A 115,343-nucleotide genomic window follows, 5' to 3' on the forward strand; every position below is an offset into this window, starting at 1 on the left:
TTCGTTTAAACACAATAGTTATTAGATATTTATGAGTGAAACACAACAATTGATTACAGATGCCCAAAATAAAAACTACGGCGCAGATAGCATACAGGTTTTAGAAGGATTAGAAGCAGTTAGAAAAAGACCAGCCATGTACATTGGCGATATTGGCGTTAAAGGTCTGCATCATCTGGTTTACGAAGTGGTAGATAACTCCATAGATGAAGCCCTGGCTGGTTACTGCAAAAACATTGAAGTTACCATACATGAAGATAATTCCATCAGTGTAAAAGATGATGGCCGTGGTATTCCTACTGCTATGCATACCAAAGAAAAAAGAAGTGCTTTAGAAGTGGTAATGACTGTTCTACATGCCGGTGGAAAATTTGATAAAAACACCTACAAAGTTTCCGGTGGATTGCATGGCGTTGGGGTTAGTTGCGTAAATGCATTAAGCTCAAAACTCATAGTTACCGTTCAAAGAGAAGGCAAAATATTTGAACAGGAATATAAAATTGGCGTGCCACAATACCCCGTTAGAGAAGTCGGCATTAGTGATAAAACCGGCACCAATGTGCATTTTTGGCCCGATTTAACCATTTTTCAGGAATCAGTTTTTAAACGGGAAATATTAGAAAGCCGTTTACGTGAATTGGCTTTTCTAAACAGAAAAATCAGCATTACCTTGAACGATTTAAGAGAAAAAAATGAAGACGGCTCCTATTACAGCAAAAATTTTTACAGTGAAGGTGGTATTGTAGAATTTGTGGAAATGCTGGATGAAATAGGAAAAAGAACACCCCTCATTTCTAAAACTTTGTTCTTTGAAGGACACGACGAAGCAACGAATGTAGCGGTTGAAGTAGCCATGACTTATAACAATGATTTTAAAGAACATATTTTTTCATACGTTAATAACATTAATACCATTGAGGGTGGTACACATGTAACAGGCTTCAGACAAGCTTTAACACGTGTGTTTAAAAGTTATGGCGATAAAGAAGGTTTGTTTGAAAAAGCCAAAGTAGAAGTAGAAGGAGATGATTTTAGAGAAGGTCTGAGTGCAATTATATCCGTAAAAGTACCTGAACCACAATTTGAGGGACAAACCAAAACAAAATTAGGCAACAGTGAAGTTTCAGGTATTGTTCAAACTACTGTAGCAAAAGCATTACAAGCCTATTTGGAGGAAAATCCCAGAGAAGCAAAAAATGTAGTTTCAAAAATTATTCTTGCTGCCCAAGCCAGAGTGGCAGCAAAAAAAGCACGTGATTTAGTGCAACGCAAAACCGTTTTAAGCGGGGGTGGCCTACCGGGCAAATTAGCAGATTGTTCTGAACGCGATCCTGAAAAATGTGAATTATACTTAGTGGAGGGAGATTCAGCCGGCGGTACTGCCAAACAGGGTCGCGACAGAAGCTATCAGGCCATTTTACCTTTACGTGGTAAAATTTTGAACGTTGAAAAAGCAATGGAACATAAAATTTACGAGAACGAAGAAATTAGAAATATGTACACGGCTTTAGGCGTAACCGTAGGAACACCCGATGATCCCAAACAATTGAACCTTACCAAACTACGTTACCATAAATTAATTATTATGACTGATGCGGACGTAGATGGTTCGCATATTGCCACATTAATTTTAACTTTTGTATACCGTTATATGAAAGAATTGGTAGAACATGGGTATGTTTACATTGCACAACCCCCATTATACCTGATTAAAAAAGGCAAAGAACAAGCCTATGCCTATAGCGAAGAACAACGAAAAGCATGGATTGAAAAATTAGGTGGGGGCAAAGAAGACAGTGTTACTATTCAACGTTACAAAGGTTTGGGTGAAATGAATGCAGAACAATTATGGGAAACCACCATGGACCCCAGCCGCCGAACACTGAAAAAAGTAACCATTGAAAGTGCCGCTGAAGCAGACAGAATATTCAGTATGCTAATGGGTGATGAAGTGGCGCCCCGTAGAGAATTTATTGAAACACATGCCCGTTATGCCCGTATTGATGCATAAAATGCCATGTTTTATAAAATAATGCGTGTTTTACACGAGAACAAGTTTCACAAACCAAAAAATAATTGTAGTTTGTGTTAGCAGAATCAAAACTTATTTACTAATCCATTCTCATTTTTTGAGAATATTAAAACAAAAAAACAATGGATACTTCTAAAATGATTAAAGCATACTGCTTAAAAACAAAAGAAAAAAATGTTCCCATGCACGATGCCGTAATTACTAAAACTGCAAGAGGTGGTTATATGGCCAGTGGCAATGATGGAAAAGGCAATAAAATGGCTGCCATTTTGAGTGAAGCAAAAGCTTTACAAGCTATTGCAGATGGTGTTGCCAAAAAAGGATTTTAATACTTATACCTAATTACATGAAAAGGGCAGCTTTCTTTAAGGAAAGCTGCCCTTTTTTTGACCTTTTAAAACCAAACTAAAACGGAAATCGTTTCCCCATTTTTCGGGTAATTTTATTCATTACATCTGTGCCTGAAATATGCCAATTAGTAGGCTTTTGATATTCGGCTGACCAAAGTGTTTCTCCATTTTTTACTAAACCACAGTTGGCAAATACATCGGCGGTTTTATTGCTAATACTGCCACCAACCACCGGATCCATTTGAGTACCCAAAAAAATTATATTATGCACGGCACCAATACCCATCGATGCTAAATCGCTCATCATTCTATTACTAATAACATTCATTTTTATCACAGCATCTGCTCCTAACATTTTTGCTAAAACATCGGGGTCGGTGTTAAAAGCATCATTTGCACTTATACTCGCCGAACGTAAAAGTCCATTGGTTTTATCCGGACTTTGAATTTGTACCATATTGAATTTTTTCCGGGGTTTGGCATAGCGCTGAAAATTAGCTAATACAATTTGCTGGTAGGTGTAACCCGTTTTTAAAGCAGCACTATCTAATTGTGCCTGAGTAACATTGTGGGGAAGTTGACCTGTAAATTGTACCTGAACCGGCAATATAGCAATTGATTTTAACTGAGTAGTAGCTGCATTTTTGCTAACAAAAGGTTTGTTTGTACTACAAACTTGCCAGCAATACCATTAGTCCAATAATGACAATAGTAAATTTAAATTTCATACAGGGTAATTTTGGCAAAAATGAAAAGTTGCTACAAAACAATACTGAAGTAAGTGGATGAATGGATGATTGCCTACATAAATGGAGTTAAGAAAAATATAATTTGAGATAGGTAATTTTAAGAAAGTGAAACAGGCACAGTTCCCGCTTGCATTTTTTGTAAAAACCGCAACATCGCTTGCATGGAGCTAACATCTTCTACAACTAATAAAAAGTTTTTACCGGCTTGCTTTAACCTTGCTTTATTGGTGCCTGTTTGCAAATAGCTCAATATATTTTTAAATAAATCTGATTCAAAATATGGAGAGTCTGGCTTATTGATAAAATAACAACGCAAAGTATTCTCCTTTAAAGTCATTTTTTCAAATCCCAATGCAACACCTGCCCATCTGGCTCTAACGGTATCAAATAAATCAGATACCTGTGGTGGTAAATTTCCAAAGCGGTCTTCCATTTCAGTTTTAAAGGCAGTTAAATCAGCTTCATTTTCACAGTTGTCCAATCGGGTATATAAGGAAAGGCGTTCGGTAATGTTTGAAACATAGTCATCCGGAATTAATATTTCCAAATCTGTATCAATAGTGCAATCACTTACATAATCATCCTGCTGTGCAATTTCATCCTTAAATAATTCTTTAAAACTGCTACGTTTCAATTCGCGGATTGCTTCATCTAAAATTTTCTGATACATTTCAAATCCAATTTCAGCCATAAAGCCACTTTGTTCACCACCCAGCATATTACCTGCTCCACGAATATCCAAATCTCGCATGGCAATTTGAAAACCACTGCCCAAATCGCTAAACTGTTCTAAAGTTTGCAGTCGTTTTCTTGAATCGGTTGGCAATGTAGCCATGGGTGGTGCCAACAGGTAACAGAATGCTTTTTTATTACTTCGTCCTACCCTGCCGCGTAACTGGTGCAAATCACTTAATCCAAAATGATGTGCATTGTTTACAATGATGGTATTCACGTTAGGTATATCTACGCCACTTTCCACAATATTGGTACAAACTAATACATCATATTTTTTATCAATAAAATCCAGAATACGTTTTTCTAGTTCATGTCCTTCTAATTGTCCATGAGCAAATCCAATACTTAAATCAGGGCATGATGTTTGAATGAGTGCAGCCATTTCAGAAAGGCCTTGCACCCGGTTGTGAATAAAGAAAACCTGGCCGCCACGTTCTGTTTCAAAATATATGGCATCACGAATAAAATCTTCATTAAACACGTGTACTTCTGTTTGAATGGGCTGGCGGTTAGGCGGGGGGGTATTAATTACACTTAAATCTCTGGCGCCCATTAGTGAAAACTGAAGCGTTCGTGGAATGGGCGTTGCCGTTAGTGTTAAGCAATCTACATTTGTTTTGAGGGCTTTTAATTTTTCTTTATGTCCAACACCAAACTTTTGCTCCTCATCAATTACCAATAATCCAAGATCTTTAAATTTTACATCTTTACTTAGAATGGCATGTGTACCAATTAATATATCTACTTTACCTTCAGCTACACGTTGAAGGGTTTCTTTTTTTTCTTTGGAAGATTTAAAGCGATTTACAAAATCAACCGTAACCGGAAAATCTTTCAAACGCTCTTTAAATGTTTTATAATGTTGAAACGCAAGTATAGTAGTAGGTACCAGAATAGCTGCCTGTTTGCCATCTACACAACTTTTAAATGCAGCTCTGATGGCTACTTCTGTTTTACCAAATCCAACATCACCACAAACCAACCTATCCATTGGGCTGGCACTTTCCATATCTTTTTTTACATCGGCTGCTACCTTACTTTGGTCGGGTGTATCTTCATAAATAAAGGATGCTTCTAATTCTGTATTCAGATAGTTATCCGGCGAATGTTGAAAACCTTGTCTGGCTTTTCGTTCTGCATATAAACCAATTAAATCAAATGCCAGTTCCTTTACTTTGGTTTTTGTTTTTTCTTTTAGTTTATTCCAAACATCACTTCCCAGTTTATTAATTTTTGGAATTGTACCTTCTTTCCCGGTAAACTTAGAAATTTTATGCAGTGAATTGATATTTACATATAAAATATCATTATCCTTATATATAATTCGTACTGCTTCCTGCCATTTACCATTTACTTCAATTTTTTGTAACCCGCTGAAAGTTCCAACGCCATGATCTATATGCGTAACATAATCGCCGGGTTGTAACTCACGTAGGGTTTTTAAAGTAAGCGCTTTGCTTTTACTATATGCCTGCTTTATTTTGTATTTATGATAGCGTTGAAATATTTGGTGGTCAGTATAACAAACCACTTTTAAATCATGATCAATAAAACCCTCATGTATACTAATAGGAACAGGAACGAATTTGATTTCTGATGATAAGTCAGAAAAAATACTATGTAACCGCTCTAATTGTTTTGACTGATCAGAAAAAATATAAATAGTATATCCTGCAGTTTCAAATGAAGATAGGTTCTTCATCAACAAATCAAATTGCCTATTAAAAGAAGGCTGCTCTTCTGTTTGAAAATGAATGGTTGTTTGTGCAAAATGTGGTGCATAGCCAAACTCAATCAGGTGTTTGTATTGAATTTGGCGGGTAATGGTAGCAGCGGGTGTAAAATCGCTTAAACCAATTCCTTTTAAAATTTTAGTATCCTCTTCATCAACTTCCTGCACAAAGGCTACATCGTTATTTTTCTGAAGGAAAATACCCAGATCTTCTTCCTGAACCTCCAGTTTATTTAAAATAACATCCCAGTCTTTTAACCAAATAATGGTATTTTCACTTAGAAATTCAAGTAAAGAAATTTTTTCTCCTTCATCAAATTGCGTTTCAATATTGGGAATAATACTTACCTGCAATAGTTTTCGCTCACTAAGCTGCGTTTCAGGATCAAAAATCCGGATACTGTCTACCTCATTACCAAACAACTCAATTCTATAAGGTTTTTCATTACCATAAGAATAAATATCGAGAATGCCGCCTCTTAAAGCAAACTGTCCGGGTTCATATACAAAATCGTTGCGTACAAAACCATACATCACCAACAATTCCATTAAACTTTCCGGCTGAATGGTATCATTTGTTTTGATGGAAATGGTATTATTGTTTAAGGTATTTGGTTTTACAACCTTTTCTGCCAAAGCTTCAGGATAGGTTACCATTATTTTTTTGTTGCCTCCGGCAGATAGTCTTGTCAACATCTCAGTTCGCAACATTACATGCGAAGCATTGAGCAATCTAAAATTCTTTCTTACTTTAAATGAAGAGGGAAAATAAAAAATATCTAATGCATTGGTTAAGCTTTCTATTGTATTGAAAAAATAAGCAGCATCTTCTGCATCACTCAATACAATCAGATGGTTACAATTTTCGAGATTGGAACGCTGGTATAAAGCGCTGATGATACATTCCGGACTGCTGCCATGTAACCCGGAAAGATAAATTTTTTGTGCTTCTATAGTTGGGGCAATAACCAGTTTTTCCAACAGGTTTTTTACCTGGGGGGTATTTCTAAATTGATCCAAAAGCACTCCTATATTCATAAAAACAGAGTGCAAAGGTACGATTTTAACACACTGAATTTTCTAAAAAAAGTTAAACAATAGTTTACTTTACGCTTTTAATAGACAGCATTATTGCTAATTTGTATGGTAATTGTTGCAACAGAATCGGGCTGCACGTACACGGATTGTATATTGTTTTTTTCATCATAACTGTTGGCATAAAAATGACCATCTACCTTGGCAAATAAAGAATAACTGCCTGCGGGTAATGACACAGCAAAAGCACCTTTTGAATCAGATAAGGTAGAATCAACCAACCGAGTACGAATAGCCGTATACATGGCCGACTCGGTGATGCGCTTAACATCTTTTATATTGGTTAGCTCGTAAATATAAATGGTGGTTGATAAAGGTTGTGGTTGCGGAGCAGGTGCATTCGGGGCAGGCATTTGATTGCCTGCAACACGAAAAACATATCCCGTAATTCCCTGTTTAATTTTTTTGTTGGATGTTGTCTTCTTTTCAAACAAACAACCCATTAACAACATAGTTATACCGATTAGGAGAAAAAGATTTTTATACATAAAGCATTTTGAGTGTTTAAAGTATCTAATTTAGTAAAATTAAGCTGTTCACTTAACACACTGTACTATGTTCAAAAAATTACACCTTGCTATTATTTTAATGCTCAGTGTCGGCAATATTTTGGCACAAAATATCCGTTCGCCGCAAGAATATCAAAAATTGTCTGATGCCATCCGGATTTCAGAAAACAATAATTTACAGCGCGCCCTGCAACTGGCAAAGCAGGAAGGCTGGTTTATCAAACGCGTAACGCCAACCGGAAAAGTAATTGCATTAGCAGGTGTAGATGAAAAAGGTAATCCATTATATCTAAGCACTTTTAATAATACTACTGCAGCTGCCACTACCAATACCAACCAGCTTTGGCCGGGGGGTAGTTCTAATTTAAACTTATCCGGCTCATCCAATGGTGTTGCCGGTAAATTAGCTATGTGGGATGGTGGCACTCCTTTAACCAACCATGTAGAGTTAATTGGACGCATAGTAAATCCCGATTCAGCTGCGTTGAGCGACCATGCTACGCACGTAGCCGGAACTTTAATCGCAACCGGTATTAACCCCATTGCCAAAGGAATGGCATTTAATGCGCAGAAATTAATTGCGTATGATTTTAGTAATGACCAGTCTGAAATGATGGCAGCCTCACCCAATTTATTGGTTTCAAACCACTCATATGGTTTTTTAGCCGGATGGAATTATGATGGTACAAATTGGAGTTGGTATGGCGATACAACCATTAGTACCAGCAAATCATACGGTTTTGGATATTATGATCAAAGTGCGCAAATGTTCGATTCTATTGCGTACAATGCACCCTATTATTTAATCAGCATGTCGGCAGGTAACTCCAGAAATTCAAACGGGCCGGCAGTAGGATCAAAATATTTATATAACGGAAATAGCAACAAATCTATTTACAGAACAGCATCAATTCCCAATAATCCCGATTATGGCTCTATTGCCTATACACAGGATGCCAAAAATATTTTAGCCGTAGGTGCGGTAAATGGTATTCCGCTTGGTTATAACTATCCCAGTGATGTGGTGATGAGCAGTTTCAGTGCATGGGGGCCCACCAGCGATGGCAGAATTAAACCTGATGTAGTTGCCGATGGCGTGAATGTTACTTCAAGCTGGAGTACTTCTACTACTGCTTATCAAACAGAAAGCGGCACTTCAATGGCAGCACCCAATGCCACCGGATCATTATATTTAGTTCAGGAATATTACAACAAATTGCATCCGGGCAATTTTATGCGATCTGCTACTTTAAAAGCATTGGCTATTCATACTGCTAATCAAGCTGGCACAGCACCTGGGCCTGGCTATCAGTTTGGCTGGGGGTTATTAAATGTACTGAAAGCATCATCTGTTATTACCTCTTCTTATAACCAAGTTTCAGATACCATTCTTGAAAAAACTTTGAGCAATGCAGTGCCATATACCATGAATGTTGTTGCTTCGGGTAAAGGACCATTAGTGGCCACTTTAAGCTGGTTAGACCCCCCCATTGCACCATTATCGCCTTCTAATTCGGTAAACAACACTACCCCTCGTTTGGTAAACGATTTGGACATGCGTATTAGCAATGGTAGTAATGTATACAAACCATGGGTTTTAAATCCGACTATTCCAAGTGCTCCAGCAACTAAAGGAGACAACTACTTGGATAATGTTGAAAAAATTAATGTAGATAGTGCAGTACCCGGCCAGTTATATACCATTTCCATCACCAATAAAGGCAATTTACAAAGAGGTTCACAGGCATTTTCATTAATAGTAAGCGGTATTGGCGGAACTGCTTATTGTAGTTCAGGTGCTACCAACAACACAGGCACCAGAATTGATAGTGTAGCTTTTGCAGGCATTACTAATAAGAACACAACAACCAATACCACCTATAGTAACTTTACCAATATTACAGGAAAAATTCAATCCAATCAAATCTTGCCTTTCAGCATTCTATTAAACAGTTCAGATGCCACTAATAATCCCAAAGTGGTGAAAGTGTATATTGACTATAATAGTAATGGTAGTTTTTCTGATCCCGGAGAACAAGTGGCCACCATCGTAGCTACCGGAAATGGTACTTATACCACTAACATTATTACACCCGGAAATTTACCTGTGAATAATTTAACACTAATGCGTATTGTAGCTGTTGAAACAACAGACTCTTCAACCGTACAACCTTGCGGTAATTATGGATATGGAGAAACACAGGACTACCGTATTCAATTTATTGCACCTGCCAATAATTTAACATTAGCCGGTATTGTTACACCTACAGCAGGCGCTTGCGCAGCCAATAACCAGTATTTAACAGTTCAAATTTTAAATAAAGGCACTGTAAGCGCCAGCAATTTTACACTGAATGCTACCGTTAGCAACGGTGCTACCGTTATTGCCAACTTATCTGGCCTATATCCTTTAACATTAGCAGCCGGTGGTACAGATACTTATGTATTTCAAACACCATTTAGTACAATTGCCGGCACCAGTTATACAATTCATGCAACAATTGTTTATGCAGCCGATCAGGATACAACAGATAATACCAAAACAGTAACCATTGCAATAGCCAATGCACCAGCTGCCCCTGTTGGTACAGCTACTATTTGTGGCATTAATACAGCTTATTTAAAAGCAAGCAATGCCAATAGTAACAGTACTTATTTATGGTATAGCTCCGATACCGCTACAAGCCCTATTGCAGTAGGAGCAAATACTTCAACCAGTACTGTACCTTCTAATAACACTTATTATTTACAAACCGGAAGCAAAGTTACAGTTGGTCCGGCCAATAAAACAGTATATGGCACCGGAGGATATAATGCCTTTGCCGGAAATTATGTTACATTTCATGCATATGCACCCCTCACTATAGAAACTGCCAGAATGTATATTGGGAATGCAGGTAACATACAAATAACATTAGCCAGCAATCTTACTGTAAGTGCAGATGGTTCAAGCTATACTTACAGTCCTGTTCAGGTTATCAACTTCAATGTTGCGGCTACAAATCCAACACCACCTGCTACCTTACCGGGTAGTGATAACCCGGCCGACAGCGGTGCTATTTTTAATTTAAACTTACAGGTACCTGCTGCCGGAGATTATGCATTAATTATGCAATGCAGCAATGGTGCCAGCATTTTTAGAAACAGCGGTATCAGTGGCACCATCTACCCAATGGGTGTAAATGGTTTGTTTATGATTACAGGCAACAGTGTACCTGCAGCATCAAACCCACAATCTTACTATTACTTCTTTTATAATGTAAGGGTTAGCACATCAGATTGTACCAGCCCACGCACGACTATTGTTGCAAGCAGCGTTGCTGCACCCACCGTTACACAAGTAGGCGATAGCTTAGTAAGCAGTAGCAACAACGGTAATCAATGGTATTTCAATAACAACCCAATAACAGGTGCAACTACTCGTTCCATTAAGCCATCACAATCTGGTGGCTATGCTGTAATTGTAACAGATTCATCTGGATGTCAGAGAGGTTCCAATACATTCAACTATGTATTTACAGCTATTCAAAATGTGAATCCTTCAACCATTGGTTTACAGGTTACACCTAATCCGGCCAACAGCAATTTCTCAATTCGATTTATCATGAATACGCTCGGTCCTGTAAATATTGCATTGTTTAATGAAGCAGGACAATTAATGATGAATGAACAATACAGCAACTACAGTGGAATCTTTAATAAACAATACAGCTCAGCGAGCTTTGCTCCGGGTACTTATATTTTGCAAATAAAGCAGAAAGACAAAGTGTATAATCAAAAAATATTGGTAGTTCATTAATTAACCGATACAATTTAAAAAATACCCCGAAAAAATCGGGGTATTTTTTTGTAAAAAAACTGTCTGTTTGATACTTACTACTATATTAGCAAAAACGAAAAATATGCAAGCCTGGCAAAAGGGTATTATTGTTGCAATTGAACCCGAAACCAACTTTACCAAAAAATTTTTTATTCAAATTCCGGAAGTAGAAAAATTTGATTTTGCCCCCGGTCAATTTGTAACATTAGATTTACCCATTCATGAACAAAAAAACAAAAGATGGCGCAGTTACTCTATTGCTTCAGCACCTAACGATACCAATATTATTGAATTAATTATTGTTTTTTTAGAAGGTGGCGCTGGTACCGATTATTTGTTTAATGAAGCTACAGTAGGCACTGAATTTCTTCTGAGAGGACCGCTAGGAAAATTTACTTTGCCTGAAAAGATTGAAAAAGATATATTTTTAATATGCACCGGCACGGGCATTGCTCCCTTTCGCTCAATGGTTCAATATCTTCACCAAAACAAATTACCGCATCAAAACATTCATTTAATATTTGGTTGTAGAAAACAAACAGATGGTTTGTACTTGAATGAATTAAGGAAACTCAGTAAACATGAGCCCGGTTTTCATTTTCATGCTTGTTTTTCAAGAGAAGAAAGTTTAAAAGAAGAAGGATGCTATACCGGTTATGTTCACCACGTTTACGAGCAGTTATTAGCGCATGAAAAAAAGCCTGCGGCATTTTATTTGTGTGGATGGAAAAATATGATTGATGAGGCAAAAGAAAGAATTATAGCATTAGGCTACGACCGTAAGGACATTCATTTGGAATTGTATGGATAAAAAAAGGCTGTTTCATTATTCGAAACAGCCATATGCAAATTTAAAATACAATTAATGGTGGTGATGGTGCAATTTAGCAGCAAAATCTTCTGCACTAATTGCTTCTTCTGTTTTACTCACTTTTTCTGCAACTGCAGTAAACATTTTTTCTGTTGCAATTCTGTGATAGCTATCTTCCATAAATTTTTTATCCTGCATCATTCTGTTGGCGTAATCTTCTACCCATTGCTGATTTTCATCCATATTAATTTGTCCGCCTAGATATTGCAATAATTGTTGCTTAGCCAATGTACGAATATCATCCGGCAACACTTCAATTTTATGATCTACTGTAAGCTGGTTACTAATTAAAGTCCATTTTAATTGTTCTTTAAATGTTGGAAATTCTACCTCAATTTCATCAGTTGTTTTTGGCTTTTCGCCGCTTACCTGTAACCAACGCTTTAAGAAATTATCGGGAAATTGAAAATTGGCATGCTCTAATAGTTGATGATAAATTTGATCGTGTACCTGATTTAAAGCCTGAGCTTGATAATAATTTTCTATTTCAGTTTTTACTGCTTTTTTAAATTCATCGAGGGTAGCAATTGCTTTTCCGGGATAAACCGTTTCAAAAAATGCTTCATTCAACTCCGGCCTTTCCACCAACCCTACTTTTGTAATTTGCAGTTTAAAATATTTGCTCTCATCTCCTTTTTTGCCTTTTTCTAAACCAAGATCAGACAAAATAAAGTCCAACTCTTTATCGTCAAATGCTTTTTTCAATTGCAGGACAACAGAATCACCTGCTTTTTTACCCATTAAATTCTTTCTGAATTTTTCAGTAAAATATTTTACTAACAACGAGTTTTCTTTGCTAATACCCTCTTCTGGTTCATTTCCTTCTTTATCAGTTTCAACAAATTTTACATTCAGTACATTGTCTTCTCCAGTAACAGTTTCCGGTTCTGTCATTTTTCCATTGCGTACCTGTAAACGGTCTATTTCCTGCTCTACCATTTCATCGGTAACGGTTACTTTGTATTGTGTAACTTTTAATTTTGCAACGTCAATAACTACTTCGGGTTTTAAACCAATTTCGAATGAAAAAGAATAATCAACCAGATTATTCATATCTAAAGCCGGACTCCCATTTTCTAAGGGGAGAGGTTGTGCAAAAATTTCCAGCTTCTCATTTTCTAAAAAATCGAGTAAAGATTTTTCAACTTTTCGCAGTACCTCCTCACTAAAAACACTTTGCCCATACATTTTTTTGATTAAACCTGCCGGAATCATTCCTTTACGAAAGCCGGGAATATTGGCAGTTTTCGCATATTTTTTCAGGCTTTTTTCAAACCCTTCAAAATAATCCTCTTTTGAAAGAGTAACGGTGATTTTATCATTTAAAACACTCAGGTTCTCTCTGGTAACATTTGCCATAATTGCGCTGTTTATTGTTTAACCAATTTAAAAAAAATCCCCCTTAAAAAAGAGGAATGAGTACTATTAGTGCGGATGGAGGGGGTCGAACCCACATGCCTTGCGGCGCTAGATCCTAAGTCTAGTGCGTCTGCCAATTTCGCCACATCCGCAATTGGGGACGCAAAAGTAAGGTTTTTAACGAATAACCGAAAGTTTGATTTTTAAGACTGTAAAAGCCAATCAAAGGCTTTAAAAAGTAGTGTTATGGGCGCCATTTAACGGCGAATATTTAAATAAATGTTATAACCTGCATTTTTAACCATCAAGCATGTTATTTGAGGCATCTTTTATAGTCATATATATATGAACAACAAAAAATGAAGATCATGAAAAAATTATCAATAGCTGTATTTGCAATACTGTTAGTAACAGGAGCTACAGCAGCAACAGTTAGGCCACATTTTGGCGGAATGAGCGACAGGGATGATTTTGGAGGTGGAAAAGGCCGTACCACTGTTATAGTAGGCGGTGGCTATGGTGGCTATGCCCCTCTTTATAATCCTTATTTTGGTCTGGGTTTTGGTTATGGTTTCGGAATGCCTTGGTATGGTTATGGATATCCATACTATGATTACGGATATGGTTATCAGGCAAGGCCATCTAAATTAGACCGGGAAATTATGGATATTCAGCACGATTATGCGCAAAAAATAAATTCGGCCCGTGCAGATGACAGTATGACTGGAAGAGAAAGAAGGGCTACCATAAGAGAATTAAAATTAGAAAGAGATCAGGCCATTAGCAATGCCAAAAAGAATTATTATAAAGAAGGCTCAACCAGTTATAACAATCAACCCACCTATTACAATGGTTATAATGGTGGCACCAATTAAAATATGAAACCAAACCGGCTGTTAATGCAGGAATGTAATTGATGATAAAGATTAGGCCGGTTTTTAAAGACATGAATTCTATGATTACCTTACGGGCATTGTTTCAACAGAAGCAATGCCTTTTTTTATTCATTGAGGTAAACTCTTTTTACGCGCTGACTAATACCGGTTAAAATTTCGTAAGGAATGGTGGCGCACCATTTCGCTACTTCTTCTACGCCAATATGTAAACCAAAAATTTCAACACTATCGCCCTCTTCAACATTTGGAATATTGGTAATATTCACCATGGTCATATCCATACAAACACTGCCAATAACAGGGGCACGATAGCCATTAATATACACAAATCCAACACCGTTACTTAACCTTTTACTGAAACCGTCTGCATAGCCAATACGAATGGTAGCAATAACTGTTGGCGTATCTACAATAGCCGATCGGTTATAACCCACACTATCGCCGGGCCTTAAATGTTTAATTTGTGCAATGGTTGTTTTTAAAACAGCAACTGTTTGCAAAAACACACCCTGTGTATTTGAACTGTTTACACCATATAAACCAATACCCAGACGAACCATTTCATGATGCATGCCGGGATGCCGGATAATAGCAGCAGAATTGGCAATATGGCGAATAAATTTATATTTCAAAATATTTTCAATCGTATTACTGAAATACAGAAATTGCTGGTGTTGCCATTGCGAAAAAGCATCATGTGCAGGGTTTTCAGCAGAAGCCAAATGTGTAAAAACAGACTTTACCCACATGGTATTGGTTGTTAAAAGCAGGTGTCCTAATTTTTCTGCTTCAGATACTTCAAATCCAAGCCTGTGCATACCCGTATCAACCTTAATATGAACAGGAAATTTTTCAATACCCTGCTCTAATAAAAAACGATGGAAGCTATTGTACAATTGAAAAGAAAAAATTTCCGGTTCTAAACCATGCTCAATCATGGCATTGAAGCCATTCTCCTCAACATTCATCACCATAATGGGTAAAGCAATCCCCGCTTTACGTAAAGTAACGCCTTCGTCTATATACGCAACGGCCAAATAATCGGTACCATAAAACTGCAAAACTTTTGCAACTTCTACACTTCCACTTCCATAACCAAAGGCTTTTACCATGGCCATGGTTTTGGTATTGGGTGCCAGCAATTGCTGATATGCTCTTAAATTATGCGCAAGTGCTGTAAGATTCACTTCTAATATGGTTTGATGTACCTGCTGTTCTAATAATACTGCAATTTGTTCAAAAGCATATTTACGAGCTCCCTTTAACAAAATAAATTCAGCATGAAATGAAAATCGAAACCATTCATTCAGGAATTGGTAAGTATCGAAAAAGAAAAAAGTTTCCGGCGCTGCCTGTTCTAAAATTTTTCTGTTTGCCATACCATTTTCACCAATGGCAATGCATCTATTTATTTTCTTTTGTTGTAGTAAATGAACAACCTTTTGATACAAAGTTTCAGTTGGCAAACCAGTCTGCAAAAAATCAGACAATATTACCGTTGTTTTACTGCCTGCTGCCTGTTGTTGCAAATAGTCTAATGCTATGGCTAAAGAATCTATATCATTGCTATAACTATCATTAATAATGGTACAATCCTGTATCCCCTTTTTTAATTGCATCCGCATTTCAATAGGCTGTAACTGCAAAATGCGTTCCTGGATAATGGCAACATTAAATTTAAAGTATAACATGCAGCAAAAACAGGTAATCACATTATAAACAGAAGCCTTATCAGAAAAAGGAACAACTAACTTACCCTCGCTGCCGTTGTATACATAATCAACAAGTGTTTGTTTTGTTTGGAAAGAAAGATGAACAATTTTAAGGGTTGCATTACTATCATTTCCCCATGAAAAAAGCGGAACCTTTGGTAAAATTGTACCCTCAGGTAAATCATCTACACAATAAATGAAACATTCAACCTGCTGAAATAAAATTAATTTTTCCTTTACTTTTTCTTGTATGGATGCAAAGCCTTCATTATGTGCATCGCCAATTGATGTAAGTATCCCAATTGTGGGCGCAATAATGGGCTGTAAATGTTGCATTTCGCCCGGCAATGATATACCCGCCTCGAATATGCCTAACTGATGTTGCGGCGCCATGTGCCACACACTTAATGGAACGCCAATTTGTGAGTTATAACTTCTTGGGCTGCGAACAATATTGAAATTATTTTGCAGTAATTGATTGAGCCATTCTTTTACAATAGTTTTACCATTGCTGCCGGTAATGCCAATAACGGGATAATGAAATTTTCTGCGATGGAAAGCAGCCAGTTGCTGTAAAGCCAATAAGGTATTACTTACTTTTAAAAAATTGGCATCAGCATAAGGCGATGCATCGAATTGTTGAGACACTACAAAATTTCTTATTCCCGATTTATAAGCTGCTGCAATAAATTGGTGCCCATTTCTTCTGGGGTTATTGCCCAAAGCAAAAAACAATGAAGCTTCTGCATCAATCATTAGCCGGGTATCAGTTAACAAATAACGAATAGTAGCCGTAGTATGAATAGAAGCTGCAGCGTTAATTATTTTTGCAATTTGATCAATCGGGTAACTCACAAGGTTTTGTTTTTTTTCAGTTGTTTGTTTGAATAGAAGATAGAATACAACACAGAACCGCCAATACAAACTATAATTAACAACAAAGAAATAAACACCTGCTCGTTTTTGGTTAAAAAGGTATCAATCCACTTTTCGCCAATCATTTTGCTGCCAATCAATATAAGCACAATGGATATGCCTTGCTGTAGATAAGCAAATTTGTTTACAGCACCACGTAACAGAAAAAATAAACTACGTAAACCAAGTATGGCAAAAATATTAGAAGTGTAAATAATAATACGATCCTGAGAGATGCCCATTACGGCAGGAATAGAATCGAGTGCAAATACCAGATCTACAGAAGCAAGCATTACAACTGTAACAAATAAAATGGTGTATTGTGGTTTATTGTTTATGCGAATAATAAAACGCCCATTCCCATCAGAAGGTGTGAGGGGCAAAAATTTCTGTAGAAAGTGATATATTTTATTTTCTTTCGGATTGAATTCCTTTTCATCATCTTCAGTGAACATTTTAATGCCGGTATATACTAAAAACGCACCAAAAACATATAAAATCCAATGAAAGCGTTCTACCAGTTCAACCCCAACCGTAATAAAAATAACCCGAAGCACAATGGCCATTAAAATGCCAATTAACAGCACTCTTGAATAAAATACTTCCTTTATTTTAAAAGCATTGAAAATGAGTATAAACACAAAAATATTATCAATACTCAGACTCCATTCCATAAAATATGCACTGATGTATTCAATTGCTTTTTTGTGGCCTTCTTCCATCCACATAAAAACAAAAAATGCAAATGCCAGCAATACCCAAAATAGGGTTAAATAAACAGCTGACTGAATGGTAACTGCTTTATTTTTTTTACTCAACAATCCCAAATCTGCCACTAAAGCTATGACCAGTACAATTCCAAAAACTAAGTATACAATTTCGTTAGGAGACATTGAATTAAATATTAGTATATGTTTTTTTTCTATACCACTGCATTACTGCACTCAGTAACATAATGCATAAAATGGGTATTACAATATTGATGAGTTGCCAAAATGTTTTATTTGCTTTTACTTTATTTTTATCTAACAATCGTAAAGTAAACTCCTTATTCCTGGTTTCTAAAATACCTCTGTTTCCTACCAGATAATCTAAACAATTTAATAAAAACTCACGATTGGCAAATTGATAATTTTCAAATTGTTGTGTGCCCATTGGAAGTGGGCCATTAGATTGTGTAACTACATTGGTTACAATATCTGCATCGCTGGCCACAATTTGCCGGGCTTCTTTTATGCCTTTTGGCATAAATGGTACCCCCGTAAGTTTTTCAACCGAGTCTTGCATGACTTTAGTAAATCTGTTGGCGTACAGCGATTTAAATTTCCCTTCCAATAAAACAACAACGGGTACTTTACTATCGGTAAAAGTTTGCAAATCGCCTTCAGAACGAATACTTCGTAAACTTACAATTGCCGGTGTTCCTAATTTTCGGCTATTGGTATCACTGGCCAATAAAACAGTTTTTTTAATACCATTTGCTTCAACCGTATCAATGGAAGAAGGAAATACACTTAACACCTGATCTAAATTTCGTGAAATGGGATGATTTTCAGGTGCGCTTAACAATGGATAATAAGGAAAGGGTATGCGTTGTATTTGTGGCTGGCCACCCATATTACCCACTACCAATGGCTGTTTGGCCGAATTTAAATCCTGTAACAAATCAGGATTAATACGCACACCATATTTAAATAACTGATCATCGATATTCAATCCTTTATCATAAGCAACAAAATCGCTTTTAGCCCTTAATAAACTATCAAATTCTGCATACAACTTATCAATAAACCAAAGCACATTACCACCTTGCATGATATATTGATCAATTTTAATTTTTTCATCTTCCGTAAATGCCTGTTCCGGTTTTACAATCAGCAATGCTTTAATAGTATTGGCATCTAAAATTCCGGTTCGCAAATCAAATATTCCAAAGCGAAAATTATTGCGAATGGTGTTAAATAAATCATTCACTGTAGGATTCAACGGTTCGCCATTGCCCACTGCATAAGCTACTACCGGAAATTGTGTTGCGGTTATTTTTTGAATAGCATCATCAAATTTAAATTCAAGCAATGCCTCCGAATAATTTAAAGTGCTTTCTTCATCCATACCACTTTTTCCACTCATTAAATCAACTGGAATTATTTTGCCATTGTATTGTACAATTGCCGATGGAAATATAAGCCGTTCGGTTTGTGCATCATCATTTTCCTGTAACTGATTATTAAAAGGTTTGATGCCAATACGCACCAGACTATCATACAATTGTACTTTCATGGAATCGGGTAAACCCTCACCCGGCTTAATAAACCTAAAATGCAGATGACCATTTGAGTAAGATCGATAATTCTCTAATAATTCACCGGTTGTATTTTTTAACTTTCTGAATCCTGAACTCAGCTTTCCGGTTAGCAATACCTGTATTTCAATATCGCCCTTTAAATTGGCCAATAACTGCCTGGTAGAAGGACTTAATGAATATCTCTTTTCTTTAGTAAGATCTAAACGGACATGTATTTGCGCAGATAAAACAATAAGTATGGCAAAAAAAATAAGCAAAACTGCCCATCCATATTTTTTTTGAAGTAAAGAAGTAAGCTTCATTTTTTGTTATTTATTTCGAACAAATACTTGTGAATGAACAGACAGCAATCATTTTTGGCTATTGTACTGAATATTTATTTATTGATTACATTTTTTTGTGTAATGAACATGAAAAAACTATTCATTACAAAAAAATAAACCAAATCTCTGGTATCTATTACACCACGACTAACACTTTGATAATGAAAATTTATACCCAACATTTCTATATAATAATCAAGTGTACCTGAAAATACAGGTAACTTACTCAATGCATCAAAACCGGCATAGAGCATGAAACAAACAAATGCGCCGGCAATAAATGCTACCACTGTATTATTAGTAAAACTACTGGCAGCAATACCAATGGATACAAATACGCCACAAAGCAACAGCAGGCCTACATAACTGCCAATGGTAGCGCCCACATCTAACCCGCCACTACTGCTTAAATACTGCAATGAAAAAGCATATACCAAGGTTGGTAATAATGCGGCAAGTATAATGAGCATAGCTCCAAAAAACTTTCCCAAAACCAATCCGGAAGGTTTAACAGGCCATGTTTTTAATAACTCGAAGGTGCCGGTTTTATATTCATCAGCAAAACTACGCATGGTAATGGTGGGTATCAAGAAAAGGAGTACCCAGGGTACAAAATCGAAAAAGGGACTAAGTGTTGCATAACCAAAATTAAGCATGCTTGAATCAGGAAATACAAAAAGAAACAACCCGTTCAACAATAAAAAAATGACCAGCGCAACGTAGGCTGTAATACTGCTGAAAAATTGATTCCATTCTTTTTTACATATCATCCACATAACTATTCAAAACTAAGTGTTACTGTGTTTAGAAGAACAGAAATTTGAAAAAATTGTGTGTATATTAATAAAAAAAACTGCAACCGAAATTGATTGCAGCTTTCAAGAAAAGTATTCCAATGAAAATTATACCGCAAAACTTTCGCCACAGGCACAGCTTCTGCTGGCATTAGGATTATTAAAATGAAAACCTTTACCGTTCAATCCGTCTGAATATTCCAATACCGTATTCACTAAATATAAAAAACTTTTAATATCTGTTACAATTTTCAGGCCATTGTCTTCAAAAATCTGATCACCAGGTTTAATTTCATTATCAAAATCCATTTTATAACTTAAACCGGAACAGCCGCCCCCCACTACACCTACTCTTAAAAAATAAGAAGCATTATCTGCTTTGCCCGATTCTTTCATTAATTCATATACTTTTTCACGTGCTTTTTCACTTACATGAATTGCATTATCATTTGCTACCATTGTTGAAACCATTTAAATATTATTGCAAATTTAATTAAAGATTGTTGAATTGGTGGCGTCCATTTTTTAATAATCAGTTCCGGCCTTTAGGCAAAATTTGTGCTTTATGATTAAAGCCAACCTGTTGAACATTGATAGGCTACAGATAGTTCGTCAAGATTGATTCCTGAATCATGATCACCCCGGCTTCTATTGAGCATTTGAATTTTTTTTGAAAAGAGGTGCATTATTACAACATTTTGTTAAACCCCTCCCTATAACAACATTGCATTGATTGAATATTTCTTTACAATTAAGTCATTTCCCTAAGTTTCTGAACAGTTAAGGCAATTTGTTCAATGGCGTAATCAATTTCTTCTTCAGTTGTAAACCTGCTTAAACTAAAACGCATGGAGCTGTGTGCCAAATCATCGCTCAAACCCAATGCTTTTAAAACATAACTGGGTTCTAAAGAGGCAGAGGTACAAGCTGAACCGGAACTTATTGCCATATTTTTATTAAAACCCATGAGCAGGCCTTCTCCTTCCACATATTTGAAAGAAATATTACAAACATGGGGCAAACGATGCGTTGTATTTCCATTCACAGCAACCACTTCTAACTGCAGTAAGGCCTGTTCCAGTTTATCTCTTAACCGGCTGATTCTGGCAGCATCTTCAAACATTTCCAAACGGCACAATTCACAAGCCTTTCCAAATCCTACAATACCTGGCACATTCAGTGTGCCGCTGCGCATTCCATGCTCATGACCACCTCCATCCATTTGTGCAATTAATTTTACCCTCGGATTTTTTCTTCGAATGTATAATGCACCAACGCCTTTCGGACCGTACATTTTATGTGCACTAAACGCCATAATATCTATACCATCTTTTACAACATCCACCGGAATTTTGCCTACTGCCTGAGTAGCATCGGTAAAAAATAAAACGCCATGTTTTTTAGCAATGGCACTTATTTCTTTAATGGGTTGAATGACGCCAATTTCATTATTGGCATACATAATGGCAATAAGTATGGTAGTTGGTTTTATGGCTGCTTCTAATTCCTCTAAATTAATCAATCCATCCACTTTAACCTGTAAATACGTTACTTCAGCACCCTGTTTCTCCAAATGTTTACAGGTATCTAAAACTGCTTTGTGTTCAGTATTCAAGGTAATAATGTGGTTCCCTCTTCCGGCAAACACTTCTACGATGCCCTTTAAGGCCAAATTGTCACTTTCAGTAGCACCTGAAGTGAAGATGATTTCTTTCGGTTCAGCTCCAATTAATTTTGCTACTTGTTCTCTGGCGTACTCAACTGCCTCTGCAGCTTCCCATCCAAAAGCATGATTCCTGCTGGCTGCATTGCCGAAATGTTGGGTAAAATAGGGTAACATGGCTTCCAACACTCTTGGATCCATTGGCGTAGTAGCATTATTATCTAAATAAACAGGCAACTTCAACATACATCTAATTTTTTTACTACTTACTAACAACACAAATTTACTGCATTAGGTTCTTTAAATTTACTTTTCATAATGCAAACAGGCATTCAATTGCCATGTTTGGTAAAATGATTGGATATGCATAAAATTGAACACATTGGCATAGCAGTGCAAAATTTAGAAAATGCCATTGAAAAATATGAAATACTGCTAAATACTCCCTGCTATAAAACTGAAATGATAAACAGTGAACAAGTGAATACTGCTTTTTTTAGCGTTGGCGATTCAAAAATAGAGTTACTGGCAAGTTTAGATACAGAAGGGGTTATTCCAAAATTTATTGCCAAAAGAGGTGAAGGTTTGCATCATATTGCTTTTGAAGTAACCGATATTGAAAAAGAAATAGAACGGTTGAAACAGGCTGGTTTTTCTTTTATTAATGAAGTACCTAAAATAGGAGCAGACAATAAATTGGTTTGTTTTATACACCCTAAAACTGCCAACGGTGTTTTAATTGAACTTTGTCAGGAAATTAAAAGCTGATTATTGGTTGATTTTTCAATGTAACAGTTACTTGATTACCGGGTTGCAGTGTGGTATGTTGCTCCATTACTTTTAAATCGCCGGCCTGCGATGTATGCACAACTATCATATCATAACTTCCCAAAAACTGCACCTCTTTTACGGTTCCTGTAATCAGCCCATTTGAATGGGGATGTAATTCTATTTGATGAGGCCTTAATATAAAATTGTCTGTAGATTGGGCATTCGTGCTTTGCAGCGCTAACAACGCAGCCATCGATGCAGGTATTATATTAAAATCGCCAAATAGGCCTGCAGAATAGGTATTTACAGGATGATAATAAATTTCATGAGGTGATCCTTGCTGAATAATATGTCCATTTTCTAAAATAACGATGGTATCTACCCAAGGTAGTGTATCCATGGGATCGTGAGAGGCCATTATGAAATTCAATTCCTGATTTTGGGCAATTTCAGCTAATACTGTTTTTAATATTTGTTTGTGATCAAAATCAAGATTTGAAAATGGCTCATCTAAAATGATGAGTTGGGGTTGCATAATTAATAAACGAGCCAATGCCACTCTTTGTCTTTCACCACCGGAAACTTCATTGGTTTTACGATGCAATAGGTGTTCAATTCTGCAGATAGCAAATAATGTTTCAGCAGCCTGTTTTTCAAGTTGATTATTATAATCGAGTATTTCAGCTATGGTATAATTATTCCACAATTCAAAATGCTGCGACAGGAAGGCAATTCCCTTATGCCCCGGCAATAATTGTTCATCCGGGCCTTTTACTTTATTGCCTTTAAAGTAAACATTACCCGCATCGGGTTGTTCCCATCCTGCAATAATTTTTAGTAAAGTTGTTTTACCTGCTCCCGAAGCACCGGACAATGCAATTTTTTGATGATGTTTTTGTTCAAAATTAATATCCTGCAATATCCAATGATCATTATTCTGATTGTACCGTTTGCTAATTTTTTCTACCTGTAAAAACATTATTCAATTTTTTTAATCAGCATTGAAAACTGTATCAGATGAAAAAATAAGGAGAATAGAAGCATTAAAAATAGCCGTAATATTATTATATCAAAGGCCTAATTTTTCAATGGCCGATTGTGCTGCAATCTGGCTGGCATCTTTTTTATTGAAGCCTTTGCCTTTCGCTAAAATTTCACCATCTAATACTGCATTAATGGTAAATACCCTTCTGCCTGCTTCTAATTTTTCTTCCAACAGTTCAAAATTGAGCATTTTGCCATTTCTGTTGGCCCATCCTATTAATTTGTTTTTTAAATTAATATCTATTAATTCCAGGTCTTCAATAAACATGTGGGGAATTAAAATTTGGCGAATAACCCATTGCCGGGTTTTTTCATACCCTTTATCTAAATAAATGGCACCGGTAATAGCTTCTAAAGTATTGCCAAAAATCTGGCTGCTTTTCAGCGAACCATCAAACTTATTAAAGCGGGTAATACGCTTTAAACCCATTTTTACAGCAATATCATTGAGTTGCTGACGATTCACCATTTTACTGCGCATCTCTGTTAAAAATCCCTCACCTTTATAGGGATATCGTTTAAAGAGATAATCTGCAACTATGGCGCTTAATACCGCATCACCCAGGTATTCTAATCTTTCATTATTTTCTTCAGGGGTATCTTTTACCGAACGGTGGCTTAATGCAATTTTATATAGCGATATTTTACCGGGTTTAATACCCAGCACATTTTTTAACTCTTTTTCGAAGGCTGCTTTAGACGAACTGAAAATTTTAGGTAGCATTTGCACAGCGTTAAGCTACATATTTTTTTACAATTACACAGGCATTATGTCCGCCAAAACCAAAAGTATTGCTTAATGCCGCATTAATGGTTCTGGTTTGTGCCTTATTAAAAGTAAAATTAAGCTTAGAATCTAAGTCAGGGTCGTCAGTAAAATGATTAATGGTAGGAGGAACAATATCGTGCACCACGCTTTTTATGCAAGCAATGGCTTCTATCACACCGGCAGCGCCGAGACAATGTCCGGTCATTGATTTTGTAGCACTGATATTTAAATCATAAGCATGTTGGCCAAATACATTTACAATGGCTTTTACTTCGGCAATATCACCTAAAGGTGTAGAAGTACCATGGGTGTTGATGTAATCAATATCTTCCGGTTGCATGCCTGCATCTTCTAAAGCCACACGCATTACATTTTGTGCACCCAGTCCATCCGGATGTGGGGCTGTAATATGATAAGCATCGGCAGTAGCGCCACCACCGGCAATTTCGCAGTATATTTTTGCTCCGCGGGCCAGTGCATGTTCCAATGTTTCTAAAATTACCACACCTGAGGCTTCACCCATTACAAAACCATCACGGTATTTATCATATGGTCGGCTTGCGGTAGTGGGATCATCGTTTCTTTCGCTCATGGCCTTCATGGCATTAAATCCGCCAACACCGGCTTCGCTGATAACAGCTTCACTTCCTCCACTAACGATGATATCTGCTTTTCCTAAACGGAGTAAATTATAAGCTTCTATCATAGCATTGGTACTACTGGCACAAGCGCTAACCACAGCGAAATTGGGGCCACGCAAATTATGGCGCATAGATATTTGCCCAGCGGCAATATCTAAAATCATTTTCGGGATGAAAAAGGGATTGAAGCGAGGCGTACCATCGCCTTTGGCAAATTCCATTACTTCCTGTTGAAAAGTGATTAAACCGCCAATACCACTGGCAAATACCACACCAACCCTATCGGGATTAATATTTTCTTTATTTAAACCGGCATCGGCCATTGCCTGATCGCTGGCAACGAGTGCAAATTGTGTAAAACGGTCAATTTTCCGGGCCTCTTTTCTATCCATAAACTGAACGGGATCAAAACCTTTTACCTCGCAGGCAAATTGCGTTCTGAACTTAGAGGCATCAAACTGGGTAATAGGAGCAGCCCCGGAAACACCTTTTACAAGATTTTCCCAATAATCAGCTACAGTATTACCTAAGGGCGTAATAGCGCCCAATCCGGTTACAACAACGCGTTTTAATTGCATAGTTAAAGGACCTGTGTTTAAGTGATAATCCGCCTATCCGTGGCTAGAAGCCTAAGAAAGGCGGATTCATTATTCCATCAATGGAGTAAAAGCTTATTTGGCATGTTCTTCCAGATAAGTAATTGCCTGGCCAACGGTGGTAATGGTTTCAGCCTGCTCATCAGGAATAGAAATGTTGAATTCTTTTTCAAATTCCATGATTAATTCAACGGTATCCAAAGAATCGGCACCGAGATCGTTAGTAAATGAAGCCTCATTGGTTACTTCTGCTTCATCAACACCTAACTTGTCGACAATGATTTTCTTTACTCTTGTTGCGATGTCTGACATTGTAATAAGTTTTGTTACAGGCGCAAAAATATACTTTTTGACAAAACTCCAATGTTTTCTGTCAATTTTGTTTTAACAAGTTTTTTAAACAGTTTAATAACATTATTTTGTTTGGCACTTTTTTCGGGTATTTTAAAAATGATTTTTACCTTGTAAAAAATTATACAGAATGGCAATTAGGATAATAGATTACGGCACTGACGATTACCAGAAAATGGTAGATTTGCGTTACCAGATTTTACGCAAACCACTTGGGCTTCAATTTAACCAGGTAGAGCTGGAAGAAGAAAAAAATGATATTTTAATTGGCTGTTTTGATGAGGATAAATTAGAAGGATGTTGTATATTAACTCCTTTAGATAATAAAAAGGTTCGTTTACGCCAAATGGCCGTCATTGATGGGTTACAGGGCAAAGGTATTGGCCGTTCTTTAATGAATTATGCAGAAAATATAGCCAGAGATATGGGCTATGATGTGTTGTGCATGCATGCCCGTAAAACGGCTGTTGGGTTTTATGAAAAATTAGGCTATCAAATTGCTTCCCCTGAATTTAACGAAGTAAATATTCCGCATTATATGATGAAAAAAAATTTGAGATAAAGAAATTTGCTTTTTTTAGGAAGGAATATGTAATTTAAACAGTTCCCTTATTTGTTTTTTATTTTCATCTTCCATGCCTTCTTTGGGAATTAAAAAAAATGATTTTGCATTAAAATAAAGATGAAAAAAATGGGGACTTTCCATGTATTTTGCAAAATCAGCCCATTTCCAATGGGCTTCTCCCCATTCATTTTCTAAAAAAATCTTATCATCGGTAAACCGGATGATGAATTGATCAGTAAACGTTTTTATACTTCTTTTATAAATGGAATAGGGCAAAATATACCAAACGGCTATCAACATTAATAACCAGATCAATGAGCCTAAAACAAAAGGTTCAGGCCGTATTTTTTTAAAAAAGAAAAGAATGGCGGCTAAAATTGCATACAAATTTACCAGAATAATCATGAATTTAATTTCCTGGCGGGCAAAAAAGTGGTAGCGTAGTGCCTGAATTACTTTTTTCTTATTATAGGAAAAGCTGTATTGCATCATAAGTTAAAATGTAAAAGTATAAAAGTAAAAGTTTAATTGCAGCGATGCATGAACGCATAAAAAAACAACCTGTACTTTTAGGTAACAGGTTGTAATTGTAAAAAAAAGTATAATAACTGTTTTCAGATTTAACTGCACCCCATGCTGTTTCCGCAATTTAAACATTTATAGCATGTGCCGCTGCGTACAGTAATATGTCCACAGGTATTGCAGGCTGGTGCATCACTTTGCATATTTTTGGCTGCGGCATTCACCATGTCCAATCCACTGTTTACTTTTGCAGACGAACCGGCGCTTTTTTGTGTAGTGGTATGGCTTCCGGATCCTGCAGTTACTCTTATATTGCTTAATTCAGGCTTTCCCAAATAAGATAACTCAGTTTCCTGTACACCTGTATTTTCAACTTCAGGTTTATTTAAAACATGTACCAGATCAGTTCTTCCCAAATAGTCAAAAGCCAATGCACGAAATACAAAATCAACTAAAGAGGTGGTGGTTTTAATGTTGGGATGGTCTACCATTCCGGAAGGTTCAAACTTGGTAAATACAAATTTTTCTACAAACTCTTCTAATGGAACCCCGTATTGCAAGCCAACTGAAACGGCAATAGCAAAGCAGTTCATTAAACTTCTTAAAGTAGAGCCTTCTTTGGCCAAATCAATAAATATTTCGCCAAGGGTGCCATCAGTATATTCTCCGGTTCGCAAAAAGATAACCTGGCCGCCAACTTTTGCTTTTTGGGTATATCCACGCCTTTTTGCAGGCAATGATTTGCGCTCTACAATTCTTGATAAAGCTCTCTTTAATTGAGTGTCGGTAGATGCATTCATTCTTCTGGTTACTTCCTCTAACAACTCATCAACCGTTAATTGACTTAAATCGACAATAGAAGCATCAACAGGTATTTTTACTGATTCAGTAACCGCCGCTTTAGTTTGTGTTTGGCCAGCTTCGTCGGTTGTTTTTTTCTTCTTGTCTGATTTGTTGCTTAACGGTTGAGAGAGTTTAGAGCCATCCCTATATAAAGCACACGCTTTTAAACCTAATTTCCAGCTTAAATAATAAGCTTCTTCAATCTCTTCCACTTTTGCCTCATGTGGCAGATTAATGGTTTTTGAAATGGCACCACTTAAAAAGGGCTGACAAGCTGCCATCATTTTAATATGGCCATGTGCATGGATATAACGTTCCCCTTTCTTTCCGCATTTATTGGCACAATCAAATACCGGCAAATGTTCCGGCTTTAAGTGTGGTGCACCTTCAACAGTCATGGTTCCACATACATAATCGTTGGCTGCTTCAATTTCATCATCTGTAAAGCCCAATGCTTCCAGCATATTAAAATCCCAGCTACTGTATTCTTCTTCTTTAAAACCTAACCGTTGCATACAGGCATCGCCTAATGCAAAGCGATTGAAAAGAAATCCAATTTCAAAAGCTGATTTTGCAGCCTGATTAATTTTGGCAATTTCTTCTTGTATAAACCCTTTGGCAGCCAGTGTAGTATTATTAATAAAGGGTGCTCCTTCAAAACTGGCGGTTCCTACTGCATAATTTTCAATATCTTTTATTTGAGCGTCAGTATATCCTAAATTTTTCAGTGCATTGGGAACTGCCTGGTTAATAATTTTGAAATAACCCCCGCCACTTAACTTTTTAAATTTTACCAATGCAAAATCGGGTTCTACGCCGGTTGTATCACAATCCATAATTAAGCCAATGGTGCCGGTAGGGGCAATTACGGTAGTTTGAGCATTCCGGTACCCATATTTTTCGCCAAGTTGTACTGCATCATCCCAGGCTTTGGTTGCTGCTTTCAGCAAATAATCCGGGCAATATTTGGCTTTTATTCCTACCGGTTTAATTTGCAAACCGATATAAGCCTCTTCGGCATCATAAGCCGCTGCACGGTGGTTGCGCATTACCCGAAGCATATCAGCTTTATTCTCTTCAAATTTTCTGAAAGGGCCTAAAAAGGCAGCCATTTCTCCAGAGGTTTTATAGGCAGTACCTGTCATGATGGCTGTAACTGCACCGGCAATACCACGGGCATCTTCACTATCATAAGGAATGCCGCTTAACATTAATATGGTTCCTAAATTGGCAAAACCCAAACCCAGTGTTCTGTAATCGTATGATAATTGTGCCACCTCCTTGGATGGAAATTGAGCCATTAACACAGAAATTTCCAAAACAGCAGTCCATAAACGACTAATATATTCTATGCCTTCTACATCAATCGTATTATTTGCTTCATTAAAAAATTTGCGGAGATTAATGGAAGCCAGATTACAGGCAGTATTATCTAAAAACATGTATTCACTACATGGATTAGAGGCATTTATGCGCCCACCCTGTGGACAAGTATGCCACTCATTAATGGTAGTATCAAACTGGGTACCGGGATCGGCACAACGCCAGGCAGCATAAGCAATATTGTTCCAAACTTCTCTTGCCGGAATGGTTTTCATTACCCGGCCATCGGTACGGGCTTTCAGTTCCCAGTTTTCATTTTTTTCTAGTTTTTCAAAAAAGCTGTTGGGTATACGTACTGAATTATTAGAATTTTGACCTGAAACGGTTAAATAGGCTTCTCCTTCATAATTGGAATCATAACCTGCTGCTATGAGTGCCGCCACTTTATTTTCTTCTTCCACCTTCCAGTTAATAAATTTCATGATTTCCGGATGGTCTAAATCAAGACACACCATTTTTGCAGCCCTGCGGGTAGTACCGCCTGATTTAATGGCACCTGCAGCCCGATCGCCAATTTTCAAAAAACTCATCAACCCACTTGAAGTTCCTCCGCCGCTTAATTTTTCACCTTCACCACGTATTTGTGAAAAATTGGTACCTACACCGCTGCCATATTTAAAAATACGTGCTTCACGTACCCATAAATCCATAATTCCACCCTCATTCACTAAGTCATCTTTAACAGATAAAATGAAACAGGCATGAGGCTGTGGCCTTTCATATGCATTTTGCGATTTTTTTAAAGTTCCGTCTTTGGGATCAACATAATAGTGCCCTTGCGGTTTACCGGTAATACCATAACTTTCAAACAAACCGGTATTAAACCATTGTGGCGAATTGGGTACACATGACTGATTTAGGATACTGAATACTAGCTCATCATAAAACACCTGTGCATCCTGTTCAGAAACAAAATAATTGTAGCGTTGGCCCCATACTTTCCAGCAATTGGCCATACGATGCGCCACCTGCTTAACAGAAGTTTCACGACCGGTGGTTCCATCGGGTTGGGGTACGCCTGCTTTTCTAAAATATTTTTGTGCTAAAATATCGGTTGCAATTTGGCTCCATTGCTTTGGCACTTCTACATTGTTCATTTCAAAAACCACTTCGCCATTAGGATTTTTAATGATGCTGGTTCTGTAATCGTATTCAAACAAATCAAATGGACTGATACCTTCTTTGGTATAGCGGCGTTTAAATTGTAAGCCTTTGTTTTTAGATGCGGGTGCCATGAGCCTTTAGTTTAGTAATGCAGTGAATGATGTTTTTTACAGGATATCCTGTTACGGATAGCGGTTAACGAAAATATCTTTTCATAATTAAAAAACCTTATTGTAAATATTAACAGATTGTGGAAAAACCTTGTTAAAAAGTTGCAGATTCAAGGCCTGTTTGCATTTCAAAAAATATTAACACATGTAGATAATATTTTGAAAATAAATGCTTGCCGTTTCAAACAAAATTCCTATTATTAATGTGTATAAAATGATACTATTGTTTCATATGTGCGCATCCATGCAAAACATTCACACGTATATTTCACGTATATTTAAAGTGCTTACAAACATTTTCACACAATATGTCCAATTAAACAACCATTATTTATGATTGAAAAATTACATCAAAAGCAGCTAAATTCGGGTTTAAACCATCTAAATAATTGCTAATTATTTTATTGTTGTAGTTCAAAAAAAGGTAGAGAAAAGGAGCAACATAAACAATTTGCAGATTTTTTTTATCCATAAAAAACCATTATTTCATGGTTTTACACCAGATACTTATTAATTTAAGCGAATAAAACAAAAAGTTTTTGCATTTTTGCAATAAGTCAGTCACTTACAATTTTTTGCATGAAGCAAACCTTGTATCATCAGATTACGGAAAAAAAGCAGACAGGTAAAAAATCTTTTGCTGTATTAATTGATCCTGATAAGGTAAATCATTCCTCTATCGAGCAATTGGTGCAGCTATCAGTGAATGCCCATGTTGATTATTTTTTGGTGGGTGGAAGTTTGGTCATTTCAAACCATTTAGATGAATGTATTCGGCAAATTAAAGCCGCTTGTACTATTCCTGTTTTATTATTTCCGGGTTCACCTTCACAGGTTAGTAAATATGCCGATGCACTGTTGTATCTGTCGTTAATTTCGGGAAGAAATCCTGAATTATTGATTGGGCAGCATGTAGTAAGCGCTCCATTTGTGAAGAAAAGCGGATTAGAAATTATACCTACCGGTTATATGGTGATTGATGGTGGCGCACCCACTACCGTATCGTATATTTCGAATGCCACCCCCATCCCATCCGACAAAAATGATATTGCCATGTGTACGGCTATGGCCGGAGAGATGCTGGGCATGAAACTCATTTACATGGATGCCGGAAGTGGTGCCAAACGCCCAATAACCGAAACCATGATTGCATTGGTAGCACAACATATAGAAGTGCCTTTAATTATTGGAGGTGGCATTACAGATGCTGAAAAGGCCTATTTAAACTGTAAAGCCGGAGCTGACATAATTGTTGTAGGTAATGCTATTGAAAAAGATGCATCGCTTATTAAAGAATTAAGCGATGCTATTCATTCTGTTCCTATTAAAATTTAGCGCAACTGTGTTGTATCTACCCTGGTTGGGGTATCTTTTCCATTTACAATAGATTGTGCACTGAGTGCAATGGCTCTGATAATAGCCGTCATATTATTTAAGTTAAGCGTTTGCACCTCATCGCTGGGTTTATGGTAGTTGGGCTCATTATCCATTTTTGAAGTAGATATAGTGTGCGCAGGTACTCCTTTTTTAGCCAAAGTGGCATTATCGGAGCGATAAAATAAATTTTGTTCGGTATATGGGTCCGGATAAAATGTAAACGGTGTTCCTCTTAAATTGCGTTGCATGATTTGCCCCATATCGGTTTTATCATATCCGGTAATATAAGCACTATTGGTACCCCATTTACTTTCGGTTCCAATCATTTCAATATTAAACATGGCTTTCACCGCATCGGGATTGAATTGCTCTGAAAAATAAGCTGAACCATATTCACCAATTTCTTCTGCAGTAAAAGCTGCAAAAACCAAGGTTCTTGCATTATTATTTAAATGTGCATAATATTTGGCCAACATAATTACGGCTGTTGTTCCGGCAGCATCATCATTGGCACCGTTATACAACGAATCGCCATTTACAGGTTTACCAATACCTAAATGATCGTAATGGCCCGAGAAAATAACATATTCATTCGGCAATTTTTTTCCGGGTATTATACCTACAATATTGCTTAAAGGCATTTCTGTAAAAGTTTGCTGTGCCTTTAATTGGAAATGTTCCGGATGGGTTTGTGCTGTTAAAACAAAAATGGCAGAAGCTGCATTTTGTAGAAACTGACGCGAAAAATAAGATAACCTTGGAAAATATTTTGTAAATGCCGTATCAATAAAAATGATTTGATTGTGATTGGATTGTAGCAATTCTAATAAATGCGTGAAGAAATCACTACCGGCAGGTATAGTAACTTGGGTATAGCCGGAATTTTCATTGATGTCAAGGTTTTTTTCCTGAGAACGAATGATAAATTGATTGGCAGGAATTCCCTTCCCATCTATCTGCAAACTGGCAGTACTGTGTTCAGGTTTTAGCATCATAAAATTTTGACGATAGGTACCACCCGCTATTAGTGGTTGCAAACCCGCTTTCTTAAATTCATCTATTATAAAACCGGCAGCTTTTTCAATACCAGGTGTAAACACCCTTCGGCCCTGCATATCATCGGCAGCCAGTATATTTTCAATACGTGTTACTTCTTTTTCGGTAATTATTTTTTCAAGAGCAGTTTGTGCGTGAACAACCAGTATTCCTGCAGTTAAAACCAACAATAAAATTGTTTTGAGAAAGCGCATATTTGTATTTGTTATGATGTTTGTATTGAAATAAGCAACTGCATAAAACAGGTTATTGGGCAATAAGCTTGTTTTGTACAAAAAATGGATGGTTGAAGTAATTCCACAAATAAATTTACAGGCTCATCATTTCCTTGAACTTAACGGTTTGCCGCCTGCTCACTTCTACTTTTTCACCTCCTTTTAAATCAATTAGCAAGCCTCCGTTAAAGTAAGGTTCAATTTTTTCAATCCAGCGTAAATTAATAATGTGTTTACGATTGGCACGAAAAAACATTTTGTCATCTAACCTGTCTTCTAATGCATTGAGCGATTTTAAAATAAGTGGTTTATTGCTGCCAAAATACACTTTGGCATAGTTACCCACACTTTCAAACAAACGAATTTCGCCTAGTTTTACAAACCAGCACCGTTCCCCATCTTTTACAAAAACTTGATCATTTTCAGTGAGTGGACCACGGTTTACCTGACCATTTAAGCCTAATTTTTCTTTAAACAATTCATCCTGCAGTTTTGCAAGGGCATCGCTAAGCCGTTTGGGTTCAATGGGTTTTAAAAGATAATCTAATGCATTTACTTCAAAAGCTTTAATGGCATATTCATCATAAGCTGTGGTAAAAATTACTTTGGGTGCTTTTTCAACCTGTTCTAATAAATCAAAACCCGTTTTTCCGGGCATTTGAATATCCAGAAAAATTAATTCCGGATTGTACAATTCAATTTTTTCAATTCCTTCATCCACGTTTGCGGCCTCTTCAATTACTTCAATATCGCTGTGGTTTTGCAATAATTTTTTTAGCTCGTTACGGGCTAATCGTTCATCATCAATAATAATTGCTTTAATGGGCATATTGTATTCTATTTAAAAATATTTCTATTTAACCTGAACCGGCAAAATTACCTTTGCCTCTACCATTTCATCAAAAATGGTATTTAACTCAAACTTAGCCTCTTTCCCATATAACAAATTTAGCCGTGTTAGTGTGCTGGTAATGCCAAAACCTTCGGTATTGTTTTCCGAATTTAAAGTTCCGGAATTTTGTACTATTAATTCATGGTGATTTTCTTTGAAATTAGAGATAATTTTTATGGTGCCACCATCTCGCTGCTGGCTGATGCCGTGTTTAATGGCATTTTCTACCAATGTTTGCAGCATCATAGGCGGAATGGGCTGATCTAAAGTATCTTCATCAATATCATATTCAACTTGCAGACGTTCTTCAAAACGGATATGTTCTAAAGCCAGATAATCTTTCACAATATTCAATTCCCGCTCAAAAGGAGCCAGTTCTAATTTTTCTGACTGCATGCTGCTTCTTAAAATATTACTCAACTCGGTAATGGCCGTTCTGGCCCGTTGTGGGTTTTCATCTACCAATGCCCTGATACTATTCAAAGCATTGAAAATAAAATGCGGATTGATATGCGATTTGATGGTTTTCAATTCCAGCTCTTTCACCAAACTTTGCAGTCGTATTTTATCTAATTCATCGCGCCTGCTTTTTTGAATATAGTGATAGGTGAAATAAATAAAATTCCAGATTAAATAAAACAAAAAAGTGGTTAATAATGCCCTTGCCACCCTGTTTCCAAAACTGTATTGTTTTAATTGAGGGAGCTCCCAGTTAAATAAACCGATGAGTGAAACAAAAACCAATGAATCCAATAAAGCAAATACCAATGCTGTAATGAGTAGCAAAAAAATTTGTTTCTGCAAATCGAACCGAATGAAATCAAATCCTTTAATCACCATGCGCATCAGGTGGGTAATCACCAATCCTAAAAACGCATCGGTAAATAAACTTTGAAAAAAGAAGGGTTGCGGTTTTGAACGGATGGCAAAGTAAAAGAAGGTCCAAACAAGTGTATAGGCACTCCAACCCAAAATCTGGCACCACCAATATGTTGATATTTTGTTTCTCATGCAGTATGAAAGTAGTCTTAAAATAAAAACCGAATATAGCGAATTTGATTAAAGGCAAAATATCGGTGCTGTTTGGTTGAACACATGATTAAAAAAACTGAACCAAAGCAATTTTATACTGTTGTATACATTTAGCTTATAAATTGCTATTTTTACTTTTAAATTTTTTTGAATGGACATAAAGCCCGGCGTTTTATTGGGAAAAATTAATTCTCCTGACGATTTAAAAAAATTAGATCGTACACAATTGCACCAGGTATGTGATGAGTTACGGCAATACATCATTGATGTGGTGAGCGTGTATGGCGGGCATTTTGCTGCCAGTTTGGGCGTTGTTGAATTATCAGTTGCCTTACATTATGTGTACAATACCCCCTACGATCAATTGGTTTGGGATGTAGGCCACCAGGCTTATGGCCATAAAATTTTAACCGGCCGTAGAGATAATTTTATTACCAACAGAAAATACAAAGGATTAAGCGGATTCCCCAAACGGTCTGAAAGCGAATACGATACATTTGGCGTAGGGCATTCCTCTACTTCTATTTCTGCCGCATTGGGTATGGCTATGGCGGCTAAATACAAAGGTGAAAACAGAAAAAATATTGCAGTAATTGGCGATGGCAGTATGACTGCGGGCATGGCTTTTGAAGCCATGAACCATGCCGGTGTTGCCGATAGTGATGTGCTCATTATTTTAAATGATAATTGCATGAGCATTGACCCCAATGTAGGTGCATTGAAAGAATATTTAACTGATATTACTACCTCGCATACTTATAACAAAATGCGGGATGAAATATGGAATATTTTGGGCAAACTACCGGCCGGTAAAAACTTTAGCCGGGATATTGCCAGTAAAATGGAAGCCGGATTGAAAGGTATGGTGAGCAAAAGCAGTAACCTGTTTGAATCGCTTAAAATACGCTATTTCGGACCCATTGACGGGCACAATATCACCAAATTGGTAGATACCCTCAAAGATATGCGTGATATACCGGGCCCCAAATTACTGCATATCATTACCGTTAAAGGCAAAGGCTATGCATTGGCTGAAAAAGACCAAACCAAATGGCACGCACCCGGTTTATTTGATAAGGTAACCGGCGAAATTTATAAAAAACACTCAGACATACCCCAACCTCCAAAATATCAGGATGTATTTGGACATACCATTATTGAATTGGCGGAACAGAATGCCAGCATAATGGGTGTTACCCCTGCTATGCCCAGTGGCTCATCCTTAAAATTCATGATGGAAAAAATGCCCGACCGCGCATTTGATGTAGGCATTTGTGAACAACATGCTGCTACACTCAGTGCTGGACTTGCAACACAAGGTATGCGGGTGTATTGCAATATTTATTCATCATTCATGCAAAGGGCATACGATCAGGTGGTGCATGATATTGCCATTCAAAAACTACCGGTTGTGCTGTGTTTAGACAGAGCCGGATTAGTAGGTGAAGATGGACCAACACACCATGGGTGTTATGATATTCCCTACTTCCGTTGTATTCCCAACATGATTATCAGTGCCCCTATGAATGAACAGGAACTGCGCAACCTAATGTACACAGCCCAATTACCATCTACCCAAATGCCATTTGTAATACGATACCCCAGAGGTGAGGGTGTAATGCCTAACTGGAAAACACCGTTTGAGGCAATTACCATTGGTAAAGGAAGAAAATTAAAAGATGGAAAAACTTTGGCTATACTTTCTATTGGTCATCCGGGTAATTTTGTTCAGGCCGCTATTCGACAATTGAGAACTGAAGGCATTGATCCTGCACATTACGATTTACGTTTTGTAAAACCTATTGATGCAGATTTACTTCATGAAGTTTTTCAACGTTACCAAAAAATAGTTACAGTAGAAGATGGTGCTATAACCGGTGGCTTTGGAAGTGCTGTGTTGGAATTTATGGCCGACAATCATTACAATGCAACCGTTGTTCGCTTGGGAATACCCGACAGATTAGTTGAACATGGAACTTTAAAAGAGTTGCACAAAGAGTGTGGTTACGATGCAGAAGGTATAGCCATTGCTGCAAGAAATTTGTTGCATGAAAAAGTGTCTGTACGTGTAATGCAATAATTGCAAACCGGAATGTGCAGCATCATGCCTTTGCCTGCAATTTCGCTATTAATCGCCAAAATATTCTACATATATTCTGGCGGTTTCATACAATTTAATGCAATGCAATTGTACGGTATCCGGTAAATAAGGAGCCAATTGCTGCCAAATGGCAACAGCCAGATTTTCGGTGCTGCACATTTTTCCCTGCATAAAATCTACATCCAAATTCAAATTCTTATGATCTAATTTATCAATCACCCTAGTTTTAATTAATTGGCTTAGCTTTTTAACATCATACAAAAAACCGGTATCGGGGTCGGGCATGCCTTTAATGGTTACATATAAATCGTAGTTATGCCCATGCCAGTTTTCATTGGCACAAAGGCCAAATACTTGTTCATTCTTTTCTCTGCTCCAGTTGGGATTGTAGAGTTTATGTGCTGCATTAAAATGCTCCTGACGGGTTAAATATACCATTCTACACCATTATTTACCGGCAAAGGTAATATTTGCAAGTTTATATTTCAACCGGGTGGCGCCAACAGACTTTATTCTGTATGCTTAGTTGATTGCGGTAAATAGCAGGTATTTACCGTATTGTGTATCCCTTCAATTACTACCTTATAAAAATTGCCGTGGAGCTGTTGCAGTGCAATAGAAAAAACCTGTTGCTTATTTGGAACGTTACCTGCTAAATGATAGGTATCTACATTACCGGATTTAAAACAGTTGGTAGTTGTCCAATAAATTTTAACCGGTTCATTGGCAGAAAATGATTGCCAATGTACTACCAATGAATCATTTTGCAGCATTACAGAGGGGTGCGCAACCGAAATCGGACCCAGCATTGGCACACCATCCAATTCATATTGCATGGCAGTGGGAACAGGCACCTCCATAAAACGAGCAATGGTTGGAAAAATATCTACCACAGCAGGTTCATCTTTTTTGGCATATTCATTCAATTGCTTCGTATTCATTACCATCCAGGTCGTTCTTTCTCTTTCTGACTGCCCACCATGGTTTCGTCCGGTTTGTGCATCACGGCCATGATCGGTCGTTAAAATCAGCAACCATTTTTCATTAAAATGTTTTTCCCGATATTGAATAGCCTGCCAAATTTTACCCATTTGGATATCTAAATATGATACGGCCTGTTTAAATATATCGCCGGTGCCATGCATATGCCCCATATCATCTGTATATTCCAGATATACCCATGAAGCATCCGGACCTGAGCTACGTACAACACTGTCTGCTTTCGCTACCACAGCTTCATCAATCAAATGCATATAATGATGGGCAGCATCATGCGGAAACTGCATTGTATCTAATTCATATCCATCAAAATGTATATCTGGTTTAAAATTGCCTGCCGCAGGCAATCCATCACCCAACAACTTTGTTCTGTTATCTAACCAACTGGAAAATATTGCTACTTTTTTTTCGGGATTGCTCTCTTTAATTAACCGCAAAATATTGAGATAATGATAATTAGGATTTTTAACGCCATTCGTAAACACATTGTGTTTGTATGCCCAGGTGCCCGTTAATAAATTATTGTAACCGGGTGCTGAAATAGTAGGCATTTGAGAATAGCTGTTTGGTATGCCGCCTGTAAACGATCTTCTATAAGTACCCACCTGAATAACTGAATTGATAGCAGGTTTAGGAACTGATTCTATCACATCGGCCGGAATACCATCCGCAATTACAAACAGTACTTTATGTTGTTGATGCTGTGCAAAAAGCACTGAATGAACTGAGCAAACAACCAACAACAAGCAACTGATTTTACATAACTTCATATAAAATATTAATGGCTAAAATTCCAGATTTAAATGGAAATTGTTTTGTTATTTAATTGTAAACAAACCTATTATACCAGATTTACAAACTTTAATTTTACATTCAATTCGATGCTTCCTTGCACGAAACAACAACAGGGAAGCGAAATTGAAGTATAAAAATCGAAAATTTTTTGCATGAAAATTTGGGTAACTGCCGCAACAGCTTTTGAAATACAAATTGCAAAGGAAACTTTACAAAAAAACAAACACCATAAAAATATTACTGCATTGCATTTTGCAACCACCGGTGTAGGCATGCTTTTATCTGCTGTACAATTAACAAAACTGGTTTTAACAGAGCATCCGGATTGCATCATCCAGGCAGGTATTGCCGGTACATTTCATCAACACTTAAAACCTGCCTCAGTAGTAGCAGTAAAAAAAGAGATGTTAGGCGATACAGGTGTAATGGAACAGCAAAATTGGAAAGATATTTTTGATTTGGGATTACAATCAAAAAACACAAAACCTTTTGAAAACGGGAGCATCACCAATCACTATTTAGAACAATGGAATATTACCGCATTGCCGGAAGTTAGTGGTATTTCTGTGAATGAAATTTCAACCAATCCGCAACGCATTGTACAACTGAACAGCAAATATGCACCCGATATAGAAACGATGGAGGGGGTTGCTTTGCATTTTGTTGCCGGTATTTTTAATATTCCTTATATACAAGTAAGAGCTATTTCGAATGTGGTAGGTGAGCGAGATAAGCAAAAATGGGCGATGGAGAAAGCATTGCAAGCTTTGAACAAAGCAATCATTCAATATGTTGAAATTTTGAATGAAATAAATTTTGAAAGTAAGAACTAAATAAAAGCGCATTACATATCATGAAATACACATTAGGATTTTCACCCTGCCCCAACGATACTTTTATTTTTGATGCATTGGTGAATCATAAAATTGATACAAAGGGAATTGAATTTGATGTAATATTAGAAGATGTAGAAACATTGAATAGATGGGCTATTGAAAAAAAATTAGACTTTTCGAAAATTAGTTATGGTGTGCTACCCGCGGTTTCGCCTTACTACTGGTTGCTGCAAAGCGGTGGTGCATTGGGAAAGGGAGTAGGACCATTGTTAATTAGTTTACCCGGTAATAATGCCATCCAAATGTATCCAGAAACAGCCACAGTAGCTATTCCCGGCGAAAACACCACTGCACATCTTTTGTTTTCATTAGCTTACCCTACTATTAGCAATAAAAAAATGATGGTTTTTCATGAAATAGAAACAGCAGTATTAACCGGCAAAGTAGATGCAGGTGTTATTATTCATGAAAACAGATTTACTTATCAGAAAAAAGGTTTAATAAAGCTAAAAGATCTGGGCGAATATTGGGAAAGCGCAACTGGATCTCCCATCCCTTTAGGAGGTATTATTGCCAAAAGAACTTTGCCAACAGCATTGCTATTGCAGATAGATGCATTGATACAGGAAAGTGTGGCATATGCCTATCAAAAGCACCATCAAACACTGGCTGATTTTGTACAACAACATGCGCAGGAAATGCAACCAACCATTATGCGTCAGCATATTGATTTGTATGTGAACGATTACTCGTTTACATTGGGCGAAAACGGTAAAAAAGCTGTAGCAACTTTATTAAAAATATATGCAGATATGCACCATAACGCTATGCCATTGCTGCAGGATGTATGCATTGCATAATTTCATACAATTAGCTACTCCTTTTTATTTTTTAGTACCGCACCATAAACTTGCAATGCCCGTTTACGGGCCATTTCGTGCTGCACAATTGGATCCGGATATTCAAAACTATTCAGCTCCGGTATCCACTTATTGATGTACGCTAAATTTTTATCGAACTTCTCAGTTTGCAATGCAGGATTAAATATTCTGAAATAAGGCGCTGCATCGCAACCACTGCCTGCCGCCCACTGCCATCCGCCGTTATTAGCAGCAAAATCATAATCCAATAACTTTTCTGCAAAATAAGCTTCACCCCAGCGCCAGTCAATCAGCAAATGCTTGGTTAAAAAAGAAGCTACAATCATTCTAACCCGGTTGTGCATATAACCGGTGGCATTTAGTTCACGCATACCCGCATCTACAATAGGATAACCGGTTTTACCGGCACACCATTTTTCAAATGCTGCTTCGTTATTGCTCCATTCAATTTGATCATAAATGGGCTTAAAAGCCTTTCCCCCCCTAACATGCGGAAAATGGTATAAAATGGAATGATAAAAATCGCGCCATATCAATTCATTTAAAAAAGCTTCGTTCAGTTGCTGTGCTTTTGCAGCCAACATACGAATACTGATGGTGCCAAAGCGCAAATGAATGCCCAGCCTGGAAGTGCCATTTACAGCCGGAAAATTACGTTGCTGATTATATTTTGCTATCAGGCCCTCATTGAGTTGTTGCGATGGGATGGGTATATCTGCTGCATGGAAACCCATTTCTGCTAAAGTTGGAATGGTATGTTCGGCCGACTGAAAAAAATGTCTAATATCCCGGCCCGATGGGTAAGATTTTAAATGAAAAGGTTGCAATAATGCTTTCCATTTTCGGCTGTATGGAGTAAAAACAGTATAAGGCTTTCCATTTTCTTTCACCACTTCACTCCCATCAAAAATTACCTGATCTTTAAAAGAATGGAATGCAGCACCTTGCCGGAGCAGAAAATCGGCAATACCGGCATCTCTGACAATGGCATATTGTTCGTAATCTGTATTGGTATACACCGATTGTATGCTAAAATTTTCAGACAACTGTTGAAACACCTGTAACGGTGAGCCGTAGTACACCCACATGCCGCTCCCATTGCGCATCAACTGCCAGTGCATGTTTGTGATTACCGAATGTATAAACTGCACTCTTGCATCATTTCTGTTGGTAAGTTTATCTAAAATATGAGTATCAAATATAAACAGAGGTATAACGGGATGGGGCTGACGAAACGCATGATATAAGGCTGCATTATCTTCAAAACGCAAATCCCTTCTAAACCACATAATAGCTATTTCCTGTTTCATAATAACAATATTGAACGATTTAACAAGCAGCCATTCAAATTGTTTAAACAGCCCATAGCGGTGCTATAAATTTTTCATACAGTAATGGAGTCGTTTGTGTTTTATAGTGCATATTATTCACCTCTTTTACCCACTTTATGCCATAAATGGTATTGGTAAAAAATACTTCGGTTGCTTTTAGCACATCTTCCGGCGAAATGGTAGTTTCTTCCACAGGAATATTTTCAGCACGCAGGCATTTCAATAAATATTTTCGCATAATACCACCTACACAGCCCTCAGTAATTGCAGGTGTTTTAATAATGCCATCCTGAATAATAAATACATTGGCAATGGTTGCATCTGCAACATTGCCTTGCGCATTCAATACCAATGCATCGTTCATTTTTTTTTCCTTAGCCCAATAAGCTGCCATGGCATAGCACAGGTAATTATTACTTTTTATATGTGAGTAGGCATCATTAATTTTTCTTGCATCGGTATAAATGCCGGTAACAAGTCCATTTTCATTCAGTTGATTATTGGCGCTGTTCAAATCCCAGGACTGTATCACATAGTTAGGAAAATCATTTTCAGGATCATATAAACCACCCTCACCACGGGCAATGGTAATACGAATACGTGCGGCTTTTTTATGATGATTTTTTTTAACTAATTCTATAATCTGTTCATGAAAAGCATCGGTTATAAAGTAGTTGGGGCGATTAAAATGCAATTGCTGCAGCGATACAAATAATCTTTCTAAATGCATAGCCTGCAGGCATATTTTGCCATTCAGCATTTTTAGTGTTTCAAAGCAGCCATCGCCATATCTAAAAGACCGATTGCTTACAGAAATTACCGCTTTCTCGTTTTTATACAATTTTCCATTGTAATTAAAGTAGCCGTCCGGTTGCATATCCTAAATTTAGTTTAGTTTTATTTTGCCGCTTAATTAATACTTTTTTTTATGAAAATAGGAGAAATTACACAAACGTTAGAAGATTTTGCAGCACCGGCTTATCAGGAATCTTACGACAATGCCCGATTATTGGTTGGAAATTCTGCAAAGAAGTGCACCGGTGTACTTTGCACGTTAGATGTAACCGAAGCAGTAATTCAGGAAGCACATGACCGGAAATGCAACTTAGTGGTAGCCCATCATCCCATTATTTTTAAGGGTTTACAAAAAATTACCGGCTCTAATTATGTAGAGCGAACCATTATAAAAGCCATTCAGCAAAATATTGCCATTTATGCCATACACACCAATTTAGACAATGTAATTAACGGTGTAAATGGTATACTGGCCACCAAATTGGGTTTAACAAATACTCAAATTTTATTACCCAAACCCAATACATTGAACAAATTGTACACTTTTGTACCCAAAGCCTATACTGAAAAAATAAAAAACGCCCTATTTGAAGCCGGAGCCGGCAATATTGGTGCATACAGCGAATGCAGTTTTAGTACCGGGGGAACGGGAACTTTTAAAGCAGGCACAGGAACCACTCCATTTGTAGGCAATATTGGTGAAAGGCACTTAGAACCGGAAGAAAAAATTGAAGTAATTTTTCCGGCTGTACTACAATCCGCTATTATTGAAGCATTATGGAAAGCGCATCCTTATGAAGAAGTAGCTTATGATGTGGTTCCTTTGCTCAATCATTTTAATCAGGTAGGCAGTGGCATTATAGGCAGTTTACCTCATCCGGTTGAAGAAACTGCATTTTTAGAAAAAATAAAGCATTTATTGAAGGTGCCTGTAATAAAACATACCCGATTATTGGGGAAACCCATTCAAAAAGTGGCTATTTGTGGTGGAGCAGGCAGCTTTTTAACCCAACGGGCAATTGCCGCTGGTGCCGATATATTTATTACTGCCGATGTAAAATACCACGATTTTTTTGAAGCCAACAACACTATTATTATAGCCGATGTGGGCCATTGGGAAAGTGAGCAATTTACAATTGATTTATTGGAGGCGGTTTTACAAACCAAATTCCCTACCTTTGCCGTCCTTAAAAGTAAGGTAAGTACCAATCCCATACAATATTTTTTATAAAACGCATCGCTGCCAATCCAACCGAACGATGAACGGAATGCGACGCAACGAAAGCAATATGGGGGTTGATACAGCCGGTACCATAAAACTATTAAACACAAAAAACACAATACAAAATATGGCAACAGCTAAAGAATTTTCTGTAGAAGAAAAACTGGTAGGCCTTATTAAGCTGCAAAAAATTGACAGCAAATTAGATGAATTTGAAATTTTGAAAGGCGAATTACCCATTGAAGTGAGTGATTTGGAAGATGAAATTGCCGGCATTTTAAGCAGAAAAAACAGGATTGAAGAAGAAATTAATGGCATTTCTGAATTTATTGAACAAAAGAAACTGGCTATCACCGAAAGTGAGGCCATGATTAAAAAGTACGAGAAACAAAGCGATAATGTAAAAAACAGTCGCGAGTTTGAGGCCATCTCTAAAGAAATTGAAATGCAACAGCTTGAAATTAAGCTGTGCGAAAAAAATATTCGGGATGCCAATGAAGAGTTGGCCAATAAAGTAAAAGCTTTGGATGCTGCAAAAAAACAAATTGCTACCAAAGAAGGTATTTTAACCCACAAAAAAGGCGAACTGGAAAAAATTATTGTGGAAACAGAAAAAGAAGAAAAACATTTTAAAAAGCTGAGCGAAGAAGCCCGTAAAGAAATTGATGAACGCTTGTTATACAGCTATGATCGTATTCGCAAAAACTACCGTAATGGACTTGCTGTAGTTCCGGTTGAAAGAGATGCCTGTGGTGGTTGTTACAATGCCATACCCCCGCAACGCCAAAGCGAAATACGCATGCACAAAAAAGTAATTGTATGCGAAAACTGCGGCAGAATTTTAGTAGATGCCGACTTGAACGATTCGGTTGTAGCAAAATAAAATATCTTAACTTTTTTATATCACAAACCAGGGGCTTTACTAAAGCTCCTGTTTTATTTTGCACCATATTGGTATTTTGAATACATTGTTTTAAAAGCATTTATCACCAATGAAATTAGCAACCGCCATCCTTTTATTGTTGTTTTTCTTCAACACAAATGCACAAAAGGTATTTGATTTTTCAAGCTCCTGCCAGCAGGCATATACCGAAGTAATGCAATTGCAAATAGGAAAAGGCTTTCGCTATATTGAAGAAAGCAAACAAGCCAATCCGCAGAATTTAATTCCCGTTTATATTGAAAGTTACATCGATTTTTTTACTCTTTTTTTAAATGAAGATCCACAGGAATATGCCCAAAAAAAGGAACTGTTCGATGAAAGAATTGGCCTAATGCAAACAGGCAATAAAAACTCGCCTTTGTTTTTATATACACAAAGTGTAATTTATTTACAAAAAGCAGCAGTTGCCATAAAATTTGGAGAAACCTGGACCGCAGGCTGGGCATTTAGAAAATCGTTCCTGCTCATTAAAGAAAACAAGAAAAAATTTCCCAATTTTTTACCCAATCAACTTATTTACGGGGCATTAGAAGCCGCAGTGGGTACCATTCCCAAAAACTATAAATGGCTGGCTTCGCTGTTAGGCTTGCGCGGCTCAGTAAAAGATGGAATGTTACAGGTAAAAACTTTTGCTTTCAGCAACAATGCCTGGGCACAACTGATGCGAACGGAAGGCGCATTTATTTATGGATATTTAAATTTTTATTTAGAAAATCAAAAATCAGAAACCGTTCAATTCTTAAGATCGGGACGTTTTGATTTGGTGAACAATCATTTATTGGCCTATATGGCAGCTAATTTGGGTAAAAATGATAAACAGACAGAATTTGCCAAAAGCATTATTTTAAACCGCAGCAAAGCATCGGGCTATTTAGAAACACCGGTTTGGCATTTGGAGTTGGGATACGATTTATTGAATCACTTACAATTAAATGATGCAGTAAGGGAATTTAATTTATTCCTGCAACAGTTTAAAGGAAAATTTTATGTAAAAGATACCTACCGCCGCTTAAGCTGGTGTTATTTTTTAATGGGGAATATGCCTGCGGCAGAAAATGCCCGAAAACAAATTATGAGCAAAGGCAGCACCATGGCCGATGCAGATAAGGAAGCACAAAAAGAAGCACAAACCAAAAAATGGCCCAATGCATTGTTACTGGAAGCAAGACTATTGGATGACGGCGGCTACAGAACAGAAGCATTACAACTGTTAAGGAATACCCATGTTAATAATTATACAGACATAACCGATCAGTTAGAATTTACCTATAGAATGGGTAGAATTTACGATGGATTGGATGACAATGCCAAAGCCATTGAATTTTACCGGAAAGCCTATCAGTTGGGCAAAGACAGAACAGAATATTATGCTGCAAGGGCTGCATTACAGGCAGGGATGATTTATGAAAGAACCGGAAATAAAAATGAAGCAGTTGCTTATTACAATCTTTGCCTGAATTTAGGAGAGCATGATTATAAAAGTTCATTGGACCAGCGTGCTAAAAGCGGCATTGCACGTTGTACCGGACAGTAAGCATGTTTTTACTCATTTTATTCTTTTAATTTGCATTCAATCGCTTTGTCATTATTTTTATTGCCAGTACCATGTTACAAAAACTATACATACAGAATTATGTAATTATTGATGAGGTATCCATTCAGTTTAGCCATAAACTCAACATTATTACCGGCGAAACAGGAGCCGGTAAAAGTATACTGATGGGTGCTTTAAACCTTATTTTGGGCGAGAGAGCCGATACAGCCGTACTGATTAACCCTGAAAAAAAATGTATTATTGAAGGTGTATTTTTAACCGAAAACAGAAAAGCAGTTACTCAATTTTTAAAAGAAAATGAACTGGATTTAGAATCATCGCTGCTCATTAGGAGAGAAATTGCGCCCAACGGAAAATCAAGAGCTTTTATTAATGATACGCCTGTTAGTTTACAGCAACTGAAAACACTGGGTAATTTGCTGGTTGATTTACATCAGCAATTTGATACATTGGATTTGGCCAAAGCCGATTTCCAACGGCAGGTAATTGACGCATTGGCACAACAAAGTGAACCATTAAAAAAATATCAGTTCATTTACAAACAATGGAAAGATACCCTGCAGGAATTAGCATCACTTCAATCCCAAAAAACAACTTTTGAAAAAGAGGCAGATTATAACCGATTTTTATTAGATGAATTAACTACCCTGCAACTGGCCCCCAATGAGCTGGAAAATTTAGATCAGGAATTGAAATTACTCAGCAATAGCGAAGGTATTAAGGCTACTTTAACCGGCATTGTATATCCACTAATAGAAAGTGAACAACCCATTGTGCAGCAATTGAAACAAATAATACAGCAGTTGCAAGGATACCATGCCATGCATCCTGATATACCCGCTTTGATTGAACGCCTGAATGCTGCACATATTGAGCTGAAAGATATTGCAACTGAAATAGATCATATTAATCAGCATATTTTATTTGATGCAGAACGTATTGCAGAAATTGAAGAGCGGCTGGCAGCCGGATATAAGTTGTTGAAAAAACACAATGTACAAAATACTGAAGCATTACTTTCCATTCAACAACAATTAAGCGAACAGTTACAACAGGTTTTATTAATTGATGATACCATTGAACAACTGGTAAAAAAAGCTGCAGCATTGCAACAGCATGCTACTGAACTGGCAACAGCCATTTCAGGGGAAAGACACAAGCAAATTCAACCCTTTGAGCAAAAAGTAAATCGTTTATTGTTTCAGGTTGGTATGCCCAATGCACGAATAAAGGTAAATATACAAGCCACTACTTTGTGGGAATATGGCTTGGATAATATTGAGTTTTTGTTTGATGCCAACCATACCAACCGCTTTGAACCGGTAAAGAAAGTGGCCAGCGGGGGCGAGTTAAGCAGGCTGATGCTTTGCATAAAATCACTGATAGCACAATACATCGATTTACCAACGCTAATTTTTGATGAAATAGATACCGGCATTAGCGGCGAGGCAGCCAAACAAGTAGGCTTGATTATGAAAAATTTATCGGAAAACAGGCAAATTATTTGTATTACACATCAGCCACAAATGGCTGGCAAGGCCGATGCACATTTTTTTGTATATAAAGAAAACATCAATAACGCAACTCAAACAAATATACGTTTGCTGAATCAGGAAGAAAGAATTATAGCCATTGCACAAATGCTGGGCGGAGAAAAACCCGGTGCAGCCGCATTGGAAACAGCAAAAGAAATGATGCAACCTTAAAAAATTTGTCTAATTGTAAACAAACAGCAGCAGTTGCATCCATTTCTTGCATTAAATCTTTATGTTTGAGGTTTCATAAACAATTTTTTTACAGTTGAAAAAATAAATGTATGGCATACAACTTATTAAAAGGCAAAAGAGGTATTATTTCCGGAGCATTAGATGAAAATTCAATTGCCTGGAAAGTAGCGGAAAAAGCGCATGAAGAAGGTGCAACATTTGTATTAACGAATGCCCCCATTGCCATGCGTATGGGGCAAATTAATGCGCTGGCAGAAAAAACCGGCTCTCTCATTATTCCTGCAGATGCCACGAATGTTGAAGAGTTAACCCATTTATTTACGCATGGTCAGGAAGTTTTGGGCGGTAAAATAGATTTTGTTTTACATTCCATTGGTATGAGCGTGAATATCAGAAAAAATATTCCCTACACAGAATTGAATTATGATTACTTTTTAAAAGGTATAGATGTTTCTGCATTATCATTACACAAAATGCTGGCCGTTGCTAAAAAATTAGATGCCATTAACGAATGGGGAAGTGTGGTGGCTTTAACTTATGCAGCAGCACAACGCACTTATCCTTTTTATACAGATATGGCAGATATTAAAGCTATGTTAGAATCTATTGCAAGAAGTTTTGGCTACCATTATGGCGTAACAAAAAAAGTACGCATCAATACCGTTTCTCAATCTCCAACTAAAACAACTGCTGGTACCGGAATTAAAGGCTTTGGCGACTTTTTTGATTATGCCAATGCCATTGCCCCATTAGGCAATGCTACTGCCGAAGATTGTGCCAATTATTGCATTACGTTGTTTTCAGATTTAACCCGTATGGTTACCATGCAAAATCTTTTTCATGATGGTGGCTACTCCTCTACCGGTGTTAGCAATACCATTATGGAAAAAATGGGATTGGAATAAAAGTCACTTCAAAATATTGCAATTAAAAGCCGGATTTTCACCGGTTTTTTTATTGTACAGGCACAAAAAAACCACCCATAAATGGTGGCTAATATAATGGAAGGTGGTTTCGTTAATACTCATCCTCATTAAACATAAAATCCTCCTGACTTGGGTAATCGGGCCAAATATCTTCAATACTTTCATAAACCTCCCCCTCGTCATCTAATTCCTGCAAATTTTCAACCACCTCAATGGGTGCACCACTACGGATAGAGTAATCTATTAACTCATCTTTAGTAGCGGGCCAGGGTGCTTCTTCCAGATAACTTGCCAGTTCTAATGTCCAGAACATATTTAAAAATTTTGTGCAAAAGTAACCGTATCTGCGAAACTACCAAAAATGGCTTTACAGGTATTTGTAAATTATTTTGAAAAAATAGGTAAAAAGCAGGAATCTATTGTAAGTTTACGGCCAAATACCTTTGTAAAATTTATGTTAAGTGCCCGCAATATTGTAAAAAAATACAATCGTTTAGAAGTTTTAAAAGGCGTAAATGTGCAAATTGAACAGGGCGAAATTGTATCAATTGTAGGTTCTTCCGGAGCCGGCAAAAGTACCTTACTGCATATTTTAGGTACTTTAGATGAGGCAGACGGCGGCGAAATTATGCTGAACAACCAACCCATTCATCAGTTAAAAGGTAAAAAATTAGCAGATTTTAGAAACAATCATATTGGGTTTGTATTTCAGTTTCACCATTTATTACCTGAATTTACAGCATTGGAAAATGTATGCGTACCGGGTTGGATTGCCCAAAGAGGGAAAAAAGAATTACAATTGCACGCCACTGAGCTGCTCACCCTACTGGGATTGGCAGATAGAATACATAATAAACCTCAGGAATTAAGCGGCGGAGAACAACAAAGGGTTGCAGTGGCAAGGGCGCTCATTAACCGGCCCGATATTATTTTTGCCGACGAACCCACTGGCAATTTGGATAGTGCCAATGCCAAAGATTTACACGATTTATTTTTAAGATTGCAGCAGGAATTAGGGCACACTTTTTTAATTGTTACCCATAATGCGGAACTTGCTGCATTAAGCAACCGGGTTTTACACATGAAAGACGGGCTAATTGTTTCCTGAAACAACTACTGAAATTACTACTGAATACGGGGCTTCCAGGCAATTTCTGCTATTTGCAGTTTGTGTCCAATGCAACGGGCTATAACAAATAAATAATCACTCAACCGGTTTAAATATTGAATTACCAAAGGATCTACAAACAAATTGTTGGCTTGCATAGCCACACACAAACGTTCGGCTCTGCGGCAAACACAACGGGTAATATGCGCGGTTGAAATGGCAGTATGCCCACCCGGTAAAATGAAATGCTTCATCACAGGTAAATCGGCCTGCATGGCATCAATATGATGTTCTAACCACTCTATGTCGGCTTTATTTAAATCAGGAATTTTCATTAAAGGTGCTTTTTCAGGATCGCAGGCTAAAGAAGATCCAATGGTAAATAACCTGTCCTGAATTTCTTTTAAATCAGCACATAATGGCTGTAAAACAGGAAATAGAGCAATTGAGTCGCTTAGCAATCCAATAAATGAATTCAATTCATCTACCGTACCATAACTTTCAATACGAATATGATTTTTTGCAACTTTTGTTCCACCAATTAAGCTGGTGTTGCCGGCATCTCCGGTTTTTGTATAAATTTTTAGGGCCATATTGTACAATATCAATCAAAAGATGTTACAAAGTTACCCGTAAAAAGGTTTATGCTATACAGTAAATAAATAAAGCAGGTTTTCTTCTATACCTCATTATTGATAAACGGTGTGCGTAGTAAAATCTTTGATATTATCACTTTCAATTACCCCATCGCGCAACCGAATAATGCGTTTGGCATAACGTGCAATATCTTCTTCGTGGGTTACCAGTACCACTGTATTGCCTGCTTCCTGAATTTTGCCAAAAATTTCCATTACTTCAACTGAAGTTTTAGAATCTAAATTTCCTGTTGGCTCATCTGCCAATAAAATGGATGGATTATTGACCAATGCTCTTGCAATAGCAACTCTTTGAATTTGGCCACCACTTAATTCATTCGATTTATGATGACTACGATCACCCAATCCAACTTTTTGCAAAGCCTCAATGGCTCTTTCCAGCCGCTCTTTTTTAGCAACACCTGCATAAATGAGGGGAAGTGCTACATTTTCTGCAGCTGTTAAACGGGGTAGTAAATTAAATTGTTGAAAAACAAAACCAATTTCTTTATTACGTACTTCAGCCAAATCATCATCGGGCATTTTACTAACATCTTTACCATTTAAAATATAACGACCACCCGTTGGCGAATCAAGGCAACCCAAAATATTCATGAGGGTGCTTTTTCCACTTCCGGAAGGTCCCATTAAGGCTACATACTCATTCCGTAATATAGAAAGACTGATCCCCTTTAATACTTTGATTACCTGGTTTCCTATAAAATAATCTTTCTCTATATGATTGAGTTCAATAAGAATATCCATACGGTTGATAATTAAACTTTATTTTTTTATAACAGTAGGTACCTGAAAAAAATCGCCATTGTGCAGCGGCGCATTCTTCAATGCTTCAGCCTGCGTAATTTGGTTATCAACTTCATCTTCCCTAAAAACATTCATGGGCTGGCCCACGTACATTAATGGTGCAACATTGGTAGTATCAACCGCCTGCAGTTCCTGTACAAAGGCTATCATATTTTCCAAATCGCTAATTAATTGGGGCATATCGGCTTCATCAACATTCAAACGGGATAAATGCGCCAATTTTTCAACCATAGCTTTATCAACCTGCATATTTAAAATTTTGTTTTAATATTCTAAAAAACAATACCGTTACTAACGAGTATGGTTATTCTTTCAAAAATAACTGAAATGTTCTAATTCATCACAGCCTTTGTATTAACGGCAAATTCGGCTGATTAATTGAAGCAGATGGATGACTATCTGCAAAACATGGTTATTTTTGGGAATTGAGCTTATCCAGCGCAGCTTGTGCAAACTTTAAAATATCTTTTGTACCCATATAACCCAATGCATACATCACCGGTTTACCTGCTGCATCTGTAAATACCAATGTAGGATAAGCATTTACACCAAAATAGCGGGATACCTGCGGGCCAATGCCTTTTTCAGCATCAATAGAAATATTAATAAAATTATTATTAAAGAAATCGCCTACTTTTTTATTTTGAAAGGTTTTGGTTTTCAATAGCATACAAGGCGGGCACCAGGTTGCATATACATCAACAAATATTAATTTGTTTTCTTGTTTAGCCATTTGCTTCGCTAAATTCCAATCCTGTTCTATAAACCGAATGGCATGTGTTACAACATTCGGTTGTTGCATCATATACTGCTTTTCGCCGGCACGATTGGTTGAAGGAATCAACCAAATAAAGAATGTAATGAACAATGTTTTCAACAGCATGCTTCCAATTGAAATGTAAAATTCTGATTTTCAAATGAGAAAATCTGTTAAATCTGATGATTGTAAATAATTTTAAGGCAATATGTAGCAATAATACTACAATAAATACAATAAATTATACGTTATATGCTTCAGCTTATATAACTTTAATATGGAGATTTGAATAACCCAACTCTTAAATAAACCTATAACCTGAGAAAGAATCTTGTCGCACTTACAATTTGATGTATTGGCGACACCCAAATACTATATCAGTCTATATAAATATTATAATAGATTATGAAAGTTTTAGTAGTAGAAAGTAATCCTATTCTGTTGAAAATATTGACCATAAGATTAAGTGAGGCCAAATATACCGTATACAGCAGTTTAGAAGGAGAACATGTGCATGAATTAATAGTGCACATTAAACCTGATATACTGATTACTAAATTAAAACTGAAGTATGCATCAGGACTTGAGTTAATTAAGTTAGCCAAATCAAAGTTTCCAAATATTTTTATAGTAGTAATAACCAAACTTACACAGGAAGAAATCATCAATGATTTAAAAAAATCAGGTGTAAATAAATACATCAAGAGACCATTTAATATTGAACAAATATTAACTGCAATTTCTGAATTCAAATCGAAACAGATTGCACAACCTGCTTTATTAAATTTACCTGAAAGCATACCATTGTATAAATACCCTGTTCAATTATATAAAGATGGAACCAATGAATTATAATATTACGAAGCAAACGCTTATATTTTACTATATACACCTCGAAACACTTCGAACAGTTGCGTTGATATTCTTTATTCTGTCTGTTACTCTGGTGATTGTAATTTATACCAATACCTACATTAAAAAAAGGTATTTTCTCCTCAAAATTATTATTCAAAAAAGAATGAGCAACTGGCTGGCTGAACAAATTGCTGCAACAAATGAACCATCAAGTGAGTTACCCGATAGAATAAAAAATATTTTAAAATCAAACTATGCTAAAAAAATAATCACGAATGAATTAATAGTATTAAAAAATAATATTCAGGGAAAAGAAGTAGGGAATATCATCCGATTGTATGAAATTTTACAACTAAAAGACAGTTCAATTAAAAAACTGTACAGTAAAAAATGGTATGTAAAAGCAAAGGGTATCCACGAATTATATACCATGGATCAACGAGATTTATTAAAGGTAATTTATAAAAATACAAATAGTACAAACGAATTGGTACGCACAGAAGCACAAACAGGCATTGTAAATATGTATGGATTTGATGGACTTCGGTTTTTAAGTGTTATATCAAATCCAATCACAGAATGGCAACAAATTAAACTATTAGCACAATTACAAAACCAACAGCCAAGTAATGTTTTTTTAAAAAAATTAAACGAATGGCTACGATCAAAAAACGATACTGTAATAACATTTTGCTTAAAAATAGCAGCTATTTATAGCATTAAAGAAGCATTGCCTATTATTCACCAAACTTGTTTAAAGCATAATAATGCCTTTGTTAGAAAAACAGCTATTGAAACATTGGTTTCATTTCCCCAACAAACAGAAACATCAGCACTAAAAGCACTTTATAAATTAGAAACAAAACAAAATAAAATAGCCATACTAACTGTACTACGAAAAATCGGAAGCAGAAACGATATTCAATTTTTAAAAGAAATAGTTCTATCTGAAGATATTGATTTAGCTAAAGAAGCTATGATTACACTATTAAAAATAGCACCGGATATGATAACGTGGAAGGAACAATTATTTGTACAAAAAAACAAAGTAACAAAATTCACTTTGCATGCACTAGATGAACTAGCTTATCAATAAATTTTGATGATACTGTTTCAACACAAAAGCTCGTGCAACTGAAATGATTTTTTTAGCCACACATCATATACTATTTGAAATTGCCTCCATCATTTGCAACATAAACATTATTTGGGAGAATGGTATGTTGTGGCTCCTGAATGCACATCAACTGACTGAAGCAATATATCATATTATTTCAGAAATAATATTCATTTACTCGGTTGCACTTATTACCACATACTTATTTATAGGATTATATTCAATTGGAGAAACAAAAAAATACCTACATAAGAACACATATACTGATTATGATTTACTTTTTACCAATAATTATGCTCCAGGCATTAGTGTACTGGCTCCTGCTTATAATGAAGCAAAAACTATTGTGGAAAATGTACATTCACTCTTATCGATTGATTATATAAATGTTGAAATTATTGTAATCAATGATGGCAGTAAAGATGATAGTTTAACCCAATTAATTACTGCATTTGAATTAGAGCAGGTAAACTTTTATACAGAAGAGAAAATTAAAACAAAACCTATAAATGGTGTTTACAGAAGTAGAAATCCGCTTTACAAAAAATTGATTATTGTAGATAAAGAAAATGGAGGAAAAGCAGATGCGCTTAATGTGGGTATCAATATTGCCTCAAAAGATTATATTGTTTGTATAGATGTTGACTGCATTTTGGAACCAGATGCATTATTAAAAGTAATGAAACCATTTTTAGAAGAGTCGGATAAAAAAGTAATTGCTACCGGTGGTGTTGTTAGAATTGCCAATTCGTGTGAAGTGGTGCGTGGGAAACTTGTAAAAGTATATTTACCTGAAAAGTATTTGCCACGCATGCAAACACTGGAGTACATCAGAGCTTTTATTTTAGGCAGAATGGCATGGAGTCGTTTAAACGGATTAATGCTAATATCCGGAGCATTTGGTGCATTCGATAAAGAAATTGTGATACAGGCTGGTGGTTATAACCACAAAACTGTAGGAGAAGATATGGAACTGGTGGTAAGAATGCGCAGGTATATGGAAGAAAGAAAACTACCATATGTAGTGAAATACATTCCCGATCCTCTGTGCTGGACAGAAGCGCCGGATAATTTTAAAATTTTAGGCCGCCAGCGTAATCGATGGCTCCGGGGAACTTATGAAACATTGTGGCTGCATAAAAAAATGTTTTTTAATCCCAAATACGGTATACTTGGCCTATTAAGTTATCCTTATTGGTTTTTCTTTGAACTATGTTCACCCATCATAGAATTTATAGGTTTTATCAGTTTTTTAATTTTTGCTTTAGCAGGAATATTGGATTGGAGTTATTTTATTTTATATTTAATCGTTATAATATTTTTCGGATATACTTATTCCATTTTTGCCATTTTAATGGAAGTACTTACATATCATCAATATAAGCGGAGAATAGATATTACTCATTTAATATTTAGCACTTTTACAGAACCTTTCTACTTTCACCCATTTGTAGTTTGGAGTGCAATGAAAGGATTTATTGATAAAATCAATAAAAAATCAAATTGGGGTGAAATGGTTCGAATAGGATTCAATAAAAAAAATATTGTTACGGAAAACAATACAACAATTATACAGCACAAAGAGGAACATCTAAAACAAAAAAAGGATCGTAAAACATTAGAAGTATTTGGAAATTATTTTTTGAAGTTGGTTTATTTCTCAAAACTGTATGCAAAATATATCATAGTATTTGTGAGCACTATTATAACCATCAGTACACTTGAATTATTAGCTGAAATCTATAAAAATGGTGCTCCTGATCAATTACCAAAAATTTTGCAAAGCTCTATCTTTCATGATATACGATTTTTATTTTTAGTTGTCATTAGCTTGTATTTCCCATTGTATCTTGCATATTTAATTAGCCGAAAATTTTCGAAACTCCTTATTCAATCAGTTTTTTTTAGTGTATGCATTATTCAATTAATGTTATCAGCATATTTTTACTTTACTCAGGTGCCTTTAGGAGCGGATATATTTGGTTATAGTTGGAGTGATATTGTAACAACCATTACAGCATCAAATATTTCAGTTTATGTAATCATAGCTTTTTGGGGAATTGTATCCATTATTTTTTACCTGCAAATATTTCTACCCAAAAAATTAAACCCTGGCAATATTAGCATTAGTATCTTTAGTGGTATACTGGTAATACTTTCTTTTACAGGATTTTCTTCTTTTATGAAAATTAGAGAATACAACAATTATTACTACAACAACTTATCACAAAACAAAACTGCATATTTTCTAAGCGCATCGTACCAATATCTCTTTCCAAAACACATTGAAAATATAGCACAATTAAAGCAAGAAAAATTTGTTACAAAAAATTTTAAATATATATATGAAAAAAAATATCCTTTTCTACATATAGCAGATAGCTCTGCCGAAACCCTTTCACAGTATTTTAAAACTGACAGTACCATACCCAATATTGTCATTATCATTGTAGAAGGTTTAGGAAGTGCATTTAGTAATGATGAAGCTTATTTGGGCAGTTTTACACCTTTCTTAGATTCTTTATCAAAGCATGCATTGTATTGGAGTAATTTTTTAAGTGAGGGTGGCAGAACTTTTGCTGCACTACCTTCTATTACAGGATCACTCCCATTTGCACAAAGTGGCTTTGCAGAACTTGGCAATAAAATGCCGCCGGCATTTACGCTCATGAACTTATTAAAGAAACATGGCTATCATTCTGCGTTCCTGTACGGTGGAGATGCATCATTTGATAATATGAACCTGTTTATGAAAAAAAATGGAACAGACAGAATATTTGATATGCATGATTTCAATGCCACAAAATATCAAAAAATAAATTCAGTGAATAATTTTTCATGGGGTTATGAAGATAAATCGCTGTATCAGTTTTATTTTGATCATCTCAACAATACAACACCCTACCTGAATGTTTTGCTAACTTTATCTACTCACGAGCCTTTCTCACTCAATCAGGCAGCTTTATACTATAATAAATTTGATAAACATTTAAGCCGACTTGCATTAAGAGAATCAGATAAAGAAAAAGTTGCACATTACAAACAAGAGCTAAGTGCAGTTTTATATGCCGATGAAAATATAAGATATTTTTTTAATGTTTATAAACAAAGAACAGATTTTACACATACTATTTTTATCATAACCGGTGATCACAGAATGCCTGAAATCCCTATAGAAGATAAATTAGACCGATATCATGTACCCTTGATTATCTATTCGCCATTATTGAAAAAAAGTGAAGTGTTCAGGAGTATATCTACACATTTTGATATAACGCCAACACTTATTAAGTTATTACAAAAGCAATACAGGCTTGCTTTTCCGGATACTGTTGCATGGATGGGATTAGGTTTAGATACCGCAATAAGGTTCAGAAATATACATCATTATCCATTGATGCAAACAAAAACCGATTTAGTAGATTTTATCAGTAATGAGTACTTAGAAAACCAGGAAAGCCTGTTTAGAATTTATCCAAGCTTATCGATTGAAGCAACAAAAAAAGACTCTGTATTGGCAGAAATCAATAATAGATTTAATCAATTCAAAGTAAAAAACAATCAATTCGCAAAAGATTTAAAACTATTACCCGATAGCTTGTTTAAAAAATATACAGAATAATTAAATCCCACAAGCTACAGTGTATGTTAGTGTATCTATAACCTAAACATCCAGGCTACTCCTACCTGATATTGATTACCTTTGATTTTGGGTAAATATTCCTGATTTACCCAATTAGCATCAATCGACAATACATTCATTTTCCCAATAGTTTTCCGGTATAACAAGCCCGCTTTATAAGCAACCAGATTAGCCCTATTATCTAATAAAACTGCATTATACCTGTCATCTGGCGAAATACCATAACCGGCAGAAATGCCAATAAAGTCATAAGCTCCGCCAAAATAGTAACGCGCCATTGCGCTATAAGAAACACCGGCTTTGGAAGTATAATTAGACGGAATAATATAAGCTCTTGCCCCAAAAAGCCAGTTTTTATAATACTTGCCAGCATAGGCAGTATATAACCAAGTTGGACTATTACCAAACTGTAAATAGCGTACCCCCATTTCTGCTTCATAACTTTTTGGCAAATTAGCATATAATGAAAATGCACCACGCCATTGAGGAAATACCCCGTTATTATTTCCCGTATAACCAGCATTGATATAGCTGTAAAATATTTTTGAAATATGCGGATAAGATTCTACTTCAAACTGCAAGGCATTTTCGTTGAACCTATTGGCATAATTTACTCTTCCGGTGATTAATCCCAACGAGGTTGTCCTTCCATAATCAACACTAGCCAAATGCCAGGGGTTGTTAAATTGTTGATCAAAATATACAAAATCATAACTCAGATCTATCTGATTTTTTGAGAGTAATGATTTAATAGATGCGGCCAACGCCCTTGCAGCAGCCATTTCATTTCTAAAATGAATCAGTTTTTGAATAGTGAAATAAGCACTATCATAGTTTTGTTGCGCTACAAAAATCCTTGATTTTAACAACAGCAAGGATGCTGATTCCGGATGAAATTGCAAACCAGTGTTACATATAGCCAATGCTTTTGGATAAGCATTATTCCAAAATAACATTGTAGCATATCCTAATGAAGCATCTTCATAGCCAGGATTTTTCTGCAAGGCATTTTCAAAAAAATAAGCCGCACTGTCATAATTTTTTTCCCAACTGTTTATTCTGCCCATAAATACCCATAAATCAGTATAACCCGGGCTTTGCTGAATACCCTGCTGCAGGTATTGTTTTGCCAATGCATAATTATGCTGCCGGAAAGCAGCATTACGAGCTAAAATAAGTAAACTATCGCTTGATAAATTTGCTTGAGAGTAGATAGTAGTAGTAAAAAATAGCAGAGATATTAGCCATAAATACTTATTACACTGCATGGGATAGGTGTTAAAATACCTGTAAAGGTAGTATCAGCAGTGCATTTTAAGCACTGAAATGCAATTTTTTTTGTAAAACGGGATAAGCTGTTAACTTTAAAAAAGATTATTATTAATTAGCCGTTTGATTGATTATTTTTGCAGTTGAACGTTAAACAGTTTGTATGAAGCTTTTTATTGGGGGATTACCCGGCGATATTGATGAAACCGATTTAAAGGAGATGTTTGAATTATATGGCGATGTGCGCTCAGCTATTGTTATCAAAGATAAACAAACCGGAAAAAGCAAAGGGTTTGGTTTTGTTGAAATGCCCAATGATACAGAAGCCAAAGAAACCATTGAGCTACTCAACGGCGTAAAAATGCTGGGCAAAAAAATTGCTGTTACTCAAGCGGAAGATAATGGCCGAAGCAACAATAATAGCGGTGGTGGCAGACCTTTTAATAACAGACCTCCGGGAAGAAGATACTAAAAAATTAATTTTTGAATAGATGTCGGTCATATTGTCGGCATCTATTTTTTTAGAGCTCAGTTTGTTTTACACATAGGTGTATTTGTAATAACCCATTTTTTGTTAGCAATATTTCAAAGAATGATTTTTGATGCAGTTTGGTTTGATAATCTTTTTTGTGGTTTCATTGCCGGGATGTTTTTCATCCCGGTTTATCTTTTTATGCCCTTTTTTTTAGGGGATAGGTACAACTATCCCATCAACTTCTTAGTTCTACTTTCAGTTGAACCAGCCTGAACAGGTGGTAGGTATGGTTCATTAATCCGATGGCCACCTGGTTTCTTATAAAGTTCCTGTACCGTAAATACATTTCATTCATACTATTGGTCATAAAACCAAAAATGTGTTCTATCCTGGTTCTGATGGCTGATTTCTTTTTATTATGTTGCTGTTGCCGCTTTGTCAGCGGCTTGCCCCGGTAACCTCTTTCATGGATGCAACTTTCTATATTTTTCCAGTGGCATATCTGTTCTATGGCTATACTGCGGTAAGCACTGTCGGCATAAAGGGGTTGACCGCCATCTCCTTTCTTATTTAATAATTCATCCATCTGTTCACTATCCTGTATATTGGCGGTAGTAACTTTGTTTGGTTGTGTTATCGGCATTAACATGGTTCTTATAACTAAAATAGTTTTTGCCATTATGCGTTAGTGATGAATCGTTGTTATTTACTCATGAATTCTTTTATAACCACAGCCTGGTTGTGTAAAACATCTTTTGCACCAAAAACAAGTGTAATATTTTGTTTTGACAGTAATTTTCTTAACTCTTCTACAGCCGGTTTATTATGTAACAATTCAGTAGTGTATTTTTCATGAAATACTTTCCACTTTGCAACATCATGTGCAAACCATTTGCGCAATTCGGTACCTGGTGCAATGTCTTTCAACCATACATCAATCTTTGCTTTTTCTTTCGTTAACCCTCTGGGCCAAACCCGATCTACCAGAACACGCAATCCATCTGAGTCTTCAGGTGGATCGTATACTCTTTTTAGGGATAAATTTTTTTTCATGAATTCATGTTTATGAAAAAAACTATATTATTACTTCATCCAATGATCAAATAAACTTTCGTATTGTTTGTAACTTTAATCCAGATTTATATATACCCATCAACATTTGAATTGTTGAAACGAAAAAAGGTAACTACACTAAATAGAAGATCAATTATTGTTTCAAAAACTGCCTTAAAACATATTGAAGAATACCTCCATGCCTGTAATATTCAACTTCAATTTCAGAATCTAATCTGGCCAGTACATTAAATTGAGTAGCAGTACCATCTTCTTTGATTGCCGAAACGGTTAATTGTTTTAGTGGAGTTAAAGATTGATCAATACCCATAATATTAAAAGTTTCTTTCCCGGTTAATCCAATACTTTCGGCGGTGGCTCCATCCAGATATTGTAAAGGCAAAACGCCCATTCCAACTAAATTGCTCCTATGAATGCGTTCATAACTTTCTGCCAGCACTGCTTTAATACCCAATAAAAAAGTACCCTTTGCAGCCCAGTCTCTTGATGAGCCACTACCATATTCCTTTCCTGCCAAAATCAACAAAGGCGTTTGTTGTTCCTTATATTTCATCGCAACATCATATACCAACATTTCTTCTCCTGTGGGCAAATAAACGGAATAGCCACCCTCTCTGTTGGCAATTTTATTTTTTATTCGAACATTGGCAAAAGTTCCGCGAACCATTACTTCATCATTTCCTCTGCGTGAACCGTATGAATTAAAATCGGATTTTTGTACTCCTTTGCTTAATAAATACTTTCCTGCAGCAGAAGATTCGGAGAATGACCCCGCAGGTGAAATATGATCTGTGGTAATACTATCACCCAACATTAATAATACACGAGCATGTTCAATATTTTGAAATGGTGCAGGCTCATTGGGAAGATCCTTAAAAAATGGGGCTTCTTTAATGTATGTGGAGTCGGTACTCCATTCATATAATTTTTCTTTTGCTACCGGCAGATTTTGCCAAATACTATTTCCCTCAAAAATAGTTTGATAATTTTTTTCAAAATCATTGGGTGATAATACCTGACGCATCACTGTTTGAATTTCTTCATTTGTTGGCCAAATATCTTTTAAATAAACGGGTTCCAGATTTCTGTCGAAACTAATTGGTTCGTTCAGTAAATCAATATCCACTCTGCCGGCCAATGCATATACCACTACCAACATAGGCGACATGAGAAAATTCATTTTTATTTGTGGATGTATTCGCGCTTCAAAATTTCGGTTACCAGATAAAACAGATGCTACCACCAAATCGTTTTGTTCAACTGCTTTTGCAATATGAAAAGGTAGCGGTCCTGAGTTGCCGATGCAAGAGGTGCAGCCATATCCTACTACATGAAATTGCAAAGCTTCCAAATCGCCCAGCAAATCAGCTTTTTTCAAATAATCTGTTACTACTTTTGAACCCGGTGCCAATGAAGTTTTTACCCAGGGTTTCACATCAATACCCAGGGCTCTTGCTTTACGTGCTACCAAGCCGGCACCAATCATCACATAAGGATTAGAGGTATTGGTACAGGAAGTGATGGCAGCTATTACTACTGCACCATCATTTAGCATAAACTTTTCTTCTCCCAAACTAACCCATACTTTTTTCATACCATTTTCAACCAATACTTCAACTACATTTGTTTCGGCAGATTTTGGTTCATGCATCGGCTGGCTGCCACCTTCTGCCTTCCATTTATCAATGAATTGTTCATTGGCTGTAATGTATGCTCGTCCATAATTCGCTTTTAAAAGTTGAACAAATGTTTTTTTAAAATCTTTTAAAAGTATTTTATCCTGCGGTCGTTTGGGGCCGGATACAGTAGGCTCAACGGTAGACAGATCGAGTGTAATTACATCGGTATATTGTATATGCTCATTGCCTGTTCTCCATAATAAATTGGCCTTACAATAATTTTCTACCAAGGCCAATTGTTCAGGAGAACGGTTGCTTTCGCGCATGTATTCAATAGTTTTTGCATCTATTGGAAAGTAAGTTATTGTGCAACCAAACTCAGGAGACATATTTCCAATTGTAGCACGATCGGGCACAGTTAAATGATCCAGCCCATCGCCAAACACTTCAACAAATTTTCCAACAACGCCATATTTTCTTAATAATGCAGCAATGGTTAATACCATATCTGTTGCTGTTGTACCCACGGGAAGTTTTCCGGTTAATTGCAATCCAATTACTTCCGGCATAATAAAATAAACTGGTTGCCCCAATAAAGCAGCTTCCGCTTCAATGCCACCAACACCCCAGGCTACCACTCCAATTCCATTTACCATAGGTGTATGACTATCAGTACCTACTAATGTATCGGGAAAGATTACTCCATCGCGTTCTATTACGCCTTTGGATAAATATTCCAAATTCACCTGGTGGCAAATACCCATTCCGGGAGGTACTACACTAAAATTATTAAATGCATGTTGTGCCCATTTTAAGAAGCGATAGCGTTCTTCATTTCTAACATATTCTTCCTGCATATTTTTATCGTATGCATAAGCAGTTCCAAAATAATCAACCTGTACTGAATGATCTATCACCAAATCAACAGGTATTAAAGGATTTATGATATCGGGATTTTTACCTTTTTCAGCAACGGCTGTCCGTAATGATGCAATATCAACCACGGCAGGAACGCCTGTAAAATCCTGCATCAATACTCTTGCCGGTTTAAATGGAATATCTTTATCTGATGCTTTAGGTTTCCAATTTAATATGGTTTCTACATTTTCTTTGGTAACAGCAAAATCGTCAAAATTTCGAAGCGCATTTTCTAATAATATTCTAATTGAGAAAGGCATTTTACTAACGGCATATCCTTTACGTTCTAATTCAGGAAGGCTATAGTATACAAAACTACCTTTAGCTGTTTGAAGTGTTTTTGTGATGCTTAAAAAATCGTTCTTCATAAGGAAAATTTTATGGTGAAGAAATAAAGTATGCAAGCATAATAAGCAAGAACAAATGAAAACTGTGTGAATTTGTACAGCTATGCCACTCAAATGTTATTGCAGTAAAATGGCGTATAAATTTACTTCATTTTAATGGAAGGAAGGAAACATTTTATTTTAAAGGGAAGATAAAAATTAGCTGAAATACTTAAAATGATAATGTGTCATGGAAAGCTTGTATATACTTTTCAACATACAGCTGTTTTTGTTTTTGCCTGTACTGCATAATAAATCGGGGATGCTCTAACGGTATAATTTTTTGAAAGAAATTGAACTCCTCATTCAATTGTTGAATGTACTTATAATTTTTACCGCTTCCCAAACAAAAAGCAGTATGGGTATAAATGCCAAAATGAATTTGTTGCTGCAATGATTGAAGTATAAATGGCTTTAATGCTGTTTGCAAATCTTTGTCATCATAATAATTGAAATTCACGAATTTATTTGCATTTGTTTGCTTTGCAAAACCCGGCGGAACAATGGAATTGATATAAAAGTATTGATAAAATACCTGTGTACCTCCAAAAGCCTGAATCATATCATAAATAAAAACAGAAGAAGGTTCATGTGTTTCTTTACCTTTATAAGGTATACCACATGCACTGGTTAACCGTTTGGTATCAGTAAAAGGAACACCGGTAACTGCAGCACCAAAATGGCCCGGGTTAATACCGATGATAAAAAAACGTTTCTTTTGATCATCGTAAAACTTTTTGTAAAAACTTTTCATTAACTGAATAGCACCCTCATTATTTTGAAAGGGGTTCATTGCAACAATGGTTTTAGGCAAAGGAATATTTAATGATAGTTCTTTGTTAAAACGAATAACGCTATCTGCAAAAGTTTTTTTCATTACCATATTAGCTTCACAGCATTCAAACCAAACAATAAAGTTATTGTTTGAACCCATAGCGAAACCTTAAAATAATGAAAGGAATGAAATTTTATACTTATTCCGGCTCCTGCGCAGCAGTAACTTTAGGTGCATACCATTTATCGCGTATCCAGAATGCAACATTTACCAATGTAATTAAAGCAGGCACTTCAACCAGCGGACCAATTACGCCGGAAAATGCTTCCCCACTATTGATGCCAAATACACCAATTGCTACAGCAATGGCCAATTCAAAATTGTTACCGGCAGCAGTAAAAGCAATAGATGCATTCACCGAATAATCTGCACCCATCTTTTCCCCGATAAAGAAACTCACCAAAAACATAATGGCAAAATAAATAACCAGAGGTAATGCTATACGCAGCACATCAAAAGGAATCTGAACAATCAATTCACCCTTTAAACTAAACATCACCACAATGGTAAATAAAAGTGCAATTAAAGTAATAGGTGAAACAAAAGGTATAAACTTATTTTTATACCACTCTTCACCTTTGGCTTTCAATAAAAAATAGCGGGTTAAAAACCCGGCAACAAAAGGAATTCCTAAATAGATGGCAACACTTTCTGCAATATGTTTAATGGTAATGTTGACTGTATTGCCTGAAAATCCAAAAAGAGGTGGTAAAACAGTAATAAAAAAGTAAGCATATACACTATACAACAATACCTGAAAAATACTGTTCAGTGCTACCAATCCAGCTGCATATTCCCTGTTGCCTTCTGCTAATTCATTCCATACTATCACCATCGCAATACAACGAGCCAATCCAATTAAAATGAGCCCTGTCATGTAAGCAGGATAATTGTGCAAAAAAATAATGGCAAGAAAAAACATCAAAAAAGGCCCAATAATCCAATTCAAAAAAAGTGACACACTTAATACCCTTGTATTTTTAAATACCTCTTTTAACTTGTCGTATTTTACTTTGGTAAATGGCGGGTACATCATTAATATTAAACCGATAGCCAACGGAATATTGGTGGTACCTGATGAAAATGAATTAATAAAATTAGCGGATGAAGGAAAAAAATAGCCAATAGATACACCGACTGCCATCGCCAGAAATATCCACAATGTTAAGTATCTGTCTAAAAAACTCAAATGTTTTCTTTCTTGTGTAGGAGCGCAATTATTTGCTGCCATAACTAAATTTTCTTGATTGGAATAAATTTTAGTAATTCAATCGCAATATTACGATGTTATTTTTGATTATAACAACAAAAAGAAGAAACTATTTTATTGAATGCTGAGAGTGTTTGTTTCTATATTTTTTTATTTTCGTTTTTTTATAATATCTCTTATTCTTGTTGCACTTTCATAATCTTCTTTAGCTAACACATCTTTCAGCAACGATTGTAATTGTTCAATAGAATATTCGGCCAAAGAGCCCCTAAATGTGCTTAGCTTAGTTTCCACTTCTTGTATTGCAGCTTCATCTAAGACAAAATCGTAAACATAGACTGGACAATTAAATCGTACTGCTAAAGCCAGTGCATCACTAGCACGACAATCAATTTTTTTTTCATGTTTATCAACAGTGATTAGTACCAACCAGGCTTGAAACATTCCATCAATAATATTGTGAATGATAACTTCTTTTAAAGTGGCCCCAAGTTCATTTATTGTAGTTTTAAAAATATCGTGGGTTAAAGGACGAGGCAGTTGCATCCGTTCCATATGTATAGCAATAGCTTGTGCTTCAAATGCGCCAATAATAATTACAATTCGTTTTTTTTCTTGCAAATCTTCTAGTACCAACGAAAAATTGCCTGGCGACGATTGACTGGTATTTAATGCCACTATTTCTACTTCTTTTTTCTCCATTTATTTTATAGGTTTAAACAAATGTATTTTACATTAAAACAAATCTACACAGTTCATCTACATCATCAAATGGTGCAATTACTTGACCATCGCTTCGTAATTTATACAAGCCATTCGTTTCTATTTCAATGTCGTAATTTCTGCCAATGTAGATACGGTTATTCTCTTGTTTTATAATTTCAATACTATAATATTGCAATGCACCTAGTATTAATTCTTTTGCATTCATCTTACATTAAATTTTCTTTTATTACCATTGCACCATACCCAATGCAAAGCAATGCCGATGCAAAAATTAAAACGGTCTGCAGCATATTATTACTAATAATTTTTTTACTGAATGGCAAACTAAAAGCACCAGCAGCTATCATCATACCACCTACTGAACCTAAACCAAAAAGCAATAAATAAATTAAGCCATTGGTAATGGTTTGAGAGTTGCCTAATACAATTAATATTAATGCTCCACTACCTGCTAAGCCGTGTATTAAACCAATTAAGTAAGCTGGCCAACAGGAATGCTCTTTCGTGGTTTTTGTAACAGTATGTATGTGTGTATGCGAATGTGCATGTCCGTTAGGATGTGTGTGTAGCACAGGTTCTTCTTTTGTGTACCATTGGTAAATTCTATAAATACCTAATACCACCAACATTACACCAACTGCGGCCTCAAAGTATTTAAAAGTAGCTGGCGCTATTTTAAATTTGAGTAGCAAAAAAATAATACCAATTAATAGAATAGTGGATGTGTGCCCAAAGCCCCAATACATTCCATCTTTAATTGCTTTAAATGTTTTGTTTCGTATAGTTACCATATTGCTTACCGCCAAAATATGATCGGTTTCAAAGGCGTGTGTAAAGCCAGCATAAAGGGTCAATAAAATTGTCATGTTAATCATTTTATTACCTATAAAATAAGATTCGATGATTACCCGTATCGGCAGCTACTAAAATATCGTTGAAACAATTTATACCAAAAGGCCAATATATTTCATTGTCAAAAGTTGTTTTCATACTTAGAGATGTTTCGCCGTGAGTTTCAAAGTTGGGTTGCCCTATTTGCATATCGGCAGTGGCACCGTGGAGTGTTGGTATTTGATGATGTATTATTAATCGGCTATTGCCTGTGTCGGCTACTGCTATACCATTTTTATAAAAGCAGGCATCATACACCCAATTTAAAGTATTGGCATTGGGTTTTAAGCGATATTGATTTTGCCCATTATCATTTATATTTTTTTGCCCTAATATTACATCGGCAGTTTTTGTAAGCGCATCTTTCCAATAGTTCCAAAGTAATACTCGGTAATACTGTGTGTCTATAATTGCTATAGCGCCATTATTACTTAGTTTTACAGCATAAGGCCATACTGCATTATTATTATCATAATCTTTATCGGCAAAAGTTTCTTGTCCTATTACTGCATCGGCAGCAGCAAAATTTGTGGTGGGTATGGAACTAAAATAAAGTACTCTTCTATTACCAGTATCGGCTATCCAAAGTGCAGTGCCATTACTATACACACCGTAGGGCCAATTTAAAGTTTGTGCTGTAGGTGCTTTGCCAATACCTATCGCATTGGTTTGATTACTTTTAAAATCCATTTGTCCAACTACCACATCTGCTTCCTGAAAATTGTGTGATGGCATTTTGTGCCAAATTAATACCCTATGATTCCAAGCATCGGCAACAATTAATTTTTCGTCATTAGTCCAAATGCCCGACGGATATTGTAGCGATGAAGCCGATACCATTTTGCCAGCATTTCTTTCTGTGTCATTGTTTTCTTTTTGCCCTAATACTACATCGGATTGTTGATGCGATTGAAAGGAAAAATTATACCAAATAAAAACCCTGTTTTGCCCTGTATCACTTACCACCAAAGTGTGTTGATGCAAATACACGCCTCGTGGCGCAAGTAAAGGATTGTTTACTTCACCGTAAAATGCTGCTATTTTTTTTAAATTATTCAATTGTTTTTTTATTATTGACTTAGCAAATTCTTGGAAGCTGTTCGCCTGGCAACATATTTACTATTCGTTTGCCACCAATACTGCTTTGTAATATTACTTGCCCTAAATGTTGTTGCGTGATATTGCCAAATACCTTTGCATTTTTACCATTTTCATCTTGTTGTAAAAAATGAATTACCTCGTTGGCAATTTCCTTTTTTACAACAGCAATAAATATGCCTTCATTTGCTACATACAATGGATCTAAACCCAACATTTCGCAAGCTCCATTTACTTGTTCATTTACTGGTATGTCTATTTGCATAATATCAACACCATAATTTCCATCTTTGGCGATTTCATTTAATACAGATGCTAAACCGCCTCTGGTAGCGTCTCTTAAAAAATGTATATCCTCACCAAACTGATCAAGTAGTTTTTGTATTGTAAAATTTAGGTTAGTAGTATCGCTTACAATATCTGTTTCAAATTCTAACCCAGTGCGTTTACTCATTATAGCAATGCCGTGTTCGGCAATATTGCCACTTACAATTACTACATCCGCATCCATTATATTAGTTAATTTTATATTAGCTTTTGGGTGTATAACTCCTATACCCGATGTGTTAATGAATATTTTATCGCCTTTCCCTTTTTCTACTACTTTGGTATCGCCGGTTACTACTTGAACATTGGCTTTAGTACAACACTCTTTTATACTATTTAAAATTTGCCAAAAAGTGTCAATTGGCAAACCTTCTTCTATAATAAAAGATAGCGATAAATATTTTGCCATTGCACCACACATTGCCAAATCGTTAACAGTGCCATTAATAGCTAATTCGCCAATATTACCACCTGGGAAAAAAAGTGGATTCACTACATAGCTATCGGTACTAAATGCTAATTGACCTTGTAATTCAAATACTGCACCATCATGTTTTTGGTTCAGCAAATCATTTTGCAATATATTAAACACCCCACTATTAAGAAGGTTATGCGTTAAAACCCCGCCACTACCGTGCCCCAAATTAATAGTAGTAAAGTCAAACTTAGGCATTGGACAGGATAGTTGCATTTGTATATTTTCTTTCATTTGATTGTAATACCTTTTTTAAAACATTATGCCATTACATCTACTTTACTAAAATGATAGTAAGCTGCACAAGCTCCTTCGCTACTTACCATTGGTGCACCTATCGGATTTATTGGCGTACATTTTTTACCAAACTGTGGACACTGATTTGGTTTTTTTATACCTCGTAAAATTTCACCAGCAATACACTCGGCGCTTTCATTCACTTTATCAATCTGTATATCAAACTTTACATTAGCATCATAGCCTTGTAGTTCTTTTCTTATTTCGTAACCACTCATGGGTATTTCGCCAATGCCACGCCATTCTCTATTGCACACTTTAAAAACTTGTTGTATTACTTTTATGGCTTCGGTGTTACCTTCAGGTTTTACCACTCTACTGTATTGGTTTTCTAATTTGTATTCGCCTTTTTCTAATTGTTTAATCAGCATTAAAATCCCTTGCAATAAATCTACTGGCTCAAAACCTGTAATTACTATTGGTAATTTATTTTTTTCTACTAAAGGAGAATACTCACCAATACCCATTATAGTACAAACGTGGCCTGCTGCCAAAAAGCCCTGTACTACGTTATTTTCGTCGTTTACCAATGCTTCAATAGCTGGTGGCACCAATACGTGAGATGTAAGAACAGAATAATTTTTTATACGCTCTCTTTTAGCGTGCAAAACACTTAATGCATTAGCAGGAGCTGTAGTTTCAAAACCTACTGCAAAAAATACGACTTCTTTTTCGGGATTTTGTTTTGCTAGAGTAACAGCTTCTAAAGGTGAATATAAAATACGAACATCGGCACCATTTGCTTTTGCTTCTAACAAGCTTTTTTTACTGCCAGGCACACGAAGCATATCGCCATAAGAACAAAGAATTACATTTCTTTCTTCGGCTAGATATACTGCCTTATCTATTAAATGCAATGGTGTAACACATACTGGGCAGCCGGGGCCATGCACCATAGTAATGTTTTTTGGTAGCAATCCAATAATGCCATTCTTTACTAAACTATGTGTTTGACCGCCACATATTTCCATAATTGTCCACGGTTTAGTGTTTATTTTATGCAACTCATTAAGATATTGATTTACTACAGAAGCATCTCTATATTCTGTAAGATATTTCATACGTTGTATTTTTATAAAAATATTGTCAAATTAATTATAGCAAAAAATGGTGTTTCGGGAGTAAAATTTATTTCAGAATCTAGTGCAGTTTCATTTTGTAATTGCTTTCTGTATCAAACTGCGTCTCTTTTCACTTTGAACTATTGCGTTTTGAATTGAAATTTTATTAATATAATCCATAATGTATACGTCTACTTTTTGTGCAAAAGTTAGACTTATAAACATGAAACATAAAATAAATGTAATTGCTTCCATTCTTTAATTTATTCTACTTGAGTATGTTCTATGATTTCATCTATTTCTCCTATTTCTTTTAGATACTCAAAAGTTTTAGCAGCTTCGGCTTCATCTATTTTACTAATAGCAACACCTACGTGTACTAATACATAATCACCCACATCGGCAGTAGGCAACATTTCTAAAGATGCTTCTTTAATGATACCACCAAAAGAAACTTTGGCCATACGTACCATACCATTGTGAATAGTTTCGATGCTTTGGATTTTTCCTGGAATTGCTAAACACATATATTTTTTGTTTTTTTATTAATGCTATTAAAATTTTGTTGTTGTATATTGTCTATATTTTGATCATAAAATACCATTTGCCCAAATGAAATATTTTCGTCGTTGGGTGATAATTGTTGATGAAAAAATAATTTAAACTTTTCATTGAGTTGTTGCTGTAACATATCCGTTAATAAACTATTTTGGAACACACCGCCACTAAAAGCTATATTTTTTATACCAATATTATTTGCAACAATTTCAATAATATGCACGAGCGAAAAATGAAATTTTGCCGCAATAAATGCTGTATCTTTCTTTTTTAAGATATCTCTTACAATGCCATTAAATAAAGTAGTAGTAGGTATGCGATACAAATGTGCGCCATTCATAAAATAGCTTTCTTGCATTTCGTAACCATTATTAACAGTATAACTTTCGGCAACTGTTTGCAAATACATTGCGGCTTCGCCTTCATAATTTTGTTTGTTACTAAGGTTAAGCAGTGCAGCTACTGCATCAAATATTCTACCCATAGAGCAGCAGTTAATTACCGAATTGCTTTGCAAAATTTTTTTATACAATGCCCATTCGGTATCGGTGAATTTATGTTTCAGCAATGCATCGCTACCCAATACATCGTTGCATATTGATAGTGCCGACAAACGAGGTTCTTTAGCCATTTTATCGTTCAGAAATAGCGGAAAATAATCGAAATAATAACAACGAATCATTGCATTATTTTCATACTTAATAAATTCGCTTCCCCAAATTTGTGCATCATCTCCTAAGCCAGCACCATCCCATATTACACCCAACACAGCTTCGTTATTTTGTAGCAAATTATTTTCGGCAAGTACTGCTGCAAAATGTGCTTTATGGTGTTGTACTTGAACTAATGGAATAGTATTAATTTCGCTTAACTCATTTGCCAACTGACTAGAAAAATAATCTGGATGTTTGTCGGCTACAATTAATTGTGGTTGCGTTTGTAATAAATTTTGCAAATGTGCTAATGTATTGAGATAGGATTGTTGTGCTTCAATAGTATAAGTACTACCTAAGTATTGGCTAACATAGGTTTTATCGTTTGTTTGTAATGTAAAACTACTTTTCATTAATGCACCAGTTGCAAGCATTGTATAGCGGTACTTTTGTATATAACTTAAGTATGTAGGTGCTAATCCTCTTGAGCGTCGAATAATTATTTGCCGCTTGAATAGTGGTGTAAATTGCAATACACTATCATCTTGTGGTATTACAATTTCTCTATTATGTGTTACTATATAATCAGCAATATTGTTCAAGTGTTGTAACGCATCTTCGTCATTAAAAATAATTGGACTATTACTAATATTGGCACTTGTGCAAATTAGTGGTTTATTAAAAGTATTAGCTATTAAATGAAGCAACGGTGAATTGGGTAACATAGCACCAATGCAGTTTAATGCTGGTGCAATTTCGTTTAATGCTAATGGTGTATTGGGCTTACTTTTTAATAAAACAATAGGTGCTACTATGGAACTTAAACTTTTTTGTTCTATATCATTGATGAAAGCAAATGATGTTAATTCCTCTATATCTTTAAACAAAATTGCTAATGGTTTGGTAGGTCTGTTTTTTCGTTGACGCAAAAATTGAATGCTATATGCATTTGTAGCATCGCATAATAAAACATAACCTCCAATTCCTTTAACAGCTAGTATTTTACCTTCAGATAAATACTGTTGAATTGCATCTAATATTTCAGTATTGTTCAATGATTCTTTTTTACCCAAAGCGGAAAATAATTGCAACTGAATACCACAATCGGGGCAAGAGTTGGTTTGCGAATAAAATCTTCTATCGGAAACATCATTATATTCTATCTGGCAAGATTTGCACATTGCAAATTTTTGCATCGTAGTATTTTCTCTATCATAAGGCAATTGTGTAGCTATTGAATATCGTGGACCACATTGTGTGCAAGTAATAAAGGGATATTGAAATCTTTTATTTGTTGCATCTTGCAATTCCGCTTTACAATGCTGGCACATTGCATAGTCAGGTGTTAGCAATACATTGGGCGTGGCATTATTAATGCTATCTGCTATTTGAAATTTATAGAACTCTTTTTGTTGAATTTTATTGATACTATGCTGTATAATATTTGCTAATGTTGGTGGATGATTTACCAAATGAGTATAAAATTTTTCAGCAATTTCTTCGGTAGCGTTACATTCAATATGCACACCATCGGCACTATTGCTTATGCATCCATTAAGGCCAAATTCCTTTGCTAATTGCACCGCATAAGGCCTAAAGCCAATGCCTTGTACAATGCCACTTAAGTGAATATGATATGTATGAATAGTTTGCAAATAAAAATAAAATTAAATAACTACTTGACTTTCTTTTTTTGCTTGTACTTTTTGTTGCAACCAATTGCACCAATCATCAATACCATCGCCATTTAAACTGCTAATAGATATTACCTCAATATCTGGATTTATCTCTCTGGCGTCTTTGGTTACAGCATCTACACTAAAGGGTACATAGGGCAATAAATCGGACTTGCTTACCAGCATTAATTCGCTGGTTAAAAACATACGTGGATATTTTTTAGGTTTGTCATCCCCTTCTGTACTTGCAATAAGTGTTACACGATATTCTTCGCCTAAATCAAATGCAGCAGGACAAACCAAATTGCCTACATTTTCAATAAATAAAATATCCAAATCTTTATAATCGAAATGATCTAGTGCCTGCAATATCATTTGTGCCTCAATATGGCACATACCTCCTGTTACTATTTGCAAACAATCAATGCCGGCTTCTCTGATACGAATAGCATCTCTTTCTGTTTCGGGGTCGCCAACTAATACACCAATTTTTAGTTTATCCTTTAGCCGCTTGCCTGTTTCCTGGATTAAGGTGGTTTTACCACTGCCTGGCGACGAACATATATTTAACACTAAAATATTATGTAGTGCCAGTTTGTCCTTAATAGCGTTAGCTACAAAATCGTTGGCTTTTAATAAATTTAAAGTAGTGTTTTCGCATTGTACACTACCCACGGGAGCTCTGTTACTTTTTGGTTGACTCATTTTCATTATTTTTCAAATTCTACTTTACTAATTAACATTTCTTCTCCTTGTATAACATTTTTAGAAGGTGTTTGGCAAAAGCCACAAATAAATTTATACTGTTGCACTTGCGTTTCTTTGTTACAATTATTGCAATGTATTATTATCGGTAATACTTCTACAGCAAGCGTTGTATTTCTGTATTTAGGTTCATCTTCTAATACCGCTTCAAATGCATTTTGCATTAAAATGGGTTGCACATTACTTAACTCTCCAACGGTTAAATGTATAGTTCTAATATCACTAAATCTATCCGAAAATTCAGCTTCCAGTGTATTAAATATATTTCTTACTAATGATATTTCGTGCATTAATTTTAGTGTTATTTGATAGTAAAAATAGGTTAGTATTGGCATTAAAGTAACAATAAATTAATTACTTAGAAAATATTTTCTAATTATTGGCTTCGGCTTTTATTTGCTCCAATTTAGTAATGTTTGATTTTGCATTTTCTATCATTTCTGCATCATTAGTTATCTTTAATATTTCATTTGCTACCGCCATCATATCATTATATCTATCTTCATCAAATTCTTCTTTATTTCTTACATACCAACTTGCTTCTAAATAATTGGACAGGGTTAATACTCTTTCGATAGGATATTTTTCGGCGGTGCGAATGTCCAAAGATTCTCTGTACCAAGCTAGTGCTTTGTCAAAATTATCGGTATGTATCGATGCTGGATATTTAGTATAGGCATTGCCCAAGCTATTACATATCATAGCAAATTCATAAGGAAAATCTATCTTATTGTAATAATTAAGAGCCTCATTAAATGACGAAACCGAAACAGCTGCCCATAGCCCCTTCTTTTTTACTTCGTCAGGAATTTCGGCATATACCTTACCGAGTTGATGTTGAATTTCGGCAAAAATATCAGGAGCATTTTCTTTGGTAAAAACTCTTAAAGCTTCCTGATAAGATTCTATGGCAGTTCTATAAAATTGCGGATTGCCATTTTGTGCCCAAGTTTGCAACAAGGTGCCTTTTGTAAATTGTGCTTGTGCCAATAATTCTTCTAATTGTTCTTCATCAAAAATTTTAATAGCACGATTAACATAGCCTAATGCTTCGCTAAAACTATTGTTGAGGGTTGCAATATAACTAGCATCCGTCAATACCATTGCAGCTTCTACCCTTCTATTATTAGCTTCATAATATACTAAACATTCCCATAATTTTTTTTTTACATCTTCCATTAAGGTATTTTCATAAGGCACTTTAATTTTTTTGATTCCTATTTTGCATTGCAGATCTTTAAATGCTATGGTCACTTTATTACTTGTGTTTTGTTGTAAAAAACTATTGATCAAGGTTTCGGCTTTGTCTATTTTACCTAAATCAATAAACAATTGTGCCAATTGGTAAATACTAAATTGTTTTTGTTCTGCATCGTTATTTGCAGCAATGGCTTTTTCATAGCTTTCAATAATTTCGGTTTCCGAAAATGGGCTTTCAATAATGCCGTAATGCAAAGCAACCGCATTATTGTGTAAGGAAACTGCATTGGTTTCCGGAGTTATGGCATCGGCTACATTTACACCATTATGCAAACGATTTAATAAATCAATATGCGGCAATACAGTGGGCTGTGTTTGCAATAATTCGAAAGCCTTATCATAATTACCTAATTTAGCATACACTATGCCCAAAAGTAGTTCATTGCTATAAGGCATAATTGGCAATAGCACTGGCGGCTGTGCATTTTCCCAATCGGGTAGTACGGTTATATGGTCACTTACTTTAATAGCGGCAGTTTCTGTTGCTGTGATAGTAACCTGCACTAATTCGTTTAGCCTATGTTCATTTTTGATGAGCCGTTGTGTATTGTCAAATACATCAGTTGCAGCAAATATTGTAATCATTGTTGTTTATAGTGAGTTGACTTCTTTTATCTTTTTGAATAGTTTTAAAATAATAATTGGCAAAAATTTCTACTTTCTTTTGGCTTTCATATTCTTCCTTAAAATATTTACAAAGCAGCCGTACAGGATGGTGTATCCATATAAAATGAAACTTAATTTTTCATCTACCTTTTTGCTGATACAGCTGATAATTTACTGCAGCATCATTCAACCAATTATCGTTTTCCAAAAAAGACAAATCGGCTACACTACCCGTATAATCTGTAAATACGATGTTGAACATATTTTATTTAGGTAAGATGATAGTAAGAATTTTCATTTTTTCGTCGGCAATATACTCCAGTGATCTATCGCTACTATCCATATCATTGTCAATCAACAATTCTTCTACCGAAATACTTCTATCGCCTTTACTATTTTTAAATTTCAGCATACTCATGGCTGTTTTATGCAGGCTTCTAAAAAGGTCATCGTGTTGTGAAGCCATTAAAATGGTATTTTTTGCCGGATAGTATACCCAATTAACCTGTTCTGCATCTTCAAATATTTTTGCCACAATTTGATGGTCTATAATAATATGTTTATTTGTTAGCACTACCAAGTAAGCAATTTTTTTAGTTTAGGGTTTGTGTTAACTTTAATTCATCCTGTAGTATTAATTTTACTACTTTATCGCCAGCCGTTTTTACCACATCGCTTAATTCCATTTCCAGTTTAGTATTATCAATTGCAATTAAATAAACAGTTATATCATCGGGGTATTCATCCTGCATAATTTTTTTGGCATAGCTCAATGCCTGATCCCATTTAATGCTGTGCAAAAAAACCATTGGGTCTTCTTGTGGTGTGGCCAGCACTTCTTTAGCAGGTACTTTGTACAAGGTGCCAGGTTTTTCACCGGTATTTATAACACCGTCTACCAATATTATTTTTTTATGCCCTTTTAGTTTAAATAATACTTCAAAAGCTCCGGTACCCATATCCAGTATAGAAATATTTTCATCCTGGCCAATTGTTTTTTTTAATTCATCAATCACATATATGCCAACGGCATCATCACTACGATAGGGATTGCCAAGGCCCATAATGGCGGTTTTTAAATTTTGCATTATATGTTAAATGTTATTTTACAAAGTTTACTTAAAAAAATAGAAATTAATTTATAAAGATTTGCCCAAAGAAAAAGCCCAACTTTAATTGAGCCTTTAACTTGTTATTATTTATAATTTTTACAACTTAAATTTTGCTAATTGCTTTCCTGATTTAGCATCATGTGCATGTACAGTACAAACTAAGCAACTGTCAAATGAACGTGCCACCATACCAACTTCCACAGGGTCATTGGCGTCTTCAATTTCAATGCCTTCCAATGCTGCTTCAATTGGCCCTGATTTTCCTTCACTATCATTTGGGCCAACATTCCAAGTGGTAGGTGCCATTACCTGATAATTTTTAATTACTCCACCTTCAATTTCTATCCAGTGTGCCAATGCCCCCCGAGCAGCCTCGGTAGCACCAAAGCCTTTCCCGTCTCTTTCTTCTGGCTTTATATAAAACTCATCGTCTAACCTTATTTCTCTTAACCATTGGTCAATATTATCATAAAGCATTGGAGCTTCATGTACCCTTGCCAATGTTCTAAGGAAAACACTTGGCCCCATTTTGTCCATTGCATCTTTTATTAAGAAGTCTTTGGTTTGGTGTGCAAGATTATTTGGTTTGGCATACATTAAACATCTCGCCAAAGGTCCTGCTTCTGCTGCATTATCCATATAACGGGGAGCTTTAGCCCAACTGTATTTACCATTAAAATCCGTTTGCTCTAAATTTTTAGATGCTATAGGTGTTGGCATTGGTTCATCCCAAGGATGTGCAGCTTTATGGTCTTGATACCAGCTATGCGTTACATGCTCTTTAATTTGAAGATGGTCAAAATCGTTGTATTGTTTTGTATGGCTGTTATAATAGCCACTGGGACTAATAACTGCATCGTTTCTACCTTCTATAGTTGGATGGTTATATTTATCTTTATGTAAGTAAGTGCCATAGGTGATAAAGTTACCACAGCCTTGTCCAAATTTATCTAATCCAAACTCTAACGATGCTCTAATAAACAGACCTAAATCACTATTACGTTGGCTTTCATTTTCATCTACCCAAGCCAACAAATCATCCCAAGTTTGTACACGGCGATATTTTTCAATTGAGCATCCCAACCATGTTGTTTCTAACCAGTCATTTCTAAACTGGTTCATAATTGCATGGGCCCTAGTTATATCTTTTAGTGTAGGTGCACACATTACACCACCAGGTACCATATAACTACTATGTGGCCATTGTCCGCCAAACAATGCATATACTTCTACAGGCCTTCCGCTTGCGGTAACACCATTTTGAAAAGATGTGCCTACATAAGCCGCAAAACGTTTTACCACTTCATCATATAATTTTTTATTAGCGAATTTTTTATTGGCCATATCAGTTGCAAAAATTGCATAAAACCAACGAGGGATACTTTGCAAGGTTTCGGTAGCCTGACCCAAAGCTCTTAACAAAAGTGCATTGGGGGGTAATGTTGTTTTCCAAGCCGTATCTAAAGCAGAAGAAGCACAGTATAAATGTGAGCCACCACAAATACCACAAATACGTGGTGTTACAATTAAACCGCTTTGTGGGTCTTTGCCTTCCATTATTTTTTCGAAACCACGAAACATAGCAGCCTGTGTGTGTGCACGGGTTACTACCCCATTTTCCATGTAAACTTTTACATCTAAGTCGCCTTCAACACGGCCAACGGGAGATATGTTTAACTCTTTAATTATTGACATATTTTTTTTATTAAGTTTTTTTATTTTATTTACTACCTTCTGTTACTGCGTTATTTTTTGGCCAGGCTTTTTCAATACCGGCTTTTATGAAATAACCTAATGCAGATTCACCTTTTGGGACTTCTTTAGGAATAAATCCTAAATATTTCATTGTTTTAAATACAGAGCCTTTTACCAAATCGTTATGAGGAAACCCTGGTTCGGTACAACCTAAGCAAGGATGATTAGCCCTTGTTTTGCTGCTTGTTCTGTTCCATAAAATTCTATTACAGCTTGCTCTTGTCATTGGTCCACGACAACCTACTTCGTAAAATAAACAGCCATTGCCTCTTTTGCCAAATCCTCCACTTACTTTTTGAGCAAAGTTCAAAACGTTGGGGCATCCTGTTTGTACGAAATCGGTAAAGAAAGTTTTTGGTCGATGGAATTCATCAATTAATACATCCTCAATTCTGCCGGTTGCGATAGCTACGAGGATCTGTGTAATCCAGTCTGGATGGGCTGGACAGCCCGGTATATTGATAACAGGTAAGCCACCTTTTGACTTATAGTTGGCACCCAAAAAGCCCCCCTTTTGTTTTTTCAAGAATTGCATACCGGTACTTTCAGTCGGGTTAGGTGGCACTGCAGGTATTCCTCCCCAGGTAGCACAGTCCCCTATGGCTACAACATAACCAGCCACTGCAGCAAGTTCTTTTACCCAGTCTTTCATTGGGCGATCACAGAAATAGTTCATTGTACCAGTACCTTTTGGACCTTCAATAATAGAACCCTCATAAACTAAGATGTCCATTTGAACCTTACCAGCAATAATGTCTTGTAAAAGATGAGAAACTTGATGGCCAATTTCCAAACCAATCGATGGATGCCATAAAATATTTATACCAAAATCCACCACCAGTTCTACAACTGTAGGTTCTTCGGCATTTAAAAAAGACATAGTGTTACCACTACAGGCACCACCTTGCAACCATAATACATTAGCCATAAGCAATCGATTTAAAATTAAAATTTAGAAATCATTTACTAAAATTAGAAATTTTTTTCTAATTGCCAAATTTTTTTTAAAAAAAACTACCAAGTACGATGGTTTGGTTAAAGGTAGTAATCCCTTCTGGTGTAAAATTTGGATAGAGCAAGCTCCAAAGGCTTTTTTTATATAATTGCTCTGTATATGGCTTTTTTCTGAGTATTTGCTGGGGTATCCAGCTATTGATGATAATTAAAATATTTTGTATCAATAAATCATACTCTCCTTTAAAATGCTCAGGCTTTAGTAGTCCATTTTGCATACAAAGATTAACCCTACGCTTTAGCTGCTGCAGTATTTTATTGTTTACAGTAAGCCATTCTGTTTGAATTTGTGGATAGTTGCGTTCAATTTCCCATATATTATTAAAAGTAAAACGGTTATTTTCAAAAAAGAAATATAAATTAGAAAACTGTTTATCAAAGCCCTGAAAGTTGGTATGTACAATATATTGAGAAAGGATAACAGAAAGCTCCTGAAAAAGGTTTCCGTAAACTGCTACTACAATTGCTTCTTTGTTTTTAAAATGATAAACCAAATTGCCCACACTTATTCCTACGGCATCGGCAATTTGCTGCAATCGGGTATTGGCAATACCCATCTCAAAAAAAAGTTGTTTGCTTTCGTCTAAGATATTCTTTTTCGTAAACATGATTAATTAAAATTTGTTGTAAAAAGGTTCATACTTAACCGCAATGTGCCCCGTTGGTCTTTTGCTGCCTGCCTACGCATATAATGTGCAACCAACGCCGCTTTTTTAGGACATGCATAATTTACAATCTTTCGTTTAATAAATTTTAAAGGAATGAGATGGTGGGCAAAAACGAGATAAATATTCCATTCACCATTCCTGCATTCTACATTTTCAACGACAGCTGTATCCTGCAGCCAAAAATCTTCATTTATAAAAAAAGAATCTTCATTTAAGCCTCTTTGTTCAGTTGTTGAAAATTTATCCAAGTATTCAAGCATGGCAGTATAGGCATCATCATATATTGTAAATTTTAAATACATTTAATAAGTATTGATTCATAAAGTTAGAAAAATGTTCAAATAGTTGAATAAAATTATTCTTCTATTAATTTGAGTTGCTGATATTCTCTGCTACCCATATCTGTAAAAAAGGGAATGAGGATTCCCCAAACATCGTTTAAAAAGTTTTGCAAAGAGGGGTCATTTGTTCCTTCAATTTTTTTTAAATACGGCCACATGTCTATTAGAGAACGGAACTGCCAAGCAATATGATTCTGTAGCTCATCAGACAAAGAAAATAATGAACCTCTGGCACAATTAAAGCTAAGCATCATTTTTATTTGAGCTAACTGCCAATGAATATGCTGGCTGTGCTTTTTTTGTATATTGGGATAAGCTCTTAAAATTTCAATCGTATCAATATAAAAAAACATGTGTTCGAGTTGCAATTGATATATTGCCATTAAATAACAGTTAATATCTTCAAACAGTGGTACCACCCTATACTCATTAAGCAATAGCTCCTGTTTTTCTCTTAGTTCATCAAAAAGGTTTTCTATGATGATATCCTTATTTTTAAAATGGTATGCCAAGTGCCCCACACTTACAAATGCAGCATCGGCAATATGCTGCAAACGCACATTTACAAACCCTTTTTGGTTAAAGAGTTTTAAAGCATTATCTTTTATATGTTGTTTTGTAGGTTTCACATCTGCAAATTATCTTAAAAAACTAAAACTCAGAATATTTTAAATGCCTGTAGAATTTTTCTTTTAAAAAGCAGCATCTGAAAATAAAATCATTCTGGGGTACCTCAATTAATACAGATAAGACACAGGTTTACATAGCAATCATTACCTATACTTTGGTTGCAATCATTAAAAGTAAACTCAAAACAAATCGGTCAACGTATGAAATATTGCCAATAGCGGGTGCTTCGCTTTTTGATAAACCAAACCTAAACGAGTTATTACAAAGCCATGACTATAAGAATGTCAAAGTATTGCCATTGTCGAAGCAATTATTGCCGGAGAACGAAAACCTGAAAATTTTCTTCAGTATGTTCACAAACGTGTAAAGGCTGATAGAGAAACCATACTAAAGTCTTTACAGGCCAATTGGCGCAGTGAATAATTATTCCTATCGGAGCAATCCTATCGTATGTATCAGTTCACCCAACAAGAAATTAAACACTGCGAAAAACAAATTGAACAAGCCTTACAAACTTTCATTGCTGTAAACAACGAGGGGGATCGTTGAACAAATTGCTCCGTTACCAAGAGCCAGACCTACAACAAAAAACAAACTGGCTTTCGATGCTTATTCCTATCTGTACAAAATACACAGTATTGATGTAACAGCTATCTACGGCATCAGTGAGATTGCAGCGCTGGAAATCCTTGCTGAAACCGGAACCAACTTAAGCAAGTGGCCTTCCGAAAAACATTTCGTGTCTTGGCTGAACCTTTGTCCCAACAATAAAATATCAGGAGGCAAACTCATCAGCAGCCAAATGCCTAAAAAGAAACCCAATGCTGATACACATCCCATGCTTTCCGCTACGCTGCCAACACAATACAGAGAAGTGACCATTGGCTTGGCGACTACTTCCGCAGAATGAAAGCCAAAGGCGGTAACAAATATGCAATCTTGGCTGCTTCCAGAAAGCTCGCCACTATTTATTACAAAATGATTCGCTTCAAACAACGCTTTTAACCGTTTGACAATGCTGAATACAAACAAAAATTTCAAAGTAGAGCTAAAATTGCCTGCCTCGAAAGAGCTTTATCCCGTTTAAAATCCGAGGTGGCCTAATTAACGTAATTAAGTTATATAGTAGAACTATCAGCCAATACGGCCTAAATTAATTATTCGTTAACGTGTGGTGCTATTGCGCTCTGAAAAGCTTACTGGGCATAGGTTTCAATAAACCTGGCGCAACAGCAATTAGTTATACAGAGTTTACTGAAACACCATTAGGCAATGAGTTTCAAACGAAAACTTATTTAATAGCACAACACGTTATTCTTTAATATTTTTTAGCAAGCAACAATACCAAACTCATTTATTCGTAAAAAAGGCAGGGATATAAAGCCAGGTTACTGTTTACTCTACAGGGCAATCCAATCTTGTTTTTATTTTTTTAGGAGCCGGTGTAAAATGCAGGGCAATATATCCCCCACCATTTAATTGCTGCATTTTTCCAAATAACCAACCTACATTATGAATACCTATTAGCAATGGCCCTGCTTTTAAAGCAGCGCCTGCCCATAGCTGGCCCTGTGCATTATATTGAACGGGTAAATAAACGCCCCATGTTCTCGTTTCCCACCGGGGTGTTATGGTTACTAAGTTTAATTCCCTTGTTTTGATTTTATTATAGGGTTCTGCAGAATAAAAATTTACATTCAGTTGCCCGTTGATGTAAAAATTATTATTTAGGTTTTTATCAACCGATATCAATAAGCGGGTAGGCATTGTAATGCTGAACTCAGATGAAAGAGTATCAACCAGGTTCATTGTTTGTAACAAAGAATCCCTTAATTTTTTTAATGAAGTTGCGTTAAGGAACTGTTGCCGTAAGCGGTCTGCCGTAATATTTGTTTTCGGGATACCTGCATAAAATGAACCGCCGGCTGGATCAAATGTGTTAGCACCAATATCCATGATGCTTACGCCAATCTTCCAGTTATAATCAGTTTCATACCCTGGTTTTGTTTCGTCAATTTCATCTTTTTTAATTAAATATTCCATACCGAAACTTAAGCTGAATGCTGTTCGGGTATTTTTTAAAAAAGATTTAATAGCTGCTGCTGTAATAGCATTGGTATCTGTAAGGTCATAATTTTTTGAATATTCGGCTGTGGCAGTTCCCCCGGTTATAATTTGGTAATAATTATTTTGCGCATCAGGATATTCCCGGTAGGTTAGTTTATTTACCTGGCTGAAGGCGCCTGATAAACCCCTCATAATTCCTAATGTAATGCCGCCGGATACCCGGTGCCGGGCATCATCAATCCATACCTGCGAATAATTGATATCACCTTCTATCCATCCCGCATGTGTTGCAAAGCCACTCAGGTAATCAGTATTGGTATTGGCATGTAAAAAACCGCTAAAAGAGGTAATGCTGTCGTATGCGGTAAAAGTACTGGTTTTTACATGGTTGTAGGTTCTGCCCCTTAAACCAAAAGCAATGGCCTTATTCCTGCCAATGGCCAAACGCAGGTTCAGGATATTCATATCAATCGCGGCATTAAAAAAACGGCTTCTTTTTCCTTCAGTTATATTAACGGTTGTGCTATCAAAATTGGATAACGAAAAATGATTGAATGCAATCAATGAATTGGTGGTTGTTCCCTGTAACGAAAATACATTCAGGTCCCATTTCATTGGCGCATTAACTGTACTTGCAGGATTATTATACATACCAAAAACGCCTGCATATTTTGAACCGTTGAGCGCATGGTAATTCTGCGATTGAACAGATTGATGCAATATCAATCCTAAAAAAAGTAATAGTATTTTATACCGTGGGTAATTCATATTGGATGGGTGGCTAAAATAAGTTAAAAACGAATGCCTGCATTTCTTTACCGGATAAGATATGCAGGCATTTATAACACTGGTTATCTCATGGAATAAAACGCTATCTCCTTCCGGGATATTGTTGCAGCGCCACTTCTTCTTGAAATTACTGCAGAACTGTAAAGGGTTATTAAAGAAAACAATGTTACAAGAGTATTTGCCAGGGATGATAAAGGAGGTTTTCACTTTCAGCCCATTTCATTAACTCTGGAGAAAAGTTGGTCTTTTCGAATGGATTTATTTCTATAAGTGACTATGGAGAGGAGATTCTAAAAGTTTGTTATTTTTAGATAATTATGAAATTGGCAATGTGAATGTAGTAGATGGTAGTTTACATATTACATTAATTTTACATTTTTATTAATTAAAAAAAATTATTATGTTTAAATTGATTTTAAATCATTATTGTCTGACAAAACTTAACTTAAAAATCGCTGTAATCCTTTGCTTCAAAGGATTACAGGCTAAAAAATGATTATTTCAAAATTTGGGGTAGTACCCCATTGTTTTATGGAGAAAATGCAAAGGATGCGTTGTACGTTTTTCTCCAGGCTTTATAGGTGTCTTTTATAAATTCCAATAAACCTGCATAGCTCATCAGGTGTAGCCTTATTACTATAATCATATGATAGGACAAGATAATTCCCCTTAAATCGTATTTCTGTTTTACTAATTCGCTGTAATCAATTCCGTATTGTTCAGCATACTTTAAAGCTTGGTTTTTTATGAGTTGTGAAACCTGGACATTAAGCCCGTAGCTTCTTAATATTTCGGCTTTACGCTCCCAGTCGTCATGGGCATCAATATCTGAATAAAGTATTACTGTACGCCCTTGTATACGCTGCATTTATCTTTATCTGTCCATTTACAACCATAGTTTCCGCCTGTGGCAATACATACACTATCGGGGAAATACGGAGCTGTATAAATGAAAGGTTATATTTCTTTTTTATCTCCGTGGCTTGAATCCATTGGTAAAGGAGCTTATTTTGTACAGTTACTTTCCGATACAGAAAGTAACTAACTGGCTGAAACATTTTATTTACAAGGCTTTATGAAAATACAATACTTTCAAGGTACAAATAAGGTACAAAACTTTCAGGAAACTCACTTTTGAGGGGTTAAAGCCTTTTACTTCCGAGTTTGGAAAATTGTAAACTTTCCATCCTTTTATTGTTTATGTTTTCTTGTAGACTTGTTTTAGAAATCTATTTTGTCAGGTTTATCCTGACTGCTTCACAAGACACTATAAACAATAATTTTTTTGACAAATTGAAACAATTAACTCAATTATCTTTCGTATCATTGCAGTCAGGTTTATCCTGACATTGTTACTATGAAGAATAAATACATTTCAACGCAATCCAACGAACTTCTATTCTATTTCAACGGACAGAACAGGAATTGCTTTGACTATTCTTTGGCATACAAAGCCTTGCCCGACTCTAAAGCAAGTGCCGTGAGGGAGTTACTCAGCGACATGACAAAGAGAGGATTATTGATGCGATTGAAAGAAGGCGTTTATTACATCATCCCTTATGAGCAAAATGCAGAAACTTTTATGCCTGACTGGCATTTGATAGCAGAGCATTTAGTGAATGATGCCAAACATTACATTGGCTATTATTCCGCTTTGCAAATACATAACCTCATTACACAGCCGTCATTAAAAGAACAAATCGTTGTATCAAAACAAATACGACCATCGGAAATAAAAATCAAAGAAGTCCCTTTTCAATTTATCTATCACAACGAGAAACATTTTTTTGGTGCAAAAAAAATCTGGGTTGACAGTTTCAATAAGGTGCTTTGTTCTGACTTAGAGAAAACTTTTATTGACTGTTTGTTTAAACCCGATTATGCAGGTGGAATTGTTGAAGTATCAAGGGCAATCTACACTTCAAAAGACAAAATAAAATACGATACACTTCTTGAATACGCCAAGAAATTTGATTCCCAAGCGGTGATAAAACGATTGGGCTTTCTTTTAGAAACATTAGACATAGACACCCATATTATTCAGGAATTACAACAAATGAAAACCGCTTCGTATGTGGTGCTTGATACCGAATTGCCCAAAACAGGAAAGCGAATAAGCCGTTGGAGTATTCAACAAAATTTAGAAACGGAAACTATTAAATCTGCCATTTACACATGATTAAACCCGGAGAAATACAGCAAAAGGCAAATGCGGTTGGTGTGCGTGACCAGCAGATTGAAAAGGATTACATTCTTTCATGGATTCTGTTTGGTATTGCTAAACATGATCAACTATCGAAGGCAATCATTTTCAAAGGAGGTACCGTTTTAAAGAAAGTATATTTTGAAGAGTATCGTTTTTCAGAAGATTTGGATTTTACCCTGTTGAATAACGAAATAAGCAATGATCAGGTTTTCTCCTGGTTTGAGGAAGTATTTGAATTCATAAAAGAGGAAGCAAATATTCCCCTCGAAATCATTGACAATAATGAACACGTAGATGGAGGCATCAACTTTTACATCAGCTACATAGGTCCACTTGGTGGCCAAGGCCAAAACAAAAAAGTCAAAGTAGATATTTCTCGCAGTGAGCAATTGGTGTTTGAACCTGTAATACAGAATGTTATAATTAGCTATTCCGACATGGAAGAACACAAACTTTTATGTTATAGTTTGGAAGAAGTGTTAGTTGAAAAAATGCGATCGGTAATGCAGCGAATGCAAGCGAGAGATTTTTACGACATCTGGTATCTCTTGGAAAAACATGAAATGGATGCAGATTTTTGTGTAAGTGAATTTGAAGCCAAATGCAAAAGCAAGGATTTACAGCACACAGATTTTCCGAAAAAATTGGAAGAAAGATTACCTCAATATAAAGGCAGGTGGAAAAGCTCCATGAGCGAACAAATAAAAGACCTGCCCGACTTTGACCAAGTGGAAAGAGAAGTGCAACGACACCTTAAAAAATTGAAATTTTAGTAATGAACAGTCACGAAATAGAACAGAATAAGTAGCAACTCCAATTGGTTATTTTTTAGTTGATTTTGCAATTCAGTCAAAGCAAAACCGACATCATAATGAATAAGTGAAAGAATTTTTGAATTTGCCATTTGTCTTTTATTCTTTAAGTTTTATTATTTTTTAAAGCCTATCCTTTCCCTATCCTCCCACTTTCTTTGTGCTGCTTTATCATCTAACAGGTTTTCTATGCTGTCATAAATTTGGCTTAGTTGTACATCGTGTTCGGCAATTTGTTCCTTTATCAAACGCAACTGCTCTTTTATATCTGTTTGCTGTAATAGCACCCTTCGCACTTCTACAAAAGCCCGCATAATGGCAATATTCATGTTTATTGCCCGGTCGCTGTTTAATACACCGCTTAACATAGCAACTCCCTGTTCGGTAAAGGCATAGGGTAAATACCTTGTACCGCCCCTGCCTTTTGAGGTTTCATTTTGCAACCTCAAAGGGTGCTGTTGTTTCTCTAAGGTTTCAATTTGAAACCTCAAACTTTCCCATTCCTGTTGGGTAAGCTGAAACATAAAATCTTGTGGAAAACGCTTAATATTACGCTTTACAGCAAGGTTTAAGGCTTTAGTTTCGGTTTCATAAAGGGCTGCTAAATCCCTGTCTAACATTACCCTTTCGCCTCGTATTTCGTAAATCCTGTTTTGTATGGTTTGTATTATTTGCATATTGTAAGTTTTTAGAAGTCCAATTTTATTTTGTCGGCTGCTTCACGTTTTGTTTGGTCTATAATCTTTGCGTAAATCTGTGTAGTTTTCAGTTCACGGTGTCCCAGCATTTTTGAAACGGTGTAAATATCTGTTCCCTTTGATAGTTGCAAGGTGGCAAACGTATGCCTGAAACAATGAAAGGTTATATCCTTTGTTATTCCTGCTGCTCCAATCCATTGGTACAGGTGTTTGTTTTCGTATGCTGAATAGGTAAGCCCTTCAAATACTTTGCGGGTGGGTTCTTTGGGTTCACCCAGTAAGCTGTAAGCTTGTTTTGAAATAGGTAATACCTCAACCCCTTTTGTTTTTTGTTGGGTGAACTGAATTGAATAACCATTTTCTACGCTGTGGTATATTTCGCCCCAAACCAGCTTTTGAATATCCGAAAACCTCAACCCGGTAAGGGCTGAAAACAGGGCTGCACATTTCAATAAAGGGTTATTACATTCCGTTTTTACAAGACTGTTCAGTTCCTCAATGGTCAAAAAATTCCTTCGGGTTTCTGCTTGTTTTATGGGTTCAATTTTTGCGTTCAGGTCGGTGGTTAAATACCCGTCTTTATAAGCTTGTTTCAGGGTTGCTTTTAGTTTATTGAAATAGGAAACGGCTGAATTTTGGGCAAGGGTTGTTTTGCTGCTCTTATTGCTTTTGGTAGTGAGTAAATACTCTTTGAACTCATTGCAAAACTTTTCGTTGAGGTCGACAAACTTCAAATTTCCCTTTGTGAATGTTTCAAGGTAACTATATGCTGAAACCCAGTTATCGTGGTTACTGGCTTTGCGTTTGTCGGCAAGGCTTTTAAAATAGGCAACAAAGTTCTGTTCGCCCCGTTCCTTAATTCTTTTCTGTTCCAGTTCGTACCCCGTGTAAATTTCGGGTTTGTTCAAATGGTTTTCCCGTTTCTGCCTTATCTGTTCAGCAAGCTGTAAGGTTTCTTTATTGCCTTGCTTATCAATAGGATTCTTTGCCTTGTCAAAAAGGTACAGCCCTAAAAATTCCCTTCGGGTTGGTTCACCTGTTTCGGGGTGTGGTATGGCTGGGTAAAAATCTAAATACAGGCTTTGCCTGTTCCCTGAAATTTTCTTTTCTCTTAACTTAACTTTTATTGCCATTGTCTTTTATATTAATCAAACAGTTTATCAATAGTAGAACGCTTAAACATTGTTTTCTTTTTATGCAGATTGAATGTTTTAACCTTGCCGCTTTTTATTAATGAATAAATTGTTGGTCTACTGCAACCAAACAAAAAAGCAACTTCCCTAACACTTAAAAACTCCTTATCTTTTACCGCTGCTACTTTTAAAGCCGGAATAATCGGTTTAAAATTTTTGGTATGTATGATTTCACTTTCAGCCTTCCCTTTTATTTCCTGCCGTTTCTTTAATTTATAATGTGCAGCATTACATTTCATAGAACAGTATTTTGTTGTAATTCGCTGTGCTTCAAACATATTTCCGCAATTGGTACACTGCTTTAAAATTTTGAAATTGCTACTACTCATTTTACCTGCTTTTTAATTAATAGTGTATTGTTTTATAAAAAAGTGTATAAAAGTGTAAAGTTATTTTACCTTTTGAGGTACAAAAAAAGCCGAAAAATCGGTTTTTGTACATCAAGGTACAACTAAGGTACAAATATTTGATAAATAAACAAATAACAAAGAAAAAAAACGTATATTAATAAACATTAAAAAAGCCCTTATTTACAGGGATTTATGTTGATTTTTATAGGTTTTGTGTTTGGTTGTTTTGTGTGGGTTACTTTCCGATACAGAATTTTCCAAAAATAGTTCTAAGAATATCTCTATCGGTTTCAATTTTACCGGTAATCACTCCAAGAAAGTGCAAACAACGCCGTATATCCAATGCCAATAAATCGCCGGGAATATTTTGTTCTAATCCCTGTTTTACTTCGTGTAACGCGTTGGCCAATTCCTGTAAAGCTGCGAAATGACGGGCATTGGTAACAATGGTGTGCTCAAAATCTAATGAACCACCCGTTGCCATATTAAAAAGTAATGTTTTTAAATTTTCTATTCCGTTTTGTTGCAGTGCAGAAATATAGTGTATGTTTTGAATTGGAATATTTGAAAATTTTTGCTGTAATAATTGAACATTGGTAGTTGATACATCGCACTTATTACCAACGGCAATGCATTGATGTTTTAAAAGATTCCATTGGTCTATTTGAATCAGGACTTCATTAACGGGATCATTCACGTCAAAAATAAATAAAACAATATCGGCCTGTTCTATAGCCTTTCTGCTACGTGCTATACCGATGGCTTCAATTTCATCGGTAGTATGCTGGCGTATACCGGCCGTATCAATTAATTTAAACAAAACACCCTGAATATTTAAAGTTTCCTCTACCGTATCACGGGTTGTGCCAGCAATGGCGCTTACAATAGCTCGCTCTTCATTTAAAAGCACATTTAACAATGTACTTTTGCCGGCATTGGGCTTACCCACAATGGCAACTTTTACACCATTTTTAATCACATTTCCAAGGGTAAATGAACGCAATAACTGTTGGGTTTTTGTACTAAGTTGATTCAGCAAATCAATTAATGCACTTCTATCGGCAAAAGCTACATCTTCCTGACTAAAATCTAACTCCAATTCAATTAATGCGCTGAAATGAATGAGTTGCTGCCGCATATCATCTAATACATGCCTGAAGCCTCCTTTTAAGTTATGCAATGCTGCTTTGTGCGCCGCCGCCGCATTACTGGCAATCAAATCAGCTACGGCTTCTGCCTGCGTTAGGTCCATTTTCCCATTTAAGAAGGCACGTTGTGTGAACTCCCCCGGCATGGCAGGAGTAGCACCATTTTTTACACACAATTGTATAACAGACTCTAAAATAAAAGAAGAACCATGGCAACTAATTTCAACAATATCTTCTCCTGTATAACTTTTAGGCCCTTTAAAAAGGGTGATTAATACCTTATCAATAGTATTGACTCCATCTGTAATTTCTCCAAAATGAGCGGTATACCCTTGTTGTAGTGATAAATCTTTGCCGTTAAAAATTTTATTCGCTATAGCAATTGCATTCGTTCCACTTAATCGGATAATGCCAATTGCACCAGACCCTGGCGGTGTAGCCAAAGCTACAATGGTAGTATTATAATTCAACTGATGTTGCATACAATGTTAATGAAGATGGGATACAAATTAAATCATTATAAAATTATCAGTGCCGGAGAATAAAAAAACCTGCAAATTTTCATCTGCAGGTTTTTTAAAAAATTAAATTGAGGTATATTTATTTATTCATCTGCCACTACAAAAGTGATACTTTGACGTTGGCGATAAATTACATTTCTACCATTTTGAACAGCAGGTTTCCAGTTAGGGCTTTTTTTCAATACACGAATGGCTTCTTCTTTTGTACCATAACCGGGATCGTTTTCAGCTTTAATATCGCTTAATGCGCCGGTTTTATCTACAATAAAACTTACAACAACAGTGTATTTACCGGGAGGCGCCCCATTATCAACAGGTACACTACTGTTTAAATTACGTTCCAGATATTTTTGCCATGCAGCCAATCCACCGGGAAATTCGGCCTGAATTTGTACTACGGTAAAAATTTTGTCGTAATCTTCCTGTTGTTTGGGTGCTTCCACCACACCGGTACCTTTGTTTTCAACAACAGGGGCTACAATTCCCATATCTTTTGCACCTTCCTGATTAATGGTTCCAATTTTAGTGTCTTCTAATTTTGCAACTTCCGGAGGTGGTTCTTTCACCTGCTCATCTTTTACAATTTTAGGAGGGGTAAATTTGGTAATTTCCACTTTGGGTGGTTCCACTTTGGGTGGTGGTGGAGGTGGAGGTGGAGGTGGTTCCTTGGGTTTGTCGGTAACATTTGCCAGGGAAACATCCTGCACCAGTATTTGTGTTTTAGCCTTTTTGGTTGAATTTCCTAACACCGTAAGCAGTAAGAACAGCGCAGTAAAAGCAAGCATAAAAATTACACCGGTAATGATTCGCTTGTTATAGGTTTTGCGCAATTCGTATGCCCCATATTCTTTGTTTCTACCATCGAATATGATGTCGAGGAAATCGGCATTCATTACTTGTTTTGCGTCCATGATAATAAACTTTAAAATGAGATGCGGTTTCTAATTATTTTCACACCTTGTCTGAATTAATTTCCGGTTGCGGCAGCAGTCTGCGATTTTTGAACCAACTGCTCTTCTACCGGTGATATATCCACCAACGCATACCTTTTAATGACATTAATAGACATTTCATCCAATGCATCTACAACGTTTTTATAAGTACACTGTGGTGATGGTTTAATCACGACCATTAAATCTTTTTCAGGTGTGCTTGCTTTTTTTCTTAAAATTTCTGCTCTAATACCCTCATCACCATTACTATAGTTAGCCGATTTAAAATTAGTTCCATTGGGGGCCAATTCACCTTCATAATAAAAAACGGTATTATCGCCGCCTAATAAAATGGTGAGCGCACCTGACTCTTTAATTTTATTTTGCTCATCGGGCTTATCTGCATCTTTTGGTAAAAAGAGCTTCATGGCCGTTGGCTGGCTCATGGTAGTGGTAAAGATGAAGAAGGTAATTAATAGAAACCCTAAGTCAACCATTGGCGTTAAGTCTACACGAGTAGACATTTTTTTACCTTTCTTGACGCCCGGGCCTTTCTTATGCCCCCCGCCCGAGGAGGTATCCATTTCTGCCATAACAGGATAATTTTAGAGTGAACAAAATTGGGTTAAACTATATAGGTTTTATTCTTCGGTTCTTTGTCCTTTCTGTGCCAATTTCCATAATTCACTTCCGGTTGGAACTGCTTCGGGATTGGTTACCATTTCAAATTTTAACTGATCTGTTTTTTTAAAGGCATTAATCACACCCTCTATTGAAGGATATTTCGATTTATTATCGCCTTTCAACAACAGGTTCATTTTTTTACCCTGGTAAGCATCTACTGCATAACGCATCCAATCTATCATTTCATTGGCCCCTTTTGTAGTATCCACCGGAATACCGGGAAGTGCATTGGCTTTGCGATCTGCTTCAGGCAAAGCTAAAAATGCTTTTAACTGACTGAAAGGAACACCGATGAACTGTGCATTTACAAAAGCATTTACATCAATTCCCAAATTCTTGGTATTGTTGATGGCATTGGCAATGTATTTTTTGGCATCCGGATCTTCTACTGAAAAAAATACTTTACCGTCTCTGTCTACACTTACCAATACAACATCTTTGGATGGTGCAACTTTAGAAGCAACCGACTTAGGTGTTACAATTTCAATAGCTTCAGGTGGTTTAAATTTTGTTGCCAATATGAAGAAAGTCAGCAACAAAAATGCCACATCGCACATAGCAGTCATGTCTACATTCGTGCTTTTTCGTGGTAACTTTGGTCTTGCCATTTTACTGATTTTACATTAATTCACTAATGAGATTCCGATTTCCAATTTTTCCACAAACTTATTATTTATAGTTTGCAGCAAAACTTTGTGTTAATGTAAAGCCAGACTCGTCAATACCATAAGTAATACCATCAATTTTAGTGGTGAAGATATTGTAGAAAATGATGGCAATGGCTGAAGTACCGATACCCAAAGCGGTATTGAACAAGGCTTCAGAAATACCCACAGATAATTCACGGGCAGCATCACCACCGGCACCTTCTTCACCAAGAGAAGAGAACGCTTTAATCATACCTAATACCGTACCTAACAGACCTAACAAAGTTGCTACAGAAGCAATGGTTGATAGGAATACTAAGTTTTTTTCCAACATAGGTAATTCCAAAGCAGTTGCTTCTTCAATTTCCTTTTGAATATTCAGAATTTTTTGTTCAGTATCCAATTCTGTATTGGTAATCATTTCTTTGTACCTGCGTAAGCCGGCTTTCATAACATTACCAACAGAACCTTGTTGTTTATCGCATTCTGCTAGTGCTTTATCAACATCTTTATTGGCTAAGTGAAATTGTACTTTACGAATAAATTCCTGAATGCTGCCTTTTCCGGTTGATTTGGTAACAGTTAAAAATCTTTCAACCACAAAAGTTAATACAGTTAAAAAAGTTCCGATTAATAAAGGCACGATAATACCGCCTTCATACATTTTTGCAATAGGAACGGTTGATTTTGGTCCTTTATGACCAGGCCAAAACCAATGGCTTGGATCAGTATCAGGAAGAGAAAAATGATCTGGTGCGCCCAGATAAAAACGCCAAAAAGAATATCCTACAATAACACAAATTACAGGCGCAATCCATGAAATAGAATTACCTTTTCTTTTAGGGTGTTGTGCTGTTGCCGGTTTAGCAGCAGAAGCTGAAGCTGTGGGTTTAATGTCCGCCATGGTTCAATTGTTTTTTGGTTTTTAAATTACAGTGTTAAAAAGATTTTACAATTCTACTGAAAATTATTTTGAAAAAACAAAACAATGTTTCAAATTTTTTTAGAGGCCTGTAAAATAGTTATTTTCATTAATGCTGCAAATTAGTTTTTCAATAAGTGCCATTATTTTTTTTAAAGAATTAACCAAAATCTGCTTCAATGGGTTTGTTTTATAAAATTAAACCTGAAAAAGCCGTTTTTAAACCACTCATCAAAAATTATAAAAAACACCTTTTTTTTCAAGCCCTCTTGTTATCTTCATTCATTAAAATTTTAAATAACACTATATGAAGAAAACGTTATCTTTTACCTTGCTTATTTTAACCGGAACCTGGCTATGTGCGCAGCAAAGGCCTGATACATCACGATTTCCAATACTGAATGGGCGAACAGCCGGAGCAGCTGCCGCAGCAAAACCAGCTACTGGTCCAAAGCCTTATAAAGAAGTAATTACCAACAAGGCCGTAACACAAAAAGGTTTATTTACGGTTCATAAAGTTGAGGATAAATATTATTTCGAAATTCCGGATTCAATTTTAGGACATGAAATTTTAGCTGTAACCCGTTACAGCAAAACACCCGGTGGCGGCAGAAATTATGGCGGTGAATTGGTGAACCAACAAACCATTGAATTTGCAAAAGGCCCTGAAAACAAAGTATTTCTAAAAGTCATTACCTTAATTAATTATGCAGATTCCACCAATGAAATTTCAAAAGCAGTAGCCAATTCTAACTTAAACCCCATTGCAGCTGCATTTCCTATTGCTGCTTATGGCAAAGATTCTGCCTCGTCTGTAATTGATGTAACTGATTTCTTTAAAGGAGATAACCAAGCAGTAAACCTTACTCCTGCTATTAAACGCAGACTTAGCCTGTCTATGCTGGCATCTGACCGTTCCTATATTGAAAGTATACACACTTACCCCATCAATATAGAAATCAGAACAGTAAAAACATACAATTCTACACCCAGCCCTGCCGGTGGATTTGGCGCCCCATCCCCATCACCCATACCACAAAGTGAACCACTACCTGCTGCCATGGATGCGGGTGCCGTTACACTTGAATTAAACACTTCAATGCTGTTATTACCCAAAACACCTATGCATAAAAGGCTGTTTGACCCCAGAGTAGGCTTTTTTGCAGATGATTACACCATTTACAGTGATAACCAACAAAAAGTAGATAATCAGGTTTTTGCAGTACGTTGGAGACTGGAACCCAAATCTGAGGACATAGATAAATACAAACGTGGTGAACTGGTAGAACCTGCCAAACAAATTGTATACTATATTGATCCTGCTACACCTAAACAATGGCGTCCTTATTTAATTGCAGGCGTAAACGACTGGCAAAAAGCTTTTGAAAAAGCCGGTTTTAAAAATGCCATCGTAGCAAAGGAATGGCCTGAAAACGACAGTACCATGAGTTTAGAAGATGCCCGTTATTCTGTTATACGGTATTTTGCTTCTGATATTGAAAACGCATACGGCCCCAATGTACACGACCCTCGCAGCGGTGAGATTTTGGAAAGCCATATTGGATGGTATCATAATGTTATGAAATTAGTGCACGATTGGTACATGATTCAAACAGCTGCCGTTGATCCGAAAGCCAGAAAAATGAAATTTGATGATTCGTTGATGGGCCAGTTAATTCGCTTCGTTTCTTCACACGAAGTGGGCCACACCCTTGGCTTGCGCCACAACATGGGCAGCAGCAGCAAAACACCGGTTGAATTACTGCGTAACAAAGCCTGGATAGAAGCCAACGGACATACTGCCTCTATTATGGATTATGCTCGTTTTAACTATGTTGCACAACCGGAAGATAATATCAGCGAAGCCGGACTATTCCCAAGAATTGGGGATTACGATAAATGGGCCATTCAATGGGGTTATACCTACACTGGTATTAACGATCCCAAAAAAGATGAATTGGTTACCAACCAATGGGCAATCGACAGTCTTAAAAACCCCAGATTATGGTTTGGCGGCGAAGGAAGAAATGTTGACCCCAGAGCACAAACTGAAGACTTGGGCGACGATGCAGTTAAAGCCAGCAGTTACGGTATTATGAACCTGAAAAGAATTATTGTACAATTGCCGGTTTGGACCAAAGAAGAAGCCGATAAATACCAGAATTTAAGCGATATATACCAACAATTAGTGGGTCAGTTTGCCCGATATATGGGCCATGTAACCAAAAATGTGGGTGGCATAGAAGAAACCTTTAAAAGTGTAGAACAAAAAGGCGATGTGTATACTCCCACATCAAAAGAAAAACAAAAAGCAGCAGTTGCCTTTTTAAATACACAACTCTTCCAAACGCCTAACTGGTTGTTAGATAAGGATATTTTAAATAAGATAGCTTACCCAACCGCTAATGAAGCCATTCAAAACCTGCAAATCAGTATATTGAACAGTTTATTAGATGCCGCACGCTTGTATCGTTTAGAAACCAGCAGGAACCGATTTGGCACCAGCACTTATGGTTTGGATGAAATGATGGATGATGTTCAAAAAGGTATTTGGAGTGAATTAAGCACCCAAAAACCAATTGATGCCTATCGCAGAAATTTGCAAAAAGCCTATGTAAGTAAACTGATTGATTTAATAGACCCTGCTAAATCAAATTCTGCCAGCTTAACAGCAACAGCCAGAGGCTTCAATCTTTCTATTATTAATACCGCTAATACAGATGTACCTTCTGTAGCAAGAGGCGAATTGAAAAGTTTATTAGCAGCCATCAATGCAGCAATTCCTGCCACAAGAGATAAAATGAGTAAATATCATTTACAGGATGTTGCAGAAAGAATCAAAAAAGCGTTAGAGCCTAAGGCTTAAACATAGCGCTTTAAAACAATAAAAAGAGCTGCCATTTAACCGGTAGCTCTTTTTATTTTCAACCAATTCATATAAATGCAACCAACTGCAATAACTTTGTGTAGCTACAAATAAACAATATGAAAAAATTTGGATTGTGTTTTAAGATTTTTTGTTTAATAACCCACTTTGCCACAGCGCAAAATTTTTCAGCAGTTATTAAAGACAGTATGACCAAAGAGCCGGTTTATTTTGCCAGTATTACCAATTTAAATAATAAAAAAACAGTTATCTCTAACGAGAAAGGATTGTTTTCAATTGCCGCAAAACCTGGCGATATTATATCCATTGCTTCTATCAGCTATACATTTGATACGCTTCAAATCAATATAAAATTATTACAGCAAGCCGGATACGTTATTTACCTGCATCCTCTTTCTAAAATGTTAGATGAAGTAACTGTCAGATCGCATAAAAGCTACTCTGCATATCAATTAGACAGTTTGCACAGAAGAAGAGATTTTTTTGCTACTACCAACGATTATACTTTACCAACAGTATCTAACGGCAATTCGGGTGTTGGTATGGGTATTAATATTGACCATTTTTTTGGGCCGGATAAACGAAAACGTGAAACCATTCAACTCTTTAACCAAATGGAGCAGGAACATTATATTAATTACCGATTTAATCCAACTTTCTTAAAACAATATGTAACACTACCAACAGACTCGCTGCTGTTGTTTATGGAAACATACAGGCCAACTTATAAATGGCTCAGGCAGCACCCGCACCGGGAAGATTTAATTTATTATATTAATGATAAATTAAAATTATTTCTAAAAAAGTAACGCAAAAGCTTGAGCGTTACTCATATCGTAAAGCAACAATTGGATTTAATTTAGCAGCTTTTATTGCCGGGTACAATCCTGCTGCAAACCCAACCAGAGAGCAGATTACAATACCAATACTTACCCATAACCAGGGCACAACAAAACCGGTTTTCAATACCATTGAAAAAATATTACCAACCAAAACACCCAAAATAATTCCAAATATTGCACCAAGTAAACTAATAATCATACTTTCAAATAAAAACTGCTGCCTTACATTTTTGCTTTTTCCACCAATTGCCTTAATAAGACCTACTTCACGGGTACGTTCATTTACCGAAACCAGCATAATATTCATTAAACCAATGGCAGCACCAATTAAAGTAATAATACCAATAGCCGCAGCCGCACCTGTAATACTACTTAAAAAAGTAATAAACAGTTCTGCAAACTTATCACTCTTTTCAATGGTAAAATTATCCGCATCTGTTGGCAGCAATTTTCTGATACCTCTGAAATGCGCTGTAGCTACACCTATTGCAGGATCTAACATCGCTACATTTTCAACCATTACGCCAATAAAATACGACGGTGAGGCATTGGCTAAACGACGAGCACTGTTGTAAGAAGTTACCACTATATCATCCTGCCGCAATAAACCACTCGATCCTTTGCTTTTTAGCACACCAATTATGCGGTAAGGTATTCCACCAACTTTTATAATATGATCAACAGCTGTTTCAGGATGATCTCCAAACAATTTTGTAGCAACATTGCTACCCAACAAACATACATTACGACCACTTTCCACATCCAAACTATTCAAATTTCTGCCAACTGCTACCGTAAAACCATTTACCGTTAAATAATTTTCATCACCACCCCAAACAGTTACAACGGGATTGGTTTTTTTATCGCCATAATAACACTCTACATTACCGGGCCCGCGCATATACACACTTACAATAGATGGGTATTGATAGGTTTGTTTAAAATAAACCGCATCTTCCCGCCGTATGGTTTTATCGAGGTTCGAAACTTTATCCTTCACTCCTCTTGCCGTTTTCTTTACACTTTGGTCTCTTCCAAAACGGATACGCGATTCTTTGTATTTTATTACAAAAGCATTGGCCCCCATCGATGAAAAACTTTCCCGCAAGCTTTGATTCATAGCCTGAATAGCGGTAATAATTCCAATCAACGCCATAATGCCAAATGCAATAATAGCAACGGTTATACCGGTTCTCAGCTTATTTCCTTTTACCGTTTTAAATGCCAAATTAAATGAATCGGTTAACGTCATTAATAAGTTTTTGTATTAAAATCATTCTAAAGATAAGGCGCAATCAGATAGTTTAAAACCAAAAAGGATAAACGTAGCAAAAAATAAACAGACGGTAATGGCGGCTATTTAACCCTATGAGTAATTTGAATCAATTTTAGGTAACCCGGCTTCTGCTATTTTGGGCATCGCCTGTTGTGTCACTCACTCTTGTAGGTTCAGTTATTATGGCAGCATGTTGCGTTGCTGTAGCAGTTACTACTGATTAGATAAACATTGTGAAGAGAATTGATTAAAAACTAAAAGTAAAACCAGTTTAGAATAATAGTTGGGAATATGCCAATTAAAATAGTAACTACAGCAAGCAAAATCAGCATAAAGCAAAACCCTTTACTGAATAAATGCAATTCCGGATTGCCCTTTTTAAAATACATGGCCTGTATTACTCTGAAATAGTAAAAAGCACTGATGGCAGCAAAAATTACCGCAACAATTACCAACCAGGTTACTGAGCTGCCGCCGTATTTAATGGCAGATAACAACATATAATACTTTGCAAAGAACCCTGCCGTAAGCGGAATGCCTGTTAAGGATAAAAGAAATACGGTGGTGGTTCCGGCCAGTAACGAACTTTTTTGTGCAAGGCCATTGAATCCTTCCAGCGATATATCTTTCACTTTTTCCAACACGGCGAAAATGCCAATAGTAGCCACAGAGTAGGCCACAGTATAAATTAAAATACCTTCTTTAGCTACATCATTTTCGGCAAAAACCGCAAATAGCATAAATCCGGCCTGGGCAATACTGGAATAAGCCATCATCCGTTTTACGCTTTGTTGGAATACCGCGGTAATATTTCCAACCAACAAAGTGGCAATAATTACAACCGGTAAAATAATTTTCCACGACAAACCCATTTCAACTGCCTTATTATCAAATAATCGTATAAATGTAATAAAACCGGCTGCTTTAATAATCGTTGCCATATATGAAGTAAAAACACCGGGTGCACCATCGTATACATCGGGCGTCCAGAAATGAAAAGGAGCAGCAGAAACTTTAAAAGCAATGGCAATAAATACCAGCACCAAACCCAATGGGTCTAATATGCCATACTCATTTGATACTGCAGAGGGTTTAAGGGCGTCTATTTCAAATCCGCCACGGGCACCATACATTAAAGCAATACCCATTAATAAAATACCGGTAGAAAATGAACCCATCAGGAAATATTTCAACGAGGCTTCATTACTTTTTAAATTCCGCTTATCAGCACCGGTTAGAATATATAATGGAATGGACATAATCTCAATGCCCAAAAACAGCATTAAAAGCGAGTTGTAAGAGGTTAAAATAGCTATACCGGCTAATGAAAAGAAAATTAATGCAAAGAATTCTGCAGCATGCCGGCCATTGCCGATCAATGTAACATCTGAACCACTGATTAAAGTAAACAAAAATGTAGCAGCAAAAGCAAGTGTATTAAAATACAAGCCAAATTTTTGAAAATTCAGCAAACCATGCGTAGGAATATAAATACTAAAAATACCATAAGTATCAAAAATGTTGGCCAGTAAAACCACCAATAAAGCTACCAGTGCCACATTTCTGATGGTTGATTTTTGTTGTGTGATAATGCCTGTAAACATCATTACAACACCCGCTACTGCCGAAAATATAATTGCGTTCATATATTAAAATATAGTTATTCGCCCTGTTGAATTGTTCTAAAATGTATCAACTTTATTCGTAATAAAAACTTTTTTGTTTATACACTGCAACATCATTCTACTCAGAGTATGTTTTTCACTTACAGCTATTTTATTGCACCAATAATTCTTTCACTGTTTCATGGGTTAAGTGTATCATTGGCTCGGGATATATACCAAAAAAGAAAATTACAACCACCAGTATCCATAAAATAAACCGCACATGTAGCCCTGCATCTACAGCATGGGTTATTTGAATGGCCAAATCACCATAAAAAATTTTTTGTACGGTATTTAATGTATATACCGCAGTTAATATAATGGTAATCAGTGCAAAAATGGCTATTACCATATTGTATTGAAACAGACCATTAAACATTAAAAACTCGCCAATAAAACTATTGGTTAGCGGCAATGCAATATTTGCAAGTGCCATAATAACAAAAAGTATAGCTAATTCCGGAGCTTTTTGTGCAAGACCGCCTAATTCGCTCAATTTGCGGGTACCCAATTGCTGTTCAATTGCATCTGCCACAATCCACAATCCCAATACTACTATACCATGGTTAAACATTTGTACCATTACCCCATTCCATCCCACCTCTTTCTGTGCAAAAATGGCAGCACACATTAAACCAATATGTGCAATGGAAGAATAAGCTATCACTCGTTTAAAATCATCCTGCCGGATAGCGATGAGTGATGCATACAACATTCCGATCACTGCAAGAATGATAATGAAATTTGCAAAATGAGTGGTAGCCTCAGGAAAAACAGGCACTAACCAACGAATGGTGGCATATAAACCCATTTTTACCATAATGGCACTTAGCACCATGGTTACACCGGTTGTAGCCTGTTCATAAGCATCGGGTTGCCAGGTATGTAGCGGAAATAAAGGCATTTTGATAGCAAAAGCAATAAAAAATAACCAAAAGAATACATATTGCTGGTGGGTGCTTAAATGCAAATGGTAAAACGATTCAATAGCAAAGGAGTGATTACCGGGGGTTTGAAAATATAAATAAAAAATTCCGATTAGCATTAGCAACGAGCCCACAAATGTGTACACGAAAAATTTGAATGTTGCAGCAATTCTTTTTTCTCCACCCCAGTTAGAAGCAAGAAAATAAACCGGAATTAAAGCAAGCTCCCAAAAAAAGTAAAATACCAGCGCATCGGCTGCAACAAAAACACCCATTAACCCTGCCTGAGTTAATAACATACCGGCAAAAAAATTGCCCGGCTTCGTATAACTATTTTTATAAATGGCAACAAAAATAATAGGAAAGCCGATTGCAGTTAATAAGGTAAGCATGCTGCTCATCCCGTCCATGTGTAAATCAAAACCACTGCCTAATGCCGGCAACCAGGGTAAATGAATAGATAAAGCATCAGCATTGTTAAAAAAGTAAATACCACTTAATGCAATGGCCAAAGTAACAAGCGCAATCAGTAATGACCAGCTTTTGGCTGCTTTATCTTCTTTCAACAAAAAAGAAATAAGGCCACCAATCAGAGGAACGATTATTAATAAAAGAGGAATCATAGCTATTATTTGCCTGGGGCTTTTAAAATATTTTACTTAAATAGGTATAAATATAACCGTCGTTTATCCAAATTAAAACCAATACAATCATGGCCAGTACCATAAAGAGTATGTATCCGCCTACCTGTCCGCTCTGAATTAATCTTACCTGCCGCGACGCATACAAAACAAATCTTCCTACCCCATTTACTACACCATCAAGACCACTTTTTTCAACAATATTTTTTAAAACTCCTGCAAATCTGTTCAGTGGTTTTACAACAATTCCATCATATAATTCATCGATGTACCATTTATTAGCCAGAAATTTTCCAACGCCTGTAGGCTCTTCTAATTCAGGATGTTTGGTAAACCTGCCCAATGCAAATAAAATGGCGATGGTTGCTATGGCTACAGAAACACCCATTAATAACCATTCTGTTGCATGTGGCATTTCGGTTGATGTTTCAGTAGTTAAAACAGGTTGTAACAAATGATGAAATAAATTGGCACCCGGAGCCATTACGGTAGGTATACCCACCCATCCGCCAATCACACTTAAAATAGCCAGTAAAATTAAAGGGAAGGTCATAGCAGCAGGGCTTTCATGTAAATGATGTTCCTGATCATGTGTGCCTCTGAAGTTGCCCAAAAAAGTAGTGGCATATAAACGGAATATATAAAATGCGGTTAATGCTGCACCTGCTACTCCTAATACCCAGTAAACAGGGTTTTTTGCATACGCCGCAGCCAGAATTTCATCTTTAGAGAAGAAACCGCTAAATGGAGGAATACCTGAAATGGCTAAACATGCCAACAGGAAAGTAATATGGGTAACGGGCATGTATTTACGTAATCCACCCATTTTTCGGATATCCTGTTCATTGCCCATAGCATGTATTACAGAACCGGCTCCCAGGAATAACAATGCTTTAAAAAATGCATGTGTCATTACATGAAAAACCGCACCTGAGTATGCACCTACTCCTAATCCTAAAAACATATAACCCAACTGGCTCACTGTGGAATAGGCCAATACTTTTTTAATATCATTTTGTTTGATGGCAATTGTAGCCGCCAGTAAAGCAGTAGCCACACCAATGATAGCAATAATGTTTTCAGTTACCGCACTCATACTATATAATACATTGCTACGTGCAATCATGTATACCCCGGCAGTTACCATGGTAGCTGCATGTATTAAAGCTGAAACCGGAGTTGGACCGGCCATTGCATCGGGCAGCCATGTATACAAAGGTATTTGTGCGCTTTTACCGGTAGCTCCAATAAAAAATAACAGGGTAATTCCGGTAACATCAACAGCACTTAAGCTTCCGGTTCCGGCAAAAACTTCACCATAAGTTAATGTGCCTAATTTAGCAATCAACCAAAAAATTCCCAGCAAAAAACCGACATCACCAATACGGTTCATGATAAAAGCTTTTTTCGCAGCATAGTTATAATCATTGTTTTTAAACCAGTAACCAATTAACAAATAAGAACATAAGCCTACACCTTCCCATCCCAAAAACAGAATAAGGTAATTACCGCCCATTACCAAGAGCAGCATGGAAAACACAAACAGATTCAGATAAGAAAAATAACGTGCAAAATGTGGCTCAGCTTCTTCATGCATGTATGAGGTTGAATATACATGAATTAGAAAACCTACACCGGTAATAATTAACATAAATAAGGCAGAAAGTGCATCAACCTGAAAAGAAAATGGAATGATTAGTCCCTTAATATCAATAAAATTGAAATAAGTTTGAATAATAGGGCCATTAGATTTTACCTGCCAGAATAAACTCAGGCTGACTAAAAAAGCCACTAAAATTACGCCACAGCCTATTAAACTAACTGCCCGTTTAGAAAGTGATTTTCTAAGCAATCCGTTGATCAGAAATCCTGCAAGCGGCAGTAATGGTACTAAGTAAACTAATTGATTCATATTATTCGTTTAAAGTAAGGCTTACCACAACAGTATAAGCTTCCCTTTTATCATTTAATTCTTTAACCGGTTTAAAAAATTTACATCTACAGAATGTGCATTTCTGTACATCATTACAATAATGGCCAATCCAACACTTACTTCAGCAGCTGCTACCACCATTACAAAAAACACAAAAATTTGTCCATCCGTTCCGGCATTGTTTACTTTCTCAACCGCACTTGCTACTGCATGATGCATTTTTGAAAAAGCAACGAGTAGTAAATTTACTGCATTGAGCATCAGTTCTATACTCATAAAAATAATGATGGCATTTCTGCGTGTTAGTACACCTGCAATACCAATACAGAACAGTGCTAAACTTAAAAAAATATAATATTGTATGGGCATAATCTGTTGGTTGTTTAAAAAACTTATAAAGAATGCTGACTAATCTTTTTTCCCAATCACCACTGCTCCCACCATCGCACTTAAAAATAAAATACTGCTTATTTCAAAGGGCACCACATACGTACTGAATAATGCTTTTCCCAAATTTGAAATCAACCCGATACTTCCTTCTTTCATCATGGCTGTTTTGGCTTGCAACTCGGGCGCCTGTCTGATTAATGATACCAATATCATTAAAAAACAACCGGCTGAAATGGCACCGGCTAATTTCATCCAAATATTTTTCTGAGGTTCTGTATCCTTATTCAAATTCATTAACATGATTACGAAAAGAAACAACACCATAATAGCACCAGCATATACAATTAAATTTACGATTGCAATGAATTGTGCATTCAGTAAAATATAATGCCCTGAAATGGCAAAAAATACACCTACCAGCCATAACACACTGTGTACCGGATTTTTACTGAGTAAAACCATTAATGCACTTACCAACGCCAGGGCACTTAAAAACCAGAATAAGATTTGTATGGCATTCATTTGATACTATTATTTTTATTTCTGTAACAGACTCACTAAACGAATTAATAAAGATGGTTGATGGAAAATAACCTTGCCATTATTTTACAATGAAAATAATTACAGGGTTTAATTCAATCCTTTTGCTTTTGTATACGCTTCTGGCTCTGTTACAGGGTTGGGTATTAATAAATCTTTTTTACCATATATAAAAGTGGTACGATTAAAATTTGCCGGTGCAAAGGTTTCGCTTAAATAAATAGCATCTTTCGGACAAGCTTCTTCACACAATCCACAAAAAATACAACGCAGCATATTAATTTCGTAGCGGGCTGCATATTTTTCTTCACGATATAAATTTTCTTCACCGGGTAAACGTTCAGCAGCCTCCATGGTAATGGCCTCCGCCGGGCAGGCTACGGCACATAATCCGCAGGCGGTGCATCTTTCCCGGCCTTCTTCATCTCTGTTCAATACATGCAATCCTCTAAACACCGGGCTAAATGGCCTTTTTTGTTCCGGATATTGAATGGTTGGTTGTTTTTTAAATATGTGGCTAAACGTGATTAACATTCCCTTGAAAATATTGATCAGATATAATCTTTCCCAGAATGTCATCGGCTTTCTGTTAACCGGCTGTGCTCTGTTGGTTAGTGCTTGCATGATTGAACCGATGGTTTTAAAAGTTTTGCAAAAATATTTTTATTGTAACTAGTATCCAAGTTTATATTGTTTTATTCCTTGTAACCTGGCATCCCTTTGCTGTGCAATGAAATTTATTTTCCCATCCATAGAATGAGTGCACCTGTAATCAGCATATTTGCCAAAGCCAATGGCACCAGCGATTTCCAGCCCAGGTTCATTAACTGGTCATATCTGAACCTCGGAATTGTCCATCGTACCCACATAAATAAGAAAATGAATATCACCACTTTTATCAGTAAAGCTGCCACGCCTATGATGGCTGCAACATTTGGCGACAATAGGCTTTCATTTAAAAAAGGTACATCATAACCGCCAAAGTAAAGCGTTGCCATTACCACACTGCTGATAAACATATTTACATATTCTGAGAACAGGTAAAAGCCTAATTTCATAGAAGAATACTCCTGATGGTAACCAAAGTTTAATTCATTTTCTGCTTCCGGTAAATCGAAGGGTGTTCTGTTACATTCTGCAAATGCACAGATGATGAATATTAAAAAACCGAGTGGCTGATATACAATATTCCACCAATGACCTGGTTGCATTTGTTGCTTTACAATTTCGCCTAACTGCAAAGTGCCTGTTGTCATTAATAAAGCAATTAAACTTAAGCCCATGGCTAATTCATAACTAATTGCCTGCGATGCACCTCTTAGTGCGGCCATTAAAGAAAATTTGTTGTTAGATGCCCATCCGCCAATCATAATGCCATAAACACCCAAACTTACTACAGCAAATATGTATAAAATACCAATATTTACATCGGCAATTTGCAAGGGAATAACTCTGCCAAATAAATGCACATCACTGCTCCAGGGTATTACGGCACTGGTCATCAAAGCGGCTGTCATGGCCAAAAAAGGCCCTAAAACAAATAATACTTTATTGGAAGTGTTGGGAATAATTTCTTCTTTCATGATGAGCTTTAACCCATCGGCAAATGGCTGAAACAAGCCAAACGGACCAGCACGATTGGGGCCCGGCCTGTCTTGCAAAACCGCCGCCACTTTACGTTCTGCAAATGTGGTATAGAGTGCTATACCCAGACTTGCAAAAATAACAATGGCAATCAGAATTAATTTTTCCAGAAACAATATCCAGTCTATACTTAGTAACATGGCAAATATTGATTGAGTGTTATTGGTTAAAATCGGTTGAATGTGCCGGGCGTTCTAATTCGCTTAAATGTATGTTTGGTTTATTTACTTCACTTACACTATGAATATCCATGAGTAATTTTGGATTCCTGCCTTTCATAATGTTAGGAAAGGTTTCAGTAGGTTTTACCAATCCTACATATTTGTTTTGTGCAATCACTGAATGCCGGTTAACATTAGTGGGGCCTTCTATTACCCAATCGGCCAGATTTTTCTTTTCAAAGCGGCATTCATTGCAAATCCATCCTGTTTTGCCGTTTGAGGCTTCTTTCACTTCACCCCATTCATCTTTTCTGGCAGTTACTCTAAACACCTCATCACCTCTTAACCATAGCTCTGCTTCACCACAACATTTATCGCAATGCCTGTGTGCATTCACAGGTTTGGTAAACCATACCCTGTTTTTAAAACGGAAAGTTTTATCGGTTAAAGCACCCACCGGGCAAACATCTATAACATTACCGATAAATTCGTTATGCAAATTTTTTTGAATGAAAGTGGCAATTTGAGCATGATCACCCCGATCTAATACACCGTGTTCTCTTTTGGAAGAAAGCTGGTCGGCTACAAACACACAACGATAGCAAAGTATGCAGCGGGTCATATGTAATTGAATATATGCTCCTAAATCTACTTTTTTAAAGGTGCGTTTTTGAAATTCGTAACGGCTGCCTTCTTTACCGTGTTCATAACTTAAATCCTGCAAATGACATTCGCCGGCCTGATCGCAGATGGGGCAATCTAATGGGTGATTAATTAATAAAAATTCAACCACACCGGCCCTTGCTTCCTGTACACGTGGCGATGTTACATTTTTTACTTCCATACCATCCATTACAGTTGTGCGGCAAGAAGCAACTAATTTGGGCATTGGGCGCGGATCTTTTTCAGAACCTTTGCTCACCTCTACCAAACAGGTACGGCATTTACCACCACTGCCTTGTAATTTGCTGTAATAGCACATGGCAGGAGGGGTTACCTCTCCGCCAATTTTACGGGCAGCCTGCAAAATGGTGGTACCTGCAGGTACTTCAACCGTAATATTATCAATGGTGACTTTGAATAATGTTTCGTCTGACATATTGTAAAATTCTAAAATTCAAAATTAGCCTTTCAATAAGGCTGGATTAAGCACCTACAGGCACCTGAATAGGGTTGGCATAATGTGCCAAACCAAAATTTCTTACCTGCGCTTCCTGCGGATGTAATACATGCCACTCAAACTCATCCCGGAAATGACGGATAGCAGCCGCTACAGGCCAAGCAGCCGCATCGCCTAAGGGGCAAATAGTGTTTCCTTCAATTTTTCCCTGTATATCCCACAACAAATCTATATCACTAATTTTGCCTTCTCCTTTTTCCAAACGCAATAATATTTTCTCCATCCAACCGGTACCTTCTCTACAGGGTGAACACTGTCCGCAACTTTCATGACGGTAAAACCGGGCCAAAGTATAAGTATGGCGCACTATACACTGGTCTTCATCAAACACAATAAAACCACCACTGCCCATCATGCTTCCGGTAGCAAAACCTCCATCGCTTAAACTTTCATAATTCATGTAACGGGTTTCTCCTTTTGCTGTTTTCAACAACAAATTTGCCGGCAAAATTGGAACAGAAGAACCGCCAGGTATGCAGGCTTTTAAGTGCTTCCCGTTTTTAATGCCACCACAATATTCTTCGCTGTAAATAAATTCTTCTACACTAATGGTCATATCAATTTCGTACACGCCCGGTTTATTGATATTACCGCAGGCTGAAATTAATTTGGTTCCGGTTGAACGGCCTACACCAATTTTGGCATATTCTTCGCCACCCATATTAATAATAGGTACTACTGCCGCCAATGTTTCTACATTATTTACAACAGTTGGTCGTTCCCAAACTCCTTTGATGGCCGGGAAAGGAGGTTTAATTCTGGGATTACCTCTTTTTCCTTCCAATGATTCTAACAATGCGGTTTCTTCTCCACAAATGTAAGCGCCTGCCCCGCGTTGAACATAAATATTACAATTAAAGCCTGTGCCCAAAATATTGTTACCCAGCCAACCGTTTTGTTTGGCTTCTTCAATAGCATTTTCCAAAATACCTACTATCCAAGCATATTCACCACGGATATAAATATAGGTATCATTTGACCCCAAAGCAAAAGATGAGATGATTAAGCCTTCAATTAATAAATGGGGTAAAAACTCCATCAGGTACCTGTCTTTAAAAGTACCCGGTTCACTTTCATCAGCATTGCACACCAAATGGCGGGGTACGCCCTCGGGCTTAGCAATAAAACTCCATTTCATGCCCGTAGGAAAACCGGCTCCGCCACGACCCCGCAAGCCACTTTTCTTCACTTCTTCCACAATGGCTTCCGGAGTCATGGTTTTCAGCGCTTTTTCAACTGCCTGATAACCGCCTTCTCTTCTGTAAACATCATACTGTCTGATGCCTTCTACATGCGCTTTTGATAATAATAATTTTACACCCATTTGTAATTACAATAAAAGTGAATAAATGATGCTTTTAATTGTTGCGTGCAGCATTGCTTCTGCATTCTTCAATAATTGCATCGACTTTTTCTTTCGTTAAATGTTCCCGATATTGTTTTCCCAACTGCATCATGGGTGCATACCCACAAGCCCCCAGGCACTCTACTGTTTTTAGCGTAAACATACCATCGGGCGTAGTTTCGCCGGCACTAATGCCTAATTTTTCTTTGATGTAGCTAATAATTTCATCGCTGCCATTTAGCATACAGGGACCGGTTTGGCATACCTCAAACATGTACTTCCCAACGGGTTGGGTATTAAACATGCTGTAAAAGGTGGCTACTTCATATACTTCAATGGGTTCTAATTGCAATAAATTGGCAACATAATCCATTGTTTCAGCGCTTAACCAACCGCCAAAGCTTTCTTGTGCCAAATGCAATACCGGCAATAGCGCACTTTTTTGTTTGCCTTCCGGGTAACGTTTTACTAAACGATTAAATTCCTGCATTTGCTGTTCTGAAAATTGTACCACAACGCTATATTTTAGTTTGTTATGTGTTTATGCATCTAACTCACCTGCAATGAGGTTTAAACTACTCATGGTAATAATGGCATCGCTCAACATACCTCCTTTTGTTAATTCACTGTATGCCTGATAGTAAATAAAACTGGGCCTGCGAAAATGCAAGCGATAAGGTGTTCTTCCACCATCGCTAATTAAATAAAAACCCAATTCGCCATTAGCACCTTCTACACTATGGTAAACTTCACCTTTGGGTATGGCAGTTTCACCCATGATGATTTTAAAGTGCCAGATTAATGCCTCCATTTTTGTGTATACCTCTTTCTTTTCGGGAAGATAATACTCAGGCACATCGGCATGAAATACTTCGGCTTCGGCTCCTTTAAATTTCTGTACTTTTTGGTAGGCCTGTTCTATAATATGCAAGCTTTGCCACATTTCTACATTGCGCACTAAAAACCGGTCATAGTTATCGCCGGTACTGCCCACCGGAACAATAAAATCAAAATCTTCGTAACTGCAGTATGGGCTATGTACCCGCACATCGTAATCAACCCCTGCTGCACGTAAATTAGGTCCCGTAAAGCCATAGTTTAAAGCACGCTCGGCACTAATAGCACCAGTATTTTGGAGGCGATCCATGAAAATACGATTACGGGTAAAGAGGTTTTCAAACTCTTTTAGCACTTTAGGATATTCCTGAAGAAATTTTTCTAACTTTTGGAAAGCTGTATCTGTAAAGTTGCGTTCAAACCCACCTATTCTGCCAATATTGGTGGTTAAACGAGAGCCGCATACTTCTTCATAAATTTCATAAATCAATTCGCGGTATTGCATCACATATAAAAAACCGGTATAGGCACCACTGTCTACACCCACAATTGAATTACAAATAAGGTGATCGGAAATACGGGCCAGTTCCATGATAATAATCCGCAAATAATCTACCCGCTTGGGTGTTTTTACACCCAGTAATTTTTCGCAGGTCATGTGCCAACCCATGTTATTAATAGGGCTGCTGCAATAATTTAATCGATCGGTAATGGGTGTTACCTGATAAAGCGGCCTGCGTTCGGCTAATTTTTCAAATGCCCGGTGAATGTAACCTACGGTTTGCTCGGCCGATACAATACGTTCACCATCTAATTCAACAATATTTTGAAACACACCGTGGGTAGCGGGGTGTGTAGGACCCAGATTGAGGGTGGTGGTTAATTTTTCAATGGAACCATCCGGAAGTTTTATATGGTGTGGTTGCACCTCTTTTGTTTCCAACATAATATTTCAATTAAATTACCGACAGTTGTTTTGAACTGCCTTTACAATTGGATTTAATAAATTGAACCGCCTCTGCCAAACATGGCATCATCTTTATCTATTCTGGTTTGATCTTCCAATGGATATTCTTTCCTTAATGGGAAATAATCCATTTCATCTACATTTAAAATTCTTTTTAAATTGGGATGCCCGATAAAGTTTACGCCAAAAAAATCGTAGGTTTCTCTTTCCATCCAGTTGGCTGCTTCAAATAATTTGGTTGCCGTAAACACATCGGGTTGCTGTATACCGGTAAATACTTTATAACGGATGCGTATATTCTCTTTTAAATTATGTAAATGATATACTACAGCCAGTTCTTTTCCGGTATTAACCGGATAATGAACAGCACACAAATCAGTTAAGAAAGTAAATTGAAGTGTTGCATCTTCATACAAAAACTGCAATATCTTTAAATTCATTTCTTTTGGTGATTGAAAACTGAGCAAACCAAATGGTGTTTCAAAATTAGACACCTGATCGCCAAATTTTTCCTGGAGTTTTTGTTGTATGATTTCGTTGGTTAGTGCCATGACTGTTATAAGCGTTTACAGATTTTTTTAAAGCCTGATGAATAAGCCAATAAATGGCGTTTATTGAATGCCATAACTTTCTAAAAGTGCCGTGTATTGCGGGCTGTTTCTGCGGCGAATACTTTCTTTACCTACCAATTCCTGAATTTTCATAAACCCATCTAAAATAGCTTCTGGCCTGGGCGGGCAACCTGGCACATATACATCAACCGGTATAATCTGATCAATACCCTGTAACACACTGTAAGTATCAAAAATACCACCACTGCTGGCACAGGCACCTACACTCAATACCCAACGGGGTTCAGCCATTTGCAAATATACCTGCCTTAAAACAGGCGCCATTTTTTTGGCAATGGTACCCATTACCATTAGTAAGTCGCACTGACGGGGAGAAAAACCAACTCTTTCTGCACCAAAACGAGCTAAATCGTAGTGCGCACCCATTGTAGCCATAAACTCAATACCACAACAAGAAGTGGCAAATGGCAATGGCCACAAAGAGTTTTTTCGTGCTAACCCCACTACTTCACTTAATTTGGTGGTGAAAAAGCCTTCTCCATTATATCCCTGCGGAGCCTCGCCCATAATAATAGATTTGGCAGGTTCTGCTGGTTTGGGATGAATATTAAAACGTACTGGACGCATAGAATAACATTTAATTTGCTTGATAAAATAAGGTTTTCAGGATTGTAAAACATCACTTACCACATCCTGCTAATTTGTTATACCCCTGCCATTTTTCAAAGAAAGTAAGCACAAATTGCACCATATATAACATTTCAACTTCTTTTAAGTTGAAGATTCCTTCCCATTAATCTTCCCAATTCAATGCTCCCTTTTTAATGATATATACAAAACCAATGAGGAATAAAGCCACAAACAACACAATTTCCCAAAAGCCGGCCCATCCCAGAAATTTAAAGTTTACTGCATAGGGATAAAAGAAAATTACTTCTACATCAAACAATACAAACAAAATAGCCACTAAAAAATACTTTACTGCCATGGGTTGGCGAGCATTGCCATGGCTGGCTATACCACTGGAGAAATTTTCCAGTTTATCACTCGTTTTTCTTTTTGGACCTACCCAGGCAGACAATCCAATCATGGTAGCCACAAAACCTATGGCGAAAATGAGTTGAATGCCTATCGGGAAATAATTTTCAGCAGTATTGTTAAGCTGATTTAGTTGAAGAAGTGTACTAAAACCTATCATAACATTCTTGAATGAGATGCAAAAATAAGGCAGTCTGTTTATAAACCCTTACTATTCTTTTGTTGTTTTTGATGAATTCAGCAATTTATAATGCCACAAGTATTTTCAATATTGTTTTAATATTACCCGCTCTCAAAAAAATTAAAGTCAATAGCGTAATAATCTACTAAATTATGAAATTGGAGTTTCCAGGCTTGCTTCAATAAAAAAGTTGCCACTTTTTACAGCGGCAACTTTTTTATTATATTTAAAAATGTATTTCCTGACGAATTAATTCTTCGTTGCACCCTTTGTACCGGTGCTGTCAGTCTGTGGTTGTTTTCCTTCCATCAGCTTTTGCTTTTTAATGTTGCCTTCAATTGCGCCTTTAATTTTTAACATATCCGGATCATTAGGAATTAATTCCAAAATTTTATTACAGATATCGAGGGCTTTTTCATAATCTTTTGCCCTGTCATTATAGTAACCCATCATATAATAATAGTCGATGATGATGAAGCGTTGATTTTTTACACTGTCTTTCATCAAATAATCAATTTGCTGTTGCAAGGCGGGAATAGCAATGCCGGGATTAGAAGTGGTATCTAATGCTTTGGCTGCCATTACATTAAAATAATAACCTTGTGGCTTATCGGGAAATGCTTTGATATAATTAGCCGCCACATCCATTACTTTGGGATAATCGGCTGCCTGATATGCCACATTTGAGATATTGTAATAATCGTACTCGCTCCAAGTGCCTTTCAGGGCTTGCGCTTGCAATAACCAATCTAACTGCGCTTTGTAATTTTTAGCTTTTGCCATTAAATCTGCAGCCTGCGTCATGTAGTTAATTTTATTCACTTTAGAAGTATCTGACTGAATGGCTGATTGGATGTACTTAACAGCAACGTCGGCATTTTCAGGAAATTTAGAGAAAATTTTTACTGCCAGTTCATAATCTGCCGGTTTCACTTTATCTGTAGGTTCTAATTTAAAATACTTTTCAATATTTTGTTTAGCCTGTAATGAATCACCTAATTTCAAATAGTTGTAGGCATACAATAAACTCAATCCGGGTAATTTGTCTGTACCACCTAAAGAGGTTTCTATTTCTTTTTCTTTAGCCAATGATTCCTGGTATTTACCTGCCTGATACAGGTAATCTGCCAGATAGAAATCGTTTTGCGGATCTTTATCTGCATATTTTATGAATTTGTCCAGATTGGCTTTGGCCATATCTACATTTCTGTTCTTATAATATTCAAACAACGCCAGATAAGTATCGGGGAAAGAAGGATCTGCTTCCATTGCTTTTCCAAAAGCCGGCATGAAAGAGTCTTCATTATTCTGGCTCAGGTATACCATTCCAATTCTGTAATAAGCCAACACATTTTTTGGATCAATGGTGGTAGCCTGCTCAAATGCTTTTACGGCTTCACCTCCATTTT

General features: G+C 36.4%; 104 protein-coding genes and 1 tRNA gene (1 of these 105 only partly in view). 26 read left to right on the forward strand and 79 right to left on the reverse strand.

All coding sequences use genetic code 11. The features are described 5' to 3' along the window. Positions 1 to 31: 31 nt before the first annotated feature. Both gyrB and JK139_RS02200 read left to right on the forward strand, forming a co-directional pair. Entirely contained in the window at positions 32 to 2,011 is a 1,980-nt protein-coding gene (gene gyrB / locus JK139_RS02195; protein WP_074419334.1) for a DNA topoisomerase (ATP-hydrolyzing) subunit B, read from the forward strand. 143 nt (positions 2,012 to 2,154) lie between these two features. Next, positions 2,155 to 2,361: a hypothetical protein gene (locus JK139_RS02200; protein ID WP_081298659.1), complete on the forward strand. Its 207-nt coding sequence runs from the start codon at positions 2,155 to 2,157 to the stop codon at positions 2,359 to 2,361. Between the two features lie 76 nt (positions 2,362 to 2,437). Here JK139_RS02200 and JK139_RS02205 read toward each other — a convergent pair whose 3' ends face one another. From JK139_RS02205 to JK139_RS02215, 3 genes are all read right to left on the reverse strand, one after another. Continuing rightward, a complete protein-coding gene (locus tag JK139_RS02205; protein WP_074419335.1) occupies positions 2,438 to 2,989 on the reverse strand; it encodes a hypothetical protein in 552 nt (183 codons plus the stop codon). A 239-nt stretch (positions 2,990 to 3,228) separates the two neighbouring features. Further along, positions 3,229 to 6,636, reverse strand: a complete 3,408-nt coding sequence (mfd, locus tag JK139_RS02210; protein ID WP_218330481.1) for a transcription-repair coupling factor — start codon at positions 6,634 to 6,636, stop codon at positions 3,229 to 3,231. 77 nt (positions 6,637 to 6,713) lie between these two features. Next, positions 6,714 to 7,181, reverse strand: a complete 468-nt coding sequence (locus JK139_RS02215; protein ID WP_143439612.1) for a carboxypeptidase-like regulatory domain-containing protein — start codon at positions 7,179 to 7,181, stop codon at positions 6,714 to 6,716. A 67-nt stretch (positions 7,182 to 7,248) separates the two neighbouring features. On the opposite strand from JK139_RS02215, the gene JK139_RS02220 reads away from it, so the two are divergent. Together JK139_RS02220 and JK139_RS02225 are read left to right on the forward strand one after the other, a co-directional pair. After that, positions 7,249 to 11,001: a S8 family serine peptidase gene (locus tag JK139_RS02220; RefSeq protein ID WP_218330482.1), complete on the forward strand. Its 3,753-nt coding sequence runs from the start codon at positions 7,249 to 7,251 to the stop codon at positions 10,999 to 11,001. Positions 11,002 to 11,104: 103 nt separating this feature from the next. Next, positions 11,105 to 11,833 carry a ferredoxin--NADP reductase gene (locus JK139_RS02225; RefSeq protein WP_074418547.1) on the forward strand — a complete coding sequence of 243 codons (729 nt, stop codon included), beginning with the start codon at positions 11,105 to 11,107 and terminating at the stop codon, positions 11,831 to 11,833. Positions 11,834 to 11,884: 51 nt separating this feature from the next. Here JK139_RS02225 and tig read toward each other — a convergent pair whose 3' ends face one another. Together tig and JK139_RS02235 are read right to left on the reverse strand one after the other, a co-directional pair. Then, on the reverse strand, positions 11,885 to 13,252 hold the full coding sequence (gene tig, locus JK139_RS02230; RefSeq protein WP_074418546.1) for a trigger factor: 1,368 nt from the start codon (positions 13,250 to 13,252) through the stop codon (positions 11,885 to 11,887). 70 nt (positions 13,253 to 13,322) lie between these two features. Beyond that, positions 13,323 to 13,404, reverse strand: a tRNA-Leu gene (locus tag JK139_RS02235). Positions 13,405 to 13,620: 216 nt separating this feature from the next. Here JK139_RS02235 and JK139_RS02240 point away from each other — a divergent pair. Beyond that, entirely contained in the window at positions 13,621 to 14,127 is a 507-nt protein-coding gene (locus JK139_RS02240) for a hypothetical protein (protein WP_141676824.1), read from the forward strand. A 125-nt stretch (positions 14,128 to 14,252) separates the two neighbouring features. Here JK139_RS02240 and JK139_RS02245 read toward each other — a convergent pair whose 3' ends face one another. From JK139_RS02245 to JK139_RS02270, 6 genes are all read right to left on the reverse strand, one after another. Further along, positions 14,253 to 16,715, reverse strand: coding sequence for a bifunctional UDP-N-acetylmuramoyl-tripeptide:D-alanyl-D-alanine ligase/alanine racemase (locus JK139_RS02245; RefSeq protein WP_317196286.1), 2,463 nt, complete (start codon positions 16,713 to 16,715; stop codon positions 14,253 to 14,255). Further along, positions 16,712 to 17,668, reverse strand: coding sequence for a TerC/Alx family metal homeostasis membrane protein (locus tag JK139_RS02250; protein ID WP_218330484.1), 957 nt, complete (start codon positions 17,666 to 17,668; stop codon positions 16,712 to 16,714). Before JK139_RS02250 ends, JK139_RS02245 begins: the two co-directional genes overlap by 4 nt. A 4-nt stretch (positions 17,669 to 17,672) precedes the next feature. Beyond that, on the reverse strand, positions 17,673 to 19,382 hold the full coding sequence (gene gldG, locus JK139_RS02255; RefSeq protein WP_218330485.1) for a gliding motility-associated ABC transporter substrate-binding protein GldG: 1,710 nt from the start codon (positions 19,380 to 19,382) through the stop codon (positions 17,673 to 17,675). 74 nt (positions 19,383 to 19,456) lie between these two features. Continuing rightward, positions 19,457 to 20,173, reverse strand: coding sequence for an ABC transporter permease subunit (locus JK139_RS02260; RefSeq protein ID WP_228733085.1), 717 nt, complete (start codon positions 20,171 to 20,173; stop codon positions 19,457 to 19,459). A 132-nt stretch (positions 20,174 to 20,305) separates the two neighbouring features. Further along, the gene (locus JK139_RS02265; RefSeq protein ID WP_074418178.1) at positions 20,306 to 20,656 is read right to left on the reverse strand and encodes a HesB/IscA family protein; all 351 of its coding nucleotides are present in this window, start codon (positions 20,654 to 20,656) and stop codon (positions 20,306 to 20,308) included. A gap of 292 nt (positions 20,657 to 20,948) precedes the next feature. Then, positions 20,949 to 22,106, reverse strand: a complete 1,158-nt coding sequence (locus JK139_RS02270) for an IscS subfamily cysteine desulfurase (protein WP_287100789.1) — start codon at positions 22,104 to 22,106, stop codon at positions 20,949 to 20,951. Positions 22,107 to 22,223: 117 nt separating this feature from the next. Here JK139_RS02270 and mce point away from each other — a divergent pair, with 117 nt between their 5' ends. Next, positions 22,224 to 22,628, forward strand: coding sequence for a methylmalonyl-CoA epimerase (gene mce / locus JK139_RS02275; RefSeq protein WP_074418179.1), 405 nt, complete (start codon positions 22,224 to 22,226; stop codon positions 22,626 to 22,628). Here the strand turns inward: mce and JK139_RS02280 are convergent. From JK139_RS02280 to JK139_RS02295, 4 genes are all read right to left on the reverse strand, one after another. Further along, positions 22,618 to 23,610, reverse strand: a complete 993-nt coding sequence (locus JK139_RS02280) for an ABC transporter ATP-binding protein (protein WP_074418180.1) — start codon at positions 23,608 to 23,610, stop codon at positions 22,618 to 22,620. The genes mce and JK139_RS02280 overlap by 11 nt on opposite strands. A 90-nt stretch (positions 23,611 to 23,700) precedes the next feature. Beyond that, entirely contained in the window at positions 23,701 to 24,399 is a 699-nt protein-coding gene (rnc, locus tag JK139_RS02285) for a ribonuclease III (RefSeq protein ID WP_074418181.1), read from the reverse strand. Positions 24,400 to 24,409: 10 nt separating this feature from the next. Next, positions 24,410 to 25,663, reverse strand: a complete 1,254-nt coding sequence (gene fabF, locus JK139_RS02290; protein ID WP_074418182.1) for a beta-ketoacyl-ACP synthase II — start codon at positions 25,661 to 25,663, stop codon at positions 24,410 to 24,412. A gap of 93 nt (positions 25,664 to 25,756) precedes the next feature. Next, entirely contained in the window at positions 25,757 to 25,993 is a 237-nt protein-coding gene (locus tag JK139_RS02295; protein ID WP_068244159.1) for an acyl carrier protein, read from the reverse strand. A gap of 169 nt (positions 25,994 to 26,162) precedes the next feature. On the opposite strand from JK139_RS02295, the gene JK139_RS02300 reads away from it, so the two are divergent. Continuing rightward, the gene (locus JK139_RS02300; RefSeq protein WP_074418183.1) at positions 26,163 to 26,594 is read left to right on the forward strand and encodes a GNAT family N-acetyltransferase; all 432 of its coding nucleotides are present in this window, start codon (positions 26,163 to 26,165) and stop codon (positions 26,592 to 26,594) included. Positions 26,595 to 26,609: 15 nt separating this feature from the next. Here the strand turns inward: JK139_RS02300 and JK139_RS02305 are convergent, their stop codons facing one another. After that, a complete protein-coding gene (locus tag JK139_RS02305) occupies positions 26,610 to 27,089 on the reverse strand; it encodes a YcxB family protein (protein ID WP_228733086.1) in 480 nt (159 codons plus the stop codon). A gap of 128 nt (positions 27,090 to 27,217) precedes the next feature. Further along, a complete protein-coding gene (locus JK139_RS02310) occupies positions 27,218 to 30,580 on the reverse strand; it encodes a vitamin B12-dependent ribonucleotide reductase (protein ID WP_074418184.1) in 3,363 nt (1,120 codons plus the stop codon). A 618-nt stretch (positions 30,581 to 31,198) separates the two neighbouring features. Here JK139_RS02310 and JK139_RS02315 point away from each other — a divergent pair. After that, entirely contained in the window at positions 31,199 to 31,954 is a 756-nt protein-coding gene (locus JK139_RS02315; protein ID WP_074418609.1) for a geranylgeranylglyceryl/heptaprenylglyceryl phosphate synthase, read from the forward strand. Here JK139_RS02315 and JK139_RS02320 read toward each other — a convergent pair. The 3 genes from JK139_RS02320 to JK139_RS02330 all read right to left on the reverse strand — a co-directional run bounded on the left by JK139_RS02320 (position 31,951) and on the right by JK139_RS02330 (position 35,170). Further along, positions 31,951 to 33,246, reverse strand: a complete 1,296-nt coding sequence (locus tag JK139_RS02320; RefSeq protein ID WP_218330487.1) for a M28 family peptidase — start codon at positions 33,244 to 33,246, stop codon at positions 31,951 to 31,953. The genes JK139_RS02315 and JK139_RS02320 overlap by 4 nt on opposite strands. 115 nt (positions 33,247 to 33,361) lie before the next feature. Then, on the reverse strand, positions 33,362 to 34,096 hold the full coding sequence (locus JK139_RS02325; RefSeq protein WP_074418610.1) for a LytR/AlgR family response regulator transcription factor: 735 nt from the start codon (positions 34,094 to 34,096) through the stop codon (positions 33,362 to 33,364). 24 nt (positions 34,097 to 34,120) lie between these two features. Next, positions 34,121 to 35,170 (reverse strand): sensor histidine kinase, encoded by a 1,050-nt coding sequence (locus tag JK139_RS02330; protein ID WP_075051454.1) that lies wholly within the window; start codon positions 35,168 to 35,170, stop codon positions 34,121 to 34,123. A gap of 172 nt (positions 35,171 to 35,342) precedes the next feature. Here JK139_RS02330 and dxs point away from each other — a divergent pair, with 172 nt between their 5' ends. Then, complete coding sequence (dxs, locus tag JK139_RS02335; protein ID WP_075051453.1) at positions 35,343 to 37,271, forward strand: 1-deoxy-D-xylulose-5-phosphate synthase; 1,929 nt, start codon at positions 35,343 to 35,345, stop codon at positions 37,269 to 37,271. A 48-nt stretch (positions 37,272 to 37,319) separates the two neighbouring features. Here dxs and JK139_RS02340 read toward each other — a convergent pair whose 3' ends face one another. After that, positions 37,320 to 37,730 carry a 6-pyruvoyl trahydropterin synthase family protein gene (locus JK139_RS02340; protein ID WP_074420416.1) on the reverse strand — a complete coding sequence of 137 codons (411 nt, stop codon included), beginning with the start codon at positions 37,728 to 37,730 and terminating at the stop codon, positions 37,320 to 37,322. Between the two features lie 71 nt (positions 37,731 to 37,801). Continuing rightward, positions 37,802 to 39,061 (reverse strand): alkaline phosphatase family protein, encoded by a 1,260-nt coding sequence (locus JK139_RS02345; RefSeq protein WP_075051452.1) that lies wholly within the window; start codon positions 39,059 to 39,061, stop codon positions 37,802 to 37,804. Between the two features lie 177 nt (positions 39,062 to 39,238). Here JK139_RS02345 and mqnB point away from each other — a divergent pair, with 177 nt between their 5' ends. Both mqnB and JK139_RS02355 read left to right on the forward strand, forming a co-directional pair. After that, positions 39,239 to 39,919 carry a futalosine hydrolase gene (gene mqnB, locus JK139_RS02350; RefSeq protein ID WP_218330488.1) on the forward strand — a complete coding sequence of 227 codons (681 nt, stop codon included), beginning with the start codon at positions 39,239 to 39,241 and terminating at the stop codon, positions 39,917 to 39,919. Positions 39,920 to 39,939: 20 nt separating this feature from the next. Continuing rightward, complete coding sequence (locus JK139_RS02355; RefSeq protein ID WP_218330489.1) at positions 39,940 to 40,782, forward strand: 1,4-dihydroxy-6-naphthoate synthase; 843 nt, start codon at positions 39,940 to 39,942, stop codon at positions 40,780 to 40,782. 14 nt (positions 40,783 to 40,796) lie between these two features. On the opposite strand, the gene JK139_RS02360 is transcribed toward JK139_RS02355, so the two are convergent. Together JK139_RS02360 and JK139_RS02365 are read right to left on the reverse strand one after the other, a co-directional pair. Next, positions 40,797 to 42,113, reverse strand: a complete 1,317-nt coding sequence (locus JK139_RS02360; RefSeq protein WP_218330490.1) for a cryptochrome/photolyase family protein — start codon at positions 42,111 to 42,113, stop codon at positions 40,797 to 40,799. Positions 42,114 to 42,156: 43 nt separating this feature from the next. After that, positions 42,157 to 43,011: an aminotransferase class IV gene (locus JK139_RS02365; RefSeq protein WP_074420411.1), complete on the reverse strand. Its 855-nt coding sequence runs from the start codon at positions 43,009 to 43,011 to the stop codon at positions 42,157 to 42,159. 51 nt (positions 43,012 to 43,062) lie between these two features. On the opposite strand from JK139_RS02365, the gene JK139_RS02370 reads away from it, so the two are divergent. From JK139_RS02370 to JK139_RS02390, 5 genes are all read left to right on the forward strand, one after another. After that, positions 43,063 to 44,160: a Nif3-like dinuclear metal center hexameric protein gene (locus JK139_RS02370; RefSeq protein WP_074420410.1), complete on the forward strand. Its 1,098-nt coding sequence runs from the start codon at positions 43,063 to 43,065 to the stop codon at positions 44,158 to 44,160. A 118-nt stretch (positions 44,161 to 44,278) separates the two neighbouring features. After that, entirely contained in the window at positions 44,279 to 45,034 is a 756-nt protein-coding gene (locus JK139_RS02375) for a zinc ribbon domain-containing protein (protein ID WP_074420417.1), read from the forward strand. A gap of 109 nt (positions 45,035 to 45,143) precedes the next feature. Further along, a complete protein-coding gene (locus JK139_RS02380; protein ID WP_074418322.1) occupies positions 45,144 to 46,628 on the forward strand; it encodes a tetratricopeptide repeat protein in 1,485 nt (494 codons plus the stop codon). A gap of 71 nt (positions 46,629 to 46,699) precedes the next feature. Next, entirely contained in the window at positions 46,700 to 48,355 is a 1,656-nt protein-coding gene (recN, locus tag JK139_RS02385) for a DNA repair protein RecN (protein WP_074419577.1), read from the forward strand. 110 nt (positions 48,356 to 48,465) lie between these two features. Continuing rightward, entirely contained in the window at positions 48,466 to 49,281 is an 816-nt protein-coding gene (locus JK139_RS02390; protein WP_074418324.1) for an enoyl-ACP reductase FabI, read from the forward strand. Positions 49,282 to 49,393: 112 nt separating this feature from the next. Here the strand turns inward: JK139_RS02390 and JK139_RS02395 are convergent, their stop codons facing one another. Next, entirely contained in the window at positions 49,394 to 49,615 is a 222-nt protein-coding gene (locus JK139_RS02395) for a DUF2795 domain-containing protein (protein ID WP_068244984.1), read from the reverse strand. A gap of 48 nt (positions 49,616 to 49,663) precedes the next feature. On the opposite strand from JK139_RS02395, the gene JK139_RS02400 reads away from it, so the two are divergent. Continuing rightward, a complete protein-coding gene (locus JK139_RS02400; RefSeq protein ID WP_317196287.1) occupies positions 49,664 to 50,410 on the forward strand; it encodes an ABC transporter ATP-binding protein in 747 nt (248 codons plus the stop codon). Between the two features lie 17 nt (positions 50,411 to 50,427). Here JK139_RS02400 and JK139_RS02405 read toward each other — a convergent pair whose 3' ends face one another. The 4 genes from JK139_RS02405 to JK139_RS02420 form a co-directional block, all read right to left on the reverse strand. Then, the gene (locus tag JK139_RS02405; RefSeq protein ID WP_074419578.1) at positions 50,428 to 51,003 is read right to left on the reverse strand and encodes a cob(I)yrinic acid a,c-diamide adenosyltransferase; all 576 of its coding nucleotides are present in this window, start codon (positions 51,001 to 51,003) and stop codon (positions 50,428 to 50,430) included. A gap of 96 nt (positions 51,004 to 51,099) precedes the next feature. Continuing rightward, on the reverse strand, positions 51,100 to 51,810 hold the full coding sequence (locus JK139_RS02410; RefSeq protein ID WP_074418326.1) for an ABC transporter ATP-binding protein: 711 nt from the start codon (positions 51,808 to 51,810) through the stop codon (positions 51,100 to 51,102). A gap of 18 nt (positions 51,811 to 51,828) precedes the next feature. Further along, complete coding sequence (gene gatC, locus JK139_RS02415; RefSeq protein WP_074418327.1) at positions 51,829 to 52,119, reverse strand: Asp-tRNA(Asn)/Glu-tRNA(Gln) amidotransferase subunit GatC; 291 nt, start codon at positions 52,117 to 52,119, stop codon at positions 51,829 to 51,831. Between the two features lie 163 nt (positions 52,120 to 52,282). Then, a complete protein-coding gene (locus JK139_RS02420) occupies positions 52,283 to 52,753 on the reverse strand; it encodes a thioredoxin family protein (protein ID WP_081298681.1) in 471 nt (156 codons plus the stop codon). 279 nt (positions 52,754 to 53,032) lie between these two features. On the opposite strand from JK139_RS02420, the gene JK139_RS02425 reads away from it, so the two are divergent. The 3 genes from JK139_RS02425 to JK139_RS02435 are packed head-to-tail and all read left to right on the forward strand — an operon-like array spanning position 53,033 to position 58,221. After that, positions 53,033 to 53,482 carry a response regulator gene (locus JK139_RS02425; RefSeq protein WP_074418328.1) on the forward strand — a complete coding sequence of 150 codons (450 nt, stop codon included), beginning with the start codon at positions 53,033 to 53,035 and terminating at the stop codon, positions 53,480 to 53,482. Further along, the gene (locus JK139_RS02430; protein WP_074418329.1) at positions 53,472 to 54,578 is read left to right on the forward strand and encodes a HEAT repeat domain-containing protein; all 1,107 of its coding nucleotides are present in this window, start codon (positions 53,472 to 53,474) and stop codon (positions 54,576 to 54,578) included. The genes JK139_RS02425 and JK139_RS02430 overlap by 11 nt, the downstream gene beginning before the upstream one ends. Before the next feature lie 43 nt (positions 54,579 to 54,621). Continuing rightward, on the forward strand, positions 54,622 to 58,221 hold the full coding sequence (locus JK139_RS02435; RefSeq protein WP_218330491.1) for a sulfatase-like hydrolase/transferase: 3,600 nt from the start codon (positions 54,622 to 54,624) through the stop codon (positions 58,219 to 58,221). Positions 58,222 to 58,256: 35 nt separating this feature from the next. Here JK139_RS02435 and JK139_RS02440 read toward each other — a convergent pair whose 3' ends face one another. Further along, positions 58,257 to 59,510: a YaiO family outer membrane beta-barrel protein gene (locus tag JK139_RS02440; RefSeq protein WP_218330492.1), complete on the reverse strand. Its 1,254-nt coding sequence runs from the start codon at positions 59,508 to 59,510 to the stop codon at positions 58,257 to 58,259. Between the two features lie 164 nt (positions 59,511 to 59,674). On the opposite strand from JK139_RS02440, the gene JK139_RS02445 reads away from it, so the two are divergent. Next, the gene (locus JK139_RS02445; protein ID WP_218330493.1) at positions 59,675 to 59,983 is read left to right on the forward strand and encodes an RNA recognition motif domain-containing protein; all 309 of its coding nucleotides are present in this window, start codon (positions 59,675 to 59,677) and stop codon (positions 59,981 to 59,983) included. Between the two features lie 238 nt (positions 59,984 to 60,221). Here the strand turns inward: JK139_RS02445 and JK139_RS02450 are convergent, their stop codons facing one another. From JK139_RS02450 to JK139_RS02560, 23 genes are all read right to left on the reverse strand, one after another. Beyond that, entirely contained in the window at positions 60,222 to 60,665 is a 444-nt protein-coding gene (locus JK139_RS02450; RefSeq protein WP_218330494.1) for a transposase, read from the reverse strand. Positions 60,666 to 60,688: 23 nt separating this feature from the next. Beyond that, on the reverse strand, positions 60,689 to 61,039 hold the full coding sequence (locus JK139_RS02455) for a DUF488 domain-containing protein (RefSeq protein WP_218330495.1): 351 nt from the start codon (positions 61,037 to 61,039) through the stop codon (positions 60,689 to 60,691). Positions 61,040 to 61,193: 154 nt separating this feature from the next. Continuing rightward, positions 61,194 to 63,965, reverse strand: coding sequence for an aconitate hydratase AcnA (gene acnA, locus JK139_RS02460; RefSeq protein WP_218330496.1), 2,772 nt, complete (start codon positions 63,963 to 63,965; stop codon positions 61,194 to 61,196). 190 nt (positions 63,966 to 64,155) lie between these two features. After that, positions 64,156 to 64,860, reverse strand: a complete 705-nt coding sequence (locus tag JK139_RS02465) for a uracil-DNA glycosylase family protein (protein WP_218330497.1) — start codon at positions 64,858 to 64,860, stop codon at positions 64,156 to 64,158. Between the two features lie 97 nt (positions 64,861 to 64,957). Next, positions 64,958 to 66,049 (reverse strand): ACR3 family arsenite efflux transporter, encoded by a 1,092-nt coding sequence (arsB, locus tag JK139_RS02470; protein ID WP_218330498.1) that lies wholly within the window; start codon positions 66,047 to 66,049, stop codon positions 64,958 to 64,960. 129 nt (positions 66,050 to 66,178) lie between these two features. Continuing rightward, positions 66,179 to 66,730: a bifunctional nuclease family protein gene (locus tag JK139_RS02475; protein ID WP_218330499.1), complete on the reverse strand. Its 552-nt coding sequence runs from the start codon at positions 66,728 to 66,730 to the stop codon at positions 66,179 to 66,181. A 28-nt stretch (positions 66,731 to 66,758) separates the two neighbouring features. Continuing rightward, positions 66,759 to 66,959, reverse strand: coding sequence for a hypothetical protein (locus tag JK139_RS02480; protein WP_218330500.1), 201 nt, complete (start codon positions 66,957 to 66,959; stop codon positions 66,759 to 66,761). A gap of 1 nt (position 66,960) precedes the next feature. After that, the gene (locus JK139_RS02485) at positions 66,961 to 67,620 is read right to left on the reverse strand and encodes a hypothetical protein (protein ID WP_218330501.1); all 660 of its coding nucleotides are present in this window, start codon (positions 67,618 to 67,620) and stop codon (positions 66,961 to 66,963) included. A 13-nt stretch (positions 67,621 to 67,633) separates the two neighbouring features. After that, the gene (locus JK139_RS02490) at positions 67,634 to 68,704 is read right to left on the reverse strand and encodes an NHL repeat-containing protein (RefSeq protein ID WP_218330502.1); all 1,071 of its coding nucleotides are present in this window, start codon (positions 68,702 to 68,704) and stop codon (positions 67,634 to 67,636) included. Positions 68,705 to 68,723: 19 nt separating this feature from the next. Then, positions 68,724 to 69,779, reverse strand: coding sequence for a hydrogenase expression/formation protein HypE (gene hypE, locus JK139_RS02495; protein WP_228733087.1), 1,056 nt, complete (start codon positions 69,777 to 69,779; stop codon positions 68,724 to 68,726). 26 nt (positions 69,780 to 69,805) lie between these two features. Further along, positions 69,806 to 70,903, reverse strand: coding sequence for a hydrogenase formation protein HypD (gene hypD, locus JK139_RS02500; RefSeq protein WP_218330503.1), 1,098 nt, complete (start codon positions 70,901 to 70,903; stop codon positions 69,806 to 69,808). A 263-nt stretch (positions 70,904 to 71,166) separates the two neighbouring features. After that, on the reverse strand, positions 71,167 to 71,430 hold the full coding sequence (locus JK139_RS02505) for a HypC/HybG/HupF family hydrogenase formation chaperone (RefSeq protein WP_218330504.1): 264 nt from the start codon (positions 71,428 to 71,430) through the stop codon (positions 71,167 to 71,169). Next, positions 71,421 to 73,769, reverse strand: coding sequence for a carbamoyltransferase HypF (hypF, locus tag JK139_RS02510; RefSeq protein WP_218330505.1), 2,349 nt, complete (start codon positions 73,767 to 73,769; stop codon positions 71,421 to 71,423). Before hypF ends, JK139_RS02505 begins: the two co-directional genes overlap by 10 nt. 12 nt (positions 73,770 to 73,781) lie before the next feature. Then, the gene (gene hypB / locus JK139_RS02515) at positions 73,782 to 74,495 is read right to left on the reverse strand and encodes a hydrogenase nickel incorporation protein HypB (RefSeq protein WP_218330506.1); all 714 of its coding nucleotides are present in this window, start codon (positions 74,493 to 74,495) and stop codon (positions 73,782 to 73,784) included. Between the two features lie 5 nt (positions 74,496 to 74,500). Continuing rightward, positions 74,501 to 74,845, reverse strand: coding sequence for a hydrogenase maturation nickel metallochaperone HypA/HybF (locus tag JK139_RS02520; RefSeq protein WP_218330507.1), 345 nt, complete (start codon positions 74,843 to 74,845; stop codon positions 74,501 to 74,503). An 82-nt stretch (positions 74,846 to 74,927) separates the two neighbouring features. Further along, entirely contained in the window at positions 74,928 to 76,400 is a 1,473-nt protein-coding gene (locus tag JK139_RS02525) for a tetratricopeptide repeat protein (protein ID WP_218330508.1), read from the reverse strand. A 286-nt stretch (positions 76,401 to 76,686) separates the two neighbouring features. Continuing rightward, positions 76,687 to 77,001, reverse strand: coding sequence for a PLP-dependent aspartate aminotransferase family protein (locus tag JK139_RS02530; protein WP_218330509.1), 315 nt, complete (start codon positions 76,999 to 77,001; stop codon positions 76,687 to 76,689). A gap of 13 nt (positions 77,002 to 77,014) precedes the next feature. Next, complete coding sequence (locus JK139_RS02535; RefSeq protein WP_218330510.1) at positions 77,015 to 77,509, reverse strand: hydrogenase maturation protease; 495 nt, start codon at positions 77,507 to 77,509, stop codon at positions 77,015 to 77,017. Positions 77,510 to 77,629: 120 nt separating this feature from the next. Continuing rightward, complete coding sequence (locus tag JK139_RS02540) at positions 77,630 to 79,228, reverse strand: nickel-dependent hydrogenase large subunit (RefSeq protein WP_218330511.1); 1,599 nt, start codon at positions 79,226 to 79,228, stop codon at positions 77,630 to 77,632. A gap of 25 nt (positions 79,229 to 79,253) precedes the next feature. Next, positions 79,254 to 80,216: an NADH-quinone oxidoreductase subunit B family protein gene (locus tag JK139_RS02545; protein ID WP_218330512.1), complete on the reverse strand. Its 963-nt coding sequence runs from the start codon at positions 80,214 to 80,216 to the stop codon at positions 79,254 to 79,256. A gap of 76 nt (positions 80,217 to 80,292) precedes the next feature. Continuing rightward, positions 80,293 to 80,910, reverse strand: coding sequence for a TetR/AcrR family transcriptional regulator (locus JK139_RS02550; protein WP_218330513.1), 618 nt, complete (start codon positions 80,908 to 80,910; stop codon positions 80,293 to 80,295). Positions 80,911 to 80,912: 2 nt separating this feature from the next. After that, a complete protein-coding gene (locus JK139_RS02555) occupies positions 80,913 to 81,272 on the reverse strand; it encodes a hypothetical protein (RefSeq protein WP_218330514.1) in 360 nt (119 codons plus the stop codon). Between the two features lie 53 nt (positions 81,273 to 81,325). Continuing rightward, positions 81,326 to 81,940, reverse strand: a complete 615-nt coding sequence (locus JK139_RS02560; protein WP_218330515.1) for a TetR/AcrR family transcriptional regulator — start codon at positions 81,938 to 81,940, stop codon at positions 81,326 to 81,328. A 686-nt stretch (positions 81,941 to 82,626) separates the two neighbouring features. Between JK139_RS02560 and JK139_RS15805 the strand changes: the two genes are divergently transcribed. Beyond that, a complete protein-coding gene (locus JK139_RS15805; RefSeq protein WP_394369750.1) occupies positions 82,627 to 82,851 on the forward strand; it encodes a transposase in 225 nt (74 codons plus the stop codon). Positions 82,852 to 83,336: 485 nt separating this feature from the next. Here JK139_RS15805 and JK139_RS02570 read toward each other — a convergent pair whose 3' ends face one another. Next, the gene (locus tag JK139_RS02570) at positions 83,337 to 84,776 is read right to left on the reverse strand and encodes a hypothetical protein (RefSeq protein WP_218330516.1); all 1,440 of its coding nucleotides are present in this window, start codon (positions 84,774 to 84,776) and stop codon (positions 83,337 to 83,339) included. A gap of 550 nt (positions 84,777 to 85,326) precedes the next feature. Then, on the reverse strand, positions 85,327 to 85,665 hold the full coding sequence (locus tag JK139_RS02575; RefSeq protein WP_218330517.1) for a hypothetical protein: 339 nt from the start codon (positions 85,663 to 85,665) through the stop codon (positions 85,327 to 85,329). 489 nt (positions 85,666 to 86,154) lie between these two features. Here JK139_RS02575 and JK139_RS02580 point away from each other — a divergent pair, with 489 nt between their 5' ends. Both JK139_RS02580 and JK139_RS02585 read left to right on the forward strand, forming a co-directional pair. Continuing rightward, a complete protein-coding gene (locus JK139_RS02580) occupies positions 86,155 to 86,976 on the forward strand; it encodes a type IV toxin-antitoxin system AbiEi family antitoxin domain-containing protein (protein WP_074420586.1) in 822 nt (273 codons plus the stop codon). Next, a complete protein-coding gene (locus tag JK139_RS02585; protein WP_074421077.1) occupies positions 86,973 to 87,776 on the forward strand; it encodes a nucleotidyl transferase AbiEii/AbiGii toxin family protein in 804 nt (267 codons plus the stop codon). Before JK139_RS02580 ends, JK139_RS02585 begins: the two co-directional genes overlap by 4 nt. A 155-nt stretch (positions 87,777 to 87,931) precedes the next feature. On the opposite strand, the gene JK139_RS02590 is transcribed toward JK139_RS02585, so the two are convergent. From JK139_RS02590 to JK139_RS02625, 8 genes are all read right to left on the reverse strand, one after another. Beyond that, positions 87,932 to 88,492 (reverse strand): ORF6N domain-containing protein, encoded by a 561-nt coding sequence (locus JK139_RS02590; RefSeq protein WP_074421076.1) that lies wholly within the window; start codon positions 88,490 to 88,492, stop codon positions 87,932 to 87,934. Positions 88,493 to 88,503: 11 nt separating this feature from the next. Continuing rightward, positions 88,504 to 89,646: a site-specific integrase gene (locus tag JK139_RS02595; RefSeq protein WP_074421075.1), complete on the reverse strand. Its 1,143-nt coding sequence runs from the start codon at positions 89,644 to 89,646 to the stop codon at positions 88,504 to 88,506. An 11-nt stretch (positions 89,647 to 89,657) separates the two neighbouring features. Next, positions 89,658 to 89,945, reverse strand: coding sequence for a helix-turn-helix transcriptional regulator (locus JK139_RS02600; protein WP_179855940.1), 288 nt, complete (start codon positions 89,943 to 89,945; stop codon positions 89,658 to 89,660). A 346-nt stretch (positions 89,946 to 90,291) separates the two neighbouring features. Then, a complete protein-coding gene (gene mnmE / locus JK139_RS02605) occupies positions 90,292 to 91,686 on the reverse strand; it encodes a tRNA uridine-5-carboxymethylaminomethyl(34) synthesis GTPase MnmE (protein ID WP_074421073.1) in 1,395 nt (464 codons plus the stop codon). 122 nt (positions 91,687 to 91,808) lie between these two features. Beyond that, the gene (locus JK139_RS02610) at positions 91,809 to 92,636 is read right to left on the reverse strand and encodes an energy transducer TonB (protein ID WP_068243076.1); all 828 of its coding nucleotides are present in this window, start codon (positions 92,634 to 92,636) and stop codon (positions 91,809 to 91,811) included. A gap of 56 nt (positions 92,637 to 92,692) precedes the next feature. Next, a complete protein-coding gene (locus JK139_RS02615; RefSeq protein ID WP_074421072.1) occupies positions 92,693 to 93,250 on the reverse strand; it encodes an ExbD/TolR family protein in 558 nt (185 codons plus the stop codon). A gap of 48 nt (positions 93,251 to 93,298) precedes the next feature. Continuing rightward, entirely contained in the window at positions 93,299 to 93,949 is a 651-nt protein-coding gene (locus tag JK139_RS02620; protein WP_074421071.1) for a biopolymer transporter ExbD, read from the reverse strand. A 61-nt stretch (positions 93,950 to 94,010) separates the two neighbouring features. Continuing rightward, complete coding sequence (locus JK139_RS02625) at positions 94,011 to 94,892, reverse strand: MotA/TolQ/ExbB proton channel family protein (protein ID WP_068243068.1); 882 nt, start codon at positions 94,890 to 94,892, stop codon at positions 94,011 to 94,013. Positions 94,893 to 95,217: 325 nt separating this feature from the next. Here JK139_RS02625 and JK139_RS02630 point away from each other — a divergent pair, with 325 nt between their 5' ends. After that, positions 95,218 to 97,776, forward strand: coding sequence for a zinc-dependent metalloprotease (locus tag JK139_RS02630; RefSeq protein ID WP_074421070.1), 2,559 nt, complete (start codon positions 95,218 to 95,220; stop codon positions 97,774 to 97,776). Between the two features lie 119 nt (positions 97,777 to 97,895). Continuing rightward, entirely contained in the window at positions 97,896 to 98,606 is a 711-nt protein-coding gene (locus JK139_RS02635; protein ID WP_074421069.1) for a peptidase associated/transthyretin-like domain-containing protein, read from the forward strand. A gap of 16 nt (positions 98,607 to 98,622) precedes the next feature. Here the strand turns inward: JK139_RS02635 and JK139_RS02640 are convergent, their stop codons facing one another. The 16 genes from JK139_RS02640 to JK139_RS02715 form a co-directional block, all read right to left on the reverse strand. Continuing rightward, entirely contained in the window at positions 98,623 to 99,891 is a 1,269-nt protein-coding gene (locus JK139_RS02640; RefSeq protein ID WP_218330518.1) for an ABC transporter permease, read from the reverse strand. Between the two features lie 278 nt (positions 99,892 to 100,169). Continuing rightward, positions 100,170 to 101,561: an NADH-quinone oxidoreductase subunit N gene (locus tag JK139_RS02645; RefSeq protein WP_218330519.1), complete on the reverse strand. Its 1,392-nt coding sequence runs from the start codon at positions 101,559 to 101,561 to the stop codon at positions 100,170 to 100,172. Between the two features lie 130 nt (positions 101,562 to 101,691). Continuing rightward, a complete protein-coding gene (locus JK139_RS02650; RefSeq protein ID WP_218330520.1) occupies positions 101,692 to 103,128 on the reverse strand; it encodes a complex I subunit 4 family protein in 1,437 nt (478 codons plus the stop codon). Between the two features lie 22 nt (positions 103,129 to 103,150). Next, entirely contained in the window at positions 103,151 to 105,058 is a 1,908-nt protein-coding gene (gene nuoL, locus JK139_RS02655) for an NADH-quinone oxidoreductase subunit L (protein ID WP_074418235.1), read from the reverse strand. Between the two features lie 54 nt (positions 105,059 to 105,112). Further along, positions 105,113 to 105,448, reverse strand: coding sequence for an NADH-quinone oxidoreductase subunit NuoK (nuoK, locus tag JK139_RS02660; protein ID WP_074418234.1), 336 nt, complete (start codon positions 105,446 to 105,448; stop codon positions 105,113 to 105,115). 39 nt (positions 105,449 to 105,487) lie between these two features. Next, positions 105,488 to 105,991, reverse strand: a complete 504-nt coding sequence (locus JK139_RS02665; protein WP_068243041.1) for an NADH-quinone oxidoreductase subunit J family protein — start codon at positions 105,989 to 105,991, stop codon at positions 105,488 to 105,490. Between the two features lie 108 nt (positions 105,992 to 106,099). Continuing rightward, complete coding sequence (nuoI, locus tag JK139_RS02670; RefSeq protein WP_074418233.1) at positions 106,100 to 106,633, reverse strand: NADH-quinone oxidoreductase subunit NuoI; 534 nt, start codon at positions 106,631 to 106,633, stop codon at positions 106,100 to 106,102. 113 nt (positions 106,634 to 106,746) lie between these two features. After that, positions 106,747 to 107,793: an NADH-quinone oxidoreductase subunit NuoH gene (gene nuoH, locus JK139_RS02675; RefSeq protein ID WP_075051844.1), complete on the reverse strand. Its 1,047-nt coding sequence runs from the start codon at positions 107,791 to 107,793 to the stop codon at positions 106,747 to 106,749. Positions 107,794 to 107,812: 19 nt separating this feature from the next. Continuing rightward, on the reverse strand, positions 107,813 to 108,913 hold the full coding sequence (locus JK139_RS02680) for a 2Fe-2S iron-sulfur cluster-binding protein (protein ID WP_075051845.1): 1,101 nt from the start codon (positions 108,911 to 108,913) through the stop codon (positions 107,813 to 107,815). Positions 108,914 to 108,959: 46 nt separating this feature from the next. Further along, entirely contained in the window at positions 108,960 to 110,318 is a 1,359-nt protein-coding gene (gene nuoF, locus JK139_RS02685; RefSeq protein WP_218330521.1) for an NADH-quinone oxidoreductase subunit NuoF, read from the reverse strand. A 34-nt stretch (positions 110,319 to 110,352) separates the two neighbouring features. Next, positions 110,353 to 110,853 carry an NADH-quinone oxidoreductase subunit NuoE family protein gene (locus JK139_RS02690; RefSeq protein ID WP_218330522.1) on the reverse strand — a complete coding sequence of 167 codons (501 nt, stop codon included), beginning with the start codon at positions 110,851 to 110,853 and terminating at the stop codon, positions 110,353 to 110,355. A gap of 27 nt (positions 110,854 to 110,880) precedes the next feature. Next, on the reverse strand, positions 110,881 to 112,122 hold the full coding sequence (locus tag JK139_RS02695) for an NADH-quinone oxidoreductase subunit D (RefSeq protein WP_218330523.1): 1,242 nt from the start codon (positions 112,120 to 112,122) through the stop codon (positions 110,881 to 110,883). Between the two features lie 53 nt (positions 112,123 to 112,175). Then, positions 112,176 to 112,694: an NADH-quinone oxidoreductase subunit C gene (locus JK139_RS02700; RefSeq protein WP_218330524.1), complete on the reverse strand. Its 519-nt coding sequence runs from the start codon at positions 112,692 to 112,694 to the stop codon at positions 112,176 to 112,178. A 60-nt stretch (positions 112,695 to 112,754) separates the two neighbouring features. After that, a complete protein-coding gene (locus JK139_RS02705; protein WP_068247400.1) occupies positions 112,755 to 113,342 on the reverse strand; it encodes an NADH-quinone oxidoreductase subunit B in 588 nt (195 codons plus the stop codon). 166 nt (positions 113,343 to 113,508) lie between these two features. Next, entirely contained in the window at positions 113,509 to 113,913 is a 405-nt protein-coding gene (locus tag JK139_RS02710; protein WP_068247403.1) for an NADH-quinone oxidoreductase subunit A, read from the reverse strand. Positions 113,914 to 114,183: 270 nt separating this feature from the next. Further along, a protein-coding gene (locus tag JK139_RS02715) for a tetratricopeptide repeat protein (protein ID WP_218330525.1) crosses the window boundary here: on the reverse strand, positions 114,184 to 115,343 show its 3' portion. It continues 574 nt past the right edge of the window; the window shows 1,160 of its 1,734 coding nt (coding positions 575-1,734); its start codon lies off the right edge, out of view; its stop codon occupies positions 114,184 to 114,186.

It is taken from the genome of Hydrotalea lipotrueae, from assembly GCF_019249625.1.
GTDB classification, from domain to species: domain Bacteria; phylum Bacteroidota; class Bacteroidia; order Chitinophagales; family Chitinophagaceae; genus Hydrotalea; species Hydrotalea flava.

Excerpts from the sequence above, each read along its gene's own strand:
- JK139_RS02680 (WP_075051845.1), bottom strand. The coding sequence starts at position 108,913 with ATGTCAGACGAAACATTATTCAAAGTCACCATTGATAATATTACGGTT.
- JK139_RS02710 (WP_068247403.1), bottom strand. The coding sequence starts at position 113,913 with ATGATAGGTTTTAGTACACTTCTTCAACTAAATCAGCTTAACAATACT.
- JK139_RS02695 (WP_218330523.1), bottom strand. The coding sequence starts at position 112,122 with ATGTTGGAAACAAAAGAGGTGCAACCACACCATATAAAACTTCCGGAT.
- mfd (WP_218330481.1), bottom strand. The coding sequence starts at position 6,636 with ATGAATATAGGAGTGCTTTTGGATCAATTTAGAAATACCCCCCAGGTA.
- JK139_RS02505 (WP_218330504.1), bottom strand. The coding sequence starts at position 71,430 with ATGTGTTTAGCAATTCCAGGAAAAATCCAAAGCATCGAAACTATTCAC.
- JK139_RS02265 (WP_074418178.1), bottom strand. The coding sequence starts at position 20,656 with ATGGTAGCAAATGATAATGCAATTCATGTAAGTGAAAAAGCACGTGAA.
- JK139_RS02355 (WP_218330489.1), top strand. The coding sequence starts at position 39,940 with ATGAAATACACATTAGGATTTTCACCCTGCCCCAACGATACTTTTATT.
- nuoH (WP_075051844.1), bottom strand. The coding sequence starts at position 107,793 with ATGTTACTAAGTATAGACTGGATATTGTTTCTGGAAAAATTAATTCTG.
- JK139_RS02310 (WP_074418184.1), bottom strand. The coding sequence starts at position 30,580 with ATGGCACCCGCATCTAAAAACAAAGGCTTACAATTTAAACGCCGCTAT.
- JK139_RS02635 (WP_074421069.1), top strand. The coding sequence starts at position 97,896 with ATGAAAAAATTTGGATTGTGTTTTAAGATTTTTTGTTTAATAACCCAC.
- JK139_RS02390 (WP_074418324.1), top strand. The coding sequence starts at position 48,466 with ATGGCATACAACTTATTAAAAGGCAAAAGAGGTATTATTTCCGGAGCA.
- rnc (WP_074418181.1), bottom strand. The coding sequence starts at position 24,399 with ATGCTACCTAAAATTTTCAGTTCGTCTAAAGCAGCCTTCGAAAAAGAG.
- JK139_RS02345 (WP_075051452.1), bottom strand. The coding sequence starts at position 39,061 with ATGAAGTTATGTAAAATCAGTTGCTTGTTGTTGGTTGTTTGCTCAGTT.
- JK139_RS02600 (WP_179855940.1), bottom strand. The coding sequence starts at position 89,945 with ATGAAATGTAATGCTGCACATTATAAATTAAAGAAACGGCAGGAAATA.
- JK139_RS02260 (WP_228733085.1), bottom strand. The coding sequence starts at position 20,173 with ATGATATGTAAAAAAGAATGGAATCAATTTTTCAGCAGTATTACAGCC.
- JK139_RS02665 (WP_068243041.1), bottom strand. The coding sequence starts at position 105,991 with ATGAATGCCATACAAATCTTATTCTGGTTTTTAAGTGCCCTGGCGTTG.
- hypD (WP_218330503.1), bottom strand. The coding sequence starts at position 70,903 with ATGAAATATCTTACAGAATATAGAGATGCTTCTGTAGTAAATCAATAT.
- JK139_RS02340 (WP_074420416.1), bottom strand. The coding sequence starts at position 37,730 with ATGGTATATTTAACCCGTCAGGAGCATTTTAATGCAGCACATAAACTC.
- JK139_RS02585 (WP_074421077.1), top strand. The coding sequence starts at position 86,973 with ATGATTAAACCCGGAGAAATACAGCAAAAGGCAAATGCGGTTGGTGTG.
- JK139_RS02320 (WP_218330487.1), bottom strand. The coding sequence starts at position 33,246 with ATGCGCTTTCTCAAAACAATTTTATTGTTGGTTTTAACTGCAGGAATA.
- JK139_RS02575 (WP_218330517.1), bottom strand. The coding sequence starts at position 85,665 with ATGCAGCGTATACAAGGGCGTACAGTAATACTTTATTCAGATATTGAT.
- mqnB (WP_218330488.1), top strand. The coding sequence starts at position 39,239 with ATGAAAATTTGGGTAACTGCCGCAACAGCTTTTGAAATACAAATTGCA.
- JK139_RS02700 (WP_218330524.1), bottom strand. The coding sequence starts at position 112,694 with ATGGCACTAACCAACGAAATCATACAACAAAAACTCCAGGAAAAATTT.
- nuoI (WP_074418233.1), bottom strand. The coding sequence starts at position 106,633 with ATGCAAGCACTAACCAACAGAGCACAGCCGGTTAACAGAAAGCCGATG.
- mnmE (WP_074421073.1), bottom strand. The coding sequence starts at position 91,686 with ATGCAACATCAGTTGAATTATAATACTACCATTGTAGCTTTGGCTACA.
- JK139_RS02465 (WP_218330497.1), bottom strand. The coding sequence starts at position 64,860 with ATGAAAAAAACTTTTGCAGATAGCGTTATTCGTTTTAACAAAGAACTA.
- JK139_RS02485 (WP_218330501.1), bottom strand. The coding sequence starts at position 67,620 with ATGACAATTTTATTGACCCTTTATGCTGGCTTTACACACGCCTTTGAA.
- JK139_RS02325 (WP_074418610.1), bottom strand. The coding sequence starts at position 34,096 with ATGCCCATTAAAGCAATTATTATTGATGATGAACGATTAGCCCGTAAC.
- JK139_RS02430 (WP_074418329.1), top strand. The coding sequence starts at position 53,472 with ATGAATTATAATATTACGAAGCAAACGCTTATATTTTACTATATACAC.
- dxs (WP_075051453.1), top strand. The coding sequence starts at position 35,343 with ATGGACATAAAGCCCGGCGTTTTATTGGGAAAAATTAATTCTCCTGAC.
- JK139_RS02300 (WP_074418183.1), top strand. The coding sequence starts at position 26,163 with ATGGCAATTAGGATAATAGATTACGGCACTGACGATTACCAGAAAATG.
- JK139_RS02315 (WP_074418609.1), top strand. The coding sequence starts at position 31,199 with ATGAAGCAAACCTTGTATCATCAGATTACGGAAAAAAAGCAGACAGGT.
- JK139_RS02360 (WP_218330490.1), bottom strand. The coding sequence starts at position 42,113 with ATGAAACAGGAAATAGCTATTATGTGGTTTAGAAGGGATTTGCGTTTT.
- JK139_RS02330 (WP_075051454.1), bottom strand. The coding sequence starts at position 35,170 with ATGAGAAACAAAATATCAACATATTGGTGGTGCCAGATTTTGGGTTGG.
- JK139_RS02375 (WP_074420417.1), top strand. The coding sequence starts at position 44,279 with ATGGCAACAGCTAAAGAATTTTCTGTAGAAGAAAAACTGGTAGGCCTT.
- hypE (WP_228733087.1), bottom strand. The coding sequence starts at position 69,779 with ATGAAAGAAAATATACAAATGCAACTATCCTGTCCAATGCCTAAGTTT.
- tig (WP_074418546.1), bottom strand. The coding sequence starts at position 13,252 with ATGGCAAATGTTACCAGAGAGAACCTGAGTGTTTTAAATGATAAAATC.
- JK139_RS02220 (WP_218330482.1), top strand. The coding sequence starts at position 7,249 with ATGTTCAAAAAATTACACCTTGCTATTATTTTAATGCTCAGTGTCGGC.
- JK139_RS02425 (WP_074418328.1), top strand. The coding sequence starts at position 53,033 with ATGAAAGTTTTAGTAGTAGAAAGTAATCCTATTCTGTTGAAAATATTG.
- JK139_RS02400 (WP_317196287.1), top strand. The coding sequence starts at position 49,664 with ATGGCTTTACAGGTATTTGTAAATTATTTTGAAAAAATAGGTAAAAAG.
- JK139_RS02595 (WP_074421075.1), bottom strand. The coding sequence starts at position 89,646 with ATGGCAATAAAAGTTAAGTTAAGAGAAAAGAAAATTTCAGGGAACAGG.
- JK139_RS02590 (WP_074421076.1), bottom strand. The coding sequence starts at position 88,492 with ATGCAAATAATACAAACCATACAAAACAGGATTTACGAAATACGAGGC.
- hypB (WP_218330506.1), bottom strand. The coding sequence starts at position 74,495 with ATGAGTCAACCAAAAAGTAACAGAGCTCCCGTGGGTAGTGTACAATGC.
- JK139_RS02455 (WP_218330495.1), bottom strand. The coding sequence starts at position 61,039 with ATGAAAAAAAATTTATCCCTAAAAAGAGTATACGATCCACCTGAAGAC.
- mce (WP_074418179.1), top strand. The coding sequence starts at position 22,224 with ATGCATAAAATTGAACACATTGGCATAGCAGTGCAAAATTTAGAAAAT.
- JK139_RS02525 (WP_218330508.1), bottom strand. The coding sequence starts at position 76,400 with ATGATTACAATATTTGCTGCAACTGATGTATTTGACAATACACAACGG.
- JK139_RS02640 (WP_218330518.1), bottom strand. The coding sequence starts at position 99,891 with ATGACGTTAACCGATTCATTTAATTTGGCATTTAAAACGGTAAAAGGA.
- acnA (WP_218330496.1), bottom strand. The coding sequence starts at position 63,965 with ATGAAGAACGATTTTTTAAGCATCACAAAAACACTTCAAACAGCTAAA.
- JK139_RS02475 (WP_218330499.1), bottom strand. The coding sequence starts at position 66,730 with ATGGAGAAAAAAGAAGTAGAAATAGTGGCATTAAATACCAGTCAATCG.
- JK139_RS02480 (WP_218330500.1), bottom strand. The coding sequence starts at position 66,959 with ATGAATGCAAAAGAATTAATACTAGGTGCATTGCAATATTATAGTATT.
- JK139_RS02535 (WP_218330510.1), bottom strand. The coding sequence starts at position 77,509 with ATGCAAAATTTAAAAACCGCCATTATGGGCCTTGGCAATCCCTATCGT.
- JK139_RS02395 (WP_068244984.1), bottom strand. The coding sequence starts at position 49,615 with ATGTTCTGGACATTAGAACTGGCAAGTTATCTGGAAGAAGCACCCTGG.
- JK139_RS02555 (WP_218330514.1), bottom strand. The coding sequence starts at position 81,272 with ATGTATTTAAAATTTACAATATATGATGATGCCTATACTGCCATGCTT.
- JK139_RS02580 (WP_074420586.1), top strand. The coding sequence starts at position 86,155 with ATGAAGAATAAATACATTTCAACGCAATCCAACGAACTTCTATTCTAT.
- JK139_RS02435 (WP_218330491.1), top strand. The coding sequence starts at position 54,622 with ATGATTTTTTTAGCCACACATCATATACTATTTGAAATTGCCTCCATC.
- JK139_RS02295 (WP_068244159.1), bottom strand. The coding sequence starts at position 25,993 with ATGTCAGACATCGCAACAAGAGTAAAGAAAATCATTGTCGACAAGTTA.
- JK139_RS02450 (WP_218330494.1), bottom strand. The coding sequence starts at position 60,665 with ATGGCAAAAACTATTTTAGTTATAAGAACCATGTTAATGCCGATAACA.
- JK139_RS02650 (WP_218330520.1), bottom strand. The coding sequence starts at position 103,128 with ATGATTCCTCTTTTATTAATAATCGTTCCTCTGATTGGTGGCCTTATT.
- JK139_RS02645 (WP_218330519.1), bottom strand. The coding sequence starts at position 101,561 with ATGAACGCAATTATATTTTCGGCAGTAGCGGGTGTTGTAATGATGTTT.
- JK139_RS02270 (WP_287100789.1), bottom strand. The coding sequence starts at position 22,106 with ATGTTGAAGTTGCCTGTTTATTTAGATAATAATGCTACTACGCCAATG.
- gldG (WP_218330485.1), bottom strand. The coding sequence starts at position 19,382 with ATGAAGCTTACTTCTTTACTTCAAAAAAAATATGGATGGGCAGTTTTG.
- nuoK (WP_074418234.1), bottom strand. The coding sequence starts at position 105,448 with ATGCCCATACAATATTATATTTTTTTAAGTTTAGCACTGTTCTGTATT.
- JK139_RS02225 (WP_074418547.1), top strand. The coding sequence starts at position 11,105 with ATGCAAGCCTGGCAAAAGGGTATTATTGTTGCAATTGAACCCGAAACC.
- JK139_RS02630 (WP_074421070.1), top strand. The coding sequence starts at position 95,218 with ATGAAGAAAACGTTATCTTTTACCTTGCTTATTTTAACCGGAACCTGG.
- JK139_RS02280 (WP_074418180.1), bottom strand. The coding sequence starts at position 23,610 with ATGTTTTTACAGGTAGAAAAAATTAGCAAACGGTACAATCAGAATAAT.
- JK139_RS02365 (WP_074420411.1), bottom strand. The coding sequence starts at position 43,011 with ATGCAACCGGACGGCTACTTTAATTACAATGGAAAATTGTATAAAAAC.
- JK139_RS02250 (WP_218330484.1), bottom strand. The coding sequence starts at position 17,668 with ATGTCTCCTAACGAAATTGTATACTTAGTTTTTGGAATTGTACTGGTC.
- JK139_RS02610 (WP_068243076.1), bottom strand. The coding sequence starts at position 92,636 with ATGGACGCAAAACAAGTAATGAATGCCGATTTCCTCGACATCATATTC.
- JK139_RS02305 (WP_228733086.1), bottom strand. The coding sequence starts at position 27,089 with ATGATGCAATACAGCTTTTCCTATAATAAGAAAAAAGTAATTCAGGCA.
- JK139_RS02625 (WP_068243068.1), bottom strand. The coding sequence starts at position 94,892 with ATGGCGGACATTAAACCCACAGCTTCAGCTTCTGCTGCTAAACCGGCA.
- JK139_RS02570 (WP_218330516.1), bottom strand. The coding sequence starts at position 84,776 with ATGAATTACCCACGGTATAAAATACTATTACTTTTTTTAGGATTGATA.
- JK139_RS02445 (WP_218330493.1), top strand. The coding sequence starts at position 59,675 with ATGAAGCTTTTTATTGGGGGATTACCCGGCGATATTGATGAAACCGAT.
- JK139_RS02215 (WP_143439612.1), bottom strand. The coding sequence starts at position 7,181 with ATGTATAAAAATCTTTTTCTCCTAATCGGTATAACTATGTTGTTAATG.
- JK139_RS02550 (WP_218330513.1), bottom strand. The coding sequence starts at position 80,910 with ATGTTTACGAAAAAGAATATCTTAGACGAAAGCAAACAACTTTTTTTT.
- JK139_RS02420 (WP_081298681.1), bottom strand. The coding sequence starts at position 52,753 with ATGCTGTTGAAAACATTGTTCATTACATTCTTTATTTGGTTGATTCCT.
- recN (WP_074419577.1), top strand. The coding sequence starts at position 46,700 with ATGTTACAAAAACTATACATACAGAATTATGTAATTATTGATGAGGTA.
- JK139_RS02440 (WP_218330492.1), bottom strand. The coding sequence starts at position 59,510 with ATGCAGTGTAATAAGTATTTATGGCTAATATCTCTGCTATTTTTTACT.
- JK139_RS02200 (WP_081298659.1), top strand. The coding sequence starts at position 2,155 with ATGGATACTTCTAAAATGATTAAAGCATACTGCTTAAAAACAAAAGAA.
- JK139_RS02240 (WP_141676824.1), top strand. The coding sequence starts at position 13,621 with ATGAAAAAATTATCAATAGCTGTATTTGCAATACTGTTAGTAACAGGA.
- JK139_RS02410 (WP_074418326.1), bottom strand. The coding sequence starts at position 51,810 with ATGGATATTCTTATTGAACTCAATCATATAGAGAAAGATTATTTTATA.
- fabF (WP_074418182.1), bottom strand. The coding sequence starts at position 25,663 with ATGCAATTAAAACGCGTTGTTGTAACCGGATTGGGCGCTATTACGCCC.
- JK139_RS02545 (WP_218330512.1), bottom strand. The coding sequence starts at position 80,216 with ATGGCTAATGTATTATGGTTGCAAGGTGGTGCCTGTAGTGGTAACACT.
- arsB (WP_218330498.1), bottom strand. The coding sequence starts at position 66,049 with ATGGCAGCAAATAATTGCGCTCCTACACAAGAAAGAAAACATTTGAGT.
- nuoL (WP_074418235.1), bottom strand. The coding sequence starts at position 105,058 with ATGAATCAATTAGTTTACTTAGTACCATTACTGCCGCTTGCAGGATTT.
- JK139_RS02705 (WP_068247400.1), bottom strand. The coding sequence starts at position 113,342 with ATGCGTCCAGTACGTTTTAATATTCATCCCAAACCAGCAGAACCTGCC.
- nuoF (WP_218330521.1), bottom strand. The coding sequence starts at position 110,318 with ATGGGTGTAAAATTATTATTATCAAAAGCGCATGTAGAAGGCATCAGA.
- JK139_RS02540 (WP_218330511.1), bottom strand. The coding sequence starts at position 79,228 with ATGTCAATAATTAAAGAGTTAAACATATCTCCCGTTGGCCGTGTTGAA.
- JK139_RS02380 (WP_074418322.1), top strand. The coding sequence starts at position 45,144 with ATGAAATTAGCAACCGCCATCCTTTTATTGTTGTTTTTCTTCAACACA.
- gatC (WP_074418327.1), bottom strand. The coding sequence starts at position 52,119 with ATGCAGGTTGATAAAGCTATGGTTGAAAAATTGGCGCATTTATCCCGT.
- JK139_RS02370 (WP_074420410.1), top strand. The coding sequence starts at position 43,063 with ATGAAAATAGGAGAAATTACACAAACGTTAGAAGATTTTGCAGCACCG.
- gyrB (WP_074419334.1), top strand. The coding sequence starts at position 32 with ATGAGTGAAACACAACAATTGATTACAGATGCCCAAAATAAAAACTAC.
- JK139_RS02620 (WP_074421071.1), bottom strand. The coding sequence starts at position 93,949 with ATGGCAAGACCAAAGTTACCACGAAAAAGCACGAATGTAGACATGACT.
- JK139_RS02405 (WP_074419578.1), bottom strand. The coding sequence starts at position 51,003 with ATGGCCCTAAAAATTTATACAAAAACCGGAGATGCCGGCAACACCAGC.
- JK139_RS02615 (WP_074421072.1), bottom strand. The coding sequence starts at position 93,250 with ATGGCAGAAATGGATACCTCCTCGGGCGGGGGGCATAAGAAAGGCCCG.
- JK139_RS02520 (WP_218330507.1), bottom strand. The coding sequence starts at position 74,845 with ATGCACGAAATATCATTAGTAAGAAATATATTTAATACACTGGAAGCT.